This is a genomic window from Sphingomonas parapaucimobilis NBRC 15100 (genome assembly GCF_000787715.1).
Taxonomy (GTDB): Bacteria; Pseudomonadota; Alphaproteobacteria; order Sphingomonadales; family Sphingomonadaceae; genus Sphingomonas; species Sphingomonas parapaucimobilis.
The window spans coordinates 1-107009 of sequence record NZ_BBPI01000043.1; the positions used below are offsets into that span (position 1 = coordinate 1).

Consider the following 107009-nt stretch of genomic DNA (forward strand, 5'->3'; position numbering starts at 1 on the left):
GGCAAGGAACGTTCCCAGCGGCGCGCCCCCTCCGTCAGCGCTCCGCGCTGCCACCTCCCCGTGCCGGGGAGGATCGTGGCGATATCCCCTCACGCGAACAGCCCGTGGACATACCAGCGCGGCCGCTCGGTCTCGCTGTACAGACCATGGCGGAAGATCCAGAAGCGCCGCCCGCGCACATCCTCGACCCGGTAATAGTCGCGCGTCGGCGGGGACATGTCCGCCCGTCGCCACCATTCGCCCGCGATCCGCTCCGGCCCCTCGGCGCGCGCCACGTCATGCATTTTCCGCCGCCAGCGAAACCGCGCCGGGGGGCCATCCGGCGTTTCGGCGGCGAGCGACTCGATCGGCTGGGGCGGATCGAACAGGTGAATCGGACGCAGGGGCGGCTCCCCCGGCTCGGGCCGGGTCCATTCGGCCTTGGGCGCGGGATCGGTCGCGGGCAGGAGCAGTTCGGCCTGTTCGGGCATATGGCTGTCGCGTGGATGGATCCGTCGCACCCGCTCGCGCCCCAGCCGTGTGCCCAGCCGGTCGATCAGCGCCGCCACCGCCTCCGACTTGGCCTCGCCGCCCTCCAGCCGAAGCTGCACCGCGTCCAGCTTTTCGGCGAGCCCCACATCCAGCCGGATCAGGTCGTATCCAAAACCGGGGTCGAGCGGATCGGCCAGCGCCTCGATCCGCTCGCGGAACAGCCGGAGCAGCACGGCGGGATCGCGGGTCGGCTGCCCCGTCTCGACCCGCAGATGCTGCACCTCGCCATCCGAACGGAACAGCCGCGCGTCCCAGCGTCGCCCGCCCTCGTGCCGCTCCTCCAGCGCGCGTGCCGCTTCCCCCGTCAGTTCCTCCAGCACGCCCAGCATATGCTCGGTCCGCGCCACCGGCTCGGCAAAGCGCCGCTCCACGCCGATCGGCGCAGCCACGACGCGCGGGGTCAACGGGCTGTCCTCCTCCCCGGTCAGCCGCCGGAGCGCGGTCGCCGCCTCCCGCCCGAAGCGCGCCGCGATCGTCGCCATCGGCCGCGCCAGCACCTCGCCGACCGATTTCAATCCCGCCGCGATCAACGCCGCGCTGGCATCCTCGTCCAGTTCCAGCGCGGCGACGGGCAGGCGGCGGATCGCTCCCATCTCGTCGGGCGCCGGTGCCCCCGCATGGCGCGCCAACGCCCGCGCCGCCTCTGGCGTGTCGGCATAGGCCAGCCGCACGGTCAGGCCCCGCCGCGCCATCCGCGTCTCGATATCCTCGGCCAGCCCGCGCTCGCCGCCGAACAGATGATCCGCGCCGCCCGAATCGAGCACCAGCCCCTGCGGCGGGTCGAGCGCCACCGCCGGGCTATAGCGCCGCACGCCCTCGGCCAATCTCTCCAGCCAGTCGGCATCGGCGGCAGGATCGTGCGGGTAAATCTCGACCTCGGGCACCCGCGCGCGCGCATCGGCCAGCGTCAACCCGACCGACAGCCCAGCCGCGGCCGCCGGGGCGTTGAGGGCGGCGAGGCGAATCGCGCCGCCGACCGATTCGGCAAAGGCGATCGGCGCCTCATCCCGCGCCACGAACAGGTGCGGGCGGCGCGCCCGCAACCGCTCGATCGGCAACCAGGGGAAGACGAGCGCCAGATAGCGGCGCGGGATCGAAGCTTTGCGTGTCACGGTTCCACTCCACGCGCCACCGGGCGCCCGCAGGCCCTCCCCTTCGGCGCAGCAATTCCAGATCATAGGCCGGTACTCCCGGCGCGTCGGCCGCCAGCGCCCGCGAGGGGGCCGACGCGACCGACCAGCGGGTCGCCGCTGCGCTGGGCACGACCTGCCCCCCGACGCGCAGCACCAGCATCAGCACGCCCGAGGCTTCGGCCGCCAGCATCAGCCGCCGCGACGCGGTGAGGTCCAGCCCGCGCATCGCCCCCCAGCCCTCCGCGATCACCGTGCCCAGCCCCGGACAGCGCGCGCCATCGGCGGCCGCGCGCAACAGCGCGGCATCATCGGCGACCACCACCACGACCAGATCGGCGGGGTCGAGCCCCATCGCCACCAGCCCCGGCCCATGGAGTCGCCCGCCCTGCCGCTCGGCCGCCTCGGTGCGCAGCCACAGGATCGGCCGCGCCCCCACCGTCAGCGCACAGCCCAGCGCCAGCCCCGCGCCGCTTGCCGCCTCTTCCAACGAAAGCGCATGGATTTCATGGAGTTGTGCAACGGCCAGCCGCAGCTCGAAGCCCCGCCCCGACTCCACCCCGCCATCCGTACCATCCGCCACCAAAGCGGCGGCGCGGCGCAGACGGTCGATCAGGGCGAAGGGCTCCTCCATATATGTTCTTGTAATGTTCTATGATCGGAGTCGCCAGCCGTAAAAAAATTGAAAAAAGTGCTTGCCGGATTCGAAACCCACATCTAATAGCCCGCCTCACCCCAGCCGGTCAGCCGGTTCGGAACGCCAGAGCGGGCGTAGCTCAGGGGTAGAGCACAACCTTGCCAAGGTTGGGGTCGAGGGTTCGAATCCCTTCGCCCGCTCCAGCGATTCCCAAGATGGAATCGCCCTCGTCGTAAAGCGACGCTATCATCCTTCCCTCATGTCCCTATCAGCTGCTGATTTCGGGATTACGCTTCCATGTCTGGTGATTTAGCGCCTTCACGCGGGGCGCAAAGACGCGGTGGAACTGGTTCAGGCGAGTCGCCAGCCATTCATGCTGGCGTGGCCAGTCTGCCTGATCCTCGGGATCGGTGTCATGCAGAGCCACCGAAATGCGGGTGTCGCGCCCTTCGGGCAATTCGTCCCAGTCCAGCGTATAGCCCAGTTCGCCTTCGATCTCGAATCGCTGCTGGTGCAGCAGGTGGAAAAACGGCTTGGCATAGGCGTTTGAGATATAAAGTTCGGCGCGCACCTGCCGCTTGGGCCGGGATTGTGAGGCGTTTACCCCAAACCCGCTCCGGCCGACCGAATAGGACATCCAGGATTGCGGCTGGGGCTTGCGTTCCTTGGCCAAAGGACCTCCCTTGGCCATCAGAAGAACGCCAAAAGCGCTCCAATAGGCGAGCTGCATCGATCGGGTCGCGGTCAACGCGGACTCGTCGATCGCGCGGGCCGCCTGGGTGACCAGCTTGTTCCAGTTATTGGGTTTGGACACGATATTGAATCGCGGCGCGGCGGGGGACTCGCCGATCCGCCAGAGTTCGACCTCGACACCGAAGAAGCGGAATGTCTCGTCGGTGATGCGGTTCAGCCAGTCCAGCGTAGAACGATGCTCCTCGGTAAAGCGAGCGGCGATCCATACGATCGTGACCGCCTCCAACCCCGAGGCATAGGTCAGTAATTGCCCCAGATGCGCATGGTCGGTGCGTTCCAACTGGTTCTCGATCAGCACCCAGGCATTTGTGCCGATGTCCTTGCACAGGATGTCCGCACGAAACGGCCCGACCGCTTTTTCCTGCGCCTCCAGCTCCAGTTCGAGTCCCAGCGTTTCGGCCAGGATCACCAGATTTTCTTCTCGTGCCAGCCACGGCGTAAAGTCGGACGACTCGCTCAACCAGATGTTGCGAAGGTCTACCTTGGCCAAATGCCCGAGATGATAGTTGCTCAACCGCTTGCTCCGCTTATATCCATTTCAAGGAAACAGAAGATGCCCGTCAGACGCAATCGTCATCGTCATCAACCAGCTGTACGCGGGTAATCATGCCCATCCGCCCCGCCCTTCGCCAAGACCATGCCGCCATCGCGGCGATCATTCTTCCGGTGATCCGCGCGGGTGAGACCTATGCGCTCGATCCAGCGATGACGCAGGACGCGGCGCTCGCTTACTGGTTTGGTGACGACAAAACGGTCTTCGTGTTCGAAGAGGAAGGCGCCATCCTCGGCACCTATTACCTCCGCGCCAATCAGGCGGGTGGTGGGGATCATGTCGCCAATGCGGGCTATATGACCAGCCCCGCCGCGCGCGGACGGGGGGTGGCGCGGGCGATGGCCGTGCACTCCTTCGACCAAGCCCGTGCGCGGGGCTTTGCCGCGATGCAGTTCAACTTCGTGGTCGCCAGCAACGCGGCCGCCGTGCATCTGTGGACGGCGCTGGGCTTTGCGACGGTCGGACGGGTGCCGGGGGCGTTCCGGCACCCGCGCCTGGGGCCGGTCGATGCCTTGGTGATGCATCGACCGCTATAGTCACTCCGCCCGCGCGACCTGGAAGCCCGCAAAGGACTGGCTGACCGGCATCAGTTCCAACCGGTTGATGTTCAGGTGCGGTGGCAGCTCGGCGACCCAGAGCAGCGTGGCGGCGATATCCTGCGCCGTCATCGGGTCCGACCCCGCATAGAGCGCGTCCGACGCCGCCTGGTCGCCGCCGGTGCGGATGGTCGTGAACTCCGTTTCGACCATCCCCGGCTCGATCGAGGTGACGCGCACCCCCTTGCCGTGCAGGTCGGCGCGCAGGTTCAGCGAGAATTGCTTCACGAACGCCTTGGTCCCGCCATAGACGTTGCCGCCGGTATAGGGATAGTTCGCCGCCACCGAGGACAGGTTGATAATCCCCCCGCGCCGCGCGATCAGGCCGGGCAGCAGCCGGTGGGTGATGGTGATGAGGCCGTCGATATTGGTCGCGATCATCGTGCGCCACTGGGCCAGATCGCTGTCCTGGGCGGGCTTGGTGCCGAGTGCGAGACCGGCATTGTTGATGAGCAGGTCGATTGCGGCGAAATCCTCCGGCAAACCGCCCAGCGCGGCGTCGAGCGCCTCCTCATCGGTGATGTCGAAGGCCAGCGGGTGGAACGCATCGCCCAGTTCGTCGGCCAGCGCCTGGAGCCGGTCGGCGCGGCGGCCCGTGCCGATCACCCGCCATCCCGCCGCGACAAAGGCCCGCGCGGTGCCCGCCCCGATCCCGGCGGTCGCGCCCGTCACCAGAACTGTCTTCGTCATCCGTCCAACTCCCTCTCAAGCGGTTCGCCTGCTGGTATCCGGCGGGGCCGGACATGGCAAAGCGTGCGCAGTACACAAGGCGGCAGGACCGGCCTCTGTTCCCACCCCTTACCCAAGTGCACGAAATACCGGGCTTTTCCCGGATGGCCGGGATGCCCGGATGGCGGCATGATCGGCACCGGGAGAAACCAGGCATGGACTATCGATCAGGCCAGCCGCGACGAATCGCCGGGGACCATTGGCGTGGCCCCTTCCCTCGCGCACAGGGCGGGTTGTGCGATTTCCGGCCCGTGCTGACCGGGGCACCGACCAAGGCGGATGGCTCCGCGACGGTCCGCGCCGTCTATCCCAGCCCGGAGGACGAGGCGGTGGACGGCTGGGTCCGGGTCCGTTGGTAGCGCCACGGTTGCGGGGGCCGGATCGCCCTCCCACATAGGCGGGGCGGCCGGTCTGGGGTCGCTTCAGCCAGGACTTTCCATGCCCCGCCGCCTTCGTATCGATTTCGTCTCCGACATTTCCTGCCCCTGGTGCATCATCGGGCTGCGCGGGCTGGAGATCGCGCTGGAGCGATTGGGCGATACGGTCGAGGCGGATATCCATTTCCAGCCCTTCGAGCTGAACCCCGCCATGGCGCCCGAGGGCGAGAATATCGTCGAGCATATCGGCCGCAAATATGGCGCGACGCCCGAACAGTCGGCCGCCAACCGCGCCAATATCCGCGAGCGGGCGGCCTCGGTCGGCTTCACCATGGCGATGGGCGACGATGCGCGCATCTATAACAGCTTCGACGCGCACCGGCTGCTCCATTGGGCGGAGATCGGGGGGCAGCAGGCGGCGCTGAAGCACGCGCTGTTCGACAGCTATTTCACGCGGGGCGAGGATATCTCGAACCATGACGTGCTGGTCGCCGCCGTCACCCGCGCCGGGCTGGACGCCGTTGAAGCCCGTGCGATCCTGTCGTCCGACCGCTACGCGACCGAGGTACGCGAGGCGGAGCGGCTGTGGCAGGGGCGCGGCATCCAGTCGGTGCCCGCCATCGTGATCGACAATCGCTATCTCATCTCGGGCGGACAGCCGCCCGAATCCTTCGAGCAGGCGCTGCGCCAGATCGCCGCCGAACCTGCTGCTGCCTGATTTCACGGAAAGGACAGTCCCATGGCCAATACCCGTTATGCCAAGACCGAGGAAGCGCTCGCGAAGCTGACCCCCGAGCAATATTATGTGACGCAGGAAAGCGGCACCGAGCGCCCCGGCACCGGCGAATATCTCCACACCCGCGAGCCGGGCCTGTATGTCGATATCGTCTCGGGCGAGCCGCTGTTCGCGTCGGCCGACAAGTTCGATTCGCACTGCGGCTGGCCCAGCTTCACCCGGCCGATCGAGCCCGCCCATGTCAACGAACTGCGCGACACCACGCACGGCATGGTCCGCACCGAAGTCCGCTCGGCGCATGGCGACAGCCATCTGGGCCATGTCTTCCCCGACGGCCCGCGCGATCGTGGGGGTTTGCGCTACTGCATCAACTCGGCCTCGCTGCGCTTCGTGCCCTTGGGGGATATGGAAGCGCAAGGCTATGGCGAGTACGTGGATCAGGTCCGCGCGGCGGAGCAGGGCTGAGTAATTCCTCCCCGGTACGGGGAGGTGGCAGGCTGAAAGCCTGACGGAGGGGGGCTTCCACAAGCGACTCGCTTAGCGGCACGCCCCCCTCCACCACCGCTTCGCGGCGGTCCCCCTCCCCGTGCCGGGCAGGATTGACGTTTACGGCACCTTTTGCCCGTCCGATCGTTTGGCCTCCGCAACGATAAGGTTCGGGGAAGAGGGGCGATGCTGACGACGATGATCTGGACGCCGCTGCTGATGGCGGCCCCGCTGCCGCCCCAGCAGACCACCGATCCCGTGCCGACCGCCGCGCGTGTCACCCCCGATGCCGCCGCCGGGGATACGCAGCGTACGCCCACCCGCCGCCGCCCGGTCCGCCCTTCCGACAGCGCACCCTCTGTGATCACCGCCGACACCCGCCGCACGCCGCCGCCGGGGATCATCGGCGACTGGCACGATATCCGCACCCGGCTGAACGAACGCGGCATCACTGTCACCGCGCGCTATGCCTCGGAAAGCGCCGCCAACGTCACCGGCGGGCGCAAGACTCTGTTCCGCGAGACGGGGCAGTTCGACGCGGGTGCGCTGTTCGATCTGGAAAAGATAATGGGGCTGAAGGGCGGCGCGTTTCAGGCCACCCTCACCTATCGCCGGGGCCGCAATCTCAGCGACGATGCGAATCTTGGCACGCTGCAACAGGTGCAGGAGGTCTATGGGCGCGGCCAGACGCTGCGCCTGACCCAGTTCTGGTACGAACAACGGATCGGCGATCGCTTCGAGCTGAAGCTGGGCCGCACCAATCCGGGCGAGGATTTCGCGATCTTTTCCTGCCACTTCATGAACCTCAGCTTCTGCGGTGCGCAGCCCGGCAATCTGGTCGGCGACTATTGGCAGAACTGGCCGGTCAGCCAGTGGGGGGCGCGGCTGCGCTACGAACCGCGCGACGATCTGTACGTCCAGGGCGCGGTCTATGAGATCAATCCGCGTAACCTCGACAATGATTTCTTCATCGGCCACTTCAAGGGCGCGACCGGCGTGCTGGTCCCCGCCGAGGTGGGCTGGATTCGTAACGCGACCGCCGGGCGGATCGGATCGTACAAGCTCGGCGGCTGGATCGCGACGGCGGATGCGCCGGACGTCTTCCTCGATATCAATCGCCGTCCGATCGCGATCACCGGGCTGGCCTCGCTGGAACGCAGCAGCCGCTACGGCGTCTATATCAACATCCAGCAGCAGCTGACCGGCGAAACCAAGGACGGCAAGGCGGAGAACGGCCTCAGCGTCTTCCTGAACGCGACCCAGGCCGACCGCGCGACCAGCGTGACCGACAACCAGGTGGCGGCGGGCCTGTTCTACAAGGGGCTGGTCCCCGCCGTGCCCGGCGACGTGCTGGGCTTCGGCGTGGCGCGAACCCATGTGAACAACCGGGTTGCCGATGGCCAGCGACTCGATCCGACCCGGCCCGCCGTGCAGGGCTCCGAATATGCGGCCGAAGTCTATTACAGCATCCACCCCGCCGAATGGCTGGAGATGCGGCCCAACGTCCAGTTCGTCCACCATCCCGGCGGCTATGCGCAGGCCGATGACGTGACGATCCTGGGGCTGAAGGCCGCCTTCACCCTGTAAGCCTGAGAATTCACGACCCGTTCAATAGGCGGCGCGCAAGGACAGGCGTGCCCAAAGGAGTGATTTGATGATCCGTTCGATGATGGCGTCCGCCCTGCTGGCGCCGACCGCCATGGCGATGGTCGCCGCCCCCGTCCCCGCGCTGGCACAGGCCAATGGCGATCTGGCGGCGGTGCAGCGTCACCTGCAATCGGTGCAGACCATGACCGCCGACTTCACCCAGACCGACCGGGCGGGCAAGGTGCTGACCGGCACGCTGACCATGAAGAAGCCGGGCAAGATCCGCTTCCAATATGAAAAGGGCGTGCCCCTGCTGATCGTCGCGGACGGCGGCGCGCTGACCTTCATCGATTATTCGGTCAAGCAGGTGCAGCGCTGGCCGATCAAGAACTCGCCGCTCGGCGTGCTGCTCGACCCCAGCCGCGATATCGGTCGTTATGCCAAGGTCGTGCCCAGCGCCGACCCGCGCCTGCTCTCGGTCGAGGCGAACGATCCGAAGCATCCCGAGTACGGCAAGATCACCCTGGTCTTCGCCCGCGATGCGTCGGCCCCCGGCGGGCTGATGATGCAGGGCTGGGTCGCGCTCGACAGCCAGAACAACCGGACGACGATTCGCCTGTCCAACCAGCGATTCGGGGTGCCGGTCGACGACAAGGCGTTCCGATTCAACGACCCACGGAGGACCCCGACCCGTAACTGAACGCTGGCGGGTCGTTTCATTCATCCGGGCGACAGGTTCGCTGCCCTATCAAGGTGTTGCGGTTGAGGGGCGTTCGAGATTCCCCCCTGTTGCTCGAACAAGCACCCTCATCCCGCCTGCGTGACGAACGCTAGGTCGGCCCTCGCTCCATGCCCCCGGAGCGGGGGCCTTTCCTTTTGTTCATTCCTCCCCTTGCAGGGGAGGAATGGGGGTCAGGTAATCTTGTCTCACCCCCCTGCCCCCGCTACATCGCGTTTCGTGAAAATCGCCTCCTGGAACATCAATTCGGTGCGTTTCCGCGCCGCGATCGTAGAGCAATTCCTGATGGAGGCCGCGCCCGATGTGCTGTGTCTGCAGGAGACGAAGGTGGTCGATGACGACTTCCCCTTCGACCTGTTCCGGTCGCTGGGTTACGACCACATCATCATCCATGGCCAGCGGATGCACCACGGCGTCGCCATCGTGGCGAAGGTGCCGATCACCGAGGACGACCGTCTCGACTGGCAGGCCAATGCCGAGGCGCGGCATGTCGGCATCCGGTTGCCTAACGGGGTGCGGCTGGAGAATGTCTATATCCCGGCGGGCGGCGACGTGGCCGACCGTGAGGTGAACCCGAAATTCGGCCAGAAGCTCGATTTTCTCGGCCGTATGATCGAATGGTCGGGCCAGCTCGATTGTCCGACGATCCTGACCGGCGACTTCAACATCGCGCCGCTCGAATCGGACGTGTGGAGCCACAAGCAGCTGCTCGACGTGGTCAGCCATACCCCGATCGAGGTGGAAACGCTGGGCAAGCTCCAGGCGTCGAACGACTGGGTCGATCTCGGCCGCCATTTCATCCCCGCGCCGCAGCGTCTCTATACCTGGTGGAGCTACCGCGCGAAGGACTGGGCGGCGTCGGATCGCGGGCGGCGGCTCGACCATATGTGGGCGACCCGCGACGTGGCCGAAAAGGCGGTGTCGCATCAGGTGTTCGAGCCGTGCCGCAGTTGGCTGAAACCCTCCGACCATATCCCGATCATGACGGAATTCGATTTTTGAGCCTTCCCGACTCCAAGGCGGCGGCGCGTGCGATCGATGCGCTACGCCGGGGCTGGCCGATCGCGATTGCGGGCCAGGCGCTGCTCGCGGTCGAGACGGCCGACCCGCTCCGCCTCGCCGCCTTCGATCCCGAGGCCCGTGCGCCCGTCCTGATCTCCGCCGGGCGCGCCGCGACGTTGAAGCTGACCAACCAGCTGGAGGCGGCCGATCCCGACGCCGCCGTGCTGGTCGAGCGCGCACCCTGGGTCGACTTTGCCGCCGCCACCGCGCTGGCCGACCCGCAATTCGACCTGGCGACCCCGCTCAAGGGTCCGTTCCGCGCCCTCCCCCTGCCCGATCCGGCAGTCGCCGCGGCGGCGATCCGGTTCGCGCGGATTGCGGGGATGCTGCCCGCCTTCTTCGTAGGCGGCACCGGCGTCGAGGCGGCGATTTCGCTCGCCGACATCGCCGCGCATGAAAATGCCGAGGCGCTGGCCATCGCCACCCGCGCGCGCCTGCCCGTGGCGGGTGCGGAGAATGCCGAGATCGTCGCCTTCCGCTCGCCCCATGCGGCCGGCGAGCATGTCGCGCTGCTGATCGGCCAGCCGAACGGCCAGCCGCCGCTGGTGCGCCTGCATAGCGAATGCCTGACCGGCGATGTGCTCGGCAGCCTGAAATGCGATTGCGGGCCGCAGCTTCACGCCGCGATTCATGCCATTGCCGAGTCGGGCTGGGGGATCCTGCTCTATCTGCGGCAGGAGGGGCGTGGGATCGGGCTGGTCAACAAGCTGCGCGCGTACCAGCTTCAGGATCAGGGCTTCGACACGGTCGACGCCAATACGCGGCTCGGCTTTGCGATCGACGCCCGCGACTTCGGCGTGGCGGCGCGGATGCTGACCCTGATGGGACAGGACACAGTGCGGCTGCTGACCAACAATCCGGCCAAGGTCGCGGGGCTGAACGCGGCGGGGGTGCAGGTGATCGAGCGGGTCGCGCACAGCCTGCCGCCCAATCCGCACAACGAACGCTATCTCGCGACCAAGCGGGATCGGACGGGGCACCAGCTTTAAGGAGCGTGTCGCGCTTTTTCAGAAGAATGGTTCACGCGGAGACGCGAAGACGCGGAGATGAATGGGTCGGGGCCAAGTTGAGACACTCTCACCTTGGTTGCGATAAGAGGGCCGCTGTCGCCGCAAGCCAGACACCTCGGCGTTCTCCGCGCCTCCGCGCGAACATCATCCTTGCCTTCTAAACCTTATCCCCGCCGCGCGATTCCTTGCGCGATGATCGTCGCTTCCGACTCGGCCAGGACCGCCCCGGCATTGCCCGGTGCCATCACCGCGCGTTCGGCCGCCCGGATACGCGCCATCGCGCGCGCCAGCATCGCGGGGGTCCAGCGGCGCAGCGCGCGCGCCGTCTTCGCCTCGTCGCGGAAGAAGACGCGGTGGCGCTTCATCACCGCCTCGACCGGCTCACCCGCATCCATATCGGCGCGCATCTCGGCCAGCGCGACCAGCCGCCGGGCCAGCGCGCGCAGCCAGGGAATCGGCGAGGCCCCGCCCTCATCGAGCAGCGCCAGTTCGCCGCCCAGATCGCCGACGCGCCCCTCGACCACGGCTTCGACCGCGTCGCCCATCTCGACCTCGCCCAGATCAGCACCGATCGCATCCATCGCGGCGTGATCGACCTCGCGCGGGCGGTCGGGCGCAGCGTCGAGATAGAGCGCCAGCTTCTCCAGCTCGCGCATCATCACCGATCGGTCGGCCGCCGCCGCCTCGACCAGCCGGGCGGGCACCCCCGCCGCCAGCCGCAGCCCCATTTCGCCGCCGATGGTCGTCGCCAGCCGCTCGGCGTCGGCAGCGGTCGGTGCATAACAGCCGAACGCCATCGCGCGCGGCGAATCGAGCGCCAGCTTCACGATCTTGGCGGTGGTCTTGACCGTGGGGGCGATGGCGACAACCGGATTGCCCGCCGACTCGGCCTCCAGCAGCGCGGTGAACGCCGCCAGCCCTTCCTCGCCGACACTGGCGATACGGATGTGGCGCGGGCCGCCGAACAGCGACATGGACGCCGCCTCGTCGGTCAGGCGGGCGGGATCGCTTTTCAGCGTGGCCGAGTCCAGGTCGATCCGCTCGGCATCCTGCCCCATGGCCTTGGCAAGGATTCGCGCCAGCTCGCTTGCCCCCGCCTCGTCGGGACCGTGGAGCAGATAGAGGCGGATGTCGGCGGAGGGGCGTCCCAGTGCCTGGCGAATCTGGTTGGCGTTAGCCTTCACGGGCGGGCGGGGACCATCGCCTCACCGGGCCGCGACCGGGCATAGGTGGCCAGACGCGCGACGATCTCGTCCGCGACGATCACCGACAGCCGCTCCAGCGCAGTATTTTCCGCCGCGATGGTGGCATATTCCGAGCGGACCACGTCGATCCCGGCATCCGATCCGGCGGTCGCGTCGACCAGCACCGCGTTGCTTGTCTGGTCGACCAGCTGATAGCGCGCGCGCAGGATACGCCGTTCGCGCACCACCGAGTCGTCGCGCCGCACGCCAAGCCCGCGAATCTGATCGTCCAGCTTCACGTCCAGACGGTAACGGGCATTGCCCGTCTTGCCGCCGAGCCGGTCGTTCAGCGCATTGGCCATCAGCCAGCCCGCCTTCCCCTGGATCGGCGCGACCTCGATCTGCGTCAGGGCATTGGCCACCGGACCGGAGCCGCCGCCCGCATAAAGCGGATGCAGCCCACAGCCCGACAGACCCAGCGTCAGCGCCAGACCGGCGGCGATCAGGGGAAGGACGCGGCTCATGCGACGATGTTCACCAGACGGTCGGGCACCACGATCACCTTCTTCGGGGTAGCCCCGTCCAGCGCGCGGACGATCTTGTCCGACGCCAGCGCGGTCGCCTCCAACTGATCCTTCGGCAGGCCCTTGGCGACGGTCAGCGTGTCACGCAGCTTGCCGTTGACCTGCACCGCGACGGTAACTTCGTCCTCGACCAGCAGGCTTTCGTCGACCACCGGCCAGGCGGCGTCGGCGATCAGGCCCTCCTGCCCCATCCCGGCCCAGGCTTCCTCGGCCATGTGCGGGACCATCGGCGCGACCAGCAGCATGGTGGTGCGGATCGCGTCGTTGCGCGCGGCGGAAGGCTTGGCCTTTTCGATGGCGTTGACCAGCTCATAGAGCTTGGCGACGGCCTTGTTGAAGGCCAGCGCCTCGATATCCGCCGCGACGCCCGCGATGGTCTGGTGCAGCTTGCGGGACAGCGCCTTGTCCTCGCCCTCGGCGGCTTCGGAGCCGTCGAACAGACGCCACAGGCGCTGAACGAAGCGCCACGAACCCTCGATACCCGATTCCGACCAGGGCAGGTCGCGCTCGGGCGGGCTGTCGGACAGCATGAACCAGCGCACCGCGTCCGCACCATATTGATCCACGATGGGTTCGGGATCGACGGTGTTCTTCTTGGACTTGGACATCTTCTCGACGCGGCCGACCGTGATCGGCTGGCCGGTCGCGATCTCGATGCCGTCGCGGATTTCTCCGGGGGCCAGCCAGCGGCCGTCCGAGGACTTGTAGCTCTCGTGCGTGACCATCCCTTGCGTGAACAGACCCGCGAACGGCTCCGCCACGTCGATCAGGCCGATATGCTTGAGCGCACGCGTCCAGAAGCGGGCGTAGAGCAGGTGCAGGATCGCATGCTCGACGCCGCCGATATATTGCCCAACGGGCAGCCACTGCTTCACCACCTCGGGATCGAACGGGCGATCCTTGGGCTGGCTGGCGAAGCGGATGAAATACCAGGAGGAATCGACGAAGGTGTCGAGCGTGTCGGTCTCGCGCCGGGCGGGCTTGCCGCAATTTGGGCAGTCGACATGCTTCCACGTCGCATGGCGATCGAGCGGGTTGCCGGGCACGTCGAAGGTCACGTCCTCGGGCAGGGTGACCGGCAACTGGTCCTTGGGCACCGGCACCGCGCCGCAATCGTCGCAGTGGATGATCGGGATCGGCGTGCCCCAGTAACGCTGGCGGCTGACGCCCCAGTCGCGCAGGCGGTACACGGTCTGGCCCTGGCCCCAGCCCTCACCCTCGGCGCGGGCGATGACGGCGGCCTTGGCGGCCTCGACCTCCATGCCGTCAAGCGGGCCGGAGTTCACCAGCTGCCCGCTGCCGGTATAGGCGGTGTCACCCTCGAACACCGGCGCGGTCAGGTCGCCATCGGCGACGACACGGGTGACGCTCAGGCCATATTTGCGCGCGAAATCCAGGTCGCGCTGGTCATGCGCGGGCACGCCCATGACGGCGCCCGTGCCGTAGTCCATCAGCACGAAGTTCGCGATATAGACGGGCAGCGTGATGCTGTCGTCCATCGGATGCTGCATCCGATAGCCGGTGTCGAAGCCCAGCTTTTCCTGCGTTTCCAGTTCGGCCGCCGTCGTGCCGCCCGCCTTGCACCGCTCGATAAAGGCCGCCGCCTCGGCGTTCGTCTCGGCCAGTTCGCGCGCGATCGGATGATCCGCCGCGATCGCGACGAAGCTCGCCCCGAAGATGGTGTCGGGACGGGTCGAATAGACCTCGATCGGCGTCGCGAAAGGCGCGACGGGGGCGAAGCGGAACTGCAGGCCCTTGCTGCGGCCGATCCAGTTCTCCTGCATCAGCTTCACCTTGTCGGGCCAATGCTCCAGGGTGGTCAGACCCTCCAGCAGCTCATCGGCGAAGTCGGTGATCTTCAGGAACCACTGGTTCAGCTTGCGCTTCTCGACCAGCGCGCCCGATCGCCAGCCGCGCCCGTCGATCACCTGTTCGTTGGCCAGCACGGTCATGTCGACCGGGTCCCAGTTGACCGCCGATTCCTTGCGGTACACCAGGCCGCCCGCATACAGGTCGAGGAACAGCGCCTGCTCATGCCCGTAATAATCGGGCTCGCAGGTCGCGATCTCGCGCGTCCAGTCGAGCGCGAAGCCCAGTCGCTTCAGCTGCGCCTTCATCGTCGCGATATTGTCGCGGGTCCAGCCGCCCGGATGTACGCCCTTTTCCATCGCGGCATTCTCGGCGGGCATGCCGAACGCGTCCCAACCCATCGGGTGGAGCACCTCATGCCCGATCATCCGCCGATAGCGCGCCAGCACGTCGCCCATCGTATAGTTGCGGACATGCCCCATATGGATGCGCCCCGACGGATAGGGAAACATCTCAAGGACATAGGACCGGGGCTTGGGGCTGTGATCGTCGGCGGCGAAGGTGCGCCGCTCTTCCCAGATCCGCTGCCAGGTCGAATCCGATTTCAGGGCATTGTAACGCGAGGCCATTCGGGTGGTCTTTTACTTCGTGATCGAGGCGCGGCGCAGGTCGCGCGCCTTGGTGAGGATGATGTCTTCCAGCTTCTGGATGGTCGCGGCCTGCACCGGCGCTTCCACCCACTGGCCGGTGCGATTGACTTCGCGCAGCGCGGTGACGCGCAGCGCATCGGCGCGCAGATCCTGGTCCAGGATGGTGACGGTGACCTTCATCCGCTCGGTCGGGACCTGCGGGTTGACGTACCAGTCGGTGACGATGACGCCGCCATTGGAGTCGGTCTCGGCCAGCGGCATGAAGCTCAGCGTGTCGAGGCTGGCGCGCCACAGATAGGAATTGACGCCGATCGTGGTGATCTTCGACGCGGCCAGGTCACCCTGCGGGCGCTCCTTCTTGCCGGCACAGGCGCCGAGCGACAAAGCGGCGATTACCGCGAACGCGGTGGCGGAACGGCGAAGCATCGGCATTATCCTGACTGCGATGAAGGACGGGAATAAGGGTTGCCTATAGCCTCTACAGGGGTGCCGACACCCCGGCAAGCGCCGGGACATCATCGACGATACGACCGATTCTGTGGAGGTTGCGCAACACTCGGACAAGATTCGCGATGGCGTGCGTAACAATGGGATCGCTCACGCCAGATTCCGTGTTAGGAGCAATCTTGCAAAAGGGTCTCATAAAAGGGGTGGGCCGTGTCGTTCGGGCGTGTGGTGATCGGAATCGCAATCGGGGCGCTGGCCGCCACGACTGCGATGGTCGCGCCCGCCATCGGCGCGGTCGATCAGAATAAGCACCCGATCAAGGCACGGGGACTCAGCTTGCTCGGCCGTGGCGGGTTTACCCCGTCCGCCGCAGACCCCCGGCTCGCCGCCATCTTCGCCAAGAGCGGGCTCGATGCGGGCGACCTGCGCTTCACCCCGGCGGAAAGCCAGCGCGGCGTCAACCGCCCCGTGACCGTCGCGGTGCGGGCGCAGAGCAGCCGCACCAACGAGGAACGAGTCGCCGCCAACACCGCGCCGACCGTCGGTCTGGCCCCGATCTCCTATAACCTCGGCGTCTCGGTCGGCTGGAAACGAGTTGCGCTGTCGGGTGATATCGCGCGCGTCGACCTGGCCGGCCTGCCGGGCAGCCGCGAAAGCGCCGATGTGGCGGTCAGCTATACTGCGAATCGCTTCACCGGCCGCGTCAAGGCCTCGACCGACCGCCCAATCGACGGCGCGCCGAAGATGATCGACATGCCGTCCAGCTACTCGCTCGACATGGGCGGCTCCTATTCGCTGACGCGCAACCTCGATGTGACGGCGGGTGTCCGCTATCGCTCGGATCGCGAGCGTCTGGCCCGGATCGACGACGATCGCCGCAACAGCCAGGCGGTCTATCTGGGAACGGCCTTCCGCTTCTAAGTCGGTCCTGCAACAGCGGCGGGGGGTGACGATTTGGTCTTTCTGACGGTCTTGGCCTTCGCAGTTCAACGCCCCGAAGCCCTCGCGCAGCCGCCCAAGTTACTGAACCCGACCACGCTGTTTCAGCCCAATGACTATCCTACCCGGGCTGCGCAGAAGGAAGAAAGCGGGATCGTCAGCACGCTTCTGTCCGTTGACGATCATGGCCGCGTGACGAACTGCGTCGTTACCGAAAGCAGCGGATCGGTGGCGCTCGATACCGGAACCTGTACCCTGTTGCGTCGCAAAGCCCGCTTCAAGCCTGCGCTCGATGCGACCGGCTCCCCCGTCGGCGACACCCATCGCGAGATGGCGGCCTGGTCGATAGGCCCCTCCGCGATATCGCCGGTCATCCAGCTCATGCTGTCACTATCCCCGTTACAGTCTCCTCCGACTGCACCGGTCGCAGCCCGCCTCTATTTCAATGCCAAGGGCCGCGTGACCGAATGCCAGATCGTCCAGTCGGGTGGCGGCGCCGTGGACGAAGCGGTTTGCAAGATTGCCGCCGCCAAACTTTCCATCACCCCGCCGCACAGCGAGTCTCCCGACATTGCCCCCGTCGGCATACGGGACCTCAGCGTTGCTTTCCGGCTGGCAAACCCGGCCAGCGGACAGGGGCGGCCTTAGGCGGCCCAGGCATCGATCGCGGCCCAGCCATGAAACACCCCGCGCAACCGGCGAAAGCGCTGTGCATTCATGCCCCCCAGTGCGATTCGCGCTAGTCCGAGTCCATTGCCGATTCTCATTGCCCGTGCCGGACCCAGGGCCGGAGCACCCGGATGCGAGCGGGTCGGGAATAACGGCGAGACGAACAGCAGGTCGGCCCCGGCCCTCCATCCCGCCACCGCTTCGGCCCGGTCATGCGCAGGCCAGCTTCGCAGCCCCCTGCCTCGCCCCGCCTTGTGGACGCCGTCACCGGGCAATCCCCCTCCGGCCACCAGCAACACCAGCCCCCGCGCCCTGGCGATTCGCCAGACCCGACGATGAATCGCGCGCCGCTCGGCCGCCGGCGTCGCATGATGGCGAAACACCACCCCCGATCCGGGCGGCAGCCGGCGCAGCGCGGTCCAAAGCCCCTCCCCCAGCCGCTCGTCGGTCATCAGCCATGTCACGGGGTATCGGTCGGCCATCGGGGGCATTATAGCGCCGGGCATGACCGACGACAGCGTTTCCCGCCTTGCCACCGTCTCCGCCCAGCTTCAGCACGCCGCGAAGCTCGGGCAGCACGCGACCCCGACCCTGATCGCGGTGTCGAAGACGCATGATGCCGACACGATCCGCCCGCTGCTGGAGGCCGGGCACCGTGTCTTCGGCGAAAACCGGGTGCAGGAGGCTGCCGCCAAATGGCCCGATCTGCGTGCGGCCTATCCGGGTGTCGAGCTGCACCTGATCGGCCAGCTTCAGTCGAACAAGGCCGCCGACGCCGTCGCGCTGTTCGATGTGATCCACACGGTCGACCGCCCCTCGCTGATCGCCGCACTGGCCGAAGCGATGGACAAGAGCGGAAAGCGGCCCGACTGTTTCCTTCAGGTCAATATCGGCGACGAGGAGCAAAAGGGTGGCTGCGCCATTGCCGAGGCCCCTGCGATGCTGGAGACGGCCCGCAGCGCCGGGCTGCCCATCATCGGCCTGATGGCGATCCCGCCGCATGGCCTGGACGCCGCCCCCTATTTCGCACTGCTCGCCAAGATGGCGCGCGAACTGGGGCTGGCGAAGCTCAGCATGGGCATGTCCGAGGATTATGAGGTCGCCGCGATGCTCGGCGCCAGCCATGTCCGGGTCGGCAGCGCGCTGTTCGGGGCACGCGCATGAGCCGCTTCGCCGCCCTTCTGTTCGATTTCGACGGTGTCCTGATCGACAGCGAATATGAAGGCAATCGCCATCTCGGCGAATGGCTGACCGCCAATGGGCACCCCCATACGCCCGAAGAAGCGATGCACCATTATATGGGGCTGGCGGGCAAGGACTTCATCGCGGCGATCGAGGGCCGCATCGGCCAAACCCTGCCCGAAAGCTTCTACGAAGCCCGTCGCGCCGAGGATATCCGCGCCATGGCCGAGGGCGTGGCGGCGATCGGCGGCGCGGTGGCGTTCGTGAAGTCGCTCCCCGCCGATTTCCCCAAAGCGATCGTCTCGTCCAGCCCGACCGTCTGGATCGACCAACATCTGCGCCATATCGGTCTGCGCGAGCTGTTCGGCGAGCACATCTATAGCGGCCGCGAGCATGTCACGCGCGGCAAGCCCGCCCCCGACCTCTATCTCCACGCGGCCGAGCGGCTGGGCGTGCGGATCGCGAATTGCGCGATCCTGGAGGACTCTCCTGTCGGTGCGACCGGCGCGGTGGCCAGCGGCGGCCATGTCATCGGCATGTGCATGGGCACGCACTGCGCGGTCGGCCACGATCAAAGACTGCGCGACATCGGCGTCGCCGCGATCGCACAGGATTATGAGGACGTCCGGCGCGAACTGGGGTTCTGACCCCCACCTCCGTTCGGCCTGAGCGAAGCCGAAGGCTACGGGAATAAACCTCGTGGCATAGCGCCGGGTATGCGCTTCGACGTCGCTCAGCCTGAACGGAAAGGAGGGAAGCTCCCCCCTCAAAAATCAAAGGAAAATTGCGCCGGTCCCAGAAGGATGCTGGCGTATCCCTTTCAAATACCCTCACCTGTCAGGCGCTGGCATACCATGTCCAGCTGATCGAGCGTCGAATAGCTCAGGGTCAGCGTCCCCCCCTTCTCGCCATGTGCGATACGCACCGACAAGCCGAGCAGATCGGCGAGCTGGCCCTCCAAGGCGGCGATATCGGCATCCGCCGCGTCCTGCCCGGTCGGCACCTTGACGGCGCCCTTCTCGCCCTCGTCCGAGCCCCTGCGACCGCCACCCTTGGCCTCCCGGGTCAGCTTTTCGGTCTCGCGAACGCTCAAGCCGCGCGCGATGACCTGATCGGCCAGCGCCTCGACCTCGTTCGCGCCCAGCAGCGCCCGGGCATGGCCCATCGACAGCGCACCGCTAACCACCTGCCCCTGCACCGTATCCGGCAGTTCGAGCAGGCGCAGCAGGTTGGCGACATGGCTGCGCGACTTGTGGACGATCTTGGCCAGTGCTTCCTGGGTATGGCCGAACTCACCCGCCAGCCGCTGATAGGCCTGCGCCTCTTCGATCGCGTTCAGGTCCTGTCGCTGGATATTCTCGATCAGCGCGACTTCTAGCGTCTGGGCATCGTCGAAATCGCGGATGACGACCGGCACCTCGTGCAGCCGTGCGCGTTGCGCCGCCCGCCAGCGGCGCTCGCCCGCGACGATCTGATAGTCGCGGCCATGCGGACGCACGACGATCGGCTGGATCAGTCCCCGTGCCGAGATCGAGGCGGCGAGTTCGTCGAGCGCGGCTTCGTCGAAATGGCGGCGCGGCTGATCGGGATGCGGTTGCAGCGATCCGACGGGCAGCATACGCACGCCCCCCGGCGTCGGCTGATCGCCCGGCCGGATCGGCGCCTCCCGCGCGATATCCCCGAGCAAGGCGCCCAGACCGCGGCCCAGACCGGGACGTGGACGCTTGGCCGTCTCGCCGCTCATGCCGCTGCCGCTCCCGGCTGGCTGCCGAGCGGCAGGCGTGCGATCATTTCGCGAGCCAGCGCGATATAGGCCTGACTGCCGACGCAACGATGGTCATAGATCAACGCGGGCAGACCATGGCTGGGTGCCTCCGACAGCCGGACGTTGCGCGGAATCACGGTATCGAACACTACACCCCCCAAAACGGCGCGCACATCGGCCGACACCTGGTCGGTCAGCCGGTTGCGTCGGTCATACATCGTCAAGGCTACGCCCAGGATCGCCAGCCCGGGATTGAACCGCGCGCGGATTCGCTCAACCGTGGTCAGCAGCTGCGACAGTCCTTCCAATGCAAAGAATTCACACTGCAATGGCACGAACAGCGAGTCGGACGCCACCATGGCGTTGATCGTCAGCAGCCCCAGCGAGGGCGGGCAATCGACCAGGACGATGTCCCAATTGCCCTGCGTCCGGCGCAGCGCATGGTCCAGCCGGTGGGTCCGATTCTCATAATCGACCAGCTCCAGCTCGGCCCCCGACAGGTCGACCGTGGCGGGCACGACGTCCAGACGGGGCACCTGGCTATGCACCACCGCGTCGTCGATCCGCGCCTCGCCCAGCAGCACGTGATAGCTGGAAAACATGCGCTGGCTGTTGGGAATGCCCAGCCCCGTCGAGGCATTACCCTGCGGATCGAGATCGATCAGCAGGACGTTCAGCCCCGTGGCCGCCAAGGCGGTGGCGAGATTGATGGCGCTGGTGGTCTTGCCCACCCCACCCTTCTGGTTCGCGATGGCAACGCAGATCATCGGGCCTCTACTCGGTCGAGGATCACGATCGACGATTCCGCCGATGTGATGCTATGTTCCACGTGAAACACGAAGCGCCATTGCCGCTTGAGGGTCTTGATTTCGCGCTCGTCCAGGCGGCCGCGCGGGAGCAGCCACCGCGTTTCCTGTTTGCCGCAGTGGGCGGCTGCGCGCAAAAGATTTTCGACTGTCGCTACGGCGCGAGCAGAAATAATATCGGCCTGGAGCGGCACCGCCTCGATCTTGGCAGCATGGACCGTCACCCGGTCCCCCATGCCGAGCCCGTCGACGCACTCCTGCAGAAACTCCGCCCGCTTTTTGCGCGGTTCCACCAGTGCAACCCGGCCAGGCCAGGCGATGGCGACGATCATGCCGGGAAAGCCACCACCCGTGCCGATATCGATCCACTGCCCATCGGCCCGGTCGGCCATGGGAATCAGCTGCGCCGAGTCGACCGCATGGCGGCTCCAGATCGTGCCGATGGTGGAAGGTGAAACCAGATTCTGCTGGTCGTTCTCCACCACCACACGGTCGAGGAACCAGTCGATCCGCGCCGCTGCCTCCTCGCCGAAATGCCGGACCGCCCAGTCGCGTGCCTGATCCTCGTTCATGCGGCGACCTTTCGAGCGTAGAGAAGCACTGCCGACAGGGCAGCGGGAGTAATGCCGCGAATGCGCGACGCCGCCGCCAGCGTGGCAGGACGTGAAAGGCTGAGCCGGTCGATCATTTCCTGCGACAAGCCGGGGATGGCGGCATAGTCGAGCGCGGGCGATAGCAGGATCTGTTCGTCGGCCCGGAGACGTGCGACCTCCTCCGCCTGCCGTTCGACATAGGGAGCGTAACGCGCATCCTCCAGCGTCTCGGCCACCACTGCCGGATCGCAACCCTCGGCAGCGTCGGGGGCGACATGCGCCAATGTCACGCCGTCGAAGCGCAGCCACTCATAGGCCGTCCGTCGCGCGCCATCCTGCGCAATAGCGGCACCGCCGCGTGCCAGATCGGACGCAGTGCGGACCACCGACAGCCGTTCGCGCAATAACGCCTGCTGCGCCTGCCGCCGCTGCCGATGCGCCAATCGTGCATCCGACAGGCACCCGGCGGCTTCGGCTATGCTGCCCAATCGCGTCTCGGCATTGTCCGCGCGCAGCGACAGGCGATACTCGGCCCGGGCGGTCAGCATACGATAAGGCTCGGTCACGCCTTGCAACACCAGATCGTCGATCATCACGCCGAGATAGCTCGACGCCCGGTCGAGGATCACGGGCGACAGGTCACAGGCATGCGCCGCCGCATTGAGCCCGGCGATCAGCCCCTGCCCCGCCGCTTCCTCATAGCCGGTCGTGCCATTGATCTGACCGGCGCAGAACACCCCCGCCAGCGCCCCCAGCCCCAACCGTGCATCAAGCGCGCGCGGATCGATATGATCATATTCGACGGCATAGCCGGGCAGTGTGATGACTGCCCGCTCCAGCCCCGGCATGGAGGCGATCATCGCCGCCTGCACATCGGTCGGCAGCGAGGTCGACAAGCCGTTGGGATAGACCAAAGGATCGTCCAGCCCTTCCGGCTCCAGGAAGATCTGATGGCTGTCGCGGTCGGCGAAGCGCTTGATCTTGTCCTCGATCGACGGGCAATAGCGCGGCCCGTTCGCCTCGATCGCGCCGGTGAACAGCGGCGAGCGGTGGAACGCCGCCGCGATGATCGCATGGGTTTCTTCGGTGGTACGGGTGATCGCGCAGGCGATCTGCGGCAGCGGCCGCGCCGCCGTCATCGGCGACATGGTCCACGGATCGGTATCGCTGGGCTGCTCGTCCAGCTTCGCCCAGTCGATGGTGCGGCCATCGAGACGCGGCGGTGTGCCGGTCTTCATCCGCGCCATGGGCAGGCCCAGGGCACGCAGCTGTTCCGCCATCCGGGTGGCCGCCCGCTCGCCGATACGTCCGCCGAGATGGCGCTCTTCGCCGCGGAACAGCCGCCCGCCGAGGAAGGTCCCGGTCGCCAATACCACTGCCCGCGCCGACAGGATCGAGCCATCGGCCAGTTGCACGCCAGCAACCCGATCGCCTTCGAGGACCAGCGCCTCCGCCTCGCCCTCGACGATGGTCAGGTTCGGTTGCGCGGCGAGCATCGCCTGGATCGCTGCGGCATAGCGACGACGGTCCGCCTGGACGCGCGGACCTTGCACCGCCGTGCCCTTGCTCCGATTGAGCATACGATAATGGATCGCGCCCTGATCTGCCGCACAGGCCATCAGCCCGTCAAAGGCGTCGACCTCGCGCACGATATGGCCCTTCCCCAATCCACCGATAGCGGGATTGCAGGACATGGCGCCCAGGCCATGACGATCGAAGGACAAGAGGGCCGTCCGCGCACCCCGGCGCGCAGCCGCCGCAGCGGCTTCGGTTCCCGCGTGACCACCACCGATCACTACGACATCAAACATGCCCCCGCCCTACCGGAAGGACTGGGCAGCGTCAAAGCGATTGCAGGGTCAACGTTCCACGTGGAACACTCACTTGCCTAGGCAGAAGCGTCCAAACAGCGCATCGAGCATCGTTTCGGTGGCACTGACGCCCAGCACTTCCGCCAGCGCCTGTCGTGCCACCCGCAATTCCTCAGCGATCAAAAGAACGTCATCGGTCTGCGTCGCGATCAGGGTATTGGCGGCCCGGCGGCACTGCTCCTGCTGATGCCTTTTGAACCCGACCGCATCTTCACGCGGCAATAGCGCAGCGCTGGTCTCTGCAATCGCGTCCCAGACACTGGCCACACTGGCCCCGTCATCCCGTCGCACCGCCAGCTGCCTGCCCTCGGGCAACCCCTCCCTCCCCGGCAGATCCGCACGCGAATGGAGCCAGATCGCATCGTCACGCGGCGGAGGCGCATCGGCCATCCACAACAAGATGTCCGCCTGGCGGATCGCTTCCTGCGCACGGGTGACGCCGATCGCTTCGATCACATCGTCGGTATCCTCGGCCAGACCGGCGGTGTCGGTCAGCACATAGGCGACACCACCCCGCAAGACGCTCGCCTCGATCCTGTCGCGGGTCGTCCCCGCGATCGGCGAGACGATCGCGGCCTCACGCTCGGCCAAAAGGTTGAGCAGGGTCGACTTGCCGCTATTGGGCGGCCCGGCCAACACGACGCGGATGCCATCATGAAGCCGGTCGACCGGCGGCCGCGCGACCACCTCCAGCATCGCGATGGCCAGGTCATGCATCTCGCCCTTGATCCGCGCCACCGCTGCCTGGTCGAGCGGCACATCATCCTCTTCGGCGAAATCGAGCATCGCCTCGATCATCGCCGACAGCATCGTCAGCCGGTCCATCCAGCCGCGCACCGCCTGGCTGACCCGGCCCTCGACCGCGCCGATGGCGGCCCGGCGCTGCCGCTCGGTCTGGGCCTCGAGCAGATCGGCCAGCCCTTCCGCCTCCGCCAGATCGATCCGGCCATGGAGAAGCGCGCGCCGAGTGAACTCGCCCGGCTCGGCGCGGCGGACGCCCGGCTGTTCGGCCAAGGCCCGCTCGACCGCCGCCACGACCGCACGACCGCCATGGCAATGCAGCTCGACCAGATCCTCACCCGTCGCGGTCGCCGGGCCGGGGAAGCAGAGCAGCAGCGCCGAATCCAACACCGCCCCCATTCCATCCCGCAACGTCCGCAGGCTGGCCCGGCGCGCCGGGGGCAGCCGCCCGCCCAGCCGCTCGGCCGCTGCGAAGGCTGCCGGGCCGCTCACCCGGATCACGGCGATGGCGGCGGGCGGCTGTCCGCTGGAAACGGCGAAGATCGTGTCGGACATGCTGGGGATCAGCCCTTCTGCCCTTCGAACATCCGGCGCCACATGGTCATGCTCGCCTCGCCCATCGGCGCCCAGTTGCGCATCATCGCCTCGATCATCTCGGGCTTTACGCCGGACTGCATCGTGTCGAGCATCATCTGGACATAGCGTTCATGGATCGGCGTCAGGTCGGGCAGGCCCATGGCGCGGCGCGCCTCCTCGGGCGTGCAGTCGATTTCCACATTCACTTTCACAAGCCATTCTCCATCACGCGACCAACTGAGGCATAAGGCGTTATCGTCGCGACGACCACAGGAGACCCGCATGACTGCCACCAAGACCATCGCCGCCACGCAGGGCGAAGGCCAGTTCAACGCCTATTATGCCGAGCCGGAGGGTCAGCCGACCGCCGCGATCATCGTCATCCAGGAAATCTTCGGCGTGAATGCGGGCATCCGCCGCAAATGCGATACGCTGGCCGAGGCGGGCTATCTGGCCGTCGCACCCGACCTTTTCCACAAGATCGCGCCGGGCATCGAGCTGGACCCCGACATCCCCAATGAGATGCAACAGGCGCTCAACCTGATGGGCCAGTTCGATCAGGATGGCGGCATCCGCGATATCGAGGCGACCATCAAGGCGATCCGCGCCGAGCATGGTCCGGACACCAAGGTCGGTGTCGTCGGCTATTGCCTGGGCGGCCGACTGGCCTTCATGACCGCCGCGCGGACGGATGTGGATGCCAGTGTCGGCTATTATGGCGTCGGTATCGACGGCCTGCTGGGCGAGAAGAACGCGATCGCCAAGCCGGTCCTGCTCCACGTTCCGGAGGAAGATCACTTCGTCGACAAGGATGCGCAGAAGCGGATGCACGAGGGGCTGGACGACCACCCCAAGGTCACGTTGTACGATTATGCGGGTGAGGATCACGGCTTCGCGACCGAATTCGGTCAACGTCGGTCGGACGAGTCGGCCAAGCTGGCGGACGAACGCACCATGGCGTTCTTCGCCGAGCATCTCCGCTGATACGAAAAAGGGGGGAGCCTGCCGCTCCCCCCTTCCCTGTTATGCTGCCTTGGCTAGGGCCTCGGCGATCAGTTTGCGGCTGTTATCCGCACCGTAAAGCGCGATGAAGCTGCCCATGCGCGGCCCCTGCGCCGAACCCAGCAGCGTCTCGTACAGCGCCTTGAACCAGTCACGCAGCGACGGGAAGGCGTCGGTCTTACCGATCTCATAGACGATGTTCTGGATATCCTCGGCCGTCGCCCCCGCCGGGAGCGCGGCGAGTTGCGTGTCCAGCTGGCGCAGCGCCTCGGCTTCATGCGGCTCGGGCGCGCGGCGCTGGAGCGTGGGCGCGACGAAGTCGCGGGCATAGGCCAGCGCATGGTCGATCAGCCGGTCCAGTTCCGGATACTTTTCGGCCGAGGCTTCGGGCACGTAATTGGCAAGATAGCCCCAGACCTGCTCCTTGGTCGCCTCCCCCATCACGCCGACAAGGTTGAGCAGCAACCCGAACGTCACCGGCAGCTCACCCTGGGGCAGCTTGCCATCATGGATGTGATGCACCGGATTGCCCAGCTGCTCCTTGAGCGACTGGGTCGGGTAGTTGGTGCGGAACTGCCAATATTCGTCCACCGCGCGCGGGATCACACCCATGTGCAGCTGCTTGGCCTTTTTGGGTTCACGATAGGCGAAGAAGGCCAGGCTCTCCTCCGGCCCATAGGTCAGCCACTGGTCGAGGCTGAGGCCATTGCCCTTCGACTTGGAGATCTTCTCGCCATGTTCGTCAAGGAACATCTCATAGTTGAAGCCCTCGGGCGGGCGCCCGCCGAGGACGCGCGCGATCTTGGACGACTGGGTAACCGAGTCGATCAGGTCCTTGCCCGCCATCTCATAATCCACACCCAGCGCGACCCAGCGCATCGCCCAGTCGACCTTCCATTGCAGCTTGGACAGGCCGCCCAGTGCCGACTGGACGATCCGCTCGCCCTCATCCTCGAAGGCGATCAGGCCCGCCTCGGCGTCGACCACCTCGACCGGCACCTGCAACACGATGCCCGACTTCGGGCTGATCGGCAGGACGGGCGAATAGGTCGCGCGGCGCTCGGCACGCAGCGTCGGAAGCATCACATCCTGGATGCCCTGGAAATGCTTGAGCACCAGCCGCAGCGCATCGTCGAATCGGCCCGAGGTGTAATATTCGGTCGACGAAGCGAACTCGTAATCGAAGCCATAGCGGTCGAGAAACTGACGCAGCAGCGCGTTGTTGTGCGCGGCGAAACTGTCGAACTTCTCAAACGGATCGGGCACCTGGGTCAGCGGCTTGCCGAGATGGGTCCGCAGCATGTCCTGGTTGGGCACATTGTCCGGCACCTTGCGCAGACCGTCCATGTCATCCGAAAAGGCGATCAGCCGGGTCTTCTGGTCGGACAGCGCATGAAAGGCGTTGCGGACCATGGTCGTGCGCAGCACTTCGTTGAACGTGCCGATATGCGGGAGCCCTGAGGGACCATAGCCCGTCTCGAACAGGATCGGCGCACCGCCCGGCTTGCCGTCGGGATAGCGTTTGAGGAGCTTGCGAGCCTCCTCATAGGGCCAGGCCTTGGACTCGAGAGCGGTGGAGCGGAGTTCGTCTATCATGGCTTTGCCTGTGGCAAGCCGGGGCGTGATGCACAATGTATTTTGCGATTTCCACGATATGCTCGCACTTCATGCACAGGGTTATCCACAGATCGAGCTTGTTCCACGTGGAACAGATGGGGTGGTCTTGCCTCGCGTTCCCTCCCCCATCCCCTCCCGCCTGCTGGAGGGGCGTGCTTTTTGGAAAAGGAAAGCGCGCCTCACGCGGTAAGCCCCTCCCGCAAGCGGGAGGGGTTTGGGGAGGGCTCAGCCACAAGCGACTCATGAAATGAGACCAACCCCGTTGCCAACCTGTTCCCACTCCCCCAAATCACGATGGTGACTGCACTCCCCCACTCCGCCCTTCATGCCAGCCATAGCGGTGTGTGGATTTCCACCGGGGGACAGACCCGCGCCGTCTCACGCGGCGAGGCGATCGGGCTGGCGTCCGAAACACCGGTCATCCTGCTCAACGCGCCGTTGATCGGCCAGCGGCTGGGCTATGCCGAATTGTCCGGGCTCGACATCCTCGAACTCTTCGCCTTCTTGCGTCCCGCCCAGTTCGCGGTCCCGACGCCGCATGGCCTCGCCCGCGCCTGTGGATTGGAGCCGCCGGATAGCGATGCGGACGTGGCCGCCTTCCTGCTCCGCGCCACCGAGACACTGCTCGCCACGCCGGACGGTGCATGGCCCGAGCGCGAGGGTGCGTGGACGGCTGCGCAGAGCCTGGCCCGGCTCCGCTGGCCCTGGGCGCCGCTGATCGGCCCACGCCTCACCCGGCCCGAGCGCAACGAACGCTGGCTGTTCAGTGCGCTGCCGGAATGGGAGGAAGACGCCCCCCGCCCCGCCCCGCGCACGATCGAATTGCCGCCGCAGGATTCGGAGGAGCGGCTGCGACGCCTGACCGGCGACGGGGCCGAGGAACGCCCGGGCCAGCGCGCCTATGCCGCCGCCGTCTCCGCCGCCTTCGCGCCGCGTGCGGTGCGCGACACGCCAAACATGGTGCTGGCCGAGGCGGGCACGGGAATCGGCAAGACGCTGGGCTATCTTGCCCCCGCCAGCCTCTGGGCCGAACGGGCGGGCGGCGCGGTATGGATCTCCACCTATACCAAGGCGCTGCAACGCCAGCTGAGCGGTGAGACCGCGCGCATCTTCCCCGATGCCGTGCTGCGCAAGGAACGCGTCGTCACCCGCAAGGGTCGCGAGAATTATCTGTGCCTGCTCAATCTGGAGGACGCGCTGCAAGGCGGGTTCGCCGGACGCGCGGCAGTGCTGGCGCAACTGGTCGCGCGCTGGGCGGCCTATACCGCCGATGGGGATATGGTCGGCGGCGACCTGCCCGGCTGGCTGACCACCTTGTTCCGTCGCAACGGGTCGGCGGCACTGACCGACCGGCGCGGCGAGTGTGTCTATGCGGGCTGCCCGCATTATCGGAAATGCTTCATCGAGCGGGCCGCGCGCGCGTCGGTACAGGCGGATATCGTTATCGCCAACCATGCGCTGGTCATGGTCAACGCCGCGCGTGGTCGCGAGACGCAGACGCGGCCGACCCGTTATGTGTTCGACGAGGGGCATCACCTGTTCGACGCGGCGGACTCGATGTTCGCCACCGCGCTGACCGGATCGGAGACGATCGAGCTGCGCCGCTGGATTCTCGGCCCCGAGGCCGGATCGCGGGGTCGGCGTCGGGGCCTTGCCGCACGACTGTCCGATGTCGCCAGCTATGACGAGGGCGGCAACCGCGCGATCGGCGATGCGGTACAGGCGGCGCACGCGCTGGCAAGCGAGGGCTGGCTGGGGCGATTGGCGGAGGGCCAGCCCTTCGGCCCGATCGAGGCGTTGCTGGCGGCGGTGCGCGGTCTGGCCTTTGCGCGCGCCGAGCAGCCGGGCGATGCGGGCTATGGGCTGGAGACCGAACTGGCCGATCCCTCGCCCGCGCTGATCGAAGCCGCCGGGCCAGCCGCCCACGCGCTCGACGCGCTGCTGCGCCCGCTAGTGACCCTGGGCCAGCGGCTGGAGGCGGTGTTGCAGGAGGCACCCGACTGGCTCGACGGGCAAGCACGCGCGCGGGTGGAAGGGGCGATCGCCTCGATCGCGTGGCGTGCGGAGACGGTGGCTGCCTGGCTGTCGCTGCTCGCGCGGATCGGCGGCCCGGTCGATCCCGATTTCGTCGACTGGCTGGCGGTCGACCGGGTTGAGGGGCGCGAATATGATATCGGTCTTCATCGCCACTGGCTCGACCCCACGCGCCCCTTTGCCGAGATCGTGCTGAAGCCCGCCCATGGCGCGCTCGTCACCTCGGCGACCTTGCGCGCCGGCGGAAATTGGGATGTGGCGGAGGCCAGGACGGGTGCGCCGCATCTGGCGCGTGGCCCCGCCCATTTCGTCGCGGAGAGTCCGTTCGATTATCCGACCCGCGCCGAGGTGCTGATCGTCACCGATGTGAAGCGCGGGGACATTCCCCAGCTTGCCAATGCCTATGCCCGGCTGATCGCGGCGGCCAGGGGCGGGACGCTGGGGCTGTTTACCGCGATTCGGCGGTTGCGCGGCGTGCATGGCCGGATCGCCGACCGGCTGGCGCGCGACGGGCTGGCGCTTCACGCGCAGCATGTCGATCCGATCGACACCGGCACGCTTGTGGATATCTTTCGCGACGATCCATCGGCCTCGCTGCTCGGCACCGATGCGTTGCGCGACGGGGTGGACGTTCCCGGCTCGTCGCTGCGGCTGGTCGTCATGGAGGGCGTGCCCTGGCCCAAGCCGACCGTGCTCCACGCCGCGCGCAAATTGGCGGGGGGCGGCAGCGCGTATGACGACCGGATCGTTCGCGCGCGGCTGGCGCAGGCATTCGGACGGCTGATCCGGCGCGCCGACGATCGCGGGGCGTTCGTGCTGCTGTCCGCTGCCATGCCGTCGCGATTGCTCGACGCCTTTCCTCCCGGCGTCGCCATTTCCCGGGTGACGCTCGACGAAGCGGTCGCGCGGGTCGCGGGGCGGCTTTCCTCCGACGCACCGATAGGGCATGGGGATAGCCAAATCCTGCCAGCCGCCGCCCCGGAGACACCGATCCGATGAAGACGCTGACGCTCCTTCGCCATGCCAAGTCGAGCTGGGACGATCCCGTCGCCCGCGATTTCGATCGTCCGCTCAATGCCAAGGGACGGCGCGCGGCGGCGATGATCGGGCGGCATCTGAAGGCCGAAGGATTCGCGTTCGACCATGTCCTGGCCTCCCCCGCCGTGCGGGTGGTCGAAACGCTGGACGAGATATGGAGCGGTTACGGCCAGACGCTGGAGCCGGTCTGGAACAAGGCGATGTACCTGGCGTCCGCCCCCAGCCTGCTCGATCTGGTCCATGCGATGCCCGACGCGGCGGAGCATGTGTTGATGGTCGGGCATAATCCGGGGCTTGAGGATCTGGTCCTCGACCTGACGCTCGACGGGGAATTGCGCGAAAGGGTGGAGGATAAATATCCGACCGCCACGGTGGCGCAGATGACGCTGCCGATCGATCGCTGGGCCGAAGCGCGCGCGCATGGCGCGACGCTGGTGGCGTTCATCCGGCCGCGCGATCTGGACCCGACTTTGGGACCGGATGCGGCGTAGGGTCTTTTCCTGAAACGGTTGAACCGATCCTGCCCCTCCCCTTCAGGGGAGGGGTTGGGGTGGGGCCTCACCACAGGCTTTGTATTTGCGGAAGCGCCCCACCCCCGGCCCCTCCCTGAAGGGGAGGGGTGGATCAAGCTGATGTCATCACGCTCCGGGAATCCTCGCCGACCCTTTCGCCCTGCCCCTCTACCATCGCTCCCACACCCCCCCTCCCCAAACCCAGCTTGGGGAGGAGTTGGGTCAGCCTTTGCCTTCCAGCTTGGCCTTCAGTCCGGCCAGGGCGCCGAGCGGGCGCGCTTCGTCTTCGCTGATCACGCCCGCTTCCTTCAACACGGTCGCCGCGTTCGGGCTGCGCGGGAACGGATCGAGCGACAGCGCCATGGTTTCGGCCGCCGCTTCGCCCAGGTCGATCGTGCCGCCCTCGATCTCGATCGTGTCGAGCGAGTCCTCGGACAGCTCGATTTCCTCGTCGCCGCCATGGGTAGAGGGTTCGACGAAGCGCAGCGCCACCGGCTCGTCGACCTTGGCGGGGACCGGGTCGCCCGTCACCGAGCAGGGCTGCACCACCGATCCGCGCACCGTGCCGGTGACGAGGATGCCCGCCGCGTCGCGCCGTACGACCAGTTCCGCCGACAAGGCATCGACCGCGAGCAGCCTGAACCGCCCGGCCAGCGCCCGGCGTTCATCGGGGGTCGTGTCGATCGAGACGGGCTTTTCACGCTCACCGATCGTGTCGATCTTTTCGGGGCGGCTCCATTCGGGGGTCACGGCAGGTCTCCAAGGGTAAGGCGAGCGAGCGAAGTGGCCGCCAATTGCTCATGTAGGGCGCGAAGCGCCTCACGAACATGGGCAACCGCGCCGCTATCGGCAGGCGCTGCGCCGCGGTACAGGTTGCGGACCAGCGCGGCGTCCATCACCGCCTTATCCCCTGCCAGCCCTTCGCGATAGGCGGTCAGGCGACCGCCGAGCATCGCCATCATCTTACCGATATGCTTGCCGACCACGATATCCCCGATACCGAGTTCGCGAAGCTGCCCGTCCATGTCGGTGACGAAGCGTTCGGTCAGCCGCGCGGCGGGCTCCACGCCCTCGGGCTCGGCCTCCAGCCGGATCAGCACCACCGACAGGACCGCCGCGATCATGTCGAACCGGCCGTCGACCGTATCGGGCACCGCCCCGTCCAGATACCAGTGTTCCGCCCGCGCGCGCAGCACGACGGCATTGTACAACGGCAGCGCCGCATCCGCATCGCGCCCGAAATAGCGGGCGATCCCCTGCCTGAGCCAGCCCAAGGCCATGTGCCCCTCCCCTTCCTGCCGCACGATCAGTTGCGCGCGAATTGCTTGTATGCGCCTTTCCCTTGGCATATCGAGGGGGTGACGGTCGAGCGGATCGACCGCCTGTATAGCTGCCTGTGCGGCCGATCGTCCGGCCCGGAGATAATGATGAGCGTTTCTTCCACCCGCGCCCTCGGGCTGGGCCTGATCCTGGCCCTAGCGGCGTCGGCCTGTACGCCGCTGCGGTCGCACCAGGGTTATGTGGTCGACACCGATCTCGTCAACTCGATCCAGCCGGGCGTCGACAATCGCCAGTCGGTGCTCCAGACTCTGGGCACGCCGACCATCTCCAGCCAGTTCGGCGGTGGCGACTGGTATTATGTCGCCCGCGACAGCCGCAACCTGGGCTATACCCTGCCCAAGCCCGTGTCGCAGATCACGTTGCAGATCAGCTTCGACCAGGCGGGCAACGTCACGACGATCCGCCGCGCCGGTGTCGATCAGGTCGCCGATATCAATCCCTATGGCAAGACCACCCCGACCCTGGGTCGGCAGCGCGGCTTCTTCCAGGATCTGTTCGGCAATATCGGCGCGGTCGGCGCGCCGGGCGCCGGTGGCGGCCAGGGCGGCGGCATGGGTGGCGGACGCACCCGGCCGTAAGGGCTGGGATAGCTTTTCCTACAATACCGAACGCCGTTCGCGCTGAGCGAAGTCGAAGTGCATGCCCCATTGCGGGCCAAGGATTCCCTTGGCCTTCGACTTCGCTCAGGCTGAACGGAGGTTGGGGATAAGGCGGGCGCAACCGATGCCCCCCGTTTGGCCGCGTCGCGTGTTAAGCAACGACGCGGCCGTGCCGTGCTTGGACCGGCACGATCCCGAAAGGGGGTGGGATCGGGCCTGCTAACGCCCGAAAACGAAAATGGGTTCGCAAGCGGGCCTGTTTGCCGCCAGCGAACCCACAAAGCCGTAGCGTCGGAGGCCGAAGCCCCCGAAACGCCTTACTGATTCATCGAGTCGAAGAAGTCCTCGTTGGTCTTCGAGTTCTTCATCTTGTCGAGCAGGAATTCCATCGAGTCGATCGTGCCCATCTGCATCAGGATGCGGCGCAGCACCCACATCTTGGACAGCTTGTCCTTCTCGACCAGCAGCTCTTCCTTGCGGGTGCCCGACTTGCCGACGTCCATCGCCGGGAAGATGCGCTTGTCCGCCACCTTGCGGTCGAGGACGATTTCCGAGTTGCCGGTGCCCTTGAACTCTTCAAAGATCACTTCGTCCATGCGGCTGCCCGTGTCGATCAGCGCGGTGGCGATGATCGAGAGCGAGCCGCCCTCCTCGATGTTGCGCGCCGCACCGAAGAAGCGCTTGGGCCGCTGCAGCGCATTGGCGTCGACACCGCCGGTCAGCACCTTGCCCGACGACGGCACCACGGTGTTGTAGGCGCGGCCCAGACGGGTGATCGAGTCGAGCAGGATGACGACATCCTTCTTGTGCTCGACCAGGCGCTTGGCCTTTTCGATCACCATCTCGGCGACCTGGACGTGGCGCTGCGCCGGTTCGTCGAAGGTCGAGGACACGACCTCGCCGCGCACCGAGCGCTGCATGTCGGTCACTTCTTCCGGACGCTCGTCGATGAGGAGGACGATCAGGAAGACTTCGGGATGGTTGTCGGTGATCGCCTTGGCGATGTTCTGCAGCATCACTGTCTTACCCACGCGCGGGGGCGCGACGATCAGCGTGCGCTGGCCCTTGCCCTGCGGCGAGACGATATCGATGACGCGCGCCGACTTGTCCTTCTGGGTCGGATCGGCGGGGTCGAGGATCAGCTTCTGCTCGGGGTAGAGCGGGGTGAGATTGTCGAAATTGACGCGGTGGCGGACCGCTTCCGGATCGTCGAAATTGACGCTGGTCAGCTTGGTCAGCGCGAAATAGCGCTCGCCGTCCTTGGGCGCGCGGATCTCGCCTTCCACCGTGTCGCCGGTGCGCAGGCCATGCTTGCGGACCTGGTTGGGCGAGACATAGATGTCATCGGGACCGGCGAGATAATTGGCCTCCGGCGAGCGCAGGAAGCCGAAACCGTCGGGCAGCACCTCGATCGTGCCCAGCCCCATGATCTGGTCGCCCTTTTCCGCCTGTTCCTTCAGGATGGCGAACAGCAGGTCCTGCTTGCGCAGCGTCGACGCGCTCTCGACCCCCAATTCCTCGGCCAGCTGCACGAGGTCGGCGGGGGTTTTCTTCTTGAGGTCTTTCAGATGCATGATCGGTCCGGATGGTCGGAGGGCGTCGGTCGGCGAGGATCGCGGCGAAACGAGGCTGTCGATAAGGAAGCGTACCCGACGCGAGGACCGCGCCGTACGGGGGAGGAGTTAGGATTGGGGGTGCCCCAAGTCAATGGGGAATACCTACCGCAGCTGAGTCTCACGCCCCTCCCGCAGGCGGGAGGGGATGGGGGAGGGAAAGCCGCGGGGGTCGGTCTCGGTGAGACTCCCTGCCCTCCCCCAGCCCCTCCCGTTTACGGGAGGGGAGTCAGAAAGGGGCGCCCTCCCGCCTGCGGGAGGGGAGAAAAAGGGAGCAGCGGGTGTCAGAACGGCTTGATCACCACCAGCACGACGATGATCGTCGCCGCCAGCGCGGGCACCTCGTTGATCATGCGCAGTTGCTTGCCGCTGAGCGTCATCTGCCCCTTCGCCAGCTTCTTCGCATAGCCGACCATCCAGCCATGATAGCCGCTGAGCAGCAGCACGAAGAACAGCTTGGCGTGCAGCCAGCCCAGACCCGCTACGCCCGCAAACAGCCCCAGCGACACGGCCAGCAGCAGCCCCAGCACCCACACCGCGATCATCGCAGGCGTCAGGATGATGCTGCGCAGCTTGCCCTCGCGCTCGACCCAGCGGGCCGCGTCGGTGGCGTCGCCCGCGACCAGCGCCTCCTGATGATAGACCAGATAGCGCGGCATCATGAACAGCCCCGCCATCCAGAAGATCACGAAGATGATATGCGCCGCCTTCACCCATTCATAGGCGGCCCCCAACAATCCGATCATCGGTCTTTCCTCACACGGGCGATCAGCCGCTCGACATGCGCGATCGGCGTGTCGGGCAGGATGCCGTGCCCCAGGTTGAAGATATGCGGCCGCTTTGTGAAGGCCGCCAGGATGCGATCCACCGCCCCGTCCAGTGCCTCGCCGCCCGCGATCAGCGCCAGCGGATCGAGATTGCCCTGCACCGGCAGCCCTTCGGGCAGATAGGTGTCGGCCCAGACCGGATCGACCGTCTCATCCAGCCCGACCGCATCCACACCCGTCTCACGCGCATAGGCGGGCAGCTTGCCCCCGGCGCCCTTGGGGAAACCGATCACCGGCACCCCCGGACAGCGTGCCCGGAAACCATCCACGATCGCGGCATTGGGCGCGATCACCCAGCGCTCGAACTGTGCCGGAGACAGCGACCCCGCCCAGCTGTCGAACAGCTGCACCGCCTCGACCCCGTTGGCGACCTGCCCCGCGAGATAGTCGATGGTCATGGTCACGATCGCATCGATGATCGCCCCGAACCCGGCCGGGTCGGCATAGGCGAACCGCCGCGTCTCGCCCTGGTCCTTGGACCCCTGCCCCGCCACCATATAGGTCGCGACCGTCCAGGGAGAGCCCGCAAAGCCCAGGAAGCTGGTCTGTGGGGGCAATTGCGCCTTGACCCGTGCGACCGTGGCATAGACCGGGTCGAGCCGCACAGGCACGGCCGTAAGGGCATTCAGCGCATGATCGACCAGCGCAGGCGCCAGACGTGGCCCCTCCCCCGCCCCGAAGCTGAGGTCCTGTCCCAATGCCCAGGGGACCATCAGGATGTCGGAGAACAGGATCGCGCCGTCAAAGCCAAACCGGCGGATCGGCTGCACCGTCACCTCGGCCGCGGCCTCCGGATCGGTGGCCAATGCCAGGAAGCCCCCCTTCTCCGCCCGCAGCGCGCGATACTCCGGCAGATAGCGTCCGGCCTGTCGCATGAGCCACATGGGCGGCGTCGCCTGCCGCTCTCCGTTCAGCACGGCGAGCAGGGGCTTTTGAATCGCAACGTCGGTCAGGAGACCCCCCTTCTTCTATTAAAGAAGATTCTAAGATTGGATTGTTGAAGTGGTTGGCACGTTGGTTGTCGGGATTATGCGGCTCTCCCCGATATGCCAACACGTTGACTCATGGGGAATCGCCGATTCAACGGGATTCGGATTCATGACCCCCGTAACTCACAGGCTGTGGAAAAGAATCGGACCTGTGAGATTCATTGTGGACGAATCGGTCGTTATCCACCGCCGGTCCGCCGCTTGGCCGGTCGGCGAAGTTACGCTACCGATTCGCGACATGTTATCCACAGAGTCATTAGACCGGCCATGACGACGCGCCTCCATCTGCACCTGCTGTCCGATTCCACCGGCGAAACGCTGGAGAACATCGCGAAGGCGGCGCTTGCCCAATATGACGATGTGGAAACCGTCCGGCACTTCTGGCCGATGGTCCGCACCGAGAGTCATCTGGAGCGCATCCTGCAGGAGATCGCGCAGAATCCGGGGCTGGTGATCTACACGCTGGTCAACCCGACGACGCGGCGCGTGCTGGAAAGCCGCTGCCACGCGCTGGGCCTGCCGACGGTCGCGCCGCTCGATCCGGTCAATGCCGCGCTGTCGGGGCTGCTGGGCGTGCAGGCCAAGATGAGGCCCGGCCGCCAGCACGTCCTGGACGCCGCCTATTTCGCGCGGGTCGATGCGATCCAGTTCACCATCGCGCATGACGACGGCATCGCCTGGGAGGAGTGGGAGGAGGCCGATATCGTGCTGGCCGGGGTCAGCCGTTCGTCCAAGACGCCGACGTCCATCTATCTCGCCAATCGCGGATACAAGACCGCCAACATCCCGATCGTGGTCGAAAGCCCCCCGCCCCCCTTTCTGTTCAAGCTGAAAAAGCCGCTGGTCGTCGGCCTGACCACCAGCGCCGACCGGCTGATCGCGATCCGGCGCAACCGGCTGCTCTCGCTGAACCAGGCGCCCGACACCGATTATGTCGAGCAGGAGGCGGTGAATCGCGAACTCACCTTTGCGCGGCGAATGTTCGCCGACAATGACTGGCCGGTGATCGACGTCACCCGCCGCTCGATCGAGGAAACGGCGGCGGCGATCATCTCATTGGTAAATCAACGAAAGGCCGAGGCATGATTATCCTGGCTTCGCAAAGCGCCTCGCGCCGGGCGATGCTCGACGCGGCGGGCGTCACCTATGAAGCGCTGCCCGCGCGGGTCGACGAAGCAGGCGTCAAGGCGGCGATGGCGGGGGCTTCCCCGCGCGACCTGTCCGACGCGCTGGCCGAGATGAAGGCGGTGAAGGTGTCTGCGAATGCCGGGCCGGTGCCGGTGCTAGGGTCCGATTCCGTCGTCGCGCTGGCCGACGGCACCTTGCTCGACAAGCCGGAGAGCCGCGAGGAGGCGTCCGAGCATCTGGCGCGGATGAGCGGCGGGAGTCACGAACTCTGGAGCGCCGCCGTCATCGCCGAGCATGGCCGCCCGGTCTGGCGGCATGTCGAGCGCGCCAAGCTGCATGTCCGTCCGCTTTCGGGTGCGTTCATCGACCGCTATCTCGATCAGGAATGGCCGGAGATTGCCGGTTGCGTCGGTTGTTTCCGGATCGAGGGGCCGGGGGTGCAGCTCTTCTCGCGGATCGAGGGAAGCCACTTCACCATCCTCGGCATGCCGCTGCTGCCCGTGCTGGGCTATTTGCGCGAACGCGGCTGGATGCCCGCCTGATGGCCCTTCCTTATGCCGAAGTGATCGGCGATCCGATTGCCCATAGCAAATCGCCGAAGATCCACGGCTTCTGGCTGAAGGCGCTGGGGATCGAGGCGGACTATCGCGCCACCCATGTCACGCCCGACGCGCTGCCCGCCTATTTCGCCGCGCGGAAGGCCGATCCGGACTGGCGCGGCTGCAACATCACCGTGCCGCACAAGATCGCCGCGCTGGATCATGTCGAGGATCGAGAGGATGTGCGGACCGCGATCGGGGCGACCAACACCGCGTTTCGCGATGCGGACGGCGCTTTGGTCGGCACCAACACCGATGCCGCCGGTTTTGCCGCGCCGCTCAAAGCCTTCGACCTGGCGGGCAAGCCGGTGACGGTGATCGGGGCAGGGGGCGCCGGGCGTGCGGTGCTTTATGCGCTGGCGGGGATCGGCGTTGGGCCGGTCACGCTGTTCAACCGCAATGTGGATAAAGGGGCGGCGCTGTTGTCGTCCTTCGGATTGGAGGGGCAGGCGCTGCCGATCGGTGACGCCGTTCCTCCCAGCGCCCTGGTCGTCAACGCGACCAGCCTGGGCATGACCGGCCAGCCGGTGCTCGACCTCGATCTGTCGGCGCTGCCGGGGGACGCGGTCGTCTATGATATCGTCTATGCGCCGCTTGAAACCACGCTGCTGGCGGCGGCGCGGGCGAGGGGGCTGGCGACGATCGACGGGCTGGAGATGCTGATCGGCCAGGCGGCGGTGGCGTTCGAGCGCTTCTTCGGCGCGGCCCCGCCGCGCGAGCGGGACGCGGAATTGCGCGCGATCCTGCTGCGATGATCGTGCGGTCGTGATCGTTCTGGGGCTGACCGGCTCGATCGGCATGGGCAAGTCGACGGTCGCGCAGATGTTTCGCGACGAAGGCGTGCCGGTGTTCGATGCCGATGCCTGTGTCCACCGGCTGCAAGGTCCCGGCGGGCGGCTGGTGGCCGCCATTGAGTCGGCCTTTCCCGGCACCACCGGACCCGATGGCGTGAATCGGGCCGCGCTGGGCCGGGTGGTGTTGGGCGATGATTCGGCGATGCGCCGACTCGAGGCGATCGTGCATCCCGCCGTACAGGCAGAACGCACGGCCTTTCTGACGACCCATGCCGAGGCTCCGTTGGTGGTGGTGGACGTGCCGCTGCTGTTTGAAACCGGTGGTGACAAGGTTGTGGATAAGGTGTTGGTCGTTTCGGCAGAAACGGCGGTGCAAGAGGCAAGGGTGTTGGCAAGACCCGGTATGACGCGAGAGAAATTTGCCGCAATTCTCATGCGCCAGCTGCCCGATGTGGATAAACGCGCGCGGGCCGATCACGTCATCGCGACCGACATTCCACTGGCCGAAACCCGCGAAAAAGTCCGCGCGCTGATCACTTGCATGCGGGACTCCGAAGGCCGATAGTCAGGTTATGAGAGAGATCGTTTTCGACACCGAAACGACAGGGTTCAAATTTTCGGAAGGCGACCGGCTGGTCGAAATCGGCTGTGTCGAACTGGTCAACCGGGTCGAAACCGGCCGCACCTATCACGCCTATTTCAATCCCGAACGCGCGATGCCAGCCGAGGCGCAGGCGGTCCACGGGCTGTCCGACGCCTTCCTGAAGGACAAGCCCGTCTTTGCCGCCGGGGTTGCCGAATTCCTCGACTTCATCGGCGACGCACCGCTGATCGCGCATAACGCGACCTTCGACTTCGGCTTCATCAACGGCGAGCTGGGCGCGCTGGGCTTTCCGCCGGTCTGTGAAAAGACGCGGATGGTCGACACGCTGGCGATCGCGCGCAGCAAGCATCCCGGCGCCAAGCACACGCTCGATGCGCTCTGCTCGCGCTATGGTATCGACCGCTCGCACCGTGTGCTGCACGGCGCGTTGCTCGACGCGCAGCTGCTGGCGCAGGTCTATGTCGAGCTGATGGGCGGGCGGCAGATCGGCCTGGGCCTGCTCGCCGAGACGGCGGCGGACAGCGGGCCGGTGATCGTCGCCCGCACGCCCGCCAAAGTCCGCCCGCCGCGCACCTTCCGGCCCAGCGAGGCGGAACTTGCCGCCCATGCGGCGTTTCTAAAGGATATAAAAGATCCGGTTTGGGGGGCCGAGGCGTCCGGTTGACGCCACGGGACAGGCCAAAAGGACCGTCCCATCAGAGTGCATCAAGGAGAAGACGATGGATATCCGGATTTCTGGTCATCAGGTCGAAACGGGCGACGCGCTGCGGACCCATGTGACGGACCGGCTTCAGGGTATCGCCGAGAAATATTTCGCCCGCGCCATCTCGTCCGAGGTGACGTTCGGCAAGGGGCCGCATGACGTCGGCTTCAAATGCGATATCGTGATGCACGTCACGCGTGGTCTGGTGCTGAAGGGCCGTCACGATGCCCAGGACGCGCATCTAGCCTTTGACGGCGCGGCGACCAAGATCGAAAAGCAGCTGCGCCGCTATTCGCGCCGCCTGAAGGACCGGAACCAGGGCCAGGCGATCGAACTGGCCGAGGCCGGGGCCTATGATGCGGGCTATACCTTGTTCGCCGAACAGGTCGATGAGGACGAGGCGGGCGACGCGCCCCTGATCATCGCCGAAACCCGCGTCGATATTCCCGATGCGAGTGTGTCGGATGCGGTCATGATGCTCGATCTGCGCAATACTGCGGCCCTGTTGTTCAAGAATTCGGGCACCGGGTCGTACAACATGGTCTATCGCCGGGGTGACGGAACCATCGGCTGGGTCGAACCGCAGCGCGGCGGCACGGCCGGATAAGCTCTATCGTTCTTCCGCGTGGCCCGTTAATAGGCGGGCCGCGCGGGGGCGCACCGGACGGGACCATGAACGACTTCAGCGATCTGTTGCGCCACGATACGGTGCTGGCGGGCGTCAGCGCCGCCAACAAGAAGACCCTGTTCCAGGCGCTGGCGGCGGCTGCCGCCGGACCGGCGGGGCGGGATGCCAAGCTGCTGGCCGATGTGCTGCTCGAACGCGAGAAGCTGGGATCGACCGGTTTCGGTGGGGGTGTCGCCATTCCGCATGGCAAGGTGGCGGGGCTGACCCAGATCGTCGGTGTCTTTGCGCGTCTGGCGCAGCCGGTCGATTTCCAGGCGGTCGACGACATGCCGGTCGATCTGGTCTTTGCGATGTTCTCGCCCGCCGATGCGGGATCGGCGCATTTGAAGGCGCTGGCCCGGATTTCGCGGCGGCTGCGCGACAAGGGCTTCGTCGCCAAGCTGCGCGGGGCGGGGTCGCCCGACGCGATCTGGGCGCTGCTGACCCAGGACGAGGCGCGTGACGCCGCGGCCTGAGGGTGAGGCCGCGCACTTCCGGGCGCTGGAGACGCTCTATGCCGCAGCGCCGATCAACCGCCTGTTCGATTCCATGCTGGAGATTGCCGAACCGGGCGTCGCGCGCATCCGCTTCCGGGTGGACGAGCGGCATTATCACGCCGCGGGCGCGGCGCACGGCACGAGCTATTTCAAGATGCTCGACGATGCGGCCTTTTATGCCTGCAACAGCCTGGTCACCGACCGTTTCCTGCTGACGACGCAGTTCAACCTGCTGCTCACCCGCCCGATGAAGGCGGGGGAGGTGGTGGCCGAGGGGCGCTGGGTCAGCGGGCGGCGACGGGTGTTCGTCGCCGATGCGCGGCTGATCGACGCCAGTGGCGAGGAGGTGGCGCGCGGCACCGGCACCTTCATGCGCTCGCAGATCGCGCTGGCGGGCCTGCCCGGCTATCGGACGGCCTGAGCGCGATGGACGGTCGCCTGCCGAGCGGAATGCTGGTCACGGCCCTGTTGCGCCGGATGAACGACAGCGGCGGCATGGGCATGGTGCTGGCCAAGGGCGATCCGCAGGGCGGGGGCATATTGGTGATCGTGATCGATGCCGATCCCATCACCTCTCATCGACGCGAACGGGTATTGGAGCGTGGGCTGGGTCCCGACGGCAAAACGGTGCTGATCGAATCGACGCCTGCAAACGATATTTTAAGCTATTGGCAGCGTCGGCGGGCGCGCGATCCCGATCTGTGGGTCGTGGAACTGGATGGCGCTGCGGCGGAACGGTTCACCGCTGAAACGATCCTGCAACATTGACGAACCCGGCCGGATCGGCCACGAGCGCGCCATCGTAGTTTCGCGTTGTGCTTATCGGGTGCGATCCGGTGGGTTACGCAGTCGGGGGGAAGCCCGGACGAGCGCCCTTGGGCAATGCTCGGGTCCGTGATCCAACCGCATGTCTGTTCGAGTGAATGACCGTTTTCAAGCGAGTCGCGGCATCCGCTGCCATGGCTCTATCCCTGGCGGGTCTTCTCGCCACCAGCACCCCCAGCCTCGCGACCAACGTTGCCGGTGTTGCTGCCACTCCAGTCAGTGCGATGACTGTTTCCGGGATCAACGTCGCCGATGTTGCGATGGTTCCCCAGAGCGCCCGGGCCACCATGTCCGCGCTCCCCGATTTTTCCCAGGTTGCCGCCCCGGTTTCCGAAGGCGATGAGGACGGCGACTATGACTCGCTGGCCGACGCCGTGGCCGATCAGGACGAGATCGCGTCGAGCGAAGAGCTCCGCTGTCTGGCCGGTGCCATCTATTTCGAAGGTCGCGGCGAACCGCTGGCGGGCCAGCTCGCCGTGGCGCAGGTCATCCTGAACCGCACCAAGTCGGGCCGTTTCCCGACCGACGTTTGCAACGTCATCAAGCAGCGTGGCCAGTTCAGCTTCGTGCGTGGCGGCGAAATCCCTTCGGTCAGCCCGTCGCGCAGCGCCTATCGCACCGCCGTCGCCGTCGCCAAGGTCGCGCTGGCCCAGGCATGGGACAGCACCGCGGGCAAGGCGCTGTACTTCAACACCCCCGGCAACCGTCCGGGCGTGCGGGTGCAGAAGGTCGCCGCGATCGGCAACCACATCTTCTATCGTTGATATTTCCAGGCCCCGGTTCGGGGCTTTTGCATTTGTTCATCAAATGTTCTAAGCGGGTGGCATGTTGGACATGCCGCCCGCTTCGTGCGTCGACGATCCGCTATCCCCGCTCTGCGCCGCCGATGTCGCGCGCGGCGTGACCCGGATGCTGCTCCGCCACGACCTGATCACCATTCCCGAAGTCCCGCTGGAGGGCGGGCGCCGCGCCGACCTGATGGCGCTCGACGCGCGGGGGAATGTCGTCGTTGTCGAGATCAAGGTGTCGCGCGCCGACATGCTGGGCGACGGGAAGTGGCCCGATTATCTCGCGCATTGCGATCGCTTCTACTGGGCGGTGCCCGCCGGGTTCGACTGGTCGCCGCTGGAAAGCGCGGCGTTCCTGCCCGAGCGGACGGGGATCATCGTCGCCGATCGTTACGACGCGGCAATCGTGCGCGAGGCGCATAGCGTGGCGCTGCCCGCGCATGTGCGGAAGAAGGCGACATTGAATTTCGCGCGGCGGGCCGGGCGGCGGATGATCGGGCTGACCGATCCGGATGCGGCGATGTGAGGGGGGTAGGCCCGGCAGGGCTCGAACGCGCAATCTAACCGGGTTGTGGAGAGGTTTTCCCATGGCCTTCGACTTCGCTCAGGCGGAACGGTTCTTAAAGTTGAAAGCGATCAGCATTGCACGGTTTTCCCTTCAGGGGAGGGGTTGGGGTGGGGCATCGCCCTGGGCGTTTCGCTTGCGGAAGCGCCCCACCCCCGGCCCCTCCCCTGAAGGGGAGAGGTGAGCAGAGTTGATCGTTTTCGACTCTAGTACCAAGTCCCCGCCCAACCTCCGTTCAGCCTGAGCGAAGTCGAAGGCCACGTCCCACCCTTACCGCGTCAATACCAACGTCACCACCGACTGTGGCGGCGCGATATCACCGGGGATATCCACGGACTTATGCACAGCATCGGTCGCGATCATCCGCCGTTGCCAGCGCCCCGGCACCACCACGTTCAGCGGCCTGGGCGACAGGCCCGGATTGACATGGACCAGCACCAGCCGCCGTCCGTCGGGTGACAGCGCGCCGACCGTATCCATGTCATCCACCGGCACCAGCCGGTCGCCCGGCCGGATATAGCGGCTGAACTGCGCCATCGCCCAGTATTTGCCCGTGACATGGATCGCATGGGGCTGGTCCGCCGCGCCCATCAGGTCGGCCTTGACGATGCCCCAGTTCGACCCCTTCTCACCCTTGCGAGTGCTGAGATCCTCGACCGCCTGCCAGAAGACCCAGGCGGCGGGCTCCAGCCGCTTGAGATCGCCGACGACATGCTCGGCAAAGGCCAAGGGTGTTGCCATGCCGGTCAGGTCCTCCGGGTCGCCCGACAGCGGCGTGTCGTTCTCGCTCATCCACAACCGGATGCCCGAGGCGCGGGCGATGTCGCGCACGGCGGTCTGGTGAACGGTGCCATAGCTGTGGACGTTGAGCTGCCCGATCGCCGCGCGAGTGACGGGGGGATAGGCGGCCCAGTCCGCCACGAACAGGTGCGAGGCGGTCTCATCAGGCGCGGCGATGACGGTGGACAGGCGCGTGGCCTTCAAGGCGGCGGCGGTGGCGTCGATCATCCGGGCCTGGCGGGCAGGGCTCCAATGCGCGCCTTCCTGGGTGTTGGCGGCGAACCAGTAGTTTGTGTTGGGCTCATTGACCGGCGACAGGGTGCGGAAGGTCAGGTGATGCCGCCGCTGCAATTCGTCGGTGACGCGCACCAGATAGGTGGCGAAGGCGGATTCCTGTCCGGGGCGTAGATTGTCGTCGGTGCCTTTTTCCGCGCCCGACACCCGGCCGCTGACCGTCATGAACCAGGGCGGCGAGTTGGAGAAGGCCTCGAAGATCGGCTGCTTCACACGGGCGGTGATCGCGTCCAGCCACCAGCGCTGGTTGGCGTCCTGGCCCCAGTCCCACATGGCGGGATCGTCGGCGCGCCACCAGTCCTCGCCCGTCACCCCCGCCGGTTGCCGCCAGAAGCCCGGCACCGCGCGCCCGACCTTCATATAGGGCGGGGTGTCGGCCGCATTGCCGCCGCCGATATTGTAGCGCGCGATGGTCCAGCCCAGTCCCTGCGGCCCGTAGAACAGATCGGCCAGCCGCGTCCGCTCCGCCTCGGGCCAGCCGCCCGTGACATGCGCGAACCAGGCAAGCGCGGTGCCCCAGCCCTCGAAGACGGTCGACGGGCGGTCGATCGCGGGCCGCAGGGTCACGGGTACGGGTCGGTCGGCGGCGGGCGGTGCGACCTGCGCCTGCGCCGTGCCCGAACCGAGGATCAGCGCCAGCGCGAGGGCCGCCATTTGACTTTTGCGATGGATCGTCCCGTTCTTCACCCTGGCGTCTCCCCGCGCATATCCCATCAAACGTCAGACTATAGCCGGGGGCGCGGCGGGTCCGTCAACCTCTGCCGGGTTCGCGCATAAGCTGGCCGCACAGACGCCCTTTTCCCTTGTCGTCCTGACAAAGCCGTCATAAAAATCAGACAAATACAGGCGCGATCCGGTCAGGGAATCGTGTATCAACAAAGGGGAGTGCGATGAATTGGCGTTTGGCGGCCGGTACGGCCGTGGTGGCTCTGGCGAGCCCGGCTTTTGCGCAAAACGGCCCGCAGGTCGCCGCCGTCCAGGTCGATCCCAGCCGACCCGATTGGGAAAACCCCGCCGTCAACGCACGCGGCACCCGCCCCGCCAGCGCCACCGCCTTTCCCTATGAAAGCCGCGCGCTGGCACTGGCCGGGGACCGCGCCCGGTCCAGCCGCTTCATGAGCCTCGACGGCGATTGGTCCTTCGCCTTCTCCCCCTCGGTCGACGGCGCGCCCAAGGGGTTCGAGCGGCCGGATTACGACGTGTCGAAGTGGAAGACCATCAAGGTCCCCGCCATGTGGCAGGCCGAGGGATACGGCCAGCCCAAATACAACAACATCACCTATCCCTTCCCCGCCAACCGGCCGCTGGTGCCGCATGACGATAACGAGACGGGCTCCTATCGCCGCGACTTCACCCTGCCCGACGGGTGGCGCGGGCAGGATGTGATCCTTCAGATCGGCGCGGCGGGATCGGCGTACCGGCTGTGGGTCAATGGGCAGGAGGCCGGCTATTCGGAGGACTCCAAGCTTCCCACCGAATATGACGTCACCCGGTTCCTGAAGCCCGGCCGCAATGTCGTGGCGATCCGCGTCCATCGCTGGTCGGACGGCAGCTATCTGGAGGATCAGGATTTCTGGCGCGTCTCGGGGATCGAGCGTTCGGTGTACCTGCGGGCGGTGCCGAAGGCGCGGATCGACGACCTGTTCGTCCATGCGGGCCTCGACAGGAATTACCGCGACGGCACGCTGTCGACCGAACTGACGCTGCCCGCGCTGCCCCAGGCGATGACCGCGCGGATGACGCTGCTCGATGGCGAGCGGGCGGTGGTGACGCAGCAGGTTGCACTGGCCCAGGGCGCGACCTCGGCCAGGCTGGAGGCGGTGGTGCCGGGTGTGCGGAGCTGGTCGGCGGAGACGCCGCATCTCTACACGCTGCTGGTCGAACTGGTCGATCCGAACGGCCAGGTGGTGCAGGCCACGCCGCAGCGGATCGGTTTCCGCACCGTCGAGATCAAGGGCGGGCAGGTCATGGTCAATGGCCGCCGCATCATGATCCGCGGCGTCAATCGGCATGAGCATGACCCGGAAACCTTCCACGTCATCTCCGAGGCATCGATGCGCCGCGATCTGGAGCTGATGAAGCGCAACAACTTCAACGCCATCCGCACCTCGCACTACCCCAACGACCCGCGCTTCCTGGCGCTGGCCGACGAGTACGGCTTCTACCTGATGGACGAGGCCAATATCGAGAGCCACGCCTATATGGAGCAGGGCAACCGCCACGGCGATCAGCGGGGCAAGTATCAGATCGGCTTCGACCCCGCCTGGGAAAGCGCCCACGTCTCCCGCGTGATGAACATGGTCGAGCGGGACAAGAACCACCCGTCGATCATCTTCTGGTCGCTGGGCAACGAGGCCGGGATCGGCCCGAATTTCGAGAAGGCGGCGGCGGCCATCCGGCGGCGCGACCCGGCGCGGCTGATCTCCTATCTCGGCTGGGGCACGCTCGACTGGAGCCACCAGCCGAACAATTACGTCGATATCTACGCGCCCATGTATGATGATATCGAGAAGATGGTCGACTGGGCCGAGGACCCGACGCGCACCCAGCCAATGATCCAGTGCGAATATGCCCATATGCAGGGCAATTCGGGCGGCAATTTCAAGGATTACTGGGACACCATCTATGCCCACCGCAAGCTGCAGGGCGGCTTCATCTGGGACTGGGTCGACCAGTCCATGTACCGCTATGCTAAGGACGGGCGGCGCTATTGGGGCGATGGCGGCGAGTACGGCCCCAATCCGGGCGGCGATATCGAGTTCGGCGACGGGCTGAACCAGCCCGACCGGACGCCCAATCCGCAACTCTATGAAGTGCAGAAGGTGCAGTCGCCGATCCGCTTCGACGGTTACGATGCGAAGACCGGGCAGCTGACTGTACATAATCGTCATGACTTTATCGATCTGTCGGGTTTTACCTTCGACTGGGTTGTGGAGAAGAACGGCGTCGCGGTGGCGAGCGGGCAACTCCCCGCGCTGACGACGGCGGCCGGACAGGTGCAGACGGTGGCGCTTGCCCCGAAATTCGCGCGCGAGGCGGGGGCGGAATATCTGCTGACCGTTCGCGCCCATGCCAAGGACGGCACGATCCGTGCGGTTCCGGCCAATTACGTGGTCGGTTGGGAGCAGTTCGCGCTCAGCGACGGACCCGCCATGCCGGTGGCGGCCAGGGGGCAGGTTGCGGTCGCCGATAGCGCCGACAGCGTCACCTTGTCGGCGAACGGCGCGGAACTGGTCATCGACCGCAAGACCGGGCTGGTCACGCGCTATGCGGCGGCGGGGCGTATACTGGCCAAGGGCGGCCAGCCCAATTTCGTTCGGGCCGAGACCGACAACGACACCGCCAATGGCACCGTCGCCCAGCAATCGGCCTGGTTCACGATGAACGGACGCTATCAGGTGCGGAGTGTATCGATCGGTCCCGACCAGAGCGTGACCGTCGACCACGAGATGGGGGCGGGCGCGGCGCGCTTCGTCACCCGCTACACGATGGCGGGCAATGGTGCGGTCGATGTCGACGGCCAGTTCGTACCGCTGAAGGCCGACTTGCCGCCGCCGGTCCGCATCGGCCTGTGGTACACCATGCCGACCACGGTGAAGACGGTCGAATGGTATGGCCGGGGTCCGCATGAAAGCTATGTCGACCGCAAATCATCCGCCGCGATCGGGCTGTGGCGCGGGGCAATCGCCGAGCAGAATCACGATTACATGCGGCCGCAGGACACCGGCAACAAGGTCGATGTCCGCTGGATGGAACTGTCGGGCGAGGGGGCTGGCCTGCGGGTCCGTGCGCCCAGGCCGTTGATGATGCAGGCGCTCGCCTTCCCCTATGGCGACCTCTATCGCCGTGCGCCGGGCACCTGGAAATCGACCGATATCGTGCCGCATGGCGAGACGACGCTGATCGTCGATGCCGCTGAGTGGGGTGTGGGCGGCGATACGACCTGGAGCCATGTCGGCCAGCCGCACATGAAGTACCGCACCACGCTGGAGCCGACCCGTATCGCCTTCCGGCTGGAGCCCTTTACCGGCGACGGCACGAGTCCCGAAAAAGCGAAGCCCGCCCGTGCGACGGAGCCGCAATAGGGCTGTTCTTTACTCGGACAATAAGCCATCATGCCGCATCGGGCAGAGGAGAATCCATGAAAAGGGCAACGAAATTTCTGATCGCGGCGGCGGCGACGCTGTTTGCGGGGACCGCGATGGCGCAAACGGCGCCCGCCACGAGCGAGCAGGTCGAGGTGCATGCCGACCGTCCGGGTCCCGTCTATAACCGTCGCCTGTTCGGCCAGTTCGCCGAGCATCTGGGCACCGGCATCTATGGTGGTATCTGGGTCGGCAAGGGCAGCAAGATCCCCAACGTCAACGGTTATCGCCGCGACGTGCTCGACGCGCTGAAGGCGATCCGGGTGCCGGTGATCCGCTGGCCGGGCGGCTGCTATGCCGATGAATATCACTGGCGCGAAGGCATCGGCCCGCAGGCCAAGCGCCTGACCAAGGTCAACACCAATTGGGGCGGTGTGACCGAGGACAACAGCTTCGGCACGCATGAATTCATGAATTACAGCGAGATGGTCGGCGCCGAGGCCTATGTCTCGGGCAATGTCGGTTCGGCCTCGCCGTCCGAAATGGCCGAGTGGGTCGAATATATGACCTTCCCGGCCAAATCGACCTATGCCGAGGAGCGTCGCAAGAACGGTCGCGACAAACCGTGGAAGCTGGCCATGTTCGGCATCGGCAACGAGCTGTGGGGCTGCGGCGGCAATATGCGTCCCGAATATGCCGCCGACGTGACGCGTCGCTATTCGACCTTCCTGAAGGTCCCGGCGGGCGAAAAGCTGATGAAGATCGCCAGCGGTGCGAACAGCGACGATTACAACTGGACCGAAGTGATGATGCGCGATGCGGGTGGCGCATTCGACGGCATCGGTGTGCATTATTACACCATCCCCGGCGACTGGTCGCACAAGGGCGCGGCCACCGGCTTCGACGAGGAAAGCTGGGCGCGCACCCTGTCCAAGACGCTGAAGATGGAGGAGCTGCTCACCCGTCACTCGGCGATCATGGACAAATATGATCCGAACAAGCGGGTCGCGCTGCTCGTCGACGAATGGGGCACCTGGTATGATGTCGAACCCGGCACCAATCCGGGCTTCCTGTACCAGCAGAACTCGCTTCGCGACGCGGTGGTGACCAGCCTGAACCTCGACATCTTCGCCCGTCACGCCGACCGCGTGCGCGGCGCCAATATCGCCCAGATGATCAACGTCCTCCAGGCGATGATCCTGACCGACGGGGCGCGCATGGTGAAGACACCGACCTATTGGGTGTTCGACATGTACAAGGACTATCAGGACGCGACCGTCCTGCCGGTCGATGTCCAGTCGCGCTGGTACAACAAGAACCAGTGGGTGATGAAGGCGGTCAGCGCCTCGGCCGTTCGCGACAAGGCGGGCGTGGTGCATGTCGGCCTGACCAATGTCGATCCCAGCCAGCCCGCGACCGTCTCGGTCAAGCTGGACGGCGTGACCGCGGCGCAGGTGTCGGGCCGTGTCCTGACCGGCGCGACGATGGATGCGCACAACAGCTTCGACGCGCCGAACCAGGTCGCGCCGCAGCCGTTCAACGGTGCGACGCTGTCGGGTGGCGTGCTGACCGTGCAGGTGCCCGCCAAGTCGGTCGTCATGCTGGATCTGCGCTGATGAAGGCCCGCGCCGGGGCGCTGCTCGCCGCCGTCCTTCTGACCGGGGCGGCGGGGTCCGCCGCACCCCGGCGCGAGGTTTTGTGGAATAGTCCGGGGGCGGGCAACCCCCTGCTTCCGGGCTATTTCGCCGACCCCTCCATCGTGCGCGACGGGGGGCATTGGTACATCTTCGCCACGGTCGATCCATGGGGGGATGACCGTCTGGGGCTGTGGACCTCGGACAATGGCCGCGACTGGACCTTCTCGCAGCCCAACTGGCCGACCAAGCAGGCCGCAACCAGCCCGACCTCGGGCGATGCCAAGGTCTGGGCGCCCTCGGTGGTCAAGGCGCCCAACGGCCGCTGGTATATGTATGTCTCGGTCGGCAGCGAGGTATGGGTCGGCTCCGCCCCGTCACCGGCGGGACCATGGGCCGATGCCAATGGCGGCAAGCCGCTGATCGCCCGCGACTTTGCGCCCCAATATCACATGATCGACGCCGAGGCGTTCGTCGACGATGACGGCCAGGCCTATCTCTATTGGGGATCGGGGCTGAACTGGGTCAATGGGCATTGCTTCGTCGTGAAGCTGAAGCCCGACATGGTCCATTTCGACGGCGCGCCGCGTGACGTGACCCCGGCCAACTATTTCGAAGGCCCCTTCATGGTGAAGGAGAAGGGGCGTTACCTGCTGACCTATAGCGACGGCAACACGACCAAGGACACCTACAAGGTCCGCTATGCGGTCGGCGCGTCGCCGATGGGACCCTTTACCGAGGCGGCGAACAGCCCGTTGCTGGAAACCGATGCCGCGCGGCAGGTCATCAGCCCCGGCCATCACGCGATCTTCGCCGACAAGGGCAAGGCGTACATCCTCTATCACCGCCAGGCGTTGCCCTTCGGGATGGGCAGCGAGCGGGTGCTGCGGCAGGTGGCGATCGACCCGCTGACTGTGCGGGCGGACGGCACGTTCGAGAAGGTCCGGCCCAGCCATGATCCGGTGATCCCGGCCTTTGCCGCACATCGCGACCATGGGCTGCGCTGGACGGGCAAGGGCGTCGACGCGCTGGCGGGGGACGACAATTACGCGACCGTCTGGCGACCGGAGGCGGGCAGGCCGCCGGTGCTGACCGCCGATCTGGGCGCGGTGCGTGACGTACGGGAAAGCCGGGTCCGTCCCGCCTTCGCGATCCAGCCGCAGGATTTGCGGGTCGAGGCATCGCCCGATGGCCGGACCTGGCACGAGGTGGCGGCCGAGACGGGGGTGAGTGGTTCGCCCATCACCCTGCGCCATCCGGGTAAGGCACGGTTCCTGCGCATGACGGTGACGGCGAAGGAACCTGCGATCCTGGAATGGTCGATCTTTTAAGCCCCTCCTCCGGAACGGGGGAGGGGTTTGGGGAGGGGGCTGGCCGCAAGCAACGGTCTCGGTGAGACTCCAGGCCCTCCCCCATCCCCTCCCGTTTACGGGAGGGGCGTGCCCGGCGTAAGCGGCGCGTGTCCACACCCCCCGTTCAGCCTGAGCGAAGTCGAAGGCCATGGGCAGACCTTTCCTCAAACCCCACGACAATCGTAACACAGGGCGTGCTAGAGTAGACCCACATGACGCCCACGGCGGTCGTGAGGGAAGGCAAGGAACGGCATGGCGCCATACGCATCAAGCACGGTCGCGGACACCCTAACCCCCTTCCTGTCGCAATGGACCGCCCCGGACGGGTGGGTTCACCGCCGCTATGACCGCCCGCATGAACCGGGCACGGCGCGGCGGGGGCGGTTGCTGTTTCAGACGGGTCGCGCCGACATGATCGAGAAATATGGCGACGCGATCGACCATTTCCGCGTGCAGGGTTGGGACGTCACCGCCTTCGACTGGCGCGGGCAGGGCGGGTCGGGGCGGCTGACGCCCGACGGGACCGGGCATATCGACCGGCTCGACCGGCTGGCCGAGGATCTGGCGGCCTTTTATGGCGAGTGGGTCAGGCCGGGCGAGGGGCCGCATGTCGTGCTAGGCCATTCGATGGGCGGGTTCGCCACCTTGTCGGCGCTGGCCGGGGGCGGGATCGCGCCCGATGCGGTGGTGCTGGTCGCGCCGATGCTGGCGCTGCGCTCGCCGGTCGGCCAATGGGCGGGGGCGCGCTTCGCCCGCTGGCAGGTCGGGCGTGGCGATCCGCTTCGCCCCGCCTGGCGTCGGCTGGAGACGCCCGCCGCCGCGACCGCGCGGCAGAAGAGGCTGACCCATGACCTGACCCGCTTCGCCGATCAGCAGGCGTTCCGACAGGCCCGGCCCGAACTCTGTCTGGGATCGCCCAGCTGGCATTGGGTGGCGGAGGCCTTTCGCGCGACGGCGGCGCTTCGCGAAAATCCGGCGCTGGGGCGGATCGAGACGCCGGTGCTGATGCTGGTCGCGCTTGCCGATCGGCTGGTCGATGCGCGGGCGGCGGCGCGGGTGGCGCAGCGATTGCCGCAGGGCGAACTGGTGGCCTTTGGTCGCGGCTGTGCGCATGAGATATTGCGGGAGGCCGATCCGGTTCGCGCCAACGCCTTTGCCGCGATCACCGCGTTTCTCGACCGGCGCGTACCCGCTACTTCACCCCGCAGCGAACCGGACCACCGCCGGTGACCCGGCATTTGGGCGTGCCCGCCACCGTCACCCTGCCCAGCCCGCCATTGGCGACCGTCGCCATATAGCGCGCCCGTGCGGCAATCTCGCCGGGGCCGTCGAGCGTGACGGTCAGGTCGCCTGCCTTCAGCGCCTCGGCCGCGATGCTGGCAGGCCCGTTGGCCGCGAGCCGCGCCTTGCCGACCCGGCCGCCCTCGATCGTCAATCTGGCGGGGCCGAACAGCGTCGCGGCCAGTTGATCGCCATCGGCCCGCCCGACCCGGACCTCGCCCGTGCCTGTCACGGACACATTCAGCGCACTGCCCTTCATCGCCTGCACCGTCACCTGCGCGCCGCCGATGACGGTGACGCCCGACAGAGGCGGCGCGGCGAGGGTCAGCGTGACCGGCGCATCGTCCCCGCCCGCGCCCCCTCCCGCGCCCCCGCCCGCACGTCGCACGACCAGCGTGCTGCCCATCACCTGCGCCTCGACCTGACGCAACGCCGCGCCGTCACCGGACAGGGCTCCGCGCGGCGAGGGGCCGGTGGTCATGATGACGCGGAACGGCCCCTCGACCCGCAACTTGTCGAAGCTGCTCAGATCGACGCGCCGCTCGGCGGCCAAGGCCGGTGTGGCGACGACCAGCGCCGAAGCCAGAAGCGCGAAAGCGGTGCGGATCGACATCACCGCCATCCTCGCACCGCTCCGCCGGCGTCGCAAGCCGGTCCCCTTACAGGGTACGCCCACAGCGTGCGCTGCCCGATCCCGCCTTGCGGACGGTGCAGACCGAGTTCGGCCCCAGATCGGCATCGCCCGAACCGCTCAGCGACACCTTGGCGGGGCCGTCGACCTGCACCGCGACGCGGCCCGATCCGGCAATTTCGACCTCGGCCTGTCTGGCATGAAGCCCCTTGGCGCGTATGTCCCCCGACCCGGCAATGCCGATCTTCAGCGCACCGACCCGGCCACCGGCCTGGACCGAGCCGGAGCCCGCCACGCCCAGTTCGGCCTGCTCGACCCGCATCGCGCCGATCGTCAGGTCGCCCGAACCCGCAATCCCGCCCTTGAAGCGCGCGCCGTCGATCCGGTCGATGCGCATCTGCCCCGATCCCGCGATACCCGCTTCGGTCAGGCGCGGCAGCGTCACCAGGATGCGGACGTTCCGGCGATTGCCCCAATGCAGCCCCTTCTTCATGCCGATCAGCAGCGTGTCGCCATCGCGCGCGATGCGCAGCTGGTCGAGATCGGATGCCGCCCCTTCGGCGCGTACCGAAAAATCGCCGCCGACCCGGATATCGACCGGATCGCTGCCATTGCTCGATACCGCCGTGAACCCGCGCGTCGCATAGCTGCGCGCGTCGCCCGAGCCCTGGGGGGAGACTTCCTATCCCTTGGCCTTGCTTCCGAACGAACAGGCGGCGGTGGGCATGGCGAGCACGAGCAACCCGGCAAGCGTGGTGAGAAGGGGGGATTTGGGCATGAGCGACCTCCTGTGTATTGATAGAATAGTACACATGGCCGGGCGATCTGCGCAAATGAAAAGGGGCGGCCCCGCCTGGGACCGCCCCTTGTTCGTGTCGAAGAAGACCGACCGCCTATCAGGCGGCGGGCTTTTCCTTGTTGTAGATGGCAGCGGCAGCGCGCAGGATTTCCAGGATCTTCTCCTGGGCGCGCGGCTCGTCCACCTCTTCCATCGCGGCGAGTTCGCGGGCGAGGCGGCTGGTGGCCGCTTCGAAGATCTGCCGCTCGGAATAGCTCTGCTCGGGCTGGTCGTCGGCGCGGAACAGGTCGCGGACCACTTCGGCGATCGACACCAGGTCGCCCGAGTTGATCTTGGCTTCATATTCCTGGGCACGGCGCGACCACATGGTGCGCTTGACCTTGGGCTTGCCCTTCAGCGTTTCCATCGCCTCGCGCATCGTCTTGTCCGAGGACAGCTTGCGCATGCCGACCGACTCGGCCTTGTTGGTGGGAACGCGGAGCGTCATGCGCTCCTTTTCGAACCGCAGCACATAGAGTTCGAGCTGCATCCCTGCGATTTCCTGCTTTTGCAGCTCGATAACGCGGCCCACGCCATGTTTGGGATACACGACATAGTCACCGACGTCGAAGTGGAGCGCCTTGGCAGCCATTGGGGGCCTTTCCGGATCAGGGCCTTCGCACGAGCGCCGGACGAGCGGAAATGGGTCCACTGATCAAGTCGGCCTCGGGAAGGAAGGGTCGAACACATCAAAGGCGGGCGGTCGCGAAAAAAGCTATGCCCGTCGCGGAACCATATAGCATGGTCGCAACAAAATTACCAGCATATGTGCAGGTTGCCGGAACCATCGGGCGCCAAGGCCCAACGGATCCAATCTTTCCTCCCCTGGAAGGGGAGGTGGCAGGGCGAAGCCCTGACGGAGGGGTATTCCGCTATCGAGAGGGGAGACACCCCTCCACCAGCTTCGCTGGTCCCCCTCCCCTTGCAGGGGAGGAATAGCTTTTGCTCAGTCGCCCTTGCCGGGCGCGTCCCGGTCAGTCGCCCTTGCCGGGCTCCGGGCTGAAGAACTGGTCGTACTTGTTCTCGACGCCCTTCATCGCATCGGCGTCGGGTGGCGTCTGGTCCAGCTTGCGGGTGACGTTGGGCCATTGGGCGGAGAAGGTGTTGTTCAGCTCCAGCCACTGTTCCAGCCCGCTCTCGGTGTCGGGCAGGATCGCCTCGGCCGGGCATTCGGGCTCGCACACGCCGCAATCGATGCATTCCGACGGGTTGATGACGAGCATGTTCTCGCCCTCATAGAAGCAGTCGACGGGACACACCTCGACACAGTCCATATACTTGCAGCGAATGCAGGCATCGGTGACGACGTAGGTCATGACAACTCCCAAGGTACGAACGCGTGCTGCTATGCCGCGTGTGGCGATCCGTCAACGCCCGAAACCGTGTTAAGGCCCGAAACCGGCGAAGTGACCAGGTCGCAGTAACAGGCGCGACCTTCGGCGGGCGGTCCGCGCCGGACGGGCAGCGACTCCACGCGCAACACGCGCACATTGCCAGCCTGCGCAAAGGTCAGGATGCTGCCGATCCGGACCGGCGCATGGGCGCGATCGATCGCGCGGCCGTCCATGCGGAAATGCCCGTCGCACGCCATCGCCTGCGCCCGCTCCCGCGACTTGGCGATCCGCGCCCACCAGAGGAAACGGTCGAGCCGCATCGACTCAGGCGAAGGGGCGCGGGTGCTCATAGGGCGGGACGGTCCTTTCTGTGAGAAAGTGAAGACATGCGGTATCTCATTTCTCCCCAAGCCATGCTTGGGGAGGGGGACCATCCGCAGGATGGTGGAGGGGCAGGGGCCTGGCGATGACCTTCGTGGCCTGGCGCGAGCCGCAGGGCATCGCCCCTCCACCACGCCCTGTAGGCGCGGTCCCCCTCCCCATCGGAGATGGGGAGGAATGTCATTGGGAAGGTCTGCCCCAGTCGGCGAGCGCGGCGAAGGCGTTGCCGGGGCTGGCCGCGACACGCGGGACGGGGCGGGCGGGGGGGCGGCCGCGCCAGACCCAGCGGGCGGGTTCATTCTCCCTACCCCTTATCTTGCGAAAGCCCAGATCGCCCATCAGCCGGTCGAGCGTCGCCGCCTCCAGTCCGATCGAGGTCGCCAGCGAGGCATCGGGGGTGAACGGCCCACGCCCCTCGCGCGCGTCATGGGCGGCGCGCGCGATGCGTTCGACCAGGTCGATCCGCACCGCCTGTTCGCCCAGCGGCCGATAGCCCGAGGCGACACCGCGCCCCGGCTCGTCGCGGCGCAGGATGGTGGCGCCGGGCCGGGCGAGGTCGGGCGTCTGGCCCCATAGCGCCATCAATGTACGCCGCCATGTTGCCGCACCGGGCTTCAGCAATCGCGGATCGAACACATCCAGCGTGCCGATCGTGATCCCCATGCCCCGCAACCGCCGCCGCTCGTCGGGCGACAGGGCATCGATCATCAGGCGTAGCGGCTGGCGCGGCGCGATGCCGCCCGCATCCTCCAGCGCGGCGGCGACGGCGCGGATCGCGGGCGACGCCTTGGCCTCGCGCGCCAGTGTCGCCAACCGGACCAGCGCGGGCACCTGCCGGTCGAGCGAGCGCGCCAGCCAGGCGTCCAGCCGGGCCTTCACCTGCTCACGCTGGACCGGGACCAGGCAATCGAGATCGCGCTCCAGCCGCAGCACCGGCCGCCCCAGCGACGGCCCGGCCGTCAGCCGCGCCACGCCATGCCCGTCCCAGACCAGCCGGTCCTCCTGAAGCGTGAAAGCGTCCTGCCCGGCGGCGATCAGCGCCTCGGCCCGACGCGACCGCTCGGACCCCAGCCGCTTTTCCGCCGCCGCCAGCAACAGGCGCTTGTCGTTCGCCCGCGCGCCTGCCTCGACGGTGAAGCGAAAACCTTCCAGCCGCCCGATGGGGTGGTCCTCGACCAGCACCTCGCCTTCGGGGCCGATGGTGACGGGCAGGGCGCCCGCATCGGCACCGATCCGGCGGATCAGCGCGGTGGTGCGCTTGTCGACGAAACGCTGGGTAAGGCTCGCGTGCAGGCCATCGGACAGCCGCTCCTCGATCTCGCGCGTCCGCTCGGCCCAGTGGCGCGGATCGGCCAGCCAGTCGGCGCGCTGCGCGATATAGGCCCAGCTGCGGATCGCGGAGAGGCGGCCCGCCAGCGTCTCGACATCGCCCGCCATGCTGTCCAGTCGCGCAATCTCGTCGGCGAACCATTGGTGCGGGACATGGCCCAGGCCCTCGGACAAATGGCCGAACACGCGCGAGACGAAGCGGGCATGGGGATCGATGCCTACTTTGCGGAAATCGGGAATGCCGCACGCCGCCCAGAGGCGCGCGACCATGGCGGGCCGCCGCACCCGGTCGCGGACCCAGGGTTCGTCGGCCAGCCGCTTGAGTACCTGCAGATCGGTGGCGAGCGGGGCGGCGCGCAGCACGCCGGGTGCGGGCTTGCGCTCCAGGCTGCCGATCAGCGCGTCGATGCTCGACAGGTCGGGATCGCCCTCGCGCCAATAGAGATGGTCGAGCCGGGGGAAGCGATGCTCCTCGATCGCCAGAACCTCTTCGGGCAGGAACGAGTCCGGCCCTTCCTCGGCCAGCGCGCCGAACGTCCCGTCGCGGTGATGCCGCCCGGCGCGCCCGGCGATCTGCGCCATCTCGGCGACGGTCAGGCGGCGACGGCGACGCCCGTCGAACTTGTGCAGACCCGCAAAGGCGACATGCGCGACGTCCATGTTCAGGCCCATGCCAATCGCATCGGTGGCGACGAGATAGTCGACCTCGCCCGCCTGGAACATCTCGACCTGCGCGTTGCGGGTGCGCGGGGACAGCGCGCCCATCACGACAGCGGCCCCGCCGCGCAGGCGGCGCAGCATCTCCGCCACCGCATAGACCTCCTCGGCCGAGAAGGCGACGATGGCGGAGCGCTTGGGCAGGCGACTGATCTTCCTGGCGCCCGCATAGGTCAGCGTCGAGAAACGGGGCCGGGCGATGATCTCGGCATCCGGCACCAGCGCCCGGATCATGGGTTTCAGCGCCTCGGATCCCAGGATCATCGTCTCGTCCCGGCCGCGCCGGTGCAGCAACCGATCGGTAAAGACATGACCGCGCTCCAGGTCCGCACCCAGCTGCGCCTCGTCCAGCGCCATGAAGGCGACGTCGCGGTCGGGCATGGATTCGGCGGTGCAGAGGAACCAGCGGGCGTCGGGCGGCACGATCTTTTCCTCGCCCGTGACCAGCGCCACCTGGCCCGGCCCCTTCAGCGCCACGACCCGGTCATAGACCTCACGCGCCAGCAGGCGGAGGGGAAAGCCGATGATGCCGCTGCTATGCGCGCACATCCGCTCTATCGCGAGGTGCGTCTTGCCGGTGTTGGTCGGCCCGAGAACGGCCGTCACGGCGCCCGATACGCGGCTTGTCATACGCCCTACATCGGGCTTCGCACGCGCGGTTGCAACGGCATGGAGCAAGACGGGGAGCAAGATCGTCGCGCGCAGGCGGGATTTGGCCCGGTCCGGCCACGTCTTGCCGCAGCATCGGGGCGGCGGGGCGCAGCGGCTTTGACTTTGCGGGCGCTACCCCACACCGCAAAATCCTGTGCGCCGGGGGGATCGGCGACGCTGTTCGACGATTTCACGGAAACCCGACGCCTCTCATGTTCCTTGCCACCGACGAAGCCCTGATCCTGTCCGGGGGAACCGCCACGCGGCCCATCGGCCGCATGGCCCCGCCGCCCATGGGACGCCTGGCGCGGTGGCGCATCGCCGCGCGCGAGATCGACTGGGTGCCCGATCTGGGGACGCAGATCGGCAGCCGCGACTGGTGGCGGGGTCTGGCGACGTGTTCGGCGCTCTGTGTCGCGACCATTGCGATGGCGCCGGGCTTTCACCGTCCGATCGCCGGGCAGGCGCCCGCTCCCCTGACCGGCGAGGCGCGCAGCCATGAGCGCGCGCAGGCCATCGCCCCGCTGGCGCTGGGCGCCGATAGCGGGCAGCGTCTGGCCGCCAATGAACTCGTCATGCATCTGGCCGAAGCACCTGAGCGGCCCGTGGTGGAATTGTCCGCCACCATCGGCTCGGGCGACCGTCTCGACCGCGTGCTGCAACGCGCCGGCGTATCCCGGGACCAGGCCCGCGCCGCCGCCGCCCTGATCGCGCCGGTGACGGACGGCGAGGCGATCCCGTCGGGCACCCGTATCGCGCTGACCCTGGGACGGCGGCCAAGCCGATCGGTTGCACGGCCGCTGGAGACGATGAAGCTGCGCGCGCGCTTCGACCTGGCGGTCACGCTGACCCGCACGCCGCAGGGATTCGACATGACCCAGGCGCCCATCGCGATCGATCGCACGCCGCTGCGTCTGCAAGGGCTGGCGGGATCGAGCCTGTACCGTTCGGTCCGCGCGGCGGGCGCCCCCGCCAAGGTGGTCGAGGCCTATATCAAGGCGCTGGCCGCGCGCATGTCGGTCGGCCGCGAGGTGAAGCGTTCGGACAGTTTCGACCTCATCATCGAACGCGAGCGTGCTGCGACCGGCGAGACCCGGCTTGGCAAGCTGCTGTTCGCCGGGCTCGACCATGGCGGGCGCAAGGTGCAGCTGGCGCGGCTGGCCGATGACGATGACGGCCAATGGTATGACGTGAACGGCCAGAGCGAGAAGCGCGGCGCGATGGGCATGCCGGTCGCGGGGCGCGTGACCTCGTCCTTTGGCAAGCGCGTCCATCCGATCCTGGGCTTGATGCGGATGCACAAGGGCACCGATATCGGTGCGCCCTATGGCACGCCGATCCATGCGATGATGGACGGCGTGGTCAAATTCGCCGGACGATCGGGCGGATATGGCAATTTCGTTAAGCTCGCCCATGCGGGCGGCATTGCCAGCGGTTACGGCCATATGAGCCGTTTCGCCGTTCGCTCGGGCGCGCATGTGAAACAGGGGCAGGTGATCGGCTATGTCGGCTCGACCGGCATGTCGACCGGCCCGCATCTCCATTGGGAAGTGTGGAAGAACGGTGCGGTGGTGAATCCGCGCACGCTGAAGCTGGCGAGCATGGCGGTGTTGTCGGGGGCCAAGCTGCGGACGTTCCGGCGCGAGGTGCAGGCGCTGCTGGCGGTCCGGCCGGGGCGGTAACTCGTTTTCCTCCCTCCGTTCAGCCTGAGCGAAGTCGAAGGCCAAGGGATGACTTGGCCAAGGGCGGTACATGCACTTCGACTTCGCTCAGTGCGAACGGGGGTTGGGGGATAACCCCTACTTCCCCGCCGCGCGCCAGCGGCCGACCGTCTCGGCCAGCACCCGGTTGCCGCCCGACGGGTTCGCCCAGAGCGCGGTGATCGTCATGTCGCTCGACGCGGGCCGTTTTTCCTCGGGCAGGTTGTCGAAGCTCGCGCGCATCGGGAAGCTTACGCCCTCGCCGCACAATATCGCCTCGCGGTTGCGCAGCGCCGAAATGGTGTCGAGCAGCCCGCGCCCGCCCTCCGGCATCGCCGAGCGGACCATCGCCTGATCGCGTTCGTTGTTTAGCCGCATGGCGATGATCGTGCCGCATTGCGACAGCACGCCCTCGGCCAGGTCGGACGGGCGCTGGGTGACGAGGCCCAGCGAGACGCCATATTTGCGCCCCTCCTTGGCGATGCGCGACAGGATGCGGCCGACCGCCGAATCCTGTTCGGCCTGCGCGGGGATGTAGCGATGCGCCTCTTCGCAGACCATCAGGACGGGGCGACGCTCGGCGGGATGGGTCCAGATCGCATGGTCGAAGATCATCCGCGCCAGCACGGCGACGACGCTGCTGGTCACGTCCGACGGCACGCCCGACACGTCGATGATCGAGATCGGCCGCCCGTCACCCGGCATCCGCAGGATGCGCGCGAGGAAGTCGGCCATCGTATCGGCGACCAGCATCCCCGAAAACATGAAGGCATAGCGGGGATCGGCCTTGATCTCCTCGATCTTGGACTTGATCCGCTGATAGGGGGCGATGTCGCCGACCCGCTCCAGCTTGCTCATCTCCTGGCCCAGCTGCGCGGTCAGGTCGGACAGCAGATAGGGGATCGGCGTGTCGACGGTGACGCGCGGCAGCTCGGCGGCGGCGCGGCTGCGCATCCGGGCGGCGAGCAGGCATTTCGCCAGGACATCGGCGTCGTGCTGGCGCTGCTCGCCGCTGGCCGACAACAGGATCTCGCAATGCTCGGCAAAGTTCATCAGCCAATAGGGCATGCGCAGATTGCCGACGTCATGGATGCTGCCGGTGTCGCGAAAGGCGCGGGCATATTCGCCATGCGGGTCGATCATGACGATATGGCCCAGCGGCGCGCGCTCGCAGATGCGGTGCAGGATCATCGCCGTCGCGGTGGACTTGCCGGTGCCGGTCGATCCCAGAATGGCGAAATGTCGCCCCAGCAGCGCATCGACCGCCAGTGTCGCGGGGACCGTGCGCGCGGGGTGGACGGTGCCGATCGTCACCGTCGTCTGGGCGCGGTTGAGGTGGATGCCCGCCAGCTCGTCATTGGTGATCGCATGGATCGTCGCGCCGGGCATGGGGTAGGAGGTGACACCGCGTCGAAAGCCGTGCAGCGCGCCCGTCTCGGGTTGGCGCATCCCTTCGCCCATCAGGTCGATCTCGGTCGTCAGCGCGGCGGCGTCGCTGGCGGGATCGAGCGCGAGCGAGCGGATCGTGCCGATGATCCAGCGGTCGCCGCGCTTGAGCTTGACCGGCATCGCCACCTGTCCGGCGGCGGCCAGCACCGGATCGGCGGCCTCCGCCAGCGCGGCCAGCGCCTGGCGGTCCAGCACGATCCGCCCCGATGACCCGGCTATGGCGAGCAGCCACCCGATGACCGGCGTGTCGATTGCGGCATGAGGGTCGGCAGGCGGTAGGGAGGACATGAGACGCGCCGTCATGTGGAATGGGAGGATGGCGACGCTAGAATGGAAATCTTAAGATTTCCCGATCCTTACACCCGCCGCGCGATCCACCCTGCGGTCCAGCCGAGCAGGATCGACAGCGCCACCGCGGTCAGGCCATAGGGGATGGCCGCGCGGTCGGCGGCGCGCGCCACGAAACGCTCGAACCCCGATTTACGGATGTCGATGTCGCGCACGGCGGCAGCCAGCACGCGGCCGTCGCGGATCAGGAAGGTCTCGGCGGTGAAGCGCCCGACCGGCACGCGCGCCGGGATGGTGACGCGGGCGCGGTAGAGCACATCGTCGGTGATTTCGACGGCGCGCGGCGCCTCGACATACAGGCCGCTGCGGCGGCGCTGGTCGACCAGCCCCTGCTGGAACCGCGCCTGGACATTGGCGGGCGCAGCGGAGGCGGGCGAGAGCTGCAGGCTGTCGAGCCCGAGTTCATAGATGGCGCGGGTGCGATCGTCGACGATCCGGGTAATCGGCCGGGACGAGGCGATGGCATAGAAGGACGGCGCCGACTGGTAGCGCAGCCGCCCGGCATTGACCCAGAGACCGGCGATCTTCTCCTTCTCGCGGATCAGGATCGACTGGGTCGGCCCCTTGACCACGACGACGATGTCGGTCGGCTTGTCATCCTGCGGCGGGCGGCCGCCGGGATAGAGGATCGCACCGAACAGCAGCAATTCCGCGCCGGTGAAGCTGTAGGCGATCTGGATATCGCGCTGCGACACGTCGGGGACCAGCACCGGCTTGGCCTGCGCCATCAGCAGCGGCGAGAACAACGCCAGCGTGACGGCCAGCCTTTTCATAGTGGCTGCACCGTGAAGATTTCCTCGGGCCGCCACACCAGGCCCAGCAGGATGCGCAGGCCGACCAGCAGCACGATGACCGCCAGCGCCAGGCGCAGATATTCGGGCTTGGCGTTGGTGGCGAGCTTCGCGCCCACCTGCGCCCCCGTCACCGATCCGACCAGAAGCAGTCCGGCCAGCACGATATCGACCGCCTTGGTGGTCGTGGCATGGACCATCGTCGCCGCGGCGGTGACGAACAAGGTCTGGAACAGCGAGGTGCCGAGCACGACATTGGTCGCCATGCCCAGGATGTAGATCATCGCGGGCACGAGGATGAAGCCACCACCCACGCCCAGCAATATGGTCAGGATGCCGGTAAAGAAGCCCAGCATCAGCGGGGCGAGCGGCGAGATATACAGGCCCGAGGCATAGAAACGGGTGCGGAAGGGAAGGGCGGCGACCAGCGGATGATGCCGCCGCCGCGCCGCCTTTTGCGGCCGCCCGCGCCGCTGCGCCAGGATCGCGCCGGCCGCCTCGCGCGCCATGACCGATCCGATCCATCCCAGCATCAGGACATAGACGATGGCGATGACCGTATCGATCTGTCCGCTCGCCTGGAGCAGGCGGAAGATCCACGCGCCCGCGAACGATCCGACCACGCCGCCCGCGACCAGGACGCCGCCCATCTTCACATCGACCCCGCCGCGCCGCCAATGCGCGGACACGCCCGAGACGCTCGCCCCCGTCACCTGGCTGGCGGCCGAGGCGGCGGCGACGGTCGGCGGAATGCCATAGACGATCAGCAGCGGCGTGGTCAGGAAGCCGCCGCCGACCCCGAACATGCCCGACAACAGGCCCACACCCGCCCCCAGCGCGATGATGACGAGCGCATTGACCGACAGGTTGGCGATCGGAAGATACAGGTCCACGGCCGCGTTATAGACGCGCCCGCCTTTCGGAACAGTGTCGAAGCGTCAGAAATCGCCCGCCAGCGTCAGCGCGAGGCCGGAGTCGGGCGCGGCGCGCCCCGCCACCCGCTGCCGCCAGTCGAACGACAGGCGGACGCGCCGGTCGGCGACGGGCAGGGCGATGCCCAAAGTCGGACCGATATCCAGCCGCTGCGCATCCCGTTGCGCCCCGCCCCATAGCCCCAGCCCCAGGTCGAGGGCGGGTGTCAGCGGCATGCTGGCTCGCACCGCGCCGTCCGCGAAGGGCTCGATCCGCGCACGCGCCACCGCACCGGCCTGGGCATAGCCGGCCAGGACGATGCCGGGAGCCACGGCAAGGGGGCCGATCCCGCCCGCGACCAGAGCGGCGGGGGCATCCTGCCCGGCATCGAGCGCCAGCCGCTGTTCGACCAGCAGGCGAATCGGCACATGGCGAAGCGGCCGCCAGTCGATCCCCACCGCCAGCTCGCGCCCGATCCCCTGCGACGGCGCGGAGAGGCGCAGGCTGGCGGCGACGTCGCCCCGCGAATCGAACCGCCGTAACAGGCGAACGCCCGCTTGCGTCCCGCCCAGCTGTCCGCCGGGCAGCAGCGTCTGGCGTCCTTCGCGAAGGACGGCCCACAGGCTGGCGCTCCACCGCCGCGGCGGGGCGGGAGATCCGGGCAGCGCCATATTCGGCGAAACCGCTATGACGGAGGATGCCGATGCGGTGATCGGGATGTCCCGAATCGGTGCTTGCGCGGCCGGGATTCCGGAATGTCGCGCAGGATTCAGGATCGAGGGTGTCGATCGTGGCGCACGCGTGATCGCGAATCGGGCGAACCCTATGTCGGGCCGACGCAGGGCCGGGCCACGAATCGCGATAAGGGCGGCGCGTGCTCGGCTGTGTTTTACGGATGTCGCCGCCATCTCCACGCCCGGGCCGGAGGGCAACAGAAAGGCGATGCGGCCCAGCGCCCACATGCCCACCATGCCTCCGAGGAATCGTAAGGGGCGTCCGCTCATGATTGCGGCGACAGGTCGGGAAAGTGGTGGCTCGTCTTGTCCCAGGCGGGCACGCCGCCGCGCAGCACATGGATATAGCGGACGAAGGCGCGGGGAATCGCCGCCAGCGCCACGAAATTGCCGATGACGAATCGCGGCAACGACCAGAAGGCCTCGCGCCAGCCATAGGCACGGCCCGTGAACATCATGCGAATGGCCAGCCGCCATGCCAGCAGCAGGGCGTTGATCCCGAACAGGATGCGAAGACCGGGATCGACCGGCGGCAAGGGCGTATCCGCGATCCAGTGAATCGATACCCCCATCGCGTCGGCGGTCATCCCCAGATAGGCCGCCGCCAGCACCAGCATCGCGATCGGCCCCCGCCGGTCGCGCAGCCGCCACCAATGATCCCCTATCGCCAGCGCCCGCCCCCAGCCGGTGCGATCCCAGCCGATCAACGCGATACCGGTCATCCACCGGGCTTTCTGCCGGACAGCCGTCACCAGGGTCGCCGGGAAATAGGCGCGCACCGCCACCACGCCGCCGGGCGTCCCGTCGGCGACGCGGGCGAACAGCCCCTCACCGCCCAGTTCGGCGATGCGCAGGCCCAGCTCGTAATCCTCGGTCAGGCTGGTCGCATCGAACGGATCGCCCCCGCGCGACGCGGCGATCCGGCCCAGAATGGCTGGCGACAGCGCGCAGCCGGTGCCTGCCAGCGGCATACCTGCGCCGATCCAGGTGCGCACGACCAGCTGTTTGATGTGGCTTTCGGCGAACTCGTCGGCATAGTGGCCGGACACGAGGCGCGATCCCGGTACGACCAGCGGCAGGACCGGCAATTGCACCACCGCCCGTTCCTCGATCAGCGAATCGAAGACCGCCAGCTCATCCGGATGCACGACATCCTCGGCATCGTGCAGGACGATTGCCTTTGCCTGGAACCCCTCCGCCACCATGTCGCGCTGGAGCGCGTGCCAGAGCGTGTTGAGGCAATCCGCCTTGGTCGTCGGGCCATCGCGCGGGCCGATGACCAGACGGACCCGGTCATCGCGTTCGGCCACATCGGCGGCGGCGGCGATGGTCGCCGGATCATTGGGATAAAGCCCGATATAAAGGCGATAATCGGGATGCCGGAAACGCGCGAGCGCGGTGGACAGCATAGCGCCGATCACCGCCGCCTCGTCCCAGGCCGGGGTGAAGACGATCATGCGTCCCGGCTGTTCGGGCCGGGGTAGCGAATGGCTGTGGATCGGAGTGCCGGACCTCTTTATCAGCCGCCGTACGAAATAGAGAAGGTCGACCAGAAGATCATCGACACCCCCGATCAACAATCCGACCGCCGCGAACAACAACAGTTCACGCGCGACGATTTCGACGATTGTCGCCATATCCCCCATCCGGCTTCCCCCGTTGCCGAATCTTGGTGTGCCTGTCCGAAATGGACGGATCAATAGCCGTCTTGACGTTCATTATGGTCTGATTTGACTTGGAAAAAAGGCGTGTGCTTCGCGATTTTTCCCGCAAAATCAGTGCGTCGGATCGGGCGGGTGGTTGCGCCTTCTGTTGCGGTGCAACATATGGGGCGTCGAAAGGATTTCCCATGGCCCGGACATTTCCCCCCGGCATCGTCCATACCGCGCTGGCGGTGGGCGGCTTTGCGATCGGCACGACCGAATTCGCCGCGATGAGCCTGGAGCCCGACCTGGCACGCGGCCTCGGCATCGATGCGCCGACGGCGGGGCATGTCATCAGCGCCTATGCGCTGGGCGTGGTGGTGGGCGCACCGCTGCTGGCGGTGCTGTCGGCCAAGCTCGCACGGCGCACGCTGCTGATCGCGCTGATGCTGATGTTCGCGGCGGGCAACGGCCTGTCAGCGATGGCGCCCGATTATCACTGGATGCTGTTCTTCCGCTTCCTCAGCGGACTGCCGCACGGTGCCTATTTCGGGATCGCGGCGCTGGTCGCGGCTTCGCTCGTCCCCGAATCGCGGCGCACGGTGGCGGTCGGGCGGATCATGCTGGGGCTGACGGTCGCCACCGTGATCGGCGTACCGCTGGCGCAGATGCTGGGGCAATGGCTCAACTGGCGCTGGGTGTTCGGCGTCGTCGCCGCGCTGGCACTGCTGACCGCGACGCTGGTCGCCATCGCCGCACCGCATGACCGGCCCGACGAAGGCGCGAGCATCCGCCGGGAACTCGACGCGCTGAGCAAGGGACAGGTCTGGCTGACGCTGGCCATCGGGGCGATCGGCTTTGGCGGCATGTTCGCGGTCTATACCTATCTGGCGGCGACCCTGACCGAGGTGACGGGCGCGTCCACCGCCATGATCCCGCTGGTGCTGGCCGTGTTCGGGCTGGGCATGACGATCGGCAATATCGTCGTGCCGCGCTTTGCCGATCGCGCGCTGATGCCGACGGCGGGGGGCCTGCTGCTCTGGTCGGCGGCGATGCTGGCGCTCTATCCGCTGGCGGCGCAAAGCCTGTGGACGATCCTGCCGCTCGTCTTTGCGATCGGGCTGGGCGGGGCGCTGGGCACCGTGCTCCAGACGCGGTTGATGGATGTGGCGGGCGAGGGGCAGGGGCTGGCCGCCGCGCTCAACCATTCCGCGTTCAACACCGCCAACGCCATCGGCCCCTGGGCCGGGGGCCTGGCCATCGCGAACGGTTTCGGCTGGACCTCGACCGGCTATGTCGGTTGCGGGCTCGCGCTGGGCGGATTTGCGATATGGCTGATCGCGCTGCGGTTCGGCGGGACTAGCGTGCCAGCGGATCGATCGAATCGTCCGGTCCTGTCGCACTGAGGCTTTTGGCCACCGCCGCGACCCGTTCCATCACGCGCAGGATGTTGCCGCTGGTCAGGGCCATCAGGTCGGCATCGCTCCATCCGCGCCGGACCAGCTCGGCCAGCACCAGCGGATAACCGTCGACTCCGGTCATCCCCTCCGGCCCGGTGCCGTTGATCCCGTCATAATCGCCGCCGAATCCCACCGCGCCGCGTCCGGCCACATGCGCGATATGCTCGACATGATCGGCGACCATCGCCGCTGTCACGCGCGGCGGGGGATGGCTCGCGTCCCAGGCGACCAGCGGCGCGGGGCTGCGCAAACCATAGACATTGGCGGGCACTCCGACGGACTTGGCATAGGCCGTGCGCCGCGCATCCCAGGCCCGCCAGTCGCGCGAGAGGAAGGCGGGATAGCAGTTCACCATCACCACGCCGCCGCCCATGCCGATCCGGCGAAGCAGCGTATCGGGAATGTTGCGCGGCGCATCGGCCAAGGCGCGGGAATCGGAGTGCGAGGCGATGACGGGAGCCCGGCTGCTATCGAGCACCGCCGCCATCGTCGCGTCGGAGACATGGGCGACATCGACAATCATGCCGATCCGGTTCATCTCGGCCACCACTGCCCGGCCGAAAGGGCTGAGGCCGTTGGCTATGGCCGAATCGGTGGATGAATCGGCCCAGGCCAGACTGCGGCCATGGGTCAGCGTCAGATAGGCGACGCCCAGCGCCCTATACTGGCGCAGCACCGACAACCGCCCGTCGATCTGATGCCCGCCCTCGACCCCGATCAGCGAGGCGACCCGGCCCGAGCGCGCGATCCGGCGGACATCCCCGGCGGTGCGCGCCATTGCGAGACGCTCTGGATGCGCGGCGACCAGACGGTGGACCCGGTCGATCTGTTCCAGCGTCGTCTCGACCGCGCGCGGGCCGGTGACATCGGCGGGGATCCATACCGACCAGAATTGCCCGCCGACCCCGCCGCGCTTCAGCCGGGGCAGGTCGGTCTGGAGCGAAAAGGGCAGCGCGCTCGTGTCGGTTTCGAGTGTGGGCGACTCGGGCGGGAGATCGGATTCGCGCAGCGCCCAGGGCAGGTCGTTATGCCCGTCGACGATCGGTGCGCGGGCCAGGACTGACTCGACCCGCTGCGTGACGGCCGGATCGGCGGCCTGGGCGAGCAGAAGCGCGATCAGCATGTCGGCCATTGCTCGAATCGCATCAGCATGGGGTCGATGACGTGCTCGGTGGTTTCAACTTGGTCTACCTGCGCGGCGGGCGGTCCCGACCCGGCCTCGGACACGATCCGCGCCACCGTCTCCTCGGACCCCTGCACCACCGCTTCGACCGAGCCGTCCGCACGGTTGCGGACCCAGCCGGTCAGCCCCGACGCTTCGGCGCGCCCGAGGAACCAGTGACGATAGCCGACGCCCTGGACGCGTCCGGTGATGCGAAGATGACGACCGATCATGCCCGTCACTGTCGCGTGGGCGGCCCGCAAAGGGAAGGTCCTATTCCTCCCCGGCGCGGGGAGGGGAATCACTTCAGGCTGGCGGTCACCCCGTCGATCACGAACTGCACCGCCAGCGCGGCGAGCAGCACGCCCAGCACGCGGGTGATCACCGCCTCGATCTTGGCGCCGAGCAGCCGCATCAGCGGCCCCGCCGCCAGCAGCGCGACGAGCGTCAGGAGCAGGATCGACACCATCGCGCCCAACACCACGATCGAGGCCTGGAGCCCCGAATTGCGGCTCATCAACAGCATGACGGTCGCGATCGATCCCGGTCCCGCGATCATCGGCATCGCCATGGGGAAGATCGACACGTCCTCCGCCTCGTGCGGATCGTCGGCGACCTTGGCGGCGCGGTCCTCGCGCCGCTGGGTCCGCTTCTCGAACACCATCTCCAGCGCGATCAGGAACAGCATGATGCCGCCCGCGATGCGGAACGCCGCCATCTCGATGCCCAGGCCGTGGAGCAGCGCCTCGCCGAACAGCGCGAAGACGAACAGGATGACCGAGGCGACCATGACCGCACGGATCGCCATCGCCCGGCGATGCTGCGGCGTCGCCCCTGCGGAAAGACCTGCATAGATCGGCGCGCAGCCCGGCGGATCGATCACCACGAAGAAGGTGATCAGCGAGGAGATATAGAGTTCGAGCACGGCCTTACAGCGCCGTCTGGTCGATCGCGACGCCCTCGCGCCGTCCCGCCGAAACCAGCGTGTTGCGCAGAAGGACCGCGATCGTCATCGGCCCGACGCCACCGGGCACCGGCGTGATCGCGCCCGCGCGGCTTACCGCCGTGTCATATTCGACATCGCCGACCAGCCCCGTCTCGGTGCGGTTGATGCCGACATCGATGACGCTGGCGCCGGGCTTGATCCATTCGCCCTTGACCAGGCCGGGCACGCCCACCGCCGCCACGACGATATCGGCGCGACCGACCACGTCGGCGAGGTTGCGGGTGCGGCTGTGCGCCACGGTCACGGTGCAGCTTTCGCCGAGCAGCAACTGCGCCATCGGCTTGCCGACGATGTTCGAGCGGCCGACGACCACCGCGTCCATGCCCGACAGGCTGGGATGGATGCTCTTGAGCAGCATCAGGCAGCCGAGCGGGGTGCAGGGCACGAAGCCCTCGCTGCCCGTCGCCAGCCGTCCGGCATTGACCGGGTGGAAGCCGTCGACATCCTTGTCGGGATCGATCGCCTGGATCACCGCCTGCGCATCGATCTGGCCCGGCAGCGGCAGCTGGACGAGGATGCCGTCCACCATGGGATCGGCGTTCAGTTGCGCGACGAGGGCGAGCAGCGTCGCCTGGTCGGTATCGGCGGGCAGGCGATGCTCGATGCTCTCCATGCCCGCCTCACGCGTGGCCTTGCCCTTGGAGCGGACATAGACGCTGGAGGCGGGGTCCTCGCCCACCAGCACAACCGCCAGGCCGGGCGCGCGGCCGGCCTTTTCGCGGAAGGTCGCAACCTGGGTGGCGATGCGGGTGCGGAGGCCGGCGGCGAACGCCTTGCCGTCGATGATCGTGGCGCTAGTCATGGGCACTCGCCATAAAGCGCCTGCGCGATACGCGCCAGTGTATGCGGGTCGCCCGCGACATGCAGCCGCTTCAACCGCGCCGTATCGCCCGCGATCAGGCTGACCGCGCGCTTGGGCACCCCGAAATGCTTGGCGACCAATGGGATCAGCGCCGCATTGGCCGCGCCGTCGACCGGCGGGGCCGACAGCCGTGCGGCGAAATGCTCGTCCGTGCCCGCACTAAGCGCATCGCGGCCACCGCGCGGTGTCACCCGGACCGCGATCCGAATCCCGTCATCGCATGGGGTCCAGGCGGGCATCAGCCGACGACGACCGCGCCCCCGTACATCGCATTGGCGATCGCGGTATCCAGGACCTTGCCCAGGATGATGACCGCCAGCAGCACGACCATCGGCGACAGGTCGAGCGCGCCGAAATCGGGCAGGATGCGCCGGATCGGGCGATAGAGCGGATCGGTCATCTTCTGCAGCGCGTACCAGACCGACCGGATGAAGTCGTTCGAGGTGTTGATGACGTTGAACGCGATCAGCCAGGACAGGATCGCCTGCACGATGATGATCCACCAGACGACATTGAGCAGAATCTGAAGGATCTGAAGGATGAGGACCAACGTGGGGGCTCCCGAAGACGGATTTCTCCATATCTAGGGTAGGACGCGCTTCGGGGCAATAATCGTGCGCGATGGTCCTGACGCAGGCGGAACGAAGCCCGCCGTTGCGCGTCCCATCCTCATGACGAAGGAGAGGGGATGGCCGCGCCGGACGCGGGTCGCGATGGGGTTGCTGATCGGGCTGCCCCTGCTTTTCCTGTTGATCCTGGCGGTGTTTCCCTGGGGGCTTTTGCGCGACGCGGTGTGTCGCGCGGCGACCGAGCGGTTCGGGCGGCCGGTAACGATCGGCTCGGTCCGCCGGGTCGACGGCATCGGCTTTCATCCCACCATCGCGATCAAAGAGTTGAGGATTCCGCAGGCCAGTTGGGCGGGCCAGGGCGATTTCGCGCGCGTGAAGCGGGCGGAAATCCGCTTTTCGGTCTGGCCGTTGCTGCACGGGGCTTTCGTGCCCCAGGATATCCGCGTGTCGGGCCTGCGGCTGGCCCTGGTCCGCGACAAGCAGGGCCGCACCAACTGGTCACGTCCCGGCGAGCCCGAGGAAGGTGGCAGCGCCACCGACCTGCAGGGGCTGACCATCACCGATGGCGTGGTCAGCTATCGCGATGCCAAGGAGGATCGGCAGGCGGTGCTGAACGTCGCCGCCGATCCGAATCGCGGCGTGCGGGCCGAGGGTCAGGGCAGGGTGCGCGGCGCGCCGGTCCGCATCGCCTTTACCGGCGCGGCGGTGAAGCCCGGCCGCTGGCCCTTCACCGCCGATATCACCGGCGAGCAGCTGGTGATGAAGGCGGTCGGCACGATGGACCGGCCGCTCGACACCGATGCGATGACGCTGGACCTGACCGCGAAAGCCGATGACCTCAAGCGGATCGACGCGGTGATCGAGGCGGGGCTGTTCCAGACCCGGCCGGTCCAGCTGACCGCGCATGTCCGGCATGAACGCCCGCGCTGGACGATCACCGATCTGAAGGGACGGATCGGCCGCTCCGACCTGAGCGGGCGACTGACCGTCGACAAGAAGGCCGGGCGCACCCTGCTCGACGGCGAGGTGACGGCGGGGCAGCTCGATTTCGACGATCTGTCGTCGGCGCAAGGGCGTGCCGAGGCCGCCGCACTCGAACGCCGCATCGGACCGCGACTGGTGCCCAATACGCGGATCGATATCGGCAAGATCGACACGACCGACGGCACGATCCGCTTCAAGGTCGGCCGGGTGGTCAGTGCGCAAGGTCCCTCGCCGATCACCGGGCTGGCCGGGCGGATGGTGATGGACCATCAGTTGCTGACCATCGGCGACATCCGCATGGCGTTGCGCGAAGGCGTGGTGACGGGGCGGGCGGTGATCGACCAGCGCGGCGGCGCGAAGGTGCCGAAGCTGTCGGTCGACCTGCGGCTGCGCGGGGCGAGCGTCCTGTCGCTGTCGGGCGAGACACGGATCACCGGCCATGTCGGGGCGCGCGCGGTGCTGGCGGGCATGGGCGAGACGGTACGCGCGGCGATCGGGCGCGCCGATGGCCGCATCGGCCTGGTCGTCGCCAACGGGAGTTTGCCCGATCGCTATGCGACGGCGCTGGGCTTCGACGCGGGCGCGGCGTTCATGGGCGACAGCGGCAAGGCGACGTTGCGTTGCCTGGTGCTGGGGGTGGCCATGACGAACGGCACGGGCCGCGCCGATCCGCTGATCGTCGATACCTCGCGCAGTCGGCTGGACGGGACGGGGACGGTCCATTTCCCCGACGAGCGACTGGCGCTGCGGCTGACCGGTGCGCCGAAACAGGGCGCGACGCTCCGGCTGGCGGGTGCGGCAACGGTCGGCGGGACGATCGAGAAGCCCGACCTCGTGATCCCGAAGGAGGTCAAGTCGGTCGGCAATATCTTCAAGTCGATCGGTCGGGCGATCACCGGCGATACCGGACCGAAGGCGCAGAATGCGGCCTGCGGTGTGCTGTCGCGGCAGGTGCTGCGGTAAGCCCGCTTCCCAACCGCCGTTCCGCCTGAGCGAAGTCGAAGGCCAAGGGCATCCCATGGCCAAGTCACCCGCTTGGCGGACGTTGTAGCGTGGCCTTCGACTTCGCTCAGGCGGAAGGGAAGGGAAGGTTAGAGTCGAAAACGATCAACTCCGCTCACCCCTCCCCTTCAGGGGAGGGGCTAAAACCGTGCAATGCTGATCGCTTTCAACTCTAATGGCCCTCGGCTTTCAGCGGCCGCGCGAGCAGCGCCCCGATGACCTCACCGACCGCCGCCCCTTCCAGCAACCGGCACACCGCCTCGCACACCGGCATGTCGACGCCGGCCGCCGCCGCCGCCTGTCGCAGCACGGGCGCGGTGAACGCCCCTTCCGCCACGGTCCGCCGGTCGGCCAGCAGTTCGGCCGACGAGCGCCCCTGACCCAGCCCGACGCCCAGCGAGAAATTGCGCGAGGCGGTCGACGAACAGGTCAGCACCAGATCGCCCAGCCCCGACAGGCCCGCCAGCGTCTCCGCCCGGCCCCCGCGCGCCAGCCCGAACCGCGTCATCTCGGCAAAGCCGCGCGCGATCAGCGCGGCGCGGGCATTCTGGCCCAGCCCCGCCCCCTCGACCACGCCGCAACCGATGGCGAGGACGTTCTTGATCGCGCCCCCGATCTCCGCGCCGGTCACGTCGTCGGTGGCATAGGGCCGGAAATGCGGCGCGGCGATCCGCTGCGACAGCGCCTCTCGAAGCCCGGCATCCTCGCACGCCAGCGTCACCGCCGTCGGCAGCCCCGCCGCCACCTCATGCGCGAAGGTCGGGCCGGATAGCACCGCGATCGGCGCGTCCGGGTGGATCGCGCGCGCCACGTCGCCCACCAGTCGCCGCGTCCCCGCCTCGATCCCCTTGGAACACAGGACCAGCGGCTTGGACCCGACCGGCATCGTGGCCAGCACCGTGCCCACCGCCTGGGCAGGCGTGACGACCAGCAGCGCGTCCATCTCGGCCATCTCGGCCGGATCGCTGACGGCCTCGATACTCGGCGACAGCGCGATGTTCGGCAGATAGAGCGGGTTGGCCTGCGTCGTGTTGATCGCCTCTGCCACTGCCGGGTCGCGCGCCCAGATCCGCACCGGCCGCCCCCCATGCGCCGCGACCTGCGCCAGCGCGGTGCCCCAGGCGCCCGCGCCGATCACCCCGATCCTCATGCCTTCACCCCCGCGCCGCGCACCGCTTCCGCCGCCGGATCGAGCGGCCAGCGCGCTCGCGCGGGCGTGTCGAGCGGATCGGTCAGCCCTTCGCGGAACCGCTCGACACCCGCCCAGGCGATCATCGCGGCATTGTCGGTACACAGCCAGAGCGGCGGCGCGACGAAGCGCAGGCCATGCTCGGCCGCCAGCCCCTCCAACGCGCCCCGGATCACGCCGTTCGCCGCGACACCGCCCGCGACGACCAAAGCGGTGACGGGCGGCACATTCGCCAAGGCCCGGCGGGTGCGGTCGAGCAGACAGTCGACCACCGCCTGCTGGAAGGACGCGGCAATGTCTTCCGGTGAATAATGCCCGATGACGCGCGCCACCGCGCTCTTCAGCCCCGCGAAGGAGAAATGCGGCTCGGCCGAACCCTTCAGCGGACGGGGCAGCGGCACCGCATGGGGGTTCCCCTCGCGCGCCGCCGCCTCGACGCGCGGCCCGCCGGGATAGCCCAGGCCGAGAAGCTTGGCGGTCTTGTCGAACGCCTCACCCGCCGCATCGTCGATGGTCGTCGCCATCCGGCGATAGCGCCCCACGCCTTCGACCAGCAGCAGCTGGCAATGCCCGCCCGACACCAGCAGCAGCAGATAGGGATAGGCCAGCGCGCGGTCAGACAGGCGCGGCGACAGGGCATGACCCTCCAGATGGTTGACCGCGATCAGCGGCTTGCCCGCCGCATGGGCCAGCGCCTTGCCGGTGACCAGCCCGACCATCACCCCGCCGATCAGCCCCGGCCCCGCCGTCGCCGCGATCGCGTCGACATCGGACAAGCGCACGCCCGCATCGGCAAAGGCGGCGGCGACCAGCGGCTCCATCGCCTCGACATGCGCGCGCGCGGCGATTTCGGGGACGACGCCGCCGAACGGGGCATGCGCCGCCTCCTGCCCCAGCAGGCGATGCGCCAGCACGCGGCCGTCATCGGTGACAAGCGCGGCGGCGGTCTCGTCGCACGAGGATTCCAGTCCCAGGATCAGCATGGGTTCCCCATACCCGTCCGTTGCCAACTTGTCGAAGGGGGGCTTGATGCGGCAAAGGCGGACATATGGTTCGTTTCCGGCTCGGTACGCGCGGTTCGCCGCTGGCCCTCACCCAGGCGCATATGGTGCGTGCGGCGCTGGCGAGCGCGCAGGGGTGGAGCGAGGACGCGGTTCAGATCGTGCCGATCAAGACCACCGGCGACCGAGTGCAGGACCGCGCGCTGGCCGAGATCGGCGGCAAGGCGCTGTGGACCAAGGAGCTGGACCGCGCGCTGTACGACCGTGAGATCGATGCCTCGGTCCATTCGATGAAGGATGTCGAGACGATCCGGCCCGACTGGCTGCACATCGCCGCCATGTTGCCACGCGCCGATGTCCGCGACCGGCTGATCGGCGCGGCAACCATTGCCGAACTGCGCCCCGGCGCGGTGATCGGCACCAGCAGCCCGCGCCGCCGCGCGCAGCTGCTGTCGCACCGGCCCGACCTGACCATCACGCTGCTGCGCGGCAATGTCGACACGCGGCTGGCCGCCGTGGCGAACGGCGACGTCGACGCCACTTTGCTTGCCGCCGCCGGGCTCGACCGGCTGGGGCGCGAGGTCGGCCAGCCCGTGCCGACCGACCAGATGCTGCCCGCGCCCGCGCAAGGGGCGGTGGGGATCGAGACTCGCGCCGACGATGCCGCCGCCACGATGCTGGTCGCCTCGATCGACCATGCCGAAACCCATGCCTGCGTGATGGCCGAACGCGCGCTGCTCGCCGCGCTGGCCGCCGATTGCCACAGCCCGGTCGCGGCGCTCGCCTCGCTGGCGGGCGAGATGCTGACCCTGCGTGCCGAATTGCTGGCCGAGGACGGATCGTCGCGGGTCGGCGGCTGGGTCGAAGGGGGCGTCGACGAGGAACTGGGCGCGCGGCTGGCGGTCGATCTGCTCGAACGCGCCGCGCCTGAGGTGCGCCGCCTGTTCGCCGGGGGCTGAGGCCGTGGCGGTCGTCGTCGTCCGGCCCGAACCCGGCCATGGTGCGACGATCGCCGCCCTGCATGCGGCGGGGCTGGAGGCCATGTCGCTGCCGTTGTTCGCGGCGCGGGCGGTCGCGTGGACAGCGCCCGAGGCCGAGACGTTCGATGCGCTGCTGTTCACCAGTGCCCAAGGTGTGCGACTGGCCGGATCGGCGCTCGATCCGGTGCGCCACAAGCCCGTGATCGCGGTCGGCCCCGCCACCGCCGCCGCCGCGCGGGAGGCCGGGCTGACGGTGGTGCTGACCGGCACGCAGGATGCCGCGTCGGTCGTCGCCGAAGCCCAGGCGCGGGGATATGGACGGCTGCTCCATCTGGCGGGGCGGGATCGGGTGGAGACGGGGGCGATGACCCGCATCGTCTATAGCGCCGACCCCGTGGCGGTGGAGGTGTCCGCGATCCACGCCTTGGCGGGGCAGATCGTCCTCCTTCACTCCGCCCGCGCCGCCGGGCGGCTGGCCGAACTGGTCGATCAGGCAGGCCTGTCCCGCGCCGCCGTCGCGCTGGTTGCGATCAGCGCCAAGACGGCGGCGGCGGCGGGCGCCGGCTGGCGCACGGTCGCCATCGCCACCGCCCCGCGCGACGATGCCATGGTCGCCGCCGCGCGGGCGTTGACCGGAGCCGCCGCCACGGGGATAAGCGGGGCATGAACAATTTCGCGCCTTCCGACCGACCGCCGACGCGCGGCCCCCGAAAGGGCGTAATCGTCGCGCTGGTCCTGATCGCCTTTGTCGCCGGTATCCTGCTGATGGCCTATGCCATGCGCAACCTGTCCTGGTTCAACACCAATGGCACCGCGACGCAGGCCGTCACTGCCAAGCCCGGCACCACCACCGGCTCCATCAAGGAAGCCCCGCGCACCGATCCCATGGCGCTCGCCACGCGCGAGGCGCAGCTCGCCGCGCAGCTCGCCGCGCTGGAGACGCGCGCCGCCACCCTGTCGACCGATGCCACGGCCGCGGGCGCGCAGGCGGGCCGCGCCGAGTCGATCCTGGTCGCCGCCGCCGTGCGCCGTGCGGTCGATCGCGGCCAGCCGCTCGGCTATCTGGAGGAGCAGCTGCGCACCCGCTTCGGCACCAGCGAGCCGCGTGCCGTCACCGTCCTGATCGTCGCCGCGCGCCAGCCGGTGACGCTGGAAACGCTGCACCAGGGGCTCGACACGCTGGCCCCCGATCTGGTCGTCAGCGGCGGCAATGGCTGGTGGGAAGGGCTTCGCCAGGAACTGGCGCGCCTGATCGTGATCCGGGAGGCCAATGCCCCCTCGACCAACCCCGCCGACCGGCTGGCGCGCGCGCGTCGCCTGCTCGATGGCGGACAGGTCGATGCCGCCCGGGCCGAGGTCGCACGCCTGCCCGGTGCCGCCGCCGCGCAAGGATGGCAACAGGCCGCGTTGCGCTATGTCCGCGCGCGCCAGGCGCTCGACCTGATCGAGAATGCCGCGCTCGTCACCCCGCCCGCGCCGCCCCCTGCGCCCATCGTGACGACCCCGGTGCCGGGCACCCCGCCCGCCGAGACGCCCGACACGACCACGGCCCAGGCCAGCCCACAGGATAATCCACAGGCTTCTCCACAGGCCGCGCCCGCTACGCCGACCATCTGAAATACTGTCCATCCGGGAAATTCCCGGATGCCGATCGCCCCGCGCCCGGTACACATGGATTGCGATGACGGCGCCGTTCAGTCCTCCTCTTATCCCGCGACCTGCGGCGCCTGAGGCCTTTGACAGGCTCGACCCGCGGGTGTTCTGGCCCCGGCGGCAGGACTGGCTGGCGCTCGCCTGTTATGCGGTGGGGTTCGCCGTCATGCATCGGCTGGCGGCCTATTGGGGCGGCAGCGGTTTCTATTCGCTCTGGTTTCCGGCGGCCGGGCTGCGGCTCGCGCTGCTCTGGCGGCTGGGGGCGAGGCTGACCCCGGCGATCGCGCTGGTCGAGATCGCGGTCGACGTCACCCTGACCCCGGCGGTGCTGGCGGGCGTGCCCTGGACGGTCGCGATCTGGGGCATTGCGCGCCCGGTGCTGGCCTATGGCGCGACGGTCGCGGCGATCGGCTGGCTGGCGGAGCGACGGGGGGCCGCGCTGCTGACCGCGCCGATGCCGCTGGGACTGGCGCTGGTGCTCGCCCCGCTGGCCGCGGTGTTGAGCGCAGTGCCCCAGGCGCTGACCAGTCCCGAACTGACCGGCGTATCCGGCCCGCGCGAGGTGATCGTGTCGCTCGCCGCCTTTGCGGTCGGCGATCTGCTCGGCACGCTGTTCGTCGCGCCGCCGCTGCTGTGGATCGCCGATGCGGTGTCGGGCCGGGCACGCTGGCGCTGGCCGCTGCCCTCGCTGCTTGCGGCGGTGGAGACGGCGGGAATATTGGGGCTGGGCATCGGTCTTGCCCGGCTGCTCGACCAGGCGGGACTGGGGATGCAGCCCGCGCCGGTGCTGGTCGCGGTGGCGTGGATCGGGTTGCGCTTCGGCCGCGCCGCCGCCTGGGGCGCGCTGCTGGTCGTGGTGCTGCGCGTCCTGCCCGACACGGCGGGCGCGATGGACACGCCCGAGCGGTTGCAGCGGCACCTGGCCCTCGCGACCATCGTCGTCGCAGGCTATCTGGCGGGCAGCTTCGCCGATGCCCAGGCCGCCGCGCGCGCCATGCTGGAACGGCGTGACCGGCTGCTCTTCCAGGCCGAGCGGCTGAAGACGCTGCGCGCCATGTCGGTGGCGGTGATCCATGAGGTCAGCCAGCCGCTGTCCACGCTGGCGATCGAGGCGCGCCACCTGCACCGGCTGACCGCCGGGCGGGGAGACGAGATTGCGGACGGCGCGGCGCTGATCGATCGCAAGGCGGAGCATCTGGCGACGCTGATCCGCCGCCTGCGCCGGTTCGGTGGCCATGCCGAGGGCGCGCCGCAGCCGCTGGCGCTGACCGCGCTGGTCGACATGGTGGCGACGCTGGCCCAGGCCGAGGCGCGCGAGGCGGGTGTCGCCCTGATCATCGCGCCGGTCGACCCGGTCTGGCAGGTGATGGCGCAGGAGGTCGAGCTGGCACAGGCGGTGATGAACCTCGTCCGCAACGCGGTGCAGGCGACACAGGGCGATGCCGCCCCCGATCCCGTCACGTTGGGCGTCACCGCCGACCAAGGCCACGCCGTGATCCATGTCGTCAATCGCGCGCCCGCCCGGCCGGTCGCACGCGACGGAATGGGGATCGGCACCCATGTCGCGCGCGCCATCGTCGAGGCGCATGGCGGCACCCTGACCCGGACGCGGGGGCCGGACGATATGGTCCACGCCGCATTGTCGCTTCCCCTGATAGAGACCCGCTGATGCCCTTTCGTTCGCCCGATCCCGCGGCCCCCGGCACCGTGCATGTGCTGGACGACGATGCCGATCTGGGGGCGGCGGTCGCACGGATGCTGACCCGGCAGGGCTTCGTCGCCACCGCCTTTGACGATCCCGCCGCGCTGCTTGCCGCCTATCCCGGCCGGGCCGCCCATGCCGTCGTCACCGATGTGATGATGGGCGAGTGGAACGGCTTCGACTTTGCCGAGCGGCTGCGCACGCTCGATGCCCATGTCGCCATCCTGTTCATGACCGCCTGGCCGAGCACGGCCCATGCGGTCGATTCGGTCCGGCTGCATGGCGGCGTCGACTATCTCGACAAGCCCATCGACGAGGCGCGGCTCTGCGCGTCCCTGCGCGAAGGCGTCGCCTGGTCGACCGCAAGTCGCGCGACCGCCCGGCGGCTGGGCGATCTGTCGCCGCGCGAGCGGCAGGTGTTCGACCTGATGGTGCAGGGCCATGGCAACAAGGCGATGGCCGGGCTGCTCGGCCTGTCGCCCAAGACGATCGAGGACCACCGCGCCGCCGTGTTCCAGAAGACCCAGACGCAGAGCGTGGCGCAACTGATCGCACTGTCCCGCTGATCCGCTTGCGGCGAAGCGAGGAGCCGGGCTGGGGCGCAAAGCGTTGATCGGGATCGATCCTGTCGGAGACCCTGCCGTGATTCGTCCCGCATTCCACATGACCCGCTGGCTGGCGGGTGCGCTGATCCTGCCGCTGGCCGCCTGTGGCGGGAGCGGCGAGCCGGAGCGCAACATGGTGACGGCCGCCCCCTCGCCGACCGGCGATGCGACGCCTGCGGTCGAGCCGACTCGCACCAACCTGCCCGCGCCGATCAAGACCGGCGCCACCAGTGCCCCGGATACGGTCCTGTCCTGCTCTGCCGAGCGTGGGCAGGCGGCGGCACAGCGGCTGGTAAAGATCTGCACCTCGGTCTCACCCGCCACCCATCCGCCGTGCAATGCGGTCAACAGCTGCGCGATCATCGAGGACGAGATCGCCCGGTCGTGCGCGCTGATGGGCGACGACGCCGCGCAAACGCCCGGTTGCGCGGTCGATCCCAAAAGCGACGCGGCGGCGGCCGATGTCGTGCGCCGTTATTATTCGGCGATCAACGCGCATGACTATGGCACCGCCTGGACGCAATGGGGTCCGGACGGCCGCCCCGGCCAGCGCTTCGCCGATTTCCAGAAGGGCTTTGCGAACACCCGCGCGACCAGCGTGACGATCGGCAGGATGGCCCCCAGCGAGGGCGCGGCGGGATCGGTCTATGCGACCGTGCCGGTGACGGTGAATGCACAGCTCGACGATGGGCGGCAGCAGCGGTTCGTCGGCCAATATGTGGTGCGGCGGGTCAACGACGTACTGGGAGCGAGCGCGGCACAACTGCGGTGGCATATCGATTCGGCGACGTTGAAGCCTGCGGGGTGATTCCCGCGCCTCGTCGCATGGAAGGCAGGAGAATGGCTTTCGCGGCTTAGCGCGGAACGTACACTTCGACTTCGCTCAGTGTAAACGGCGCTTGGGGTTTTGGGCTTAATTCCGCCCCCCGTTCAGCCTGAGCGAAGTCGAAGGCCACGCCCCGCCCTCGCTCACGGCCCGTTAAACCGGATGCCCCTCGGTATCGCGCAGCACCTCGCGCCGCCCGACATGGTCCGGGCGGCTGACGATGCCGTCGGTCTCCATCCGCTCGATCAGCCGCGCCGCCGAGTTATAGCCGATCCGCAACTGCCGCTGGAGCCAGGAAGTCGAGGCCTTCTGGCTCTCGCACACCAGCTGGATCGCCGCGCGATATTGCTGGTCCTCGGCGGTGTCCTCTCCGGTCGGTGCGCCATCCAGCGCGAAGCTCTCGGCCGGTTCCTCGGTGACCGAGGAGATATAATCGGGCTGCCCCTGGGCGCGCCAGTGATCCGCCACCCGGTGGACCTCGTCGTCCGAGACGAAGGGGCCGTGGACGCGCACGATGCCCTTGCCGCCGGGCATGTAGAGCATGTCGCCGCGCCCCAGCAGCTGCTCGGCCCCCTGTTCGCCCAGAATGGTGCGCGAGTCGATCTTGGACGTGACATGGAAGCTGATTCGGGTCGGCAGGTTCGCCTTGATGACGCCGGTGATGACGTCGACCGAGGGGCGCTGCGTCGCCATGATGAGGTGGATGCCCGCCGCACGCGCCTTTTGCGCCAGGCGCTGGATCAGGAATTCGACTTCCTTGCCCGCCGTCATCATCAAATCGGCCAGCTCGTCGACGATCACCACGATCTGCGGCAGCGGCTCGTATTCGAGCTTTTCCTCCTCATAGACCGGCTGGCCGGTTTCCGGGTGATAGCCGGTCTGGACCTTGCGCCCCAAGGGCTGGCCCTTGGCCTTGGCCGCGCGCACCTTGTCGTTGAAGCTGGCGAGGCTGCGCACGCCGACCGAGGACATCTGCCGATAGCGGTCCTCCATCGTCTCGACCGCCCATTTCAGCGCGCGGACCGCCTTGGCCGGGTCGGTCACGACCGGGGACAGCAGATGCGGAATGTCGTCATACATCGACAGTTCCAGCATCTTGGGGTCGATCATGATCATCCGACACTGCTCGGGCGTCAGGCGATAGAGCAGCGACAGGATCATGCCGTTCAGGCCGACCGACTTGCCCGAGCCGGTCGTACCCGCGACCAGCAGGTGGGGCATCGGCGCGAGGTCGGCGACCACCGAGTCGCCCGCGATATTCTTGCCCAGGATGATCGGCAGCTGCGCGGCCTGATCGGCGAAGCTTTGCGACGCCACCAGTTCGTGCAGCGACACCATCTCGCGCTTGGCATTGGGCAGTTCGATGCCGATGACGTTGCGCCCCGGAATCACCGCGACGCGCGCCGAGATCGCCGACATGTTGCGCGCGATATCGTCGGCCAGCGCGATGACGCGGTTCGCCTTGATGCCGGGCGCGGGCTCCAGTTCGTACATGGTGACGACCGGGCCGGGACGCACCTCGACGATCGCACCCTGGACGCGGAAATCGTCGAGGACGTTCTCGAGCAGGCGCGCATTGCGCTCCAGCGCCGCCTTGTCGATCTGTCCGGCGGGCGAGGGCGGGGCGGGCGTCAGCAGGTCCAGGCCGGGGAGCTGATAGGGCGCGTCGCGGTCCGCCGCCGTCTTGGGCTTGGCGGGCGCGGGCGCGACCTGGCGGTCGGCGATGACGGGGGCGGGGCGATCCTCGCGCACCGGCACCGCCTTGCGCGCCAGCGTCAGCGGCTCTTCGTCATCCTCGTCCTCGTCGTAAAGCGCCTCGTCCTCATCGTTCCAGGGCAGCGCCTCGCCATCCTCGCCCACCGCACGACGGCGGCGCAGGCGCGCCAGGCCCCGTTCGGCGATGTCCAGTTCCAGGCTGCGGCCCCAGATCAGCGCGCCGCCCAGTCCGAAGGCGAGGCCGACCACCACCGATCCCCAGGTCACGACCGCCGCCTGGCCCGAAAATTCCAGCGCCCAGCGGACAAGGCCCGCCACCGACAGCCCGATCACCCCGCCCCAACCGGCGGGCAGCGCCAGCACCGCCGAGTCGGACACGAAGGACAAGGCACAGGCCATCAAGGCGACGCCGATCACCGCCTGGCGCAGCATCTTGACCCAGCGGCCCGCCGGGCGATCGCGCCACAAGCGGGTCGCGATGATTGGCCCCACGGGAAGGATCAGCGCGACGGCGGGGCCGAACAGGGTCAGCGCGATATCGGCGATCCACGCGCCGGGATGCCCCATCCAGTTGGCCGGGGCCGCGCCCGAGGCGGTGTTGAGCGCAGGATCGCTCGCCCGGTAGCTGGCGAGCGCCAGCACCAGCATCAACGTCACGGCAAACAGGATGAGCGCGGCGACCAGCGCACCGCTGCGCACCGCCCCCGCCTTCACCGTCTCGCGCCATAGAACCGGCTGCGCGCGGCTGGCCATGGGTCTTGTCCTTCAGGAATGTTCGAAAATCCGGGAAAATTCCCAGGAAATATCATCCCCTCTGACGGTTCCTACGTCAAGGCGCGGGGGGCGACACCCGCATTGTTTGCGACCGCGTGACGGTCTAGGAGCATGGACATGGATAGCGACGTCATCATCCTCGGCGGCGGCCTGGTCGGGGCTACTCTGGGTGTCGGTCTGGCCGCGCATGGCCTGTCTTCGATCATCGTCGATCCCGCCGATCCGGCGGTCGTGCTGGCCCCCGGCTTCGACGGGCGCGCCTCCGCCGTCGCCTCGGCCAGCTGGCGGATGCTCGACGCAATCGGCATTGGCGCGAAGCTGGCGGGCAAGGGCTGCGAGATCCGGCACATCCGGGTCAGCGACGGTCTGGAGCCGGGCAAGCTCGATTTCATCCCTGACGCCGATGACGGCGCGCTGGGCACGATGTTCGAGAACAAGCTGCTCCGCCGCGCGATCCACGAGACGGCGAACGAGGCCGAGCTGGTCGACCTGCGCATGCAGACCCGCGCGATTTCGGTCGAGCGCGGCCCGGCGGGCGTCACCGCGGTGTTGAGCGACGGCACCACCGTCCGCGCGCCCCTGCTGGTCGCCGCCGAAGGCCGCCAGTCGCCGACGCGCGACGCGGCGGGGATCAAGGTCGCGCGCTGGTCCTATGATCACAAGGCGATCATCAGCGCCTTCCACCACGAGCTTGCCCACGAGAATATCGCGTTCGAGATCTTCTACCCCAGCGGTCCCTTCGCGCTGCTGCCGCTGCCCGATGACGAGATCGGGCATCGCTCGGCGATCGTCTGGTCGGTGTCGGGGCGTGATGGCGATGCGATGCTGAAACTGTCCGACCGTGCCTTCCTGGTCGAGGCGGAGAAGAGCATGGGCGGGTTCCTGGGCAAACTCTCCCATGCGAGCCCCCGTTCGGCCTATCCGCTGGGCTTCCATCGCGCCGCCACCATGACGGGCGAGCGGCTGGTGCTGGTCGGCGACTCGGCGCATGGCATCCATCCAATCGCGGGGCAGGGCGTGAATCTGGGCTATCGCGACGTCGCCGCGCTGGTCGAAGTGCTGGTCGAGGGCAAGCGCACCGGCCTGGACCTGGGCGATGCGGCCTTGCTCCAGCGTTATCAGCAGTGGCGCGGGCTCGACACGCTGATGGTGTCGGTGGCGACCGACGGCTTCAACCGCATCTTCAGCGTGCCCGGCAAGACCGCCAGCGCGATCCGGCGGCTGGGCATCACCGCGATCGACCATATCCCGCCGTTGAAAGATCGCTTCATGGCCGAGGCGCGCGGGGAGACGGGGCAGCTGCCGCGGTTGTTGCAGGGGGTGATGGTTTAGCTCGGAGGGGTTGGTCCGAAGAGTATTTGCCCTCCCCCAACCCCTCCCGCAGGCGGGAGCGGTTGGGGGAGGGAACGCTCCAAGCGACGTGCCCTCGATAACACCGAGCCGGATCCCAAGCCGCACTTCGACGTTTCGCAAGTCATGAACACCGGGCCTGATCATCCCACCCGTCCCGTCCGAACCCCGATCCGCGACCGCCGCCAGACCGGCGTAGCCCGCGCCATGGCCGCCGCGCTGGCGGTGGTGCTGCTGACGTTGCTGATCGGATGGAGCATCGGGCATCCGCTCTCCCCCACCGACAGAATGCTGCGCGCGGTGGCGGCGTCCACGGTCGCCGCTTTGTGGCTGGCGACGGCGATCGGCCATGTCGCGGCGCTGCGGTTCGATTCGCCCGCCGATATCGACGCCGCAGCCAGCGGCGGCCCCGACTCACCACGCGTCGCGATGGCGAACGCGGTACTGCGCAACACGCTGGAGCAGGTGGTGCTGGCGATCCCGGCCTATCTGGCGCTCGCCTGGGTGGTCGATGGGTCGGGGGCGATGATCCCGATGCTGGCGGCTTTGTTCTCGGTCGGGCGGACGCTGTTCTGGGCCAATTACGCGCGCGGTGCGGTGGCGCGAGCGTTCGGCTTTGCGCTGGGTTTCTATGCGAGTGTCGCGGCGCTGGTCATCGTGCTGGTGACGCTGGTAGGACGGTTGATCTGATTACCCGCACCCACCGTTCAGCCTGAGCGAAGTCGAAGGCCAAGGGAATCCCTCGCGGCGAGCGCGGAACGTGCACTTCGACTTCGCTCAGTGCGAACGGAGGGTGGGATGGCGTGGGGTGTTACAGTTGCCGCGCTTCCTCGACCAGCATCACCGGCACGCCGTCACGGATCGGATAGGCGAGGCCCGCCGCCTCCGACACCAGCTCCTGGGCGGCCTCGTCATAACGCAGCGGCGTGCGCGTCACCGGGCAGACCAGCCGTTCGAACAGCCACGGGTCCAGGCTCATTGCAGCGTCACCCGATCCTCGCCGTCATGGCGACCGAAAAACTGCATCAGCTGGATGATCAGCTCGGCGCGCTGTTCCAGATCGGGGGCCTCCAGCAGCGCCTGCTTGGCCGCCACGTCGAACGGCGCGATCTGGGCGATGCCGTTGACCAGGCTCTCGTCATCCAGCCGCCCGACCGCATCCCAGTCGACCGCATAACCCTGAAGATCGGCGAAACGCTTCGATTCCTGCTCCAGCGAGGCGCGGCGGCCCAGCGACAACAGATCCTCGTCGATCACCGGCAGCAGCTCGGCCTCGACCTGGCGGAAGGGCGTCGTCACCTCCAGCTCGCGGACGATGCGGAACAGCGAGACACCCTCGAGAACGAGGTTGTAGCGGCCATCCTCCATCGCCTCGACCTCGGCGATGCGGCCGACACAGCCCATCTGATAGAGAGACGGCGTATCGCCCTCGCCCGATGGCTGGACCATGCCGATCCGCCGGTCGCGCGCCATCGCGTCGGAGACGAGCGCCCGGTAGCGCGGCTCGAAGATGTGCAGCGGCATCGGCATCCCCGGAAAGAGGATCGCGCCCGCCAGCGGAAAGATCGAGAGCCGCGCCATCCGCGTTACCCGAACAGGATGGCGGACAGACGCCGCCGCTGCTGCGAGACCCAGGGGTCGGTCATGCCGACGACCTCGAACAGCTTGAGCAATTGCTGGCGCGCGGCATCCTCGTTCCAGGCACGGTCGGCGGCGACGATGTGGAGGAGGTTGTCCGCCGCGCCGTCCCGGTCGCCCACCGCCATCTGCGCATTGGCCAGCGCAAAGCGCTTTTCGTGATCGTCGGGGTTGGCCGCGACCTCGGCCGCCAGATCGGCATAGTCCGCGACCGGCGGGGCCGAGCGGGCCAGCGCCACCGCCGCCACCGCGCGGTGGATGGCCGGGTCGTTCGCCAACTCCGGGGGGAGTGCCTCGATCATGGCTTCCGCCGCTTCGACCTGCCCGGCGGCGAGCAGCGCGCGGATATGGCCCGACAGCACGGCGGGATGCTCCGGCGCCATGTCGAGCAGCTGCTGGAAGATCGACACCGCGCGCTCGGCGTCACCCGCCTCCAGCACCTCTTCGCCCATCGCGATCAGCGGTTCCAGCTCGGCCGCCGCGTCCGCCGCCTCGGACTGGATCGGCAGTTGCTTGAGCAGCTGGTCCAGCATCGTGCGCAACGCGCTTTCGGTGCGCGCGCTGGTCAGGTCGGCGACCAGCTGGCCCTGGAACATCGCATAGACGGTCGGGATCGAGCGGATCTGGAATTGGTTGGCGATGAACTGGTTCTTGTCGGTGTCGATCTTGGCCAGCACGACGCCCTTGTCGGCATAGGCCTCCGCGACCTTCTCCAGCGTCGGGCCGAGTGCCTTGCACGGCCCGCACCATTCCGCCCAGAAGTCCAGGATGACCAGCTTGGTCATCGACGGCTCGACGACATCGCGGCGGAAGGCGGTGACCGCTTCCTTGTCGGCGGGCGACATTCCCAACGTGGCCAAAAGACGCTCCTTTACGTGTTGCTCGGCCCTATGTGGGCGAGGCGGTGCGGTAATGAAAGGCCGTGGCGTAAATCAGCCGTTCAGCCGCGCGATCGTGCGGTCCCGCCCGATCAGCGGGAGGAGCGCGGCCATGTCGGGTCCCTGCGCGCGCCCGGTAAGTGCCAGTCGCAGCGGCAGGAACAGCGTCTTGCCTTTACGCCCCGTCGCGTCCTTCAGCGCGGCGGTCAGCGCGTGCCAGGGATCGTTTCCCCAGTCGATCTGACCCGCGACCTCCGCCGCCTGGGCCAGATAGGCGCGGTCGTCCCCGGCGGGTTCGGGGGCCTCGACCGGCCCCTCTATCACCTGCCACCAGGCGGCGGCCTGTGCGACGGTATTGAGATTGGGGCGCACCGCCTCCCACTCCGCCGCGCCCATGCCGGTCGGCAGGCGATCGGCCACCGCCGCGTATGGCGTCTGGTGGAGGATGCGCGCATTCAGCTGCGCCAGCTCGCCCTCGTCGAATCTGGCAGGCGCGCGCCCGAAGCGGGTGAAGTCGAACCCGGCGATCAGCGGCGCCATGTCGGCGACCGGCTCGACCGGATCGCTGGTCCCGATCCGCGCCAGCAGCGCACGCACCGCCTGCGGTTCTATGCCGATCTCGCGGAAATGATCGACGCCCAGCGAGCCGATTCGCTTGGACAGCTTGCCCTCGTTGCCGGTCAGCAAGGCGGCATGGGCGAAGCGCGGCAGCGCCGCCTTCAGCGCCTGGAACATCTGAATCTGCAACGCGGTGTTGGAGACGTGATCCTCGCCGCGCACCACCTGGGTCACGCCCATGTCGATGTCGTCGATCACCGAGGGCAGCATATAGAGCCAGGTCCCGTCGGCGCGGCGGATGACCGGATCGCTCATCGTCGCCGGGTCGAAACGCTGGGCACCGCGCACCGCGTCATCCCATTCGATCGGCGCGCCGTGATCCAGCTTGAAGCGCCAGTGCGGACGAACGCCTTCGCTTTCCAGCTTGGCCCGGTCCTCGTTTGTCAGGGTCAGCGCGGCGCGGTCGTACACCGGCGGCAGGCCGCGCCCGAGCTGGATCTTGCGCTTCAGATCGAGTTCCTGGGCCGTCTCATAGGCCGGATAGACGTGACCGCCCGCCACCAATTCGGCAAAGCGCGACTCGTACAGCGCGAAACGTTGCGACTGCCGTACCTCGGCATCGGGAATCAGGCCCAACCACTGCAAATCCGCCCGGATCGCCTCGACATAACGTTCCTCGCTGCGTTCGGCATCGGTGTCGTCGATGCGCAGCAGGAAGCGCCCGCCGGCCTTTTGCGCGTACATCCAGTTGTGCAGCGCGGTGCGGATGTTGCCGACATGAAGCCGCCCGGTGGGCGAGGGAGCGAAACGGGTCACGGTCATGCCGTCAGCCCATAATCGGGGAATCACCTTTGCGCTATTGTGACAGCGCGATTAAGGGGACCCGCATCACTGGGCTGTCTGCGGGGACGGGATACCACCATGAAATTGATGACCGGCAATTCGAACCTGCCGCTGGCGAAGGCGATTTCCTCCTATCTGGAGGTGCCGCTGACCGAGGCGCTGGTGCGCCGCTTCGCCGATGAGGAAATCTTCGTCGAGATCCAGGAGAACGTCCGCGGCGAGGACGTGTTCGTGATCCAGTCGACCGGCTATCCGGTCAACGACAATCTCATGGAACTCCTCATCATGATCGACGCGCTGAAGCGCGCGTCGGCCAGCCGCATCACCGCGGTGATCCCCTATTTCGGCTATGCGCGCCAGGACCGGAAGCCGGGGCCGCGCACGCCGATCTCGGCCAAGCTGGTGGCCAACCTGATCACCGTGGCGGGTGCCGACCGCGTGCTGTCGGTCGACCTTCATGCCGGTCAGATCCAGGGATTCTTCGATATCCCGACCGACAATCTCTATGCCGCGCCGGTCATGTCGGCGGACATTCTGGCGCGCTTCAAGAACGACAACCTCATGGTCGTGTCGCCCGACGTGGGCGGTGTGGTCCGCGCGCGCCAGCTCGCCAAGCGGCTGAACAACGCGCCGCTGGCGATCGTCGACAAGCGTCGCGAGCGCGCGGGCGAGTCGGAGGTGATGAACATCATCGGTGACGTGGAAGGGCGCTTCTGCATCCTGATCGACGATATCGTCGATTCGGCGGGCACGCTGTGCAACGCGGCCGCCGCCTTGCGCCAGGCGGGGGCGGAGGACGTCGTCGCCTATGTCACCCACGGCGTGTTGTCGGGTGGCGCGGTGGCGCGAGTCGACGGCTCGGAACTGCGCGAGCTGGTCATCACCGACTCGATCGGCAACCACGAGTCGATCAACACCACCGGCAAGATCCGCCACCTGCCCATCGCCCCGCTGCTGGGCGAGGCGATCAAGCGCATCGCGGACGAGACGAGCGTGTCGAGCCTGTTCGATTGAGGATTGGTGGGGTAAGCCAACCGAGAGCATTTGTCTCGTGGCCGGCCCCCACCCCAAACCCAGTTTCAGGTAAACGATGCCCCGCATCGTTTAAGTCATGCCGGGGGCATGACCGACCTGAAACTCCCCTCCGGGAGGAGAGGCTTAGAAGGCGCGAGACGATGGACCTTGCCACGCCCCTCCCGCAGGCGGGAGGGGATGGGGGAGGGCTGGACCTAGGCGAGACGCTCGCGACCACCCAGTCTAAAATTCTCAGCGATTCCCCAGCGCGACGATATGCTCGAACACCGCCGGATGAAGCGGCTTGGAAAACGCACACCCATATTTGAAGCGGTCGCGCCAGGCGATCACCGCCTCCAGCGGGGCGAGCCCCGGAAGGGTCAGCCAGACGATCGTACCCGGCCACAGGGTGAAGCTGGTCTCGGCGCGAAACCCCTCGGGCGACAGGTCGACCACGTCGATCTCGAAGCGGGTCTGCCCCTTGTCGCGCAAATGCGCGCGCATCCGCACGGCATGCCGCAGCGAGCGGCGGAGATCCTGGCCGGCAATCGGCTCGAATGGCGGTGTGAAGACCGGGTTATCCATAGCGCCCCCTCCATAAGGGAAAGAAGGTTACTTTTCCGCCAACGCCTCATGATCCTGCCGCGCTCCCGCCGGACGGCGGACTCCGGCATGGGCGCGACGCTTCAATTCGGCTTTCAAGTCCTCAGGCCGGGGTGCGATCAGAAAGCCGAAGCTGACCGTCCCCTTCTTCGTCTCGACGACGTGGTGCAGCCGGTGAGCCTGGATGATCCGCTTCATATAGTCGGACTTTGGCAGGTAGCGACTGGGCAGCCGCTTGTGGACGATGACGTCGTGAAAGCCGAAATAGATCGCGCCATAGGCGGCGATTCCCGCGCCGATCCAGGTGAAGCCCGGCCACCAGCCCAGTTGCACCCCGCCCAGGATCATCACGAAGGACGGAACCGCGAAGATCGCCGCGTACAGGTCGTTCAGCTCCCAGTTGCCGGTGCGGGGCCGGTGATGGCTCTCGTGCAGGAACCAGCCCGGCCCGTGCATGATCCAGCGGTGCGCCGCATAGGCGAACCCCTCCATGAAGATCACGGTGCCGAGAAACAGGAGAATGCCGAAAACCCAGTTCATCGGATCGGCATAACGCATTTCCGATAAATTTGCTGCTTATTCCGTTGGTCGTGCGCAGAGAACACTCCGGCCATGCATGAAAAGCATTTGCGATGCATTTGCATTAACGCCGTTTCGGGGTGGATTTGTCCGCCAGCCTGTGCTTTAGCCGCACCCAATTTCCCTAGAACCACCCGAGAGGCGGAAGGCTAGCGCATGAACATCCACGAATATCAGGCCAAGGAATTGCTCGCCAAGTTCGGCGTGCCCGTCCCCGCCGGCTTCGCCGCGATGACCGTCGAGGAAGCTGTCGAGGCATCGTCCAAGCTCCCCGGACCGCTCTACGTCGTGAAGGCGCAGATCCATGCGGGCGGCCGCGGCAAGGGCAAGTTCAAGGAACTCGGCCCCGACGCCAAGGGCGGTGTCCGCCTGGCCAAGACCGCCGATGAAGTGCGCGCTGCCGCGACCGACATGCTGGGCAACACGCTGGTCACTGTGCAGACCGGCGACGCGGGCAAGCAGGTCAACCGCCTGTACGTGACCGACGGCGTCGACATCGCGAAGGAATTCTACCTCGCGCTGCTCGTCAACCGCGCGACCGGCCGTGTCTCGATGGTCGCCTCGACCGAAGGCGGCATGGACATCGAGACCGTGGCGCATGACACGCCCGAGAAGATCCACTCGATCGACATCGACACCGCGACCGGCTTCATGCCGCATCACGGCCGCGCCGTCGCCGCCGCGCTGGAACTGACCAGCGACCTCGCCAAGCAGGCCGCCAATGTCGCGTCGAAGCTGTACGCCGCGTTCCTGGGCACCGATGCCGAGCAGATCGAGATCAACCCGCTCGCCGTCACCGAGGACGGCAAGCTGATGGTGCTCGACGCCAAGGTCGGCTTCGACGGCAACGCGATGTTCCGTCACAAGGACCTGATGGAACTGCGCGACACCACCGAAGAAGACGCGATGGAGCTGGAGGCGTCGAAGTACGATCTGGCGTACATCAAGCTTGACGGTGACATCGGCTGCATGGTCAACGGCGCCGGCCTGGCGATGGCGACGATGGACATCATCAAGCTGAACGGCATGTTCCCGGCCAACTTCCTCGACGTCGGCGGCGGCGCCAACAAGGAAAAGGTCACCGCGGCGTTCAAGATCATCCTGAGCGATCCGGCGGTGAAGGGCATCTTGGTCAACATCTTCGGCGGCATCATGCGCTGCGACATCATCGCCGACGGCATCGTCGCGGCGGCGAAGGAAGTGAACCTGCAGGTTCCGCTGGTCGTCCGCCTCGAAGGCACGAATGTCGAGAAGGGCAAGGAAATCCTTGCCAATTCGGGTCTCGCCATCGTCCCCGCCAACGATCTGGGCGACGCCGCCAAGAAGATCGTGGCCGAGGTGCAGAAGGTCGCGTAAACCGCACCTTCGGCTCTGACGGACCGATGATAAAAGGGGCTCGGGCGGAAACGTCCGGGCCTCTTTCTCGTTCTGGGGTGCAAGTCTTGCGATGCGATCGCAACGCCGCCAAAGACGGCGATGTGTTTGGCTGTTCAGCCGGGAAGGAACCGCGATGAAGATCGTCGTGCCCGTGAAACGGGTGTTGGATTATAACGTGAAGCCGCGCGTGAAGGCGGACGGGACGGGCGTCGATCTGGCGAACGTGAAGATGTCGATGAACCCGTTCGACGAGATCGCGGTGGAAGAGGCGATCCGGCTGAAGGAGAAGGGGGCGGCGACCGAAGTGGTCGTCGTCTCGATCGGCGAGCCGAAGGCGGCGGATACGCTGCGTACCGCACTCGCCATGGGCGCGGACCGGGCGGTGCTGATCACCGCGGACCAGCCGGTCGAACCGCTGGGCGTCGCCAAGCTGCTCGCCAAGGTGGTCGAGGAGGAACAGCCTGGCCTGGTCATCCTGGGCAAGCAGGCGATCGACGGCGACAACAACCAGACCGGCCAGATGCTGGCAGGCTTGCTCGGCTGGGCGCAAGGCACCTTCGCGTCCAAGGTCGAGATCGACGGGCAGACGGCCAACGTCACCCGCGAGGTCGATGGTGGGCTGGAGACGGTGGCGCTCGCGCTGCCCGCCATCGTGACCACCGACCTGCGCCTCAACGAGCCGCGCTATGCGTCGCTGCCCAACATCATGAAGGCCAAGTCCAAGCCGATGGCGACGAAGACGGCGGCCGACTACGGCGTCGACGTGGCTCCGCGCCTGACGATCACCCATGTCGCCGAGCCGGGCAAGCGCCAGGCGGGCATCAAGGTCGGCTCGGTCGACGAACTGGTCGAGAAACTGAAAGCACTGGGAGTGGCCAAGTGAAGACGCTGGTTTGGGTCGAGCATGACGGCGGGTCCGTCAAGGATGCCACGCTGGCGACCGTCACGGCGGCGGCCAAGCTGGGCGAGGTCCACCTGATCGTCGCCGGGCAGGGCGTCGACGGCGTGGCGCAGGCGGCGGCGAAGATCGCTGGCGTGGGCAAGGTCCATGTCGCCGACGACGCGGCTTTCGCCAACGCGCTGGCGGAAAACGTTGCGCCGCTGATCGCCGAGCTGATGGGCCATCACGACGCCTTCCTCGCACCGTCGACCACCACGGGCAAGAACATCGCGCCGCGCGTCGCCGCGCTGATCGACGTGATGCAGATCAGCGACATCCTGTCGGTCGAAGGACCGGACAGCTTCACCCGGCCCATCTATGCGGGCAACGCGATCGCGACGGTGAAGACCAGCGACACGAAACTCGTCCTCACCGTGCGCACCACCGCCTTCGAGAAGGCGGCGGCCGAGGGCGGCGCGGGCAGTATCGAGGCGGTGGCCTCGACCGGCGACGCGGCCAAGTCCCGCTTCGTCGGCGCGGAAAAGGCCGAGAATGCCCGCCCCGAGCTGACCAGCGCCAAGATCATCGTCTCGGGCGGTCGCGCGCTGGGCTCGGAAGAACAGTTCCACGCGCTGATCGACCCGCTGGCCGACAAGCTGGGCGCGGCCGTAGGCGCCTCCCGCGCGGCGGTCGATGCGGGCTATGCCCCCAACGACTATCAGGTCGGGCAGACCGGCAAGATCGTGGCACCCGAAGTCTATGTCGCGGTCGGTATTTCGGGCGCGATCCAGCATCTGGCGGGGATGAAGGACTCCAAGGTCATCGTCGCGATCAACAAGGACGAGGACGCGCCGATCTTCCAGGTCGCCGATATCGGCCTGGTAGGTGACCTGTTCACCATCGTGCCGGAGCTGACGAGCAAGGTCTGACGGAGGGGGCCTGCCGCAAGTGCAAAACCTGCGGTGAGGCCCCACCCCAACCCCTCCCCTGAAGGGGAGGGGCCTGGCTGGGATCAATCCGATGTCCTCCGATACCGGGGCATTGCTGGCGGCACGCCCCCTCCACCACTGCTTCGTGGCGGCGGATTTCAGCTGATCCGGTACAGCCGCAACGGCGACCCCTTGGGCAGCGGCAGCGGGGTCAGCCAGTTCGGCGTCCAGCCGCGCGCCATCCGGTCGTAGAAACCTCCCGGCGCCCGCGCCCGGTAATTGGTCGACTCGGCCATGTCGGGGCAGATCAGCAATAGCGTCGCGCCATGCCGCTTCATGATCGCGCGCGCCTGCGCCTCGCTGCCCTGGAAGGCATGCTGCACGTCCAGGATCGCATCGCCATTGCGGTGATACGGCCCCGCAATCGCGTCATGATGGGTCGTCACGATCAGCCGCGGCCCGAGGTCGACGAAGGTGAACACCGTCGCCTTGGGATAGGCATTGACCCGCGTCAGGACCGAGGTACGCACGCATTGCCCGGTCGCACGGTTGACCCGATTGGCATAGGCGCTCGGCTGGGTGGCGGGCAGATAGGTGACGACCCAGCTCGCCGCGATCCCTGTCGGCACCAGCACCGCCAGCACGATGGCGGGCACCCGCAGCAGCGGCGAGCGCAGCCGGGCCAGCCAGGGCAGGACCATCCACAGCAGCGCCGCGATGCCCGGCACCGCCAGCATCTGCGCCGCCGGAGCCGCGCGCGCCTGCCACAACAGCATCAGGCAGGCGAAGGTCGTGAACAGCGCCACCGCCGTCCAGCCGATCGTCCGCCACCGCCAGGCCGCGACGATCGCCCCGATCATCCCGATCACCGGCATGATCGCCATGGGCAGCGCGACGCGAAGCGGATGCTTGTAGATCGGCTTGGCCTCGCGGACATTGTTCAGCCAGTTGCGCTGCAATTCGGGGCTGACCTGTTCGGGGCGGGTCAGGCATTGCGGAAACAGGCTGGCGAAACCGCCCGCGATCACCGCGCCCGCGACCACCGCCAGGCCCAGGCGCGCGCCACGCGACGCCGGGTTGATCCGCGCCAGCACGAACAGCAACGCCCCCGCCGCCACCGTCACCGACAGCCACACCGGGGTCAGCGCGTCGCAGCGCATCGCGTAATTGGCGTTGGAGGCAAAGGCGGCGAACCCCGCCGCGCTGCCCCCGCCGAGCGTCAGCGCATAGACGGCCAGCCGGTCGGCCTCCGCCCGGTCCCAGACCCAGCGCAGGGTCAGGATCGCGCCCGCCATCGCGGCATAGGGCAGCATCTCCAGCCCGATCGCCAGCGACACCGCGCTCGCCAGCCCGACCAGCGCCCCGCCGCGCCGTGCGGCCGGATCGCACAGCCCCGCGACGGTGACCGCCAGCATCGCCAGCTGCCACCCATGATGGTCGATGCGCATCGGCATGTACATCAGTAGCGTGGCATGGGCGCACAGCAGCAGCGCCATGCCCAGCGGCCAGCTCAACGCCCCGACCAGCCGCCGCAGCGTCACCGCCAGCGCGGTCATGGTGATCGACAGCGGGATCAGCGGCGCCAGGCCGCAGGCGAGTCGCTCGGCCCAGGCGGGGGTGGTGAACAGGCGGAAAAACAGGATCAGCCCGGCGATCGGCAGGTCGACGATGCGGCTCCAATGGATGTCGAAGCCGACCGGCGGGTTCATCCGATACTGGCGCAGATCGTACCAGCCCTGTCCCGCCATCCAGGCCCGCACCTGCATCAGCCGCATATTGTCGTCGGTATCGCCCAGCGACCACCAGCGTATCTGGCCCCAGCGATCATAGATGTACCAGGCGGTGATCGCCGCCCACGCCACCAGCACCCAGCGTTGCCAGTTGCGGTCGATCTCACGCTGCAGACGTTCCAAAGACGCTTCCCTCATACCCGCCCGCAGCCTAAGGCGCAGAGCTTCAGGCTCCGCTCTATCGCGGGCGACGTAAAGGGCAAGACGGCGGCGTGGCGACTCTTCAGCATCGGATCGAGCGGTGGCGGGACAGCGGGATGCTGGGCCAGCTGATCCGCTTCGGCATTGCGGGGGGCTTGTCGACGGTCGTCTATTCGGCGGTCTATCTGCCGCTGACCTATTGGGTCCTGCCGCACGACAAGGCCGTGCTGGCGGTGCCGCCCGCCTTTCTGGTGGCGGTGATCTTCGGTTTTTTCCTGCACAGCGCCTGGAGCTTCCGCGGCCACGGCACCCGCGACCCCAGCGGCAGGCAGCATCTGAAATTCCTTGTGGTGCAAGGCTTTGGACTTGTGCTGAATGCGCTCTTCACCTGGATTGCCACCGGGCTCCTGCATCAACCACCCTGGGTCGCGCTGATCCCGGTGGTCACGATCACGCCGATCGCGACCTTCGCGCTCAACCGCCAATGGGTCTTCGGATAAGTTCATGGACCGTATCGTTTACGACCGCATGGCCGCGCATGATTCCACCCATTGGTGGTATCGCGCGCGCCGCGACATCCTGGCCGATTACCTGACCCGTTACGGCAAGCTGCCCGCCGAGGCGCGCATCCTCGAGATCGGTTGCGGCACCGGGCATAACCTGCCCATGCTGGCGAGCTTCGGTGCGGTCGACGCGATCGAGATCGATCCGGCCGCGCGGGAGATCGCGTCGCAAAGGCTGGGCAAGCCGGTCCAGGCCGCGCCGCTCCCCGAACTGCCGGGGATCGAGCGGGGCGCCTATGACCTGATCGCCGTGCTCGACGTGGTCGAGCATATCCAGGACGACGTCGCCGCGCTCGCCGCGATGAAGTCGTGCCTGAAGCCGGGCGGCAAGATCCTGATCGCGGTTCCGGCGCATCAGTGGATGTGGTCGGCGCATGACGTGGTGAACCACCATCACCGCCGCTATTCCAAGGGGACGTTGGTGTCGGCGATCGAGAAGGCGGGGCTGCGCCCGCGCAAGCTCGGTTATTTTAACTCGCTGCTCTTCCCGCTAGCCGCCGCCGCGCGGATCGCCGGGCGGATCACCGGGCGCGACGACAGCGACGACTCGCCGCCGCCCGCACCGCTGAACAAGGCGTTCGAGGCGATCTTCCGGCTGGAGCGGCATCTGGTCGGCCGCGTGCCGTTGACGCCGGGGGTCTCGATCGTGACGCTGGCGGAGCCGATCTGACGGCGGGTGGGGCGTGGCCTTCGACTTCGCTCAGGCTGAGCGGGGTTGGGGAATATGCCTCAAATACAAACGGCCGTTCCGCCTGAGCGAAGTCGAAGGCCAAGTGAATCCCTCACAAACACGGTTCCGCTCCCCCACCCACCCGATTAGGGAAGCCCCCATGCTGGACTTTCATCGCGCCGACTTGGCCCGACTGGCTGCGCGGGACCGATTGCGGGGGCTGGCTCCGCAGCGAGGCAGGGACTTTGCCTCCAACGACTATCTCGGGCTGGCGAGCCATCCGCGCCTCGCCGCCGCCATCGCGGACGCCGTGGCGGAGGGCATCCCCGTCGGCTCGGGCGGATCGCGGCTGTTGCGCGGCAACCATCCGGAACATGAGGCGCTGGAAGCCGAAGCCGCCGCCTTCTTCGGCGCGGAGGCGAGCCTCTATTTCTCCTCCGGCTACACCGCCAACGCCACGTTGCTGGCGACGTTGCCGCAGCGGGGCGACCTGATCGTCCATGACGCGCTGGTCCATGCCAGCATGCATGAGGGGATGAAGCTGTCGCGCGCCGCATCGGTCGCGGCGGCGCATAACGATCCGGCGGCGTTCGAGGACGCCATCCGGGCATGGCGGGCGCAGGGCGGCAAGGGGACGGTCTGGATCGCGGTCGAAAGCCTCTATTCGATGGACGGCGACACCGCGCCACTCGCCGAGCTGATGGCCGTGGCCGAGCGGCATGACGCGATGCTGATCGTCGACGAGGCGCACGCCACCGGCGTCTTCGGCGAGCGGGGGCAGGGGCTTGCCACACCCGGCGAGCGGGTCGTCACCCTCCACACCTGCGGCAAGGCGCTGGGGTGCGAGGGCGCGCTGGTCGCAGGCCCCGCCATCGTGCGCGACTATCTGGTCAATCGCGGGCGGGGGTTCATCTTTTCCACCGCTCCCTCGCCGCTGATGGCGCGCGGGGTGCGCGAGGCGCTGCGCATCCTGGCCGAGGAGCCGGAGCGGCGCACCGCGCTCCACCGGCGGATTGCGCTGGCCAGCGAGCGGCTGGCACCCCATGGCGCGCTGGCGAACGGCACGCCGATCATGCCGCTGATCCTGCACGACAATGGCCGCACCATGCGCGCCGCCGAGGCGTTGCAGGCGCGCGGCTTCGACATTCGCGGCATCCGTCCGCCGACCGTGCCGGTGGGCGCGGCGCGGCTGCGGCTGTCGATCACCCTCAATGTCGGGGAGGCGGACATCCTCGCCCTCGACCAGGCTTTGCACGAGGTTCTGGCATGAGCGCGATCATCGTCACCGGCACCGATACCGAGATCGGCAAGACCGTCTTTTCCGCTGCGCTGACCGGGGCGCTCGGGGCGAGCTATTGGAAGCCGGTCCAGGCGGGGACCGATGAGGAAGGGCATGGCGATGCCGAGACGGTCGCACGGCTCAGCGGTCACCCGGTCCTGCCCTCCGCCTATCGGCTGAAGACCCCCTGCTCGCCGCACCGCGCCGCCGAGATCGACGGCGTGACGATCGACCGCGACCGCCTTGCCCTGCCGCAGGTCGACGGGCCGCTGGTCGCCGAAGGGGCGGGCGGGGTGCTGGTGCCCGTCACCCGGCAGATGCTGTTCGCCGACCTGTTCGCGCATTGGGGGTGCCCGGTGGTGCTGGTCGCACGGACCGGACTGGGCACGATCAACCACAGCCTCATGTCGATCGAGGCGCTGCGGTCGCGCGGTGTGCCGGTCCTGGGCGTCGCATTCGTCGGCGAGGCGGTCGAGGACAGCGAGGCGACCATCGCCGCGATCGGCGGGGTGAAGCGGCTCGGCCGCCTGCCGCGCCTGCCCGACCTGACCCGCGAAACGCTGGGGGAGGCCTTCGCCGCGAATTTTGACATCGGGGATTTCCGGTGACCTCGCCCGTCTGGCATCCCTTCACCCAGCATGGCCTGGGCGAACCGATCCCCAAGGTCGCCACCGCGAGCGGCGCGGTCCTGACCACGGTCGACGGGCGCGAGGTGATCGACGCCATTTCCAGCTGGTGGGTGACGACGCACGGCCACAACCATCCGCGCATCAGCGCCGCCATCGCCGAACAGGCAGGCAAGCTCGACCAGATCATCTTCGCAGGGTGGACCCACGAACCCGCTGAGGAGGTCGCCGCAGAGCTGGTGCGGATCACCCCGCCCGCGCTGACGCGGGTGTTCTTCTCCGACTCCGGCTCGACGGCGGTCGAGGTCGCGCTGAAGATGGCGCTGGGTTACTGGCTCCACCGGGGTGAGCCCCGCCACCGCATCCTCGTTCTCGAACACAGCTATCATGGCGATACGATCGGCGCGATGTCGGTGGGCGCGCGCGGCGTGTACAACCGGGCCTATGCGCCGCTGCTCTTCGATGTCGGCACCATTCCCTTTCCCCATGACATGCAGGTTACGCTCGACGCGCTGGAGGCGGAGTGCCGGGCGGGCGCGGCGGCGTTCATCGTCGAGCCGCTGGTGCTCGGCGCGGGCGGCATGTTGCTCTACGCGCCCGAGACGCTGGCCGCGATGCGCGACATCTGCGCGAGGCACGGCGTGTTGTTCATCGCCGACGAGATCATGACCGGCTGGGGCCGCACCGGCACGCTGTTCGCCTGCGAGCAGGCGGAGGTGGTGCCCGACATTCTCTGCCTGTCCAAGGGGCTGACCGGCGGCGCGGTGCCGCTGGCGGTGACGCTGGCGATCGAGCCGATCTTCCAGGCGCATTGGTCGCAGACCGATCGGTCCAGACAGTTCTTCCACTCGTCCAGCTACACCGCCAACCCCATCGCTTGCGCGGCGGCGGCGGCCAATCTGGCGATCTGGCGCGACGAGCCCGTGCAGGCGCGCATCGATGCGCTGGCGGGGGCGCAGGCGCGGCATCTGGCAATGGCGGCAAGCCAACCATCGGTCCACAGCCCTCGCCAGCTCGGCACCATCGCCGCGTTCGAGCTGGGTGCGGGGCAGGATTATCTGTCCGACCTGGCCCCCCGGCTGCTGGCGCATTTCCGGGAGCGCGACCTGCTCGTCCGACCGATGGGCAATACCATCTACGTGATGCCGCCCTATTCGATCACGCCGGAACAACTCGGTAAAGTCTGGACCGGCATCGGCGAGGCGATAGATCGTTTCGGGGGTTGAATCTATTCCTCCCCCGCAAGGGGAGGTGTTGCGCGAAGCGTGACGAAGGGGTGTCCCACTCTCGATAGCGCGACACTCCTCCGTCAGGCCTGCGGCCTGCCACCTCCCCTTAAAGGGGAGGAATAGATGCGGTGCCCTTTGACTTTAGGGCTTTTCATTTGCTTTATCCCGCGACGATTCAAAAGGAGCAGGCATGAGCGTGGCGGCGGCAAGAGCGATGGGGGCTCTGGCATCAGTGACGGCGCTGTGCTGGGGGATGGCCGCTGCGGCGCAGACGGCTCCGGTGAGCCCGCCTGCAACGCCGCTCGGGCCGATCAACGCCGACCTGCCGCCCGGTGGCGATTCCTACGCCCGCGCCATCGTCCCCAGCGCCGTCACCGCCCCCAATTGGACGCTGTCCGCCTGGGTCCAGCCGCGCAGCGTCATGGGCAAGGGCACGACGATGCTGATCGGCGGCTTCGGCGACCCCAAGGCGGGGCCGCGCCGCTATCTGGCGCTGGTCGATGGCCAGCCCGCGCTCGTCACCGAGGCGGGGGTGGTCCAAGGCGGCGGCGACGCCGACCGCAACAAATGGACCTATATCGCCGCCAGCTATGACGGAAAGATCGTCCGGCTGTTCGTGAACGGTCGACAGGTGGTGCAGCGCGGGCTGTCGCTGGAGCCGGTCACCGGCGTTGCGACGCTGGCGCCCCGCGATTACCAGCCGGTCTTTGCGGGCAAGGTCATCGATTTCCGCATGGTGCGCGAGGCGGTCGATCCGCTGGCCATCCGCGTCGCCGCCCGCCGCGCGCCCGATCCGGCGAAGCTGGCGCTCCAGACCGGCAGCCCGACCTGGCCCTATCAGACCCACCAGATGCAGGGGCAGACGGCACCGCAGGACGCCTGGACGCTGCCCCAGTCCAAGGCGCCGATCCCGACCAGCGGCACGGCAAAGCCAGAACCGAAGGACGCCGCGCTCATCTCCACCACGACCGGCCAATGGGTGGTCAATGGCTGGCGGTTGATCGAGGCGGCCAAGGTCGGCCCCGGCGGCGCGGACCTGTCGCAGGGCAATTTCGACGCGAGCAAATGGTATGCCGCGACCGTGCCGGGCACGGTGCTGACCACTTTGGTCGATCGCGGCGTCTATCCCGATCCGGCGGTCGGGCTGAACAACCTGTCGATCCCGGAGACGCTGGCGCGACAGGATTACTGGTATCGCACCGAGTTCGACACACCGCCCGAGGCGGCCGGGCGGCAGATGTGGCTGACCTTCAACGGCGTGAATTATTCGGCCGAGGTCTGGGTCAATGGCCGGATGATGGGCACGATGAAGGGCGCCTTCATCCGTGGCCGATTCCCCGTAACGCTGACCGCGGGGCGCAATGCCGTCGCCGTGCGCGTCTCGCCGCCGCCGCATCCGGGCATCGCGCATGAGGAATCGATGACGGCGGGCGTCGGTGAGAATGGCGGCGTCCAGATGATGGACGGCCCGACCTTCGTCGCGACGGAAGGATGGGACTGGATCCCGTCCGTGCGCGACCGCAACACCGGGCTGTGGCAGGGCGTGACGCTGGCCGCGACCGGCCCGGCGGTGATCGGCGACCCGCAGGTCGTGACGACCCTGCCCAAGCCCGACAATTCGGTCGCCGATGTCGAGATCGCGGTGCCCGTCACCAATAACGGCCAGACGCCGGTGACGGCGACGGTGCGCGCGGTGTTCGACGATGTGGTCGTCGAAAAGCCGGTGACGGTGGCTCCCGGCCAGACCATCCGCGCCGTCCTGTCCCCATCCGAGTTCCCGCAGCTTTCGGTCAAGAATCCGCGTCTCTGGTGGCCCAATGGTTACGGCGACCCGGCGCTGCACGATCTGGCGCTGACGGCGGCGGTCGATGGCGCATTGTCGGACAGCAAGGCGCTTCGCTTCGGGATGCGGCAGGTGACCTATGACCTGTCGCTGTTCGACGATGACGGCGATCTCGAGCGGGTGACGCTGGACCTCAACCGGGCACGCGGTGGGCCGAAGCTGATCGACACCAGCCATAAGGGTATCCGCAAGACGGCGAATGGCTGGGCGATGAGCTTCACCCCCGGTGGTGACCAGTCGGCGGCGGTCGCCAAGCTCACCGACGATCCGCGCCTCGCCCCCTATCTCGTGCTGCGGGTCAACGGCGTGCGGATCGCGGCGCGCGGCGGCAATATCGGCATGGACGATTTCATGAAGCGCGTCGACCGCGCGCATCTGGAGCCGTTCTTTCGCCTGCACCGCGACGCGCACCTCAACATCATCCGCAACTGGGTGGGCCAGAATACCGAGGACAGCTTCTTCGACCTGGCCGACGAATATGGCCTGATGGTCCTGTCCGACTTCTGGGAGTCGACCCAGAATTACAATATGGAGGCCGAGGACCCGCAACTCTTCCTCGCCAATGCGACGGACGTGGTGCGTCGCTATCGCAACCACCCCTCGATCGTCGCGTGGTTCGGGCGGAACGAGGGGGTGCCGCAGCCGATCCTCAATAGCGGGCTGGATACGCTGCTGCGCGCCGAGGACGGGACGCGGCTCTATATGCCCTCGTCCAATGCGGTGAACCTGCAAGGCTCCGGCCCCTATAACTGGCGGCCGCCGGTGGAATATTTCACGACGCACGCCAAGGGCTTCTCGGTCGAGGTCGGCACGCCCTCGCTGCCGACGCTCGAATCCTGGAAGCGGACCATCCCGGCCGAGGCGGATCGCTGGCCGATCGGCGACGTCTGGGCCTATCATGACTGGCACCAGACCGGGAACGGCGCGGTGAAGACCTATATGGACGTGCTCGAACGCCGCTTCGGCCCATCCACGGGCCTCGAGGATTTCGAGCGCAAGGCGCAGATGATGGAGTATGAATCCTATCGCGCCATCTTCGAGGGGATGAATGCAGGCCTCTGGACCGAGAATTCGGGCCGGATGCTGTGGATGACGCAGCCCGCCTGGCCGTCCTCGGCGTGGCAGATCTTCTCGTCCGACTATGACACGCACGCTGCCTTCTACGGGGTGAAGAAGGCCGCCGAGCCGATCCATGTCCAGATGAACCTGCCCGGCCACCGCGTCGTGCTGGTCAACAACACCCGTGACGCGCTGAAGGGCGTGCAGGTGCGCGCGAAGGTTGTCGGGCTGGATGGCCGGTCCGAGAGTGAGCAGGAGGCGAAGGTCGTCGCGAATGCCGAGGGGGTGACGCCTGTGCTGACCCTCGACCTGGCCCCCGCGATGAAGCGCGGGCCGGTGCTGGTCCGGCTGGAGGCGATGGATGCGGGCGGGCAGCTGCTGTCGACCAACAGCTATTGGGAGGCGGCGGACGATGCGGGTTACCGTGCGCTGACCGCCATGGGGGCGGCGCCCGTCACCGCGAGTGCGACGACGCAAGGACAGGGTGAGGAGACGCTGGCCAGCGTCACCCTGACCAATGGCGGCACCGTCCCCGCGATCGAGACCAAGCTGACCGTGATGAACGCCGACGGCGCCCAAGTGCTGCCCGCCTATTTCAGCGACAATTACGTCACCCTGATGCCCGGAGAAACCCGCGTGATCGAGATTCGCTATCCCACGGCCAAGGCGGACAAGCCGATGGTGAATGTGCGCGGCTGGAACGTCACCGCGACCGCTGCGGACCTGCGCCCGTGAGCCGGATGATCCTGACCGCGCTCGCTGCGCTGACCCTCGCCGCACCCGCCGCCGCGCAGACCGCGCCGAAGGAAACCGACTCGCAGCGCTGGACCCGCGAATGGGAGGAGCGGCTGCACAACGACTTCGCCTATCTGGCGCGTTACCGCGACGACAATGCCAAGCTGTCAGCGCCGGTGGCGGGCCAGCCGCGCATCGTCTTCATGGGCGACTCGATCACCGAGGGCTGGGTCGGCAAGATGCCGCAATTCTTCGTGCCCGGCCGGATCGGGCGCGGGATCAGCGGGCAGACGACCTCGCAGATGCTGCTGCGTTTTCGCCAGGACGTGATCGACCTGAAGCCTGTGGTCGTGCAGATCATGGCGGGCACCAATGATATTGCGGGCAATACCGGACCGACGACCGACGCGCAGGTCGAAGGCAATATCATGTCGATGGTCGAACTGGCCCAGGCGCATGGCATCCGCGTCATCCTGGCCTCGATCCCGCCCGCCGACCATTTCCCGTGGAAGCCGGGCCTGGCCACCGCGCCGCGCATCGCGACGCTCAATGCCTGGTTGAAGGATTACGCCAAGCGAGTCGGTGCGACCTATGCCGATTACTGGTCAGTGCTGCACGTCGGTGACGCGCTGAGACCCGATTGGGGCCTTGACGGCGTGCATCCCAATGCGGCGGGCTATGCCGCGATGGCACCGGCCGCCGATGCCGCGATCAAGCAGGCGCTGGCCAAGCCTCAGCCGCGCAGGATGCGGTAGTTCAGCCGGGCGGTCGCGATCGGCTGGTCGCGATCCTCCTGCCAGGCGACCGCCTCGACATTGGCGGTCCGCTGGCCGAGGCGCAGGATGACGCCGACCGCGCGCGTCGGATGCCGGTCGCGCCCGGTGCGCAGATAGTTGGTCGTGATCGTCACCGGCTTGATCCGGGCCGTCCCTTCGCCCGCGAGCCGGTGGGTGAGCGCGGCGATGCCCGCCACCTCCAACAGCCCCGCGATCGCGCCGCCCTGCAGCAGTCCGGGCCAGCCCATGACGTGTTCGCCGAACGGCATGACCAGTTGCGGCGTATCGTCGACCCAATCGATCGAGCAGCCGAGCCACTCGGCATAGGGGGGCAGTTCCATCGCCTGGCCGATCGCGGTCCGGGGCGCGCTCATGCGGCCATGCCGATAAAAGTGCCCGCGACATGCGCGACCGGATCGTCGGGGTCGCCGTCATGCGCGATCCCCCGGACGAAGGCGATGCTGCGCGTCAGCCGGTAACATTCGCCGCGCCCGATCACCGTGCGTTCGGGCACGGCGGGACGGAGGTAGTCGACGCGCAGGTCGAGCGTCACATGCGCCTCGAACACGCCGCGCTTCAGCCAGACCGCCACGCTGGTCGCCATGTCCATCATCGCGACGATCGGGCCGGAGGCGATGACGCCGCTCACCGGATCGCCGATCAGCCGCACGTCATAGGGCAGCGCCAGCTCGGCCCAGTCGTCGCCATGCGCGCGATAGGCGATGCCGAGCTGCTGGCCATGCCCGCCACCCAGGCCGCCCATCGCGACGAAGCGTTCCATATCGAACCCCATAAGCCCATGGTCTACACGACCAACGCGCTGGCGCAAAAGGAGAGAGATATGGACGGCCGGGTGACGATCGCGGTGACGGACGGCGTAGCCGATGTCAGGCTGGCGCGTGGGGAAAAGCTGAATGCCATCGACGGCAAGATGTTCGACGCGCTCGCCGGGGCGATCGATGCCCTTTCGTCGCAGGCCGACCTGCGCGCGGTGGTGCTGTCGGGCGAGGGGGAGGGGTTCTGCTCCGGGCTCGATATGGCGGCGATGGCCGGGGGCGATCTGGCGGGACTGGACCTGTCGGCGCGCAAGCATGGCCCGGCCAATCTGGTGCAGCAGGTCGCCTGGGGCTGGCGGACGCTGGCGGTGCCGGTGATCGCCGCCGTCCACGGCGTGGTGTTCGGCGGGGCGACGCAGATCATGGCGGGCGCGGACATCAGGCTGGCGCATCCCGCCACCCGTTTCGCGATTCGCGAGGTGCATTGGGGCATCGTCCCCGACATGGGCGGCTTTGCGCTGTGGCGCGGCGTGCGTGAGGATGTGCTTCGCGAATGGGTCTATACCGCGCGCGAGTTTGATGCGGTCGAGGCGCAGGCGGCGGGGTTCGTGACGCGACTGGTCGAGGACCCTCGTGGCGAGGCGCTGGCGCTTGCGCGGAAGATCGCCGAGCGCAGCCCCGATGCGGTGCGCAGCGCCAAACGGTTGTTCGGGGCGATGGGGTCCGCGCCGGAGGAATTGCTGGCGATGGAAAGTGCCGAGCAGGTGGCGCTGATGCAGGGGGCGAACTTCCGCGAGGCAGTGCGCGCGAACATGGAGCGGCGGCGACCGGCGTTTCGCGACGTTGGAGAGGTGCCGCTCCCTCACCCGCAGCGATAGCCCCTCCCGCAGGCGGGAGGGGTTGGGGAGGGCAGGAAGTCTCACAGAGACTGTCGCGTGGGGCTTGCCCTCCCCCATCCCCTCCCGCCTGCGGGAGGGGCGTGCCTGTGGTGGGCCGTATGCGCATAAAAAAGAT

Annotated in this window: 105 protein-coding genes and 1 tRNA gene; 55 read left to right on the forward strand and 51 right to left on the reverse strand. The window is 67.6% G+C overall.

The window, feature by feature from the left end:
- Positions 1 to 89: 89 nt before the first annotated feature.
- The gene (locus SP5_RS08260) at positions 90 to 1643 is read right to left on the reverse strand and encodes a Y-family DNA polymerase (protein WP_245613432.1); all 1554 of its coding nucleotides are present in this window, start codon (positions 1641 to 1643) and stop codon (positions 90 to 92) included.
- Positions 1534 to 2295 (reverse strand): hypothetical protein, encoded by a 762-nt coding sequence (locus SP5_RS08265; RefSeq protein ID WP_042486843.1) that lies wholly within the window; start codon positions 2293 to 2295, stop codon positions 1534 to 1536. The genes SP5_RS08260 and SP5_RS08265 overlap by 110 nt, the downstream gene beginning before the upstream one ends.
- Positions 2296 to 2426: 131 nt before the next feature.
- Here SP5_RS08265 and SP5_RS08270 point away from each other — a divergent pair.
- Positions 2427 to 2501, forward strand: a tRNA-Gly gene (locus SP5_RS08270).
- A gap of 65 nt (positions 2502 to 2566) precedes the next feature.
- On the opposite strand, the gene SP5_RS08275 is transcribed toward SP5_RS08270, so the two are convergent.
- Positions 2567 to 3541 (reverse strand): DUF4268 domain-containing protein, encoded by a 975-nt coding sequence (locus SP5_RS08275; protein ID WP_217995688.1) that lies wholly within the window; start codon positions 3539 to 3541, stop codon positions 2567 to 2569.
- A 116-nt stretch (positions 3542 to 3657) separates the two neighbouring features.
- Here SP5_RS08275 and SP5_RS08280 point away from each other — a divergent pair, with 116 nt between their 5' ends.
- Positions 3658 to 4140 carry a GNAT family N-acetyltransferase gene (locus tag SP5_RS08280; RefSeq protein WP_042486849.1) on the forward strand — a complete coding sequence of 161 codons (483 nt, stop codon included), beginning with the start codon at positions 3658 to 3660 and terminating at the stop codon, positions 4138 to 4140.
- Here the strand turns inward: SP5_RS08280 and SP5_RS08285 are convergent, their stop codons facing one another.
- The gene (locus SP5_RS08285) at positions 4141 to 4890 is read right to left on the reverse strand and encodes an SDR family NAD(P)-dependent oxidoreductase (RefSeq protein ID WP_042486851.1); all 750 of its coding nucleotides are present in this window, start codon (positions 4888 to 4890) and stop codon (positions 4141 to 4143) included. It abuts the gene before it with no gap.
- Between the two features lie 477 nt (positions 4891 to 5367).
- Here SP5_RS08285 and SP5_RS08290 point away from each other — a divergent pair, with 477 nt between their 5' ends.
- From SP5_RS08290 to ribA, 6 genes are all read left to right on the forward strand, one after another.
- Entirely contained in the window at positions 5368 to 6024 is a 657-nt protein-coding gene (locus SP5_RS08290; protein WP_042486854.1) for a DsbA family oxidoreductase, read from the forward strand.
- A gap of 21 nt (positions 6025 to 6045) precedes the next feature.
- Positions 6046 to 6507 (forward strand): peptide-methionine (R)-S-oxide reductase MsrB, encoded by a 462-nt coding sequence (gene msrB, locus SP5_RS08295; RefSeq protein ID WP_042486857.1) that lies wholly within the window; start codon positions 6046 to 6048, stop codon positions 6505 to 6507.
- A gap of 207 nt (positions 6508 to 6714) precedes the next feature.
- Positions 6715 to 8115: a carbohydrate porin gene (locus tag SP5_RS08300; RefSeq protein WP_042486859.1), complete on the forward strand. Its 1401-nt coding sequence runs from the start codon at positions 6715 to 6717 to the stop codon at positions 8113 to 8115.
- Between the two features lie 67 nt (positions 8116 to 8182).
- Positions 8183 to 8815 (forward strand): LolA family protein, encoded by a 633-nt coding sequence (locus SP5_RS08305; protein WP_439645608.1) that lies wholly within the window; start codon positions 8183 to 8185, stop codon positions 8813 to 8815.
- A gap of 258 nt (positions 8816 to 9073) precedes the next feature.
- Positions 9074 to 9856, forward strand: a complete 783-nt coding sequence (locus SP5_RS08310; protein WP_042486862.1) for an exodeoxyribonuclease III — start codon at positions 9074 to 9076, stop codon at positions 9854 to 9856.
- Positions 9853 to 10905, forward strand: a complete 1053-nt coding sequence (ribA, locus tag SP5_RS08315; protein WP_042486865.1) for a GTP cyclohydrolase II — start codon at positions 9853 to 9855, stop codon at positions 10903 to 10905. Before SP5_RS08310 ends, ribA begins: the two co-directional genes overlap by 4 nt.
- A gap of 185 nt (positions 10906 to 11090) precedes the next feature.
- Here the strand turns inward: ribA and holA are convergent, their stop codons facing one another.
- Genes holA through SP5_RS08335 form a run of 4 tightly spaced genes read right to left on the reverse strand, consistent with a single transcriptional unit; the run spans position 11091 to position 15579 of the window.
- Complete coding sequence (holA, locus tag SP5_RS08320) at positions 11091 to 12110, reverse strand: DNA polymerase III subunit delta (RefSeq protein ID WP_042486868.1); 1020 nt, start codon at positions 12108 to 12110, stop codon at positions 11091 to 11093.
- Positions 12107 to 12634, reverse strand: a complete 528-nt coding sequence (lptE, locus tag SP5_RS08325) for an LPS assembly lipoprotein LptE (protein ID WP_042486871.1) — start codon at positions 12632 to 12634, stop codon at positions 12107 to 12109. Before lptE ends, holA begins: the two co-directional genes overlap by 4 nt.
- Positions 12631 to 15132: a leucine--tRNA ligase gene (gene leuS, locus SP5_RS08330; protein ID WP_042486874.1), complete on the reverse strand. Its 2502-nt coding sequence runs from the start codon at positions 15130 to 15132 to the stop codon at positions 12631 to 12633. The genes lptE and leuS overlap by 4 nt, the downstream gene beginning before the upstream one ends.
- A 12-nt stretch (positions 15133 to 15144) precedes the next feature.
- Positions 15145 to 15579 carry a DUF3576 domain-containing protein gene (locus SP5_RS08335; RefSeq protein ID WP_042487082.1) on the reverse strand — a complete coding sequence of 145 codons (435 nt, stop codon included), beginning with the start codon at positions 15577 to 15579 and terminating at the stop codon, positions 15145 to 15147.
- 231 nt (positions 15580 to 15810) lie between these two features.
- On the opposite strand from SP5_RS08335, the gene SP5_RS08340 reads away from it, so the two are divergent.
- Together SP5_RS08340 and SP5_RS18495 are read left to right on the forward strand one after the other, a co-directional pair.
- The gene (locus SP5_RS08340) at positions 15811 to 16521 is read left to right on the forward strand and encodes a hypothetical protein (protein ID WP_174435526.1); all 711 of its coding nucleotides are present in this window, start codon (positions 15811 to 15813) and stop codon (positions 16519 to 16521) included.
- Between the two features lie 33 nt (positions 16522 to 16554).
- Complete coding sequence (locus SP5_RS18495) at positions 16555 to 17187, forward strand: TonB family protein (RefSeq protein WP_084220616.1); 633 nt, start codon at positions 16555 to 16557, stop codon at positions 17185 to 17187.
- On the opposite strand, the gene SP5_RS08350 is transcribed toward SP5_RS18495, so the two are convergent.
- Positions 17184 to 17690, reverse strand: coding sequence for a thiamine phosphate synthase (locus tag SP5_RS08350; RefSeq protein ID WP_245613433.1), 507 nt, complete (start codon positions 17688 to 17690; stop codon positions 17184 to 17186). The two genes, SP5_RS18495 and SP5_RS08350, sit on opposite strands and share 4 nt — an antisense overlap.
- 22 nt (positions 17691 to 17712) lie before the next feature.
- Here SP5_RS08350 and SP5_RS08355 point away from each other — a divergent pair, with 22 nt between their 5' ends.
- Together SP5_RS08355 and SP5_RS08360 are read left to right on the forward strand one after the other, a co-directional pair.
- Positions 17713 to 18372, forward strand: a complete 660-nt coding sequence (locus tag SP5_RS08355) for a YggS family pyridoxal phosphate-dependent enzyme (protein WP_042486879.1) — start codon at positions 17713 to 17715, stop codon at positions 18370 to 18372.
- Positions 18369 to 19037, forward strand: coding sequence for an HAD family hydrolase (locus SP5_RS08360; protein WP_042486882.1), 669 nt, complete (start codon positions 18369 to 18371; stop codon positions 19035 to 19037). Before SP5_RS08355 ends, SP5_RS08360 begins: the two co-directional genes overlap by 4 nt.
- Before the next feature lie 173 nt (positions 19038 to 19210).
- Here SP5_RS08360 and SP5_RS08365 read toward each other — a convergent pair whose 3' ends face one another.
- Genes SP5_RS08365 through mnmG form a run of 4 tightly spaced genes read right to left on the reverse strand, consistent with a single transcriptional unit; the run spans position 19211 to position 23350 of the window.
- Positions 19211 to 20134 carry a ParB/RepB/Spo0J family partition protein gene (locus tag SP5_RS08365; protein ID WP_042486885.1) on the reverse strand — a complete coding sequence of 308 codons (924 nt, stop codon included), beginning with the start codon at positions 20132 to 20134 and terminating at the stop codon, positions 19211 to 19213.
- Positions 20131 to 20922 carry a ParA family protein gene (locus SP5_RS08370; protein WP_042486888.1) on the reverse strand — a complete coding sequence of 264 codons (792 nt, stop codon included), beginning with the start codon at positions 20920 to 20922 and terminating at the stop codon, positions 20131 to 20133. The genes SP5_RS08365 and SP5_RS08370 overlap by 4 nt, the downstream gene beginning before the upstream one ends.
- Positions 20919 to 21533, reverse strand: coding sequence for a 16S rRNA (guanine(527)-N(7))-methyltransferase RsmG (gene rsmG, locus SP5_RS08375; protein WP_042486890.1), 615 nt, complete (start codon positions 21531 to 21533; stop codon positions 20919 to 20921). The genes SP5_RS08370 and rsmG overlap by 4 nt, the downstream gene beginning before the upstream one ends.
- Positions 21530 to 23350, reverse strand: coding sequence for a tRNA uridine-5-carboxymethylaminomethyl(34) synthesis enzyme MnmG (mnmG, locus tag SP5_RS08380; RefSeq protein ID WP_245613440.1), 1821 nt, complete (start codon positions 23348 to 23350; stop codon positions 21530 to 21532). Before mnmG ends, rsmG begins: the two co-directional genes overlap by 4 nt.
- Between mnmG and SP5_RS19740 the strand changes: the two genes are divergently transcribed.
- Entirely contained in the window at positions 23261 to 23446 is a 186-nt protein-coding gene (locus SP5_RS19740; RefSeq protein ID WP_245613442.1) for a hypothetical protein, read from the forward strand. The genes mnmG and SP5_RS19740 overlap by 90 nt on opposite strands.
- Here the strand turns inward: SP5_RS19740 and mnmE are convergent.
- Together mnmE and SP5_RS08390 are read right to left on the reverse strand one after the other, a co-directional pair.
- Positions 23435 to 24721 (reverse strand): tRNA uridine-5-carboxymethylaminomethyl(34) synthesis GTPase MnmE, encoded by a 1287-nt coding sequence (mnmE, locus tag SP5_RS08385; RefSeq protein WP_042486896.1) that lies wholly within the window; start codon positions 24719 to 24721, stop codon positions 23435 to 23437. The two genes, SP5_RS19740 and mnmE, sit on opposite strands and share 12 nt — an antisense overlap.
- A gap of 8 nt (positions 24722 to 24729) precedes the next feature.
- Positions 24730 to 24954: a DUF6489 family protein gene (locus SP5_RS08390; protein WP_042486898.1), complete on the reverse strand. Its 225-nt coding sequence runs from the start codon at positions 24952 to 24954 to the stop codon at positions 24730 to 24732.
- A 70-nt stretch (positions 24955 to 25024) separates the two neighbouring features.
- Between SP5_RS08390 and SP5_RS08395 the strand changes: the two genes are divergently transcribed.
- The gene (locus SP5_RS08395) at positions 25025 to 25726 is read left to right on the forward strand and encodes a dienelactone hydrolase family protein (protein ID WP_042486901.1); all 702 of its coding nucleotides are present in this window, start codon (positions 25025 to 25027) and stop codon (positions 25724 to 25726) included.
- Positions 25727 to 25765: 39 nt separating this feature from the next.
- On the opposite strand, the gene SP5_RS08400 is transcribed toward SP5_RS08395, so the two are convergent.
- Positions 25766 to 27340, reverse strand: coding sequence for a lysine--tRNA ligase (locus tag SP5_RS08400; protein ID WP_042486904.1), 1575 nt, complete (start codon positions 27338 to 27340; stop codon positions 25766 to 25768).
- 315 nt (positions 27341 to 27655) lie between these two features.
- On the opposite strand from SP5_RS08400, the gene SP5_RS08405 reads away from it, so the two are divergent.
- Together SP5_RS08405 and SP5_RS08410 are read left to right on the forward strand one after the other, a co-directional pair.
- Positions 27656 to 30394 carry an ATP-dependent DNA helicase gene (locus SP5_RS08405; RefSeq protein WP_042486907.1) on the forward strand — a complete coding sequence of 913 codons (2739 nt, stop codon included), beginning with the start codon at positions 27656 to 27658 and terminating at the stop codon, positions 30392 to 30394.
- Positions 30391 to 30924, forward strand: coding sequence for a SixA phosphatase family protein (locus SP5_RS08410; protein WP_042486911.1), 534 nt, complete (start codon positions 30391 to 30393; stop codon positions 30922 to 30924). The genes SP5_RS08405 and SP5_RS08410 overlap by 4 nt, the downstream gene beginning before the upstream one ends.
- 243 nt (positions 30925 to 31167) lie before the next feature.
- On the opposite strand, the gene SP5_RS08415 is transcribed toward SP5_RS08410, so the two are convergent.
- Positions 31168 to 31695: a YceD family protein gene (locus SP5_RS08415; RefSeq protein ID WP_042486914.1), complete on the reverse strand. Its 528-nt coding sequence runs from the start codon at positions 31693 to 31695 to the stop codon at positions 31168 to 31170.
- Positions 31692 to 32225 (reverse strand): ubiquinol-cytochrome C chaperone family protein, encoded by a 534-nt coding sequence (locus tag SP5_RS08420; protein WP_042486919.1) that lies wholly within the window; start codon positions 32223 to 32225, stop codon positions 31692 to 31694. The genes SP5_RS08415 and SP5_RS08420 overlap by 4 nt, the downstream gene beginning before the upstream one ends.
- A 147-nt stretch (positions 32226 to 32372) precedes the next feature.
- Here SP5_RS08420 and SP5_RS08425 point away from each other — a divergent pair, with 147 nt between their 5' ends.
- Positions 32373 to 32864, forward strand: coding sequence for an outer membrane protein assembly factor BamE (locus tag SP5_RS08425; RefSeq protein ID WP_042487090.1), 492 nt, complete (start codon positions 32373 to 32375; stop codon positions 32862 to 32864).
- Between the two features lie 338 nt (positions 32865 to 33202).
- On the opposite strand, the gene rho is transcribed toward SP5_RS08425, so the two are convergent.
- From rho to hemE, 3 genes are all read right to left on the reverse strand, one after another.
- Complete coding sequence (gene rho, locus SP5_RS08430; protein ID WP_042486922.1) at positions 33203 to 34459, reverse strand: transcription termination factor Rho; 1257 nt, start codon at positions 34457 to 34459, stop codon at positions 33203 to 33205.
- 323 nt (positions 34460 to 34782) lie between these two features.
- Positions 34783 to 35244 carry a CopD family protein gene (locus SP5_RS08435; RefSeq protein ID WP_042486925.1) on the reverse strand — a complete coding sequence of 154 codons (462 nt, stop codon included), beginning with the start codon at positions 35242 to 35244 and terminating at the stop codon, positions 34783 to 34785.
- A complete protein-coding gene (gene hemE / locus SP5_RS08440) occupies positions 35241 to 36263 on the reverse strand; it encodes a uroporphyrinogen decarboxylase (protein WP_042486927.1) in 1023 nt (340 codons plus the stop codon). Before hemE ends, SP5_RS08435 begins: the two co-directional genes overlap by 4 nt.
- 318 nt (positions 36264 to 36581) lie before the next feature.
- Here hemE and SP5_RS08445 point away from each other — a divergent pair, with 318 nt between their 5' ends.
- The 11 genes from SP5_RS08445 to SP5_RS08495 all read left to right on the forward strand — a co-directional run bounded on the left by SP5_RS08445 (position 36582) and on the right by SP5_RS08495 (position 43445).
- On the forward strand, positions 36582 to 37400 hold the full coding sequence (locus SP5_RS08445) for a pyruvate, water dikinase regulatory protein (RefSeq protein WP_042486930.1): 819 nt from the start codon (positions 36582 to 36584) through the stop codon (positions 37398 to 37400).
- Positions 37397 to 37984: a Maf family protein gene (locus SP5_RS08450; protein ID WP_084220617.1), complete on the forward strand. Its 588-nt coding sequence runs from the start codon at positions 37397 to 37399 to the stop codon at positions 37982 to 37984. The genes SP5_RS08445 and SP5_RS08450 overlap by 4 nt, the downstream gene beginning before the upstream one ends.
- The gene (gene aroE / locus SP5_RS08455; RefSeq protein WP_042486932.1) at positions 37984 to 38796 is read left to right on the forward strand and encodes a shikimate dehydrogenase; all 813 of its coding nucleotides are present in this window, start codon (positions 37984 to 37986) and stop codon (positions 38794 to 38796) included. The genes SP5_RS08450 and aroE overlap by 1 nt, the downstream gene beginning before the upstream one ends.
- A gap of 10 nt (positions 38797 to 38806) precedes the next feature.
- Entirely contained in the window at positions 38807 to 39400 is a 594-nt protein-coding gene (coaE, locus tag SP5_RS08460) for a dephospho-CoA kinase (protein ID WP_042486935.1), read from the forward strand.
- A 7-nt stretch (positions 39401 to 39407) separates the two neighbouring features.
- Positions 39408 to 40103 carry a DNA polymerase III subunit epsilon gene (dnaQ, locus tag SP5_RS08465; RefSeq protein WP_042486937.1) on the forward strand — a complete coding sequence of 232 codons (696 nt, stop codon included), beginning with the start codon at positions 39408 to 39410 and terminating at the stop codon, positions 40101 to 40103.
- 55 nt (positions 40104 to 40158) lie between these two features.
- Positions 40159 to 40749 (forward strand): ribosome hibernation-promoting factor, HPF/YfiA family, encoded by a 591-nt coding sequence (gene hpf, locus SP5_RS08470; protein ID WP_042486939.1) that lies wholly within the window; start codon positions 40159 to 40161, stop codon positions 40747 to 40749.
- 65 nt (positions 40750 to 40814) lie between these two features.
- A complete protein-coding gene (locus SP5_RS08475; RefSeq protein ID WP_042486941.1) occupies positions 40815 to 41285 on the forward strand; it encodes a PTS sugar transporter subunit IIA in 471 nt (156 codons plus the stop codon).
- Positions 41269 to 41727 carry a PaaI family thioesterase gene (locus SP5_RS08480; RefSeq protein WP_042486942.1) on the forward strand — a complete coding sequence of 153 codons (459 nt, stop codon included), beginning with the start codon at positions 41269 to 41271 and terminating at the stop codon, positions 41725 to 41727. The genes SP5_RS08475 and SP5_RS08480 overlap by 17 nt, the downstream gene beginning before the upstream one ends.
- Before the next feature lie 5 nt (positions 41728 to 41732).
- Positions 41733 to 42074: a DUF1491 family protein gene (locus tag SP5_RS08485; protein ID WP_042486944.1), complete on the forward strand. Its 342-nt coding sequence runs from the start codon at positions 41733 to 41735 to the stop codon at positions 42072 to 42074.
- 191 nt (positions 42075 to 42265) lie between these two features.
- Positions 42266 to 42895: a cell wall hydrolase gene (locus SP5_RS08490; protein ID WP_084220618.1), complete on the forward strand. Its 630-nt coding sequence runs from the start codon at positions 42266 to 42268 to the stop codon at positions 42893 to 42895.
- A 61-nt stretch (positions 42896 to 42956) separates the two neighbouring features.
- Positions 42957 to 43445: an MmcB family DNA repair protein gene (locus SP5_RS08495; protein ID WP_042486948.1), complete on the forward strand. Its 489-nt coding sequence runs from the start codon at positions 42957 to 42959 to the stop codon at positions 43443 to 43445.
- A 309-nt stretch (positions 43446 to 43754) separates the two neighbouring features.
- Here SP5_RS08495 and SP5_RS08500 read toward each other — a convergent pair whose 3' ends face one another.
- A complete protein-coding gene (locus SP5_RS08500; protein WP_042486949.1) occupies positions 43755 to 45212 on the reverse strand; it encodes a glycoside hydrolase in 1458 nt (485 codons plus the stop codon).
- A 236-nt stretch (positions 45213 to 45448) separates the two neighbouring features.
- On the opposite strand from SP5_RS08500, the gene SP5_RS08505 reads away from it, so the two are divergent.
- The 4 genes from SP5_RS08505 to SP5_RS08520 all read left to right on the forward strand — a co-directional run bounded on the left by SP5_RS08505 (position 45449) and on the right by SP5_RS08520 (position 52859).
- Positions 45449 to 48643, forward strand: coding sequence for a glycoside hydrolase family 2 TIM barrel-domain containing protein (locus tag SP5_RS08505; RefSeq protein WP_042486950.1), 3195 nt, complete (start codon positions 45449 to 45451; stop codon positions 48641 to 48643).
- Between the two features lie 56 nt (positions 48644 to 48699).
- Entirely contained in the window at positions 48700 to 50259 is a 1560-nt protein-coding gene (locus tag SP5_RS08510) for an alpha-N-arabinofuranosidase (protein WP_042486951.1), read from the forward strand.
- Positions 50259 to 51608, forward strand: coding sequence for a family 43 glycosylhydrolase (locus SP5_RS08515; protein ID WP_042486952.1), 1350 nt, complete (start codon positions 50259 to 50261; stop codon positions 51606 to 51608). Before SP5_RS08510 ends, SP5_RS08515 begins: the two co-directional genes overlap by 1 nt.
- A gap of 273 nt (positions 51609 to 51881) precedes the next feature.
- On the forward strand, positions 51882 to 52859 hold the full coding sequence (locus tag SP5_RS08520; protein WP_042486953.1) for an alpha/beta fold hydrolase: 978 nt from the start codon (positions 51882 to 51884) through the stop codon (positions 52857 to 52859).
- Here the strand turns inward: SP5_RS08520 and SP5_RS08525 are convergent.
- From SP5_RS08525 to SP5_RS08550, 6 genes are all read right to left on the reverse strand, one after another.
- Positions 52822 to 53523, reverse strand: coding sequence for a GIN domain-containing protein (locus SP5_RS08525; RefSeq protein ID WP_042487095.1), 702 nt, complete (start codon positions 53521 to 53523; stop codon positions 52822 to 52824). The genes SP5_RS08520 and SP5_RS08525 overlap by 38 nt on opposite strands.
- A 46-nt stretch (positions 53524 to 53569) precedes the next feature.
- Positions 53570 to 54133: a head GIN domain-containing protein gene (locus SP5_RS08530; RefSeq protein ID WP_245613441.1), complete on the reverse strand. Its 564-nt coding sequence runs from the start codon at positions 54131 to 54133 to the stop codon at positions 53570 to 53572.
- A gap of 304 nt (positions 54134 to 54437) precedes the next feature.
- Positions 54438 to 54971, reverse strand: coding sequence for a CarD family transcriptional regulator (locus tag SP5_RS08535; protein WP_042486954.1), 534 nt, complete (start codon positions 54969 to 54971; stop codon positions 54438 to 54440).
- Positions 54972 to 55353: 382 nt separating this feature from the next.
- Positions 55354 to 55695, reverse strand: coding sequence for a ferredoxin FdxA (fdxA, locus tag SP5_RS08540; protein WP_042486955.1), 342 nt, complete (start codon positions 55693 to 55695; stop codon positions 55354 to 55356).
- Positions 55696 to 55724: 29 nt separating this feature from the next.
- Entirely contained in the window at positions 55725 to 56063 is a 339-nt protein-coding gene (locus tag SP5_RS08545) for a S4 domain-containing protein (protein ID WP_042486957.1), read from the reverse strand.
- A gap of 211 nt (positions 56064 to 56274) precedes the next feature.
- Complete coding sequence (locus tag SP5_RS08550; protein ID WP_042486960.1) at positions 56275 to 58770, reverse strand: helicase-related protein; 2496 nt, start codon at positions 58768 to 58770, stop codon at positions 56275 to 56277.
- Between the two features lie 233 nt (positions 58771 to 59003).
- On the opposite strand from SP5_RS08550, the gene SP5_RS08555 reads away from it, so the two are divergent.
- A complete protein-coding gene (locus SP5_RS08555) occupies positions 59004 to 60473 on the forward strand; it encodes a M23 family metallopeptidase (protein ID WP_042486964.1) in 1470 nt (489 codons plus the stop codon).
- Positions 60474 to 60590: 117 nt separating this feature from the next.
- On the opposite strand, the gene SP5_RS08560 is transcribed toward SP5_RS08555, so the two are convergent.
- The 5 genes from SP5_RS08560 to SP5_RS08580 all read right to left on the reverse strand — a co-directional run bounded on the left by SP5_RS08560 (position 60591) and on the right by SP5_RS08580 (position 66362).
- Positions 60591 to 62243 carry an ATP-binding protein gene (locus SP5_RS08560; protein ID WP_157013641.1) on the reverse strand — a complete coding sequence of 551 codons (1653 nt, stop codon included), beginning with the start codon at positions 62241 to 62243 and terminating at the stop codon, positions 60591 to 60593.
- 53 nt (positions 62244 to 62296) lie between these two features.
- A complete protein-coding gene (locus SP5_RS08565; protein ID WP_042486967.1) occupies positions 62297 to 63061 on the reverse strand; it encodes a TIGR02186 family protein in 765 nt (254 codons plus the stop codon).
- The gene (locus SP5_RS08570) at positions 63058 to 63972 is read right to left on the reverse strand and encodes a sulfite exporter TauE/SafE family protein (protein WP_042486970.1); all 915 of its coding nucleotides are present in this window, start codon (positions 63970 to 63972) and stop codon (positions 63058 to 63060) included. The genes SP5_RS08565 and SP5_RS08570 overlap by 4 nt, the downstream gene beginning before the upstream one ends.
- Before the next feature lie 45 nt (positions 63973 to 64017).
- A complete protein-coding gene (locus tag SP5_RS08575) occupies positions 64018 to 64662 on the reverse strand; it encodes a hypothetical protein (protein WP_042486973.1) in 645 nt (214 codons plus the stop codon).
- 329 nt (positions 64663 to 64991) lie between these two features.
- Complete coding sequence (locus tag SP5_RS08580) at positions 64992 to 66362, reverse strand: glycosyl transferase family protein (RefSeq protein WP_157013642.1); 1371 nt, start codon at positions 66360 to 66362, stop codon at positions 64992 to 64994.
- 212 nt (positions 66363 to 66574) lie between these two features.
- Here SP5_RS08580 and SP5_RS08585 point away from each other — a divergent pair, with 212 nt between their 5' ends.
- Positions 66575 to 67774, forward strand: a complete 1200-nt coding sequence (locus tag SP5_RS08585; protein ID WP_042486975.1) for an MFS transporter — start codon at positions 66575 to 66577, stop codon at positions 67772 to 67774.
- Here SP5_RS08585 and SP5_RS08590 read toward each other — a convergent pair.
- From SP5_RS08590 to SP5_RS08615, 6 genes are all read right to left on the reverse strand, one after another.
- Entirely contained in the window at positions 67728 to 68951 is a 1224-nt protein-coding gene (locus tag SP5_RS08590; RefSeq protein WP_052811470.1) for a dipeptidase, read from the reverse strand. The genes SP5_RS08585 and SP5_RS08590 overlap by 47 nt on opposite strands.
- Complete coding sequence (locus SP5_RS08595; RefSeq protein WP_042486980.1) at positions 68945 to 69223, reverse strand: acylphosphatase; 279 nt, start codon at positions 69221 to 69223, stop codon at positions 68945 to 68947. Before SP5_RS08595 ends, SP5_RS08590 begins: the two co-directional genes overlap by 7 nt.
- 68 nt (positions 69224 to 69291) lie before the next feature.
- The gene (locus tag SP5_RS08600; protein WP_042486983.1) at positions 69292 to 69915 is read right to left on the reverse strand and encodes a MarC family protein; all 624 of its coding nucleotides are present in this window, start codon (positions 69913 to 69915) and stop codon (positions 69292 to 69294) included.
- Positions 69916 to 69919: 4 nt separating this feature from the next.
- Positions 69920 to 70798 carry a bifunctional methylenetetrahydrofolate dehydrogenase/methenyltetrahydrofolate cyclohydrolase FolD gene (folD, locus tag SP5_RS08605; RefSeq protein WP_042486986.1) on the reverse strand — a complete coding sequence of 293 codons (879 nt, stop codon included), beginning with the start codon at positions 70796 to 70798 and terminating at the stop codon, positions 69920 to 69922.
- Positions 70795 to 71097, reverse strand: a complete 303-nt coding sequence (locus SP5_RS08610; protein ID WP_042486988.1) for a DUF167 domain-containing protein — start codon at positions 71095 to 71097, stop codon at positions 70795 to 70797. The genes folD and SP5_RS08610 overlap by 4 nt, the downstream gene beginning before the upstream one ends.
- Positions 71097 to 71408, reverse strand: a complete 312-nt coding sequence (locus SP5_RS08615) for a YggT family protein (RefSeq protein WP_042486994.1) — start codon at positions 71406 to 71408, stop codon at positions 71097 to 71099. The genes SP5_RS08610 and SP5_RS08615 overlap by 1 nt, the downstream gene beginning before the upstream one ends.
- A 121-nt stretch (positions 71409 to 71529) precedes the next feature.
- On the opposite strand from SP5_RS08615, the gene SP5_RS08620 reads away from it, so the two are divergent.
- The gene (locus SP5_RS08620) at positions 71530 to 73374 is read left to right on the forward strand and encodes an AsmA family protein (RefSeq protein ID WP_245613435.1); all 1845 of its coding nucleotides are present in this window, start codon (positions 71530 to 71532) and stop codon (positions 73372 to 73374) included.
- Between the two features lie 211 nt (positions 73375 to 73585).
- On the opposite strand, the gene SP5_RS08625 is transcribed toward SP5_RS08620, so the two are convergent.
- On the reverse strand, positions 73586 to 74563 hold the full coding sequence (locus SP5_RS08625) for an NAD(P)H-dependent glycerol-3-phosphate dehydrogenase (protein ID WP_042486996.1): 978 nt from the start codon (positions 74561 to 74563) through the stop codon (positions 73586 to 73588).
- Positions 74560 to 75585: a tRNA (adenosine(37)-N6)-threonylcarbamoyltransferase complex transferase subunit TsaD gene (tsaD, locus tag SP5_RS08630; RefSeq protein WP_042486999.1), complete on the reverse strand. Its 1026-nt coding sequence runs from the start codon at positions 75583 to 75585 to the stop codon at positions 74560 to 74562. The genes SP5_RS08625 and tsaD overlap by 4 nt, the downstream gene beginning before the upstream one ends.
- Positions 75586 to 75650: 65 nt before the next feature.
- On the opposite strand from tsaD, the gene hemC reads away from it, so the two are divergent.
- The 6 genes from hemC to SP5_RS08660 all read left to right on the forward strand — a co-directional run bounded on the left by hemC (position 75651) and on the right by SP5_RS08660 (position 81351).
- Positions 75651 to 76562 carry a hydroxymethylbilane synthase gene (gene hemC / locus SP5_RS08635; RefSeq protein ID WP_042487003.1) on the forward strand — a complete coding sequence of 304 codons (912 nt, stop codon included), beginning with the start codon at positions 75651 to 75653 and terminating at the stop codon, positions 76560 to 76562.
- Between the two features lie 4 nt (positions 76563 to 76566).
- Positions 76567 to 77250 (forward strand): uroporphyrinogen-III synthase, encoded by a 684-nt coding sequence (locus SP5_RS08640; RefSeq protein WP_042487007.1) that lies wholly within the window; start codon positions 76567 to 76569, stop codon positions 77248 to 77250.
- Positions 77247 to 78200, forward strand: coding sequence for a hypothetical protein (locus SP5_RS08645; protein WP_052811468.1), 954 nt, complete (start codon positions 77247 to 77249; stop codon positions 78198 to 78200). Before SP5_RS08640 ends, SP5_RS08645 begins: the two co-directional genes overlap by 4 nt.
- Positions 78201 to 78339: 139 nt before the next feature.
- Entirely contained in the window at positions 78340 to 79905 is a 1566-nt protein-coding gene (locus SP5_RS08650; RefSeq protein ID WP_042487010.1) for an MASE1 domain-containing protein, read from the forward strand.
- Complete coding sequence (locus tag SP5_RS08655) at positions 79905 to 80504, forward strand: response regulator transcription factor (RefSeq protein WP_042487012.1); 600 nt, start codon at positions 79905 to 79907, stop codon at positions 80502 to 80504. The genes SP5_RS08650 and SP5_RS08655 overlap by 1 nt, the downstream gene beginning before the upstream one ends.
- 76 nt (positions 80505 to 80580) lie before the next feature.
- Positions 80581 to 81351: a hypothetical protein gene (locus SP5_RS08660; RefSeq protein WP_157013643.1), complete on the forward strand. Its 771-nt coding sequence runs from the start codon at positions 80581 to 80583 to the stop codon at positions 81349 to 81351.
- A gap of 171 nt (positions 81352 to 81522) precedes the next feature.
- Here SP5_RS08660 and SP5_RS08665 read toward each other — a convergent pair whose 3' ends face one another.
- Positions 81523 to 83838 (reverse strand): DNA translocase FtsK, encoded by a 2316-nt coding sequence (locus tag SP5_RS08665; protein ID WP_042487019.1) that lies wholly within the window; start codon positions 83836 to 83838, stop codon positions 81523 to 81525.
- A 138-nt stretch (positions 83839 to 83976) separates the two neighbouring features.
- Here SP5_RS08665 and SP5_RS08670 point away from each other — a divergent pair, with 138 nt between their 5' ends.
- Both SP5_RS08670 and SP5_RS08675 read left to right on the forward strand, forming a co-directional pair.
- Positions 83977 to 85191: a UbiH/UbiF/VisC/COQ6 family ubiquinone biosynthesis hydroxylase gene (locus SP5_RS08670; protein ID WP_042487106.1), complete on the forward strand. Its 1215-nt coding sequence runs from the start codon at positions 83977 to 83979 to the stop codon at positions 85189 to 85191.
- Positions 85192 to 85335: 144 nt separating this feature from the next.
- Positions 85336 to 85899: an MAPEG family protein gene (locus SP5_RS08675; protein WP_042487022.1), complete on the forward strand. Its 564-nt coding sequence runs from the start codon at positions 85336 to 85338 to the stop codon at positions 85897 to 85899.
- Between the two features lie 121 nt (positions 85900 to 86020).
- Here the strand turns inward: SP5_RS08675 and SP5_RS18745 are convergent, their stop codons facing one another.
- The 4 genes from SP5_RS18745 to gltX form a co-directional block, all read right to left on the reverse strand.
- Positions 86021 to 86188, reverse strand: a complete 168-nt coding sequence (locus tag SP5_RS18745; RefSeq protein ID WP_076711404.1) for a Trm112 family protein — start codon at positions 86186 to 86188, stop codon at positions 86021 to 86023.
- The gene (locus tag SP5_RS08680; protein ID WP_042487024.1) at positions 86185 to 86790 is read right to left on the reverse strand and encodes an LON peptidase substrate-binding domain-containing protein; all 606 of its coding nucleotides are present in this window, start codon (positions 86788 to 86790) and stop codon (positions 86185 to 86187) included. The genes SP5_RS18745 and SP5_RS08680 overlap by 4 nt, the downstream gene beginning before the upstream one ends.
- Before the next feature lie 5 nt (positions 86791 to 86795).
- On the reverse strand, positions 86796 to 87692 hold the full coding sequence (locus SP5_RS08685; RefSeq protein ID WP_042487028.1) for a tetratricopeptide repeat protein: 897 nt from the start codon (positions 87690 to 87692) through the stop codon (positions 86796 to 86798).
- 87 nt (positions 87693 to 87779) lie between these two features.
- Positions 87780 to 89105 carry a glutamate--tRNA ligase gene (gene gltX / locus SP5_RS08690; RefSeq protein WP_042487033.1) on the reverse strand — a complete coding sequence of 442 codons (1326 nt, stop codon included), beginning with the start codon at positions 89103 to 89105 and terminating at the stop codon, positions 87780 to 87782.
- A gap of 99 nt (positions 89106 to 89204) precedes the next feature.
- On the opposite strand from gltX, the gene SP5_RS08695 reads away from it, so the two are divergent.
- The gene (locus SP5_RS08695; protein WP_042487036.1) at positions 89205 to 90140 is read left to right on the forward strand and encodes a ribose-phosphate pyrophosphokinase; all 936 of its coding nucleotides are present in this window, start codon (positions 89205 to 89207) and stop codon (positions 90138 to 90140) included.
- A gap of 252 nt (positions 90141 to 90392) precedes the next feature.
- Here the strand turns inward: SP5_RS08695 and SP5_RS08700 are convergent, their stop codons facing one another.
- Together SP5_RS08700 and SP5_RS08705 are read right to left on the reverse strand one after the other, a co-directional pair.
- The gene (locus tag SP5_RS08700; RefSeq protein WP_042487039.1) at positions 90393 to 90725 is read right to left on the reverse strand and encodes a pilus assembly protein PilZ; all 333 of its coding nucleotides are present in this window, start codon (positions 90723 to 90725) and stop codon (positions 90393 to 90395) included.
- Positions 90726 to 90752: 27 nt separating this feature from the next.
- The gene (locus SP5_RS08705) at positions 90753 to 91301 is read right to left on the reverse strand and encodes a sterol desaturase family protein (RefSeq protein ID WP_375244067.1); all 549 of its coding nucleotides are present in this window, start codon (positions 91299 to 91301) and stop codon (positions 90753 to 90755) included.
- 177 nt (positions 91302 to 91478) lie between these two features.
- Between SP5_RS08705 and sucC the strand changes: the two genes are divergently transcribed.
- The 3 genes from sucC to SP5_RS08720 all read left to right on the forward strand — a co-directional run bounded on the left by sucC (position 91479) and on the right by SP5_RS08720 (position 94508).
- On the forward strand, positions 91479 to 92678 hold the full coding sequence (gene sucC / locus SP5_RS08710) for an ADP-forming succinate--CoA ligase subunit beta (protein ID WP_042487042.1): 1200 nt from the start codon (positions 91479 to 91481) through the stop codon (positions 92676 to 92678).
- Positions 92679 to 92832: 154 nt separating this feature from the next.
- Entirely contained in the window at positions 92833 to 93582 is a 750-nt protein-coding gene (locus tag SP5_RS08715) for an electron transfer flavoprotein subunit beta/FixA family protein (RefSeq protein WP_042487045.1), read from the forward strand.
- A complete protein-coding gene (locus tag SP5_RS08720) occupies positions 93579 to 94508 on the forward strand; it encodes an electron transfer flavoprotein subunit alpha/FixB family protein (RefSeq protein WP_042487048.1) in 930 nt (309 codons plus the stop codon). The genes SP5_RS08715 and SP5_RS08720 overlap by 4 nt, the downstream gene beginning before the upstream one ends.
- 158 nt (positions 94509 to 94666) lie before the next feature.
- Here SP5_RS08720 and SP5_RS08725 read toward each other — a convergent pair whose 3' ends face one another.
- A complete protein-coding gene (locus SP5_RS08725; RefSeq protein ID WP_042487052.1) occupies positions 94667 to 96436 on the reverse strand; it encodes a hypothetical protein in 1770 nt (589 codons plus the stop codon).
- A 119-nt stretch (positions 96437 to 96555) separates the two neighbouring features.
- Between SP5_RS08725 and SP5_RS08730 the strand changes: the two genes are divergently transcribed.
- The 7 genes from SP5_RS08730 to SP5_RS08760 all read left to right on the forward strand — a co-directional run bounded on the left by SP5_RS08730 (position 96556) and on the right by SP5_RS08760 (position 105198).
- On the forward strand, positions 96556 to 96939 hold the full coding sequence (locus SP5_RS08730) for a GtrA family protein (RefSeq protein ID WP_042487054.1): 384 nt from the start codon (positions 96556 to 96558) through the stop codon (positions 96937 to 96939).
- A gap of 4 nt (positions 96940 to 96943) precedes the next feature.
- Positions 96944 to 97672: a class I SAM-dependent methyltransferase gene (locus SP5_RS08735; protein WP_042487057.1), complete on the forward strand. Its 729-nt coding sequence runs from the start codon at positions 96944 to 96946 to the stop codon at positions 97670 to 97672.
- A 160-nt stretch (positions 97673 to 97832) separates the two neighbouring features.
- Positions 97833 to 98942 (forward strand): 8-amino-7-oxononanoate synthase, encoded by a 1110-nt coding sequence (locus tag SP5_RS08740; RefSeq protein WP_042487060.1) that lies wholly within the window; start codon positions 97833 to 97835, stop codon positions 98940 to 98942.
- Complete coding sequence (gene bioD / locus SP5_RS08745) at positions 98939 to 99559, forward strand: dethiobiotin synthase (protein WP_042487062.1); 621 nt, start codon at positions 98939 to 98941, stop codon at positions 99557 to 99559. The genes SP5_RS08740 and bioD overlap by 4 nt, the downstream gene beginning before the upstream one ends.
- A complete protein-coding gene (locus SP5_RS08750; RefSeq protein WP_042487065.1) occupies positions 99556 to 100803 on the forward strand; it encodes an adenosylmethionine--8-amino-7-oxononanoate transaminase in 1248 nt (415 codons plus the stop codon). The genes bioD and SP5_RS08750 overlap by 4 nt, the downstream gene beginning before the upstream one ends.
- Before the next feature lie 193 nt (positions 100804 to 100996).
- Positions 100997 to 104443, forward strand: a complete 3447-nt coding sequence (locus tag SP5_RS08755; protein WP_245613436.1) for a glycosyl hydrolase 2 galactose-binding domain-containing protein — start codon at positions 100997 to 100999, stop codon at positions 104441 to 104443.
- 5 nt (positions 104444 to 104448) lie between these two features.
- On the forward strand, positions 104449 to 105198 hold the full coding sequence (locus SP5_RS08760; RefSeq protein ID WP_042487071.1) for a GDSL-type esterase/lipase family protein: 750 nt from the start codon (positions 104449 to 104451) through the stop codon (positions 105196 to 105198).
- Here SP5_RS08760 and SP5_RS08765 read toward each other — a convergent pair.
- Positions 105177 to 105593, reverse strand: coding sequence for a PaaI family thioesterase (locus SP5_RS08765; protein WP_245613437.1), 417 nt, complete (start codon positions 105591 to 105593; stop codon positions 105177 to 105179). The two genes, SP5_RS08760 and SP5_RS08765, sit on opposite strands and share 22 nt — an antisense overlap.
- Positions 105590 to 106000: a PaaI family thioesterase gene (locus tag SP5_RS08770; protein ID WP_245613438.1), complete on the reverse strand. Its 411-nt coding sequence runs from the start codon at positions 105998 to 106000 to the stop codon at positions 105590 to 105592. Before SP5_RS08770 ends, SP5_RS08765 begins: the two co-directional genes overlap by 4 nt.
- Before the next feature lie 60 nt (positions 106001 to 106060).
- On the opposite strand from SP5_RS08770, the gene SP5_RS08775 reads away from it, so the two are divergent.
- Positions 106061 to 106873, forward strand: a complete 813-nt coding sequence (locus SP5_RS08775) for a crotonase/enoyl-CoA hydratase family protein (RefSeq protein WP_042487116.1) — start codon at positions 106061 to 106063, stop codon at positions 106871 to 106873.
- Positions 106874 to 107009 lie beyond the last annotated feature (136 nt).

Coding starts and splice junctions, on each gene's coding strand:
- SP5_RS08485 (WP_042486944.1), top strand. CDS start 41,733: ATGGACGGTCGCCTGCCGAGCGGAATGCTGGTCACGGCCCTGTTGCGC.
- SP5_RS08680 (WP_042487024.1), bottom strand. CDS start 86,790: ATGGCGCGGCTCTCGATCTTTCCGCTGGCGGGCGCGATCCTCTTTCCG.
- SP5_RS08350 (WP_245613433.1), bottom strand. CDS start 17,690: ATGGCCGACCGATACCCCGTGACATGGCTGATGACCGACGAGCGGCTG.
- SP5_RS08755 (WP_245613436.1), top strand. CDS start 100,997: ATGAGCGTGGCGGCGGCAAGAGCGATGGGGGCTCTGGCATCAGTGACG.
- SP5_RS08335 (WP_042487082.1), bottom strand. CDS start 15,579: ATGCTTCGCCGTTCCGCCACCGCGTTCGCGGTAATCGCCGCTTTGTCG.
- SP5_RS08645 (WP_052811468.1), top strand. CDS start 77,247: ATGAACAATTTCGCGCCTTCCGACCGACCGCCGACGCGCGGCCCCCGA.
- SP5_RS08495 (WP_042486948.1), top strand. CDS start 42,957: ATGTTGGACATGCCGCCCGCTTCGTGCGTCGACGATCCGCTATCCCCG.
- SP5_RS08555 (WP_042486964.1), top strand. CDS start 59,004: ATGTTCCTTGCCACCGACGAAGCCCTGATCCTGTCCGGGGGAACCGCC.
- SP5_RS08505 (WP_042486950.1), top strand. CDS start 45,449: ATGAATTGGCGTTTGGCGGCCGGTACGGCCGTGGTGGCTCTGGCGAGC.
- leuS (WP_042486874.1), bottom strand. CDS start 15,132: ATGGCCTCGCGTTACAATGCCCTGAAATCGGATTCGACCTGGCAGCGG.
- SP5_RS08490 (WP_084220618.1), top strand. CDS start 42,266: ATGGCTCTATCCCTGGCGGGTCTTCTCGCCACCAGCACCCCCAGCCTC.
- SP5_RS08610 (WP_042486988.1), bottom strand. CDS start 71,097: ATGCCCGCCTGGACCCCATGCGATGACGGGATTCGGATCGCGGTCCGG.
- SP5_RS08290 (WP_042486854.1), top strand. CDS start 5,368: ATGCCCCGCCGCCTTCGTATCGATTTCGTCTCCGACATTTCCTGCCCC.
- folD (WP_042486986.1), bottom strand. CDS start 70,798: ATGACTAGCGCCACGATCATCGACGGCAAGGCGTTCGCCGCCGGCCTC.
- SP5_RS08520 (WP_042486953.1), top strand. CDS start 51,882: ATGGCGCCATACGCATCAAGCACGGTCGCGGACACCCTAACCCCCTTC.
- rho (WP_042486922.1), bottom strand. CDS start 34,459: ATGCATCTGAAAGACCTCAAGAAGAAAACCCCCGCCGACCTCGTGCAG.
- SP5_RS08400 (WP_042486904.1), bottom strand. CDS start 27,340: ATGATAGACGAACTCCGCTCCACCGCTCTCGAGTCCAAGGCCTGGCCC.
- SP5_RS08775 (WP_042487116.1), top strand. CDS start 106,061: ATGGACGGCCGGGTGACGATCGCGGTGACGGACGGCGTAGCCGATGTC.
- SP5_RS08405 (WP_042486907.1), top strand. CDS start 27,656: ATGGTGACTGCACTCCCCCACTCCGCCCTTCATGCCAGCCATAGCGGT.
- msrB (WP_042486857.1), top strand. CDS start 6,046: ATGGCCAATACCCGTTATGCCAAGACCGAGGAAGCGCTCGCGAAGCTG.
- SP5_RS08740 (WP_042487060.1), top strand. CDS start 97,833: ATGCTGGACTTTCATCGCGCCGACTTGGCCCGACTGGCTGCGCGGGAC.
- SP5_RS08725 (WP_042487052.1), bottom strand. CDS start 96,436: ATGAGGGAAGCGTCTTTGGAACGTCTGCAGCGTGAGATCGACCGCAAC.
- SP5_RS08500 (WP_042486949.1), bottom strand. CDS start 45,212: ATGGCGGCCCTCGCGCTGGCGCTGATCCTCGGTTCGGGCACGGCGCAG.
- sucC (WP_042487042.1), top strand. CDS start 91,479: ATGAACATCCACGAATATCAGGCCAAGGAATTGCTCGCCAAGTTCGGC.
- SP5_RS08715 (WP_042487045.1), top strand. CDS start 92,833: ATGAAGATCGTCGTGCCCGTGAAACGGGTGTTGGATTATAACGTGAAG.
- SP5_RS08575 (WP_042486973.1), bottom strand. CDS start 64,662: ATGGCGCTGCCCGGATCTCCCGCCCCGCCGCGGCGGTGGAGCGCCAGC.
- SP5_RS08285 (WP_042486851.1), bottom strand. CDS start 4,890: ATGACGAAGACAGTTCTGGTGACGGGCGCGACCGCCGGGATCGGGGCG.
- SP5_RS08595 (WP_042486980.1), bottom strand. CDS start 69,223: ATGATCGGTCGTCATCTTCGCATCACCGGACGCGTCCAGGGCGTCGGC.
- bioD (WP_042487062.1), top strand. CDS start 98,939: ATGAGCGCGATCATCGTCACCGGCACCGATACCGAGATCGGCAAGACC.
- SP5_RS08475 (WP_042486941.1), top strand. CDS start 40,815: ATGAACGACTTCAGCGATCTGTTGCGCCACGATACGGTGCTGGCGGGC.
- fdxA (WP_042486955.1), bottom strand. CDS start 55,695: ATGACCTACGTCGTCACCGATGCCTGCATTCGCTGCAAGTATATGGAC.
- SP5_RS08525 (WP_042487095.1), bottom strand. CDS start 53,523: ATGTCGATCCGCACCGCTTTCGCGCTTCTGGCTTCGGCGCTGGTCGTC.
- rsmG (WP_042486890.1), bottom strand. CDS start 21,533: ATGAACGAGGATCAGGCACGCGACTGGGCGGTCCGGCATTTCGGCGAG.
- hpf (WP_042486939.1), top strand. CDS start 40,159: ATGGATATCCGGATTTCTGGTCATCAGGTCGAAACGGGCGACGCGCTG.
- SP5_RS08365 (WP_042486885.1), bottom strand. CDS start 20,134: ATGAGCGGCGAGACGGCCAAGCGTCCACGTCCCGGTCTGGGCCGCGGT.
- SP5_RS08705 (WP_375244067.1), bottom strand. CDS start 91,301: ATGCGTTATGCCGATCCGATGAACTGGGTTTTCGGCATTCTCCTGTTT.
- SP5_RS08280 (WP_042486849.1), top strand. CDS start 3,658: ATGCCCATCCGCCCCGCCCTTCGCCAAGACCATGCCGCCATCGCGGCG.
- SP5_RS18745 (WP_076711404.1), bottom strand. CDS start 86,188: ATGAGCCTGGACCCGTGGCTGTTCGAACGGCTGGTCTGCCCGGTGACG.
- SP5_RS08700 (WP_042487039.1), bottom strand. CDS start 90,725: ATGGATAACCCGGTCTTCACACCGCCATTCGAGCCGATTGCCGGCCAG.
- dnaQ (WP_042486937.1), top strand. CDS start 39,408: ATGAGAGAGATCGTTTTCGACACCGAAACGACAGGGTTCAAATTTTCG.
- SP5_RS08665 (WP_042487019.1), bottom strand. CDS start 83,838: ATGGCCAGCCGCGCGCAGCCGGTTCTATGGCGCGAGACGGTGAAGGCG.
- SP5_RS08670 (WP_042487106.1), top strand. CDS start 83,977: ATGGATAGCGACGTCATCATCCTCGGCGGCGGCCTGGTCGGGGCTACT.
- SP5_RS08370 (WP_042486888.1), bottom strand. CDS start 20,922: ATGATCTGCGTTGCCATCGCGAACCAGAAGGGTGGGGTGGGCAAGACC.
- SP5_RS08510 (WP_042486951.1), top strand. CDS start 48,700: ATGAAAAGGGCAACGAAATTTCTGATCGCGGCGGCGGCGACGCTGTTT.
- SP5_RS08360 (WP_042486882.1), top strand. CDS start 18,369: ATGAGCCGCTTCGCCGCCCTTCTGTTCGATTTCGACGGTGTCCTGATC.
- SP5_RS08580 (WP_157013642.1), bottom strand. CDS start 66,362: ATGGCGACAATCGTCGAAATCGTCGCGCGTGAACTGTTGTTGTTCGCG.
- SP5_RS08300 (WP_042486859.1), top strand. CDS start 6,715: ATGCTGACGACGATGATCTGGACGCCGCTGCTGATGGCGGCCCCGCTG.
- SP5_RS08560 (WP_157013641.1), bottom strand. CDS start 62,243: ATGACGGCGCGTCTCATGTCCTCCCTACCGCCTGCCGACCCTCATGCC.
- SP5_RS08685 (WP_042487028.1), bottom strand. CDS start 87,692: ATGTCGCCCGCCGACAAGGAAGCGGTCACCGCCTTCCGCCGCGATGTC.
- SP5_RS08445 (WP_042486930.1), top strand. CDS start 36,582: ATGACGACGCGCCTCCATCTGCACCTGCTGTCCGATTCCACCGGCGAA.
- hemC (WP_042487003.1), top strand. CDS start 75,651: ATGGTTCGTTTCCGGCTCGGTACGCGCGGTTCGCCGCTGGCCCTCACC.
- SP5_RS08765 (WP_245613437.1), bottom strand. CDS start 105,593: ATGAGCGCGCCCCGGACCGCGATCGGCCAGGCGATGGAACTGCCCCCC.
- SP5_RS08355 (WP_042486879.1), top strand. CDS start 17,713: ATGACCGACGACAGCGTTTCCCGCCTTGCCACCGTCTCCGCCCAGCTT.
- SP5_RS08395 (WP_042486901.1), top strand. CDS start 25,025: ATGACTGCCACCAAGACCATCGCCGCCACGCAGGGCGAAGGCCAGTTC.
- SP5_RS08770 (WP_245613438.1), bottom strand. CDS start 106,000: ATGGAACGCTTCGTCGCGATGGGCGGCCTGGGTGGCGGGCATGGCCAG.
- SP5_RS08735 (WP_042487057.1), top strand. CDS start 96,944: ATGGACCGTATCGTTTACGACCGCATGGCCGCGCATGATTCCACCCAT.
- SP5_RS08655 (WP_042487012.1), top strand. CDS start 79,905: ATGCCCTTTCGTTCGCCCGATCCCGCGGCCCCCGGCACCGTGCATGTG.
- SP5_RS08420 (WP_042486919.1), bottom strand. CDS start 32,225: ATGGCCTTGGGCTGGCTCAGGCAGGGGATCGCCCGCTATTTCGGGCGC.
- SP5_RS08425 (WP_042487090.1), top strand. CDS start 32,373: ATGAGCGTTTCTTCCACCCGCGCCCTCGGGCTGGGCCTGATCCTGGCC.
- SP5_RS08625 (WP_042486996.1), bottom strand. CDS start 74,563: ATGAGGATCGGGGTGATCGGCGCGGGCGCCTGGGGCACCGCGCTGGCG.
- SP5_RS08515 (WP_042486952.1), top strand. CDS start 50,259: ATGAAGGCCCGCGCCGGGGCGCTGCTCGCCGCCGTCCTTCTGACCGGG.
- SP5_RS08545 (WP_042486957.1), bottom strand. CDS start 56,063: ATGAGCACCCGCGCCCCTTCGCCTGAGTCGATGCGGCTCGACCGTTTC.
- SP5_RS19740 (WP_245613442.1), top strand. CDS start 23,261: ATGACGATCGAAGGACAAGAGGGCCGTCCGCGCACCCCGGCGCGCAGC.
- SP5_RS08760 (WP_042487071.1), top strand. CDS start 104,449: ATGATCCTGACCGCGCTCGCTGCGCTGACCCTCGCCGCACCCGCCGCC.
- gltX (WP_042487033.1), bottom strand. CDS start 89,105: ATGACCGTGACCCGTTTCGCTCCCTCGCCCACCGGGCGGCTTCATGTC.
- SP5_RS08585 (WP_042486975.1), top strand. CDS start 66,575: ATGGCCCGGACATTTCCCCCCGGCATCGTCCATACCGCGCTGGCGGTG.
- SP5_RS08535 (WP_042486954.1), bottom strand. CDS start 54,971: ATGGCTGCCAAGGCGCTCCACTTCGACGTCGGTGACTATGTCGTGTAT.
- aroE (WP_042486932.1), top strand. CDS start 37,984: ATGGCCCTTCCTTATGCCGAAGTGATCGGCGATCCGATTGCCCATAGC.
- tsaD (WP_042486999.1), bottom strand. CDS start 75,585: ATGCTGATCCTGGGACTGGAATCCTCGTGCGACGAGACCGCCGCCGCG.
- SP5_RS08695 (WP_042487036.1), top strand. CDS start 89,205: ATGAAATTGATGACCGGCAATTCGAACCTGCCGCTGGCGAAGGCGATT.
- SP5_RS08565 (WP_042486967.1), bottom strand. CDS start 63,061: ATGAAAAGGCTGGCCGTCACGCTGGCGTTGTTCTCGCCGCTGCTGATG.
- SP5_RS08620 (WP_245613435.1), top strand. CDS start 71,530: ATGACGAAGGAGAGGGGATGGCCGCGCCGGACGCGGGTCGCGATGGGG.
- SP5_RS08730 (WP_042487054.1), top strand. CDS start 96,556: ATGCTGGGCCAGCTGATCCGCTTCGGCATTGCGGGGGGCTTGTCGACG.
- SP5_RS08675 (WP_042487022.1), top strand. CDS start 85,336: ATGAACACCGGGCCTGATCATCCCACCCGTCCCGTCCGAACCCCGATC.
- SP5_RS08305 (WP_439645608.1), top strand. CDS start 8,183: ATGATCCGTTCGATGATGGCGTCCGCCCTGCTGGCGCCGACCGCCATG.
- SP5_RS08410 (WP_042486911.1), top strand. CDS start 30,391: ATGAAGACGCTGACGCTCCTTCGCCATGCCAAGTCGAGCTGGGACGAT.
- lptE (WP_042486871.1), bottom strand. CDS start 12,634: ATGAGCCGCGTCCTTCCCCTGATCGCCGCCGGTCTGGCGCTGACGCTG.
- SP5_RS08450 (WP_084220617.1), top strand. CDS start 37,397: ATGATTATCCTGGCTTCGCAAAGCGCCTCGCGCCGGGCGATGCTCGAC.
- SP5_RS08550 (WP_042486960.1), bottom strand. CDS start 58,770: ATGACAAGCCGCGTATCGGGCGCCGTGACGGCCGTTCTCGGGCCGACC.
- SP5_RS08590 (WP_052811470.1), bottom strand. CDS start 68,951: ATGCTGATCGCGCTTCTGCTCGCCCAGGCCGCCGATCCGGCCGTCACG.
- SP5_RS08435 (WP_042486925.1), bottom strand. CDS start 35,244: ATGATCGGATTGTTGGGGGCCGCCTATGAATGGGTGAAGGCGGCGCAT.
- SP5_RS08265 (WP_042486843.1), bottom strand. CDS start 2,295: ATGGAGGAGCCCTTCGCCCTGATCGACCGTCTGCGCCGCGCCGCCGCT.
- mnmE (WP_042486896.1), bottom strand. CDS start 24,721: ATGTCCGACACGATCTTCGCCGTTTCCAGCGGACAGCCGCCCGCCGCC.